The 115,343-nt window shown below is 52.4% G+C and carries 100 protein-coding genes, 3 tRNA genes and 1 CRISPR repeat array (1 of these 104 running past the window's edge); of the genes, 61 read left to right on the forward strand and 42 right to left on the reverse strand.

The genetic code is table 11. From position 1 onward, the window contains the following. Nucleotides 1–87: 87 nt before the first annotated feature. Nucleotides 88–495, reverse strand: a complete 408-nt coding sequence (locus J2T37_RS01690) for an NAD(P)-dependent oxidoreductase (RefSeq protein ID WP_253353468.1) — start codon at nucleotides 493–495, stop codon at nucleotides 88–90. A 248-nt stretch (nucleotides 496–743) separates the two neighbouring features. Beyond that, the gene (locus J2T37_RS01695) at nucleotides 744–1,736 is read right to left on the reverse strand and encodes an aldo/keto reductase (protein WP_253353469.1); all 993 of its coding nucleotides are present in this window, start codon (nucleotides 1,734–1,736) and stop codon (nucleotides 744–746) included. Between the two features lie 186 nt (nucleotides 1,737–1,922). Between J2T37_RS01695 and J2T37_RS01700 the strand changes: the two genes are divergently transcribed. From J2T37_RS01700 to J2T37_RS01710, 3 genes are all read left to right on the forward strand, one after another. Further along, nucleotides 1,923–2,525, forward strand: coding sequence for an ACP phosphodiesterase (locus J2T37_RS01700; protein ID WP_253353470.1), 603 nt, complete (start codon nucleotides 1,923–1,925; stop codon nucleotides 2,523–2,525). Between the two features lie 100 nt (nucleotides 2,526–2,625). Beyond that, nucleotides 2,626–3,120, forward strand: a complete 495-nt coding sequence (locus J2T37_RS01705; RefSeq protein WP_253353471.1) for a MarR family winged helix-turn-helix transcriptional regulator — start codon at nucleotides 2,626–2,628, stop codon at nucleotides 3,118–3,120. Beyond that, the gene (locus J2T37_RS01710) at nucleotides 3,068–3,841 is read left to right on the forward strand and encodes an NADPH-dependent oxidoreductase (RefSeq protein WP_253353472.1); all 774 of its coding nucleotides are present in this window, start codon (nucleotides 3,068–3,070) and stop codon (nucleotides 3,839–3,841) included. The genes J2T37_RS01705 and J2T37_RS01710 overlap by 53 nt, the downstream gene beginning before the upstream one ends. A 73-nt stretch (nucleotides 3,842–3,914) precedes the next feature. On the opposite strand, the gene J2T37_RS01715 is transcribed toward J2T37_RS01710, so the two are convergent. Continuing rightward, a complete protein-coding gene (locus J2T37_RS01715; protein WP_253353473.1) occupies nucleotides 3,915–4,766 on the reverse strand; it encodes an ABC transporter six-transmembrane domain-containing protein in 852 nt (283 codons plus the stop codon). A 93-nt stretch (nucleotides 4,767–4,859) separates the two neighbouring features. On the opposite strand from J2T37_RS01715, the gene J2T37_RS01720 reads away from it, so the two are divergent. Then, entirely contained in the window at nucleotides 4,860–5,729 is an 870-nt protein-coding gene (locus J2T37_RS01720) for a LysR family transcriptional regulator (protein ID WP_253353474.1), read from the forward strand. A gap of 71 nt (nucleotides 5,730–5,800) precedes the next feature. Here J2T37_RS01720 and J2T37_RS01725 read toward each other — a convergent pair whose 3' ends face one another. Further along, entirely contained in the window at nucleotides 5,801–6,373 is a 573-nt protein-coding gene (locus J2T37_RS01725; RefSeq protein WP_253353475.1) for an NAD(P)H-binding protein, read from the reverse strand. A gap of 111 nt (nucleotides 6,374–6,484) precedes the next feature. On the opposite strand from J2T37_RS01725, the gene J2T37_RS01730 reads away from it, so the two are divergent. Then, nucleotides 6,485–7,384, forward strand: a complete 900-nt coding sequence (locus tag J2T37_RS01730) for a LysR family transcriptional regulator (protein ID WP_253353476.1) — start codon at nucleotides 6,485–6,487, stop codon at nucleotides 7,382–7,384. Nucleotides 7,385–7,454: 70 nt separating this feature from the next. Here the strand turns inward: J2T37_RS01730 and J2T37_RS01735 are convergent, their stop codons facing one another. Next, nucleotides 7,455–9,104, reverse strand: a complete 1,650-nt coding sequence (locus J2T37_RS01735; protein ID WP_253353477.1) for a multidrug ABC transporter permease/ATP-binding protein — start codon at nucleotides 9,102–9,104, stop codon at nucleotides 7,455–7,457. Between the two features lie 195 nt (nucleotides 9,105–9,299). Here J2T37_RS01735 and J2T37_RS01740 point away from each other — a divergent pair, with 195 nt between their 5' ends. The 4 genes from J2T37_RS01740 (at nucleotide 9,300) to J2T37_RS01755 (ending at nucleotide 13,964) form a co-directional block, all read left to right on the forward strand. Continuing rightward, the gene (locus tag J2T37_RS01740; RefSeq protein ID WP_253353478.1) at nucleotides 9,300–10,604 is read left to right on the forward strand and encodes a paraquat-inducible protein A; all 1,305 of its coding nucleotides are present in this window, start codon (nucleotides 9,300–9,302) and stop codon (nucleotides 10,602–10,604) included. Further along, the gene (gene pqiB / locus J2T37_RS01745) at nucleotides 10,591–12,249 is read left to right on the forward strand and encodes an intermembrane transport protein PqiB (protein ID WP_253353479.1); all 1,659 of its coding nucleotides are present in this window, start codon (nucleotides 10,591–10,593) and stop codon (nucleotides 12,247–12,249) included. Before J2T37_RS01740 ends, pqiB begins: the two co-directional genes overlap by 14 nt. After that, nucleotides 12,249–12,767, forward strand: coding sequence for a PqiC family protein (locus tag J2T37_RS01750; RefSeq protein WP_253353480.1), 519 nt, complete (start codon nucleotides 12,249–12,251; stop codon nucleotides 12,765–12,767). Before pqiB ends, J2T37_RS01750 begins: the two co-directional genes overlap by 1 nt. Before the next feature lie 429 nt (nucleotides 12,768–13,196). Further along, the gene (locus J2T37_RS01755) at nucleotides 13,197–13,964 is read left to right on the forward strand and encodes a sulfite exporter TauE/SafE family protein (protein WP_253353481.1); all 768 of its coding nucleotides are present in this window, start codon (nucleotides 13,197–13,199) and stop codon (nucleotides 13,962–13,964) included. Between the two features lie 58 nt (nucleotides 13,965–14,022). Here the strand turns inward: J2T37_RS01755 and J2T37_RS01760 are convergent, their stop codons facing one another. From J2T37_RS01760 to guaA, 4 genes are all read right to left on the reverse strand, one after another. After that, entirely contained in the window at nucleotides 14,023–14,454 is a 432-nt protein-coding gene (locus J2T37_RS01760) for a DUF6314 family protein (protein WP_253353482.1), read from the reverse strand. Between the two features lie 76 nt (nucleotides 14,455–14,530). Then, nucleotides 14,531–15,094 (reverse strand): biotin transporter BioY, encoded by a 564-nt coding sequence (locus tag J2T37_RS01765; protein ID WP_253353483.1) that lies wholly within the window; start codon nucleotides 15,092–15,094, stop codon nucleotides 14,531–14,533. A 188-nt stretch (nucleotides 15,095–15,282) separates the two neighbouring features. Next, entirely contained in the window at nucleotides 15,283–16,881 is a 1,599-nt protein-coding gene (locus J2T37_RS01770; protein ID WP_253353484.1) for a peptide chain release factor 3, read from the reverse strand. Between the two features lie 267 nt (nucleotides 16,882–17,148). Further along, on the reverse strand, nucleotides 17,149–18,714 hold the full coding sequence (gene guaA, locus J2T37_RS01775) for a glutamine-hydrolyzing GMP synthase (protein WP_253353485.1): 1,566 nt from the start codon (nucleotides 18,712–18,714) through the stop codon (nucleotides 17,149–17,151). 304 nt (nucleotides 18,715–19,018) lie between these two features. Here guaA and J2T37_RS01780 point away from each other — a divergent pair, with 304 nt between their 5' ends. Then, entirely contained in the window at nucleotides 19,019–19,882 is an 864-nt protein-coding gene (locus J2T37_RS01780) for a GRP family sugar transporter (RefSeq protein WP_253353486.1), read from the forward strand. Between the two features lie 83 nt (nucleotides 19,883–19,965). Here the strand turns inward: J2T37_RS01780 and J2T37_RS01785 are convergent, their stop codons facing one another. From J2T37_RS01785 to J2T37_RS01800, 4 genes are all read right to left on the reverse strand, one after another. Further along, the gene (locus tag J2T37_RS01785) at nucleotides 19,966–20,307 is read right to left on the reverse strand and encodes a LiaF transmembrane domain-containing protein (RefSeq protein WP_253353487.1); all 342 of its coding nucleotides are present in this window, start codon (nucleotides 20,305–20,307) and stop codon (nucleotides 19,966–19,968) included. A 100-nt stretch (nucleotides 20,308–20,407) separates the two neighbouring features. Next, nucleotides 20,408–20,854, reverse strand: a complete 447-nt coding sequence (gene smpB / locus J2T37_RS01790; protein WP_253353488.1) for an SsrA-binding protein SmpB — start codon at nucleotides 20,852–20,854, stop codon at nucleotides 20,408–20,410. Nucleotides 20,855–21,212: 358 nt separating this feature from the next. Then, nucleotides 21,213–21,434 (reverse strand): DUF1653 domain-containing protein, encoded by a 222-nt coding sequence (locus tag J2T37_RS01795; protein WP_253353489.1) that lies wholly within the window; start codon nucleotides 21,432–21,434, stop codon nucleotides 21,213–21,215. Between the two features lie 101 nt (nucleotides 21,435–21,535). After that, nucleotides 21,536–21,739 carry a cold-shock protein gene (locus J2T37_RS01800; protein WP_016687461.1) on the reverse strand — a complete coding sequence of 68 codons (204 nt, stop codon included), beginning with the start codon at nucleotides 21,737–21,739 and terminating at the stop codon, nucleotides 21,536–21,538. A 261-nt stretch (nucleotides 21,740–22,000) separates the two neighbouring features. Between J2T37_RS01800 and clpS the strand changes: the two genes are divergently transcribed. Together clpS and clpA are read left to right on the forward strand one after the other, a co-directional pair. Then, a complete protein-coding gene (clpS, locus tag J2T37_RS01805) occupies nucleotides 22,001–22,315 on the forward strand; it encodes an ATP-dependent Clp protease adapter ClpS (RefSeq protein ID WP_253353490.1) in 315 nt (104 codons plus the stop codon). 4 nt (nucleotides 22,316–22,319) lie between these two features. Next, entirely contained in the window at nucleotides 22,320–24,602 is a 2,283-nt protein-coding gene (clpA, locus tag J2T37_RS01810; protein ID WP_253353491.1) for an ATP-dependent Clp protease ATP-binding subunit ClpA, read from the forward strand. Nucleotides 24,603–24,870: 268 nt separating this feature from the next. On the opposite strand, the gene J2T37_RS01815 is transcribed toward clpA, so the two are convergent. Together J2T37_RS01815 and trkA are read right to left on the reverse strand one after the other, a co-directional pair. Further along, nucleotides 24,871–25,578: an SIMPL domain-containing protein gene (locus J2T37_RS01815; RefSeq protein ID WP_253353492.1), complete on the reverse strand. Its 708-nt coding sequence runs from the start codon at nucleotides 25,576–25,578 to the stop codon at nucleotides 24,871–24,873. A gap of 40 nt (nucleotides 25,579–25,618) precedes the next feature. After that, nucleotides 25,619–27,016: a Trk system potassium transporter TrkA gene (gene trkA / locus J2T37_RS01820; protein WP_253353493.1), complete on the reverse strand. Its 1,398-nt coding sequence runs from the start codon at nucleotides 27,014–27,016 to the stop codon at nucleotides 25,619–25,621. A 320-nt stretch (nucleotides 27,017–27,336) separates the two neighbouring features. Between trkA and cas9 the strand changes: the two genes are divergently transcribed. The 3 genes from cas9 to cas2 are packed head-to-tail and all read left to right on the forward strand — an operon-like array spanning nucleotide 27,337 to nucleotide 31,842. Next, on the forward strand, nucleotides 27,337–30,552 hold the full coding sequence (cas9, locus tag J2T37_RS01825) for a type II CRISPR RNA-guided endonuclease Cas9 (protein ID WP_253353494.1): 3,216 nt from the start codon (nucleotides 27,337–27,339) through the stop codon (nucleotides 30,550–30,552). 59 nt (nucleotides 30,553–30,611) lie between these two features. After that, nucleotides 30,612–31,523 carry a type II CRISPR-associated endonuclease Cas1 gene (cas1, locus tag J2T37_RS01830; RefSeq protein ID WP_253353495.1) on the forward strand — a complete coding sequence of 304 codons (912 nt, stop codon included), beginning with the start codon at nucleotides 30,612–30,614 and terminating at the stop codon, nucleotides 31,521–31,523. Then, entirely contained in the window at nucleotides 31,516–31,842 is a 327-nt protein-coding gene (gene cas2 / locus J2T37_RS01835) for a CRISPR-associated endonuclease Cas2 (RefSeq protein WP_253353496.1), read from the forward strand. The genes cas1 and cas2 overlap by 8 nt, the downstream gene beginning before the upstream one ends. A 63-nt stretch (nucleotides 31,843–31,905) precedes the next feature. Further along, nucleotides 31,906–37,352: direct repeats of the CRISPR family, unit length 36 nt; unit sequence ATTGTAGCACTACGAGATGAGAGAGGGAGCTACAAC. A 123-nt stretch (nucleotides 37,353–37,475) separates the two neighbouring features. Here the strand turns inward: cas2 and J2T37_RS01840 are convergent. From J2T37_RS01840 to J2T37_RS01855, 4 genes are all read right to left on the reverse strand, one after another. Beyond that, entirely contained in the window at nucleotides 37,476–38,957 is a 1,482-nt protein-coding gene (locus tag J2T37_RS01840; protein ID WP_253353497.1) for a DASS family sodium-coupled anion symporter, read from the reverse strand. A gap of 231 nt (nucleotides 38,958–39,188) precedes the next feature. Further along, the gene (locus J2T37_RS01845) at nucleotides 39,189–40,445 is read right to left on the reverse strand and encodes a complex I 51 kDa subunit family protein (protein ID WP_253353498.1); all 1,257 of its coding nucleotides are present in this window, start codon (nucleotides 40,443–40,445) and stop codon (nucleotides 39,189–39,191) included. Then, the gene (locus tag J2T37_RS01850; RefSeq protein ID WP_253353499.1) at nucleotides 40,442–42,073 is read right to left on the reverse strand and encodes an FAD-binding protein; all 1,632 of its coding nucleotides are present in this window, start codon (nucleotides 42,071–42,073) and stop codon (nucleotides 40,442–40,444) included. Before J2T37_RS01850 ends, J2T37_RS01845 begins: the two co-directional genes overlap by 4 nt. Continuing rightward, nucleotides 42,073–42,711: a 2Fe-2S iron-sulfur cluster-binding protein gene (locus J2T37_RS01855; protein ID WP_253353500.1), complete on the reverse strand. Its 639-nt coding sequence runs from the start codon at nucleotides 42,709–42,711 to the stop codon at nucleotides 42,073–42,075. The genes J2T37_RS01850 and J2T37_RS01855 overlap by 1 nt, the downstream gene beginning before the upstream one ends. Nucleotides 42,712–43,591: 880 nt before the next feature. Here J2T37_RS01855 and J2T37_RS01860 point away from each other — a divergent pair. The 3 genes from J2T37_RS01860 to J2T37_RS01870 all read left to right on the forward strand — a co-directional run bounded on the left by J2T37_RS01860 (nucleotide 43,592) and on the right by J2T37_RS01870 (nucleotide 47,867). After that, a complete protein-coding gene (locus tag J2T37_RS01860) occupies nucleotides 43,592–45,115 on the forward strand; it encodes a fumarate hydratase (RefSeq protein WP_253353501.1) in 1,524 nt (507 codons plus the stop codon). 231 nt (nucleotides 45,116–45,346) lie between these two features. After that, nucleotides 45,347–47,329 carry a PhoX family protein gene (locus tag J2T37_RS01865; protein WP_253353502.1) on the forward strand — a complete coding sequence of 661 codons (1,983 nt, stop codon included), beginning with the start codon at nucleotides 45,347–45,349 and terminating at the stop codon, nucleotides 47,327–47,329. Continuing rightward, nucleotides 47,319–47,867: a PACE efflux transporter gene (locus J2T37_RS01870; RefSeq protein WP_253353503.1), complete on the forward strand. Its 549-nt coding sequence runs from the start codon at nucleotides 47,319–47,321 to the stop codon at nucleotides 47,865–47,867. Before J2T37_RS01865 ends, J2T37_RS01870 begins: the two co-directional genes overlap by 11 nt. 43 nt (nucleotides 47,868–47,910) lie before the next feature. On the opposite strand, the gene J2T37_RS01875 is transcribed toward J2T37_RS01870, so the two are convergent. Further along, nucleotides 47,911–48,264 (reverse strand): MmcQ/YjbR family DNA-binding protein, encoded by a 354-nt coding sequence (locus J2T37_RS01875; protein WP_253353504.1) that lies wholly within the window; start codon nucleotides 48,262–48,264, stop codon nucleotides 47,911–47,913. Nucleotides 48,265–48,290: 26 nt separating this feature from the next. After that, complete coding sequence (gene yciA / locus J2T37_RS01880; protein WP_253353505.1) at nucleotides 48,291–48,743, reverse strand: acyl-CoA thioester hydrolase YciA; 453 nt, start codon at nucleotides 48,741–48,743, stop codon at nucleotides 48,291–48,293. Nucleotides 48,744–48,866: 123 nt separating this feature from the next. On the opposite strand from yciA, the gene pip reads away from it, so the two are divergent. Continuing rightward, complete coding sequence (pip, locus tag J2T37_RS01885; RefSeq protein ID WP_253353506.1) at nucleotides 48,867–49,805, forward strand: prolyl aminopeptidase; 939 nt, start codon at nucleotides 48,867–48,869, stop codon at nucleotides 49,803–49,805. A gap of 59 nt (nucleotides 49,806–49,864) precedes the next feature. Here pip and J2T37_RS01890 read toward each other — a convergent pair whose 3' ends face one another. The 5 genes from J2T37_RS01890 to rpsF form a co-directional block, all read right to left on the reverse strand. Then, a complete protein-coding gene (locus J2T37_RS01890) occupies nucleotides 49,865–50,398 on the reverse strand; it encodes an inorganic diphosphatase (RefSeq protein WP_253353507.1) in 534 nt (177 codons plus the stop codon). Between the two features lie 155 nt (nucleotides 50,399–50,553). After that, nucleotides 50,554–51,006, reverse strand: coding sequence for a 50S ribosomal protein L9 (rplI, locus tag J2T37_RS01895; protein WP_253353508.1), 453 nt, complete (start codon nucleotides 51,004–51,006; stop codon nucleotides 50,554–50,556). A gap of 14 nt (nucleotides 51,007–51,020) precedes the next feature. Further along, entirely contained in the window at nucleotides 51,021–51,251 is a 231-nt protein-coding gene (gene rpsR, locus J2T37_RS01900) for a 30S ribosomal protein S18 (RefSeq protein WP_054599043.1), read from the reverse strand. Nucleotides 51,252–51,257: 6 nt separating this feature from the next. Further along, nucleotides 51,258–51,554: a primosomal replication protein N gene (priB, locus tag J2T37_RS01905; protein WP_253353509.1), complete on the reverse strand. Its 297-nt coding sequence runs from the start codon at nucleotides 51,552–51,554 to the stop codon at nucleotides 51,258–51,260. Between the two features lie 3 nt (nucleotides 51,555–51,557). Next, the gene (gene rpsF, locus J2T37_RS01910; RefSeq protein ID WP_253353510.1) at nucleotides 51,558–51,950 is read right to left on the reverse strand and encodes a 30S ribosomal protein S6; all 393 of its coding nucleotides are present in this window, start codon (nucleotides 51,948–51,950) and stop codon (nucleotides 51,558–51,560) included. 298 nt (nucleotides 51,951–52,248) lie between these two features. On the opposite strand from rpsF, the gene pstS reads away from it, so the two are divergent. The 6 genes from pstS (at nucleotide 52,249) to phoR (ending at nucleotide 58,399) form a co-directional block, all read left to right on the forward strand. Then, entirely contained in the window at nucleotides 52,249–53,364 is a 1,116-nt protein-coding gene (gene pstS / locus J2T37_RS01915) for a phosphate ABC transporter substrate-binding protein PstS (protein ID WP_253353511.1), read from the forward strand. A 239-nt stretch (nucleotides 53,365–53,603) separates the two neighbouring features. After that, a complete protein-coding gene (gene pstC / locus J2T37_RS01920) occupies nucleotides 53,604–54,563 on the forward strand; it encodes a phosphate ABC transporter permease subunit PstC (RefSeq protein ID WP_253353512.1) in 960 nt (319 codons plus the stop codon). After that, complete coding sequence (pstA, locus tag J2T37_RS01925; protein WP_253353513.1) at nucleotides 54,560–55,396, forward strand: phosphate ABC transporter permease PstA; 837 nt, start codon at nucleotides 54,560–54,562, stop codon at nucleotides 55,394–55,396. Before pstC ends, pstA begins: the two co-directional genes overlap by 4 nt. Nucleotides 55,397–55,426: 30 nt before the next feature. Then, entirely contained in the window at nucleotides 55,427–56,182 is a 756-nt protein-coding gene (gene pstB, locus J2T37_RS01930) for a phosphate ABC transporter ATP-binding protein PstB (protein ID WP_253353514.1), read from the forward strand. A gap of 140 nt (nucleotides 56,183–56,322) precedes the next feature. Continuing rightward, a complete protein-coding gene (gene phoB / locus J2T37_RS01935) occupies nucleotides 56,323–57,012 on the forward strand; it encodes a phosphate regulon transcriptional regulator PhoB (protein ID WP_253353515.1) in 690 nt (229 codons plus the stop codon). A gap of 97 nt (nucleotides 57,013–57,109) precedes the next feature. Continuing rightward, entirely contained in the window at nucleotides 57,110–58,399 is a 1,290-nt protein-coding gene (phoR, locus tag J2T37_RS01940) for a phosphate regulon sensor histidine kinase PhoR (protein WP_253353516.1), read from the forward strand. Nucleotides 58,400–58,493: 94 nt separating this feature from the next. Here phoR and phoU read toward each other — a convergent pair whose 3' ends face one another. Beyond that, entirely contained in the window at nucleotides 58,494–59,189 is a 696-nt protein-coding gene (gene phoU, locus J2T37_RS01945) for a phosphate signaling complex protein PhoU (RefSeq protein ID WP_253353517.1), read from the reverse strand. A 179-nt stretch (nucleotides 59,190–59,368) separates the two neighbouring features. On the opposite strand from phoU, the gene J2T37_RS01950 reads away from it, so the two are divergent. The 3 genes from J2T37_RS01950 to mltB all read left to right on the forward strand — a co-directional run bounded on the left by J2T37_RS01950 (nucleotide 59,369) and on the right by mltB (nucleotide 62,354). Beyond that, nucleotides 59,369–60,712, forward strand: a complete 1,344-nt coding sequence (locus J2T37_RS01950) for a mechanosensitive ion channel family protein (RefSeq protein WP_253353518.1) — start codon at nucleotides 59,369–59,371, stop codon at nucleotides 60,710–60,712. Then, a complete protein-coding gene (gene nudB / locus J2T37_RS01955) occupies nucleotides 60,709–61,176 on the forward strand; it encodes a dihydroneopterin triphosphate diphosphatase (RefSeq protein WP_253353519.1) in 468 nt (155 codons plus the stop codon). Before J2T37_RS01950 ends, nudB begins: the two co-directional genes overlap by 4 nt. Nucleotides 61,177–61,271: 95 nt before the next feature. Next, a complete protein-coding gene (gene mltB / locus J2T37_RS01960; protein WP_253353520.1) occupies nucleotides 61,272–62,354 on the forward strand; it encodes a lytic murein transglycosylase B in 1,083 nt (360 codons plus the stop codon). Between the two features lie 207 nt (nucleotides 62,355–62,561). Here the strand turns inward: mltB and hemH are convergent, their stop codons facing one another. Beyond that, a complete protein-coding gene (gene hemH, locus J2T37_RS01965) occupies nucleotides 62,562–63,572 on the reverse strand; it encodes a ferrochelatase (protein WP_253353564.1) in 1,011 nt (336 codons plus the stop codon). Nucleotides 63,573–63,942: 370 nt separating this feature from the next. Between hemH and J2T37_RS01970 the strand changes: the two genes are divergently transcribed. Both J2T37_RS01970 and J2T37_RS01975 read left to right on the forward strand, forming a co-directional pair. Beyond that, on the forward strand, nucleotides 63,943–65,883 hold the full coding sequence (locus tag J2T37_RS01970; RefSeq protein ID WP_253353521.1) for a site-specific DNA-methyltransferase: 1,941 nt from the start codon (nucleotides 63,943–63,945) through the stop codon (nucleotides 65,881–65,883). Between the two features lie 113 nt (nucleotides 65,884–65,996). After that, nucleotides 65,997–68,615, forward strand: a complete 2,619-nt coding sequence (locus J2T37_RS01975; RefSeq protein ID WP_253353522.1) for a DEAD/DEAH box helicase family protein — start codon at nucleotides 65,997–65,999, stop codon at nucleotides 68,613–68,615. 60 nt (nucleotides 68,616–68,675) lie between these two features. Here J2T37_RS01975 and J2T37_RS01980 read toward each other — a convergent pair whose 3' ends face one another. Beyond that, entirely contained in the window at nucleotides 68,676–69,776 is a 1,101-nt protein-coding gene (locus J2T37_RS01980) for an SMP-30/gluconolactonase/LRE family protein (RefSeq protein ID WP_253353523.1), read from the reverse strand. Nucleotides 69,777–70,003: 227 nt separating this feature from the next. Then, complete coding sequence (gene tgt / locus J2T37_RS01985; protein WP_253353524.1) at nucleotides 70,004–71,119, reverse strand: tRNA guanosine(34) transglycosylase Tgt; 1,116 nt, start codon at nucleotides 71,117–71,119, stop codon at nucleotides 70,004–70,006. A gap of 125 nt (nucleotides 71,120–71,244) precedes the next feature. Between tgt and J2T37_RS01990 the strand changes: the two genes are divergently transcribed. The 12 genes from J2T37_RS01990 to J2T37_RS02045 all read left to right on the forward strand — a co-directional run bounded on the left by J2T37_RS01990 (nucleotide 71,245) and on the right by J2T37_RS02045 (nucleotide 82,141). Continuing rightward, nucleotides 71,245–71,321: transfer RNA gene (locus tag J2T37_RS01990), tRNA-Val, on the forward strand. Nucleotides 71,322–71,419: 98 nt separating this feature from the next. Then, nucleotides 71,420–73,333, forward strand: coding sequence for a threonine--tRNA ligase (thrS, locus tag J2T37_RS01995; RefSeq protein ID WP_253353525.1), 1,914 nt, complete (start codon nucleotides 71,420–71,422; stop codon nucleotides 73,331–73,333). A gap of 18 nt (nucleotides 73,334–73,351) precedes the next feature. Next, nucleotides 73,352–73,873: a translation initiation factor IF-3 gene (gene infC / locus J2T37_RS02000; protein ID WP_367398800.1), complete on the forward strand. Its 522-nt coding sequence runs from the start codon at nucleotides 73,352–73,354 to the stop codon at nucleotides 73,871–73,873. A 146-nt stretch (nucleotides 73,874–74,019) separates the two neighbouring features. Further along, nucleotides 74,020–74,217: a 50S ribosomal protein L35 gene (gene rpmI, locus J2T37_RS02005; RefSeq protein WP_253353527.1), complete on the forward strand. Its 198-nt coding sequence runs from the start codon at nucleotides 74,020–74,022 to the stop codon at nucleotides 74,215–74,217. A 12-nt stretch (nucleotides 74,218–74,229) separates the two neighbouring features. Beyond that, nucleotides 74,230–74,586, forward strand: coding sequence for a 50S ribosomal protein L20 (gene rplT / locus J2T37_RS02010; RefSeq protein ID WP_066077088.1), 357 nt, complete (start codon nucleotides 74,230–74,232; stop codon nucleotides 74,584–74,586). Between the two features lie 241 nt (nucleotides 74,587–74,827). Next, nucleotides 74,828–75,817 (forward strand): phenylalanine--tRNA ligase subunit alpha, encoded by a 990-nt coding sequence (gene pheS, locus J2T37_RS02015; protein WP_253353528.1) that lies wholly within the window; start codon nucleotides 74,828–74,830, stop codon nucleotides 75,815–75,817. A gap of 99 nt (nucleotides 75,818–75,916) precedes the next feature. After that, nucleotides 75,917–78,280, forward strand: a complete 2,364-nt coding sequence (gene pheT, locus J2T37_RS02020; RefSeq protein WP_253353529.1) for a phenylalanine--tRNA ligase subunit beta — start codon at nucleotides 75,917–75,919, stop codon at nucleotides 78,278–78,280. 128 nt (nucleotides 78,281–78,408) lie between these two features. Next, nucleotides 78,409–78,711: an integration host factor subunit alpha gene (locus J2T37_RS02025; protein ID WP_253353530.1), complete on the forward strand. Its 303-nt coding sequence runs from the start codon at nucleotides 78,409–78,411 to the stop codon at nucleotides 78,709–78,711. Beyond that, entirely contained in the window at nucleotides 78,695–79,015 is a 321-nt protein-coding gene (locus tag J2T37_RS02030) for a hypothetical protein (RefSeq protein WP_253353531.1), read from the forward strand. The genes J2T37_RS02025 and J2T37_RS02030 overlap by 17 nt, the downstream gene beginning before the upstream one ends. Nucleotides 79,016–79,166: 151 nt before the next feature. Beyond that, nucleotides 79,167–79,243: transfer RNA gene (locus tag J2T37_RS02035), tRNA-Pro, on the forward strand. A gap of 186 nt (nucleotides 79,244–79,429) precedes the next feature. After that, on the forward strand, nucleotides 79,430–80,782 hold the full coding sequence (locus J2T37_RS02040) for a DUF2868 domain-containing protein (RefSeq protein ID WP_253353532.1): 1,353 nt from the start codon (nucleotides 79,430–79,432) through the stop codon (nucleotides 80,780–80,782). Nucleotides 80,783–80,800: 18 nt separating this feature from the next. After that, entirely contained in the window at nucleotides 80,801–82,141 is a 1,341-nt protein-coding gene (locus tag J2T37_RS02045) for a DUF3482 domain-containing protein (RefSeq protein WP_253353565.1), read from the forward strand. Nucleotides 82,142–82,771: 630 nt separating this feature from the next. On the opposite strand, the gene rph is transcribed toward J2T37_RS02045, so the two are convergent. Next, a complete protein-coding gene (rph, locus tag J2T37_RS02050; protein ID WP_253353533.1) occupies nucleotides 82,772–83,494 on the reverse strand; it encodes a ribonuclease PH in 723 nt (240 codons plus the stop codon). A gap of 95 nt (nucleotides 83,495–83,589) precedes the next feature. On the opposite strand from rph, the gene J2T37_RS02055 reads away from it, so the two are divergent. Next, nucleotides 83,590–84,462, forward strand: coding sequence for a YicC/YloC family endoribonuclease (locus J2T37_RS02055; RefSeq protein ID WP_301286328.1), 873 nt, complete (start codon nucleotides 83,590–83,592; stop codon nucleotides 84,460–84,462). Between the two features lie 78 nt (nucleotides 84,463–84,540). On the opposite strand, the gene J2T37_RS02060 is transcribed toward J2T37_RS02055, so the two are convergent. Continuing rightward, entirely contained in the window at nucleotides 84,541–85,581 is a 1,041-nt protein-coding gene (locus J2T37_RS02060; RefSeq protein WP_253353534.1) for a sensor histidine kinase, read from the reverse strand. 81 nt (nucleotides 85,582–85,662) lie between these two features. On the opposite strand from J2T37_RS02060, the gene argH reads away from it, so the two are divergent. After that, the gene (gene argH, locus J2T37_RS02065; protein WP_253353535.1) at nucleotides 85,663–87,042 is read left to right on the forward strand and encodes an argininosuccinate lyase; all 1,380 of its coding nucleotides are present in this window, start codon (nucleotides 85,663–85,665) and stop codon (nucleotides 87,040–87,042) included. 75 nt (nucleotides 87,043–87,117) lie between these two features. Here argH and J2T37_RS02070 read toward each other — a convergent pair whose 3' ends face one another. Together J2T37_RS02070 and pmbA are read right to left on the reverse strand one after the other, a co-directional pair. Then, the gene (locus J2T37_RS02070) at nucleotides 87,118–88,287 is read right to left on the reverse strand and encodes a glycosyltransferase (protein WP_253353536.1); all 1,170 of its coding nucleotides are present in this window, start codon (nucleotides 88,285–88,287) and stop codon (nucleotides 87,118–87,120) included. Nucleotides 88,288–88,410: 123 nt separating this feature from the next. After that, entirely contained in the window at nucleotides 88,411–89,742 is a 1,332-nt protein-coding gene (pmbA, locus tag J2T37_RS02075; RefSeq protein WP_253353537.1) for a metalloprotease PmbA, read from the reverse strand. A gap of 151 nt (nucleotides 89,743–89,893) precedes the next feature. Here pmbA and yjgA point away from each other — a divergent pair, with 151 nt between their 5' ends. From yjgA to J2T37_RS02110, 7 genes are all read left to right on the forward strand, one after another. Further along, complete coding sequence (yjgA, locus tag J2T37_RS02080) at nucleotides 89,894–90,430, forward strand: ribosome biogenesis factor YjgA (RefSeq protein WP_253353538.1); 537 nt, start codon at nucleotides 89,894–89,896, stop codon at nucleotides 90,428–90,430. A gap of 112 nt (nucleotides 90,431–90,542) precedes the next feature. Next, nucleotides 90,543–92,267, forward strand: a complete 1,725-nt coding sequence (gene recJ, locus J2T37_RS02085) for a single-stranded-DNA-specific exonuclease RecJ (RefSeq protein ID WP_253353567.1) — start codon at nucleotides 90,543–90,545, stop codon at nucleotides 92,265–92,267. After that, entirely contained in the window at nucleotides 92,268–93,197 is a 930-nt protein-coding gene (locus J2T37_RS02090; RefSeq protein ID WP_253353568.1) for a DMT family transporter, read from the forward strand. It begins immediately after the preceding gene. A gap of 92 nt (nucleotides 93,198–93,289) precedes the next feature. Then, on the forward strand, nucleotides 93,290–94,267 hold the full coding sequence (locus J2T37_RS02095; protein ID WP_253353539.1) for a DNA polymerase III subunit delta': 978 nt from the start codon (nucleotides 93,290–93,292) through the stop codon (nucleotides 94,265–94,267). 9 nt (nucleotides 94,268–94,276) lie between these two features. Next, the gene (locus tag J2T37_RS02100; RefSeq protein ID WP_253353540.1) at nucleotides 94,277–94,642 is read left to right on the forward strand and encodes a PilZ domain-containing protein; all 366 of its coding nucleotides are present in this window, start codon (nucleotides 94,277–94,279) and stop codon (nucleotides 94,640–94,642) included. 17 nt (nucleotides 94,643–94,659) lie between these two features. Continuing rightward, nucleotides 94,660–95,445, forward strand: coding sequence for a TatD family hydrolase (locus J2T37_RS02105; protein WP_253353541.1), 786 nt, complete (start codon nucleotides 94,660–94,662; stop codon nucleotides 95,443–95,445). 13 nt (nucleotides 95,446–95,458) lie between these two features. Further along, a complete protein-coding gene (locus tag J2T37_RS02110) occupies nucleotides 95,459–95,710 on the forward strand; it encodes a putative hemolysin (RefSeq protein ID WP_253353542.1) in 252 nt (83 codons plus the stop codon). Nucleotides 95,711–95,842: 132 nt separating this feature from the next. Here the strand turns inward: J2T37_RS02110 and J2T37_RS02115 are convergent, their stop codons facing one another. Then, complete coding sequence (locus J2T37_RS02115) at nucleotides 95,843–98,101, reverse strand: nitric-oxide reductase large subunit (RefSeq protein ID WP_253353543.1); 2,259 nt, start codon at nucleotides 98,099–98,101, stop codon at nucleotides 95,843–95,845. Between the two features lie 382 nt (nucleotides 98,102–98,483). Here J2T37_RS02115 and nirK point away from each other — a divergent pair, with 382 nt between their 5' ends. From nirK to J2T37_RS02140, 5 genes are all read left to right on the forward strand, one after another. After that, nucleotides 98,484–99,650: a copper-containing nitrite reductase gene (gene nirK / locus J2T37_RS02120; RefSeq protein WP_253353544.1), complete on the forward strand. Its 1,167-nt coding sequence runs from the start codon at nucleotides 98,484–98,486 to the stop codon at nucleotides 99,648–99,650. A 157-nt stretch (nucleotides 99,651–99,807) separates the two neighbouring features. Continuing rightward, nucleotides 99,808–100,563, forward strand: a complete 756-nt coding sequence (locus J2T37_RS02125; protein ID WP_253353545.1) for a formylglycine-generating enzyme family protein — start codon at nucleotides 99,808–99,810, stop codon at nucleotides 100,561–100,563. A 236-nt stretch (nucleotides 100,564–100,799) separates the two neighbouring features. Next, nucleotides 100,800–101,069 (forward strand): 30S ribosomal protein S15, encoded by a 270-nt coding sequence (gene rpsO / locus J2T37_RS02130; protein ID WP_253353546.1) that lies wholly within the window; start codon nucleotides 100,800–100,802, stop codon nucleotides 101,067–101,069. A gap of 106 nt (nucleotides 101,070–101,175) precedes the next feature. Further along, the gene (locus tag J2T37_RS02135; RefSeq protein WP_253353547.1) at nucleotides 101,176–101,778 is read left to right on the forward strand and encodes a glutathione S-transferase N-terminal domain-containing protein; all 603 of its coding nucleotides are present in this window, start codon (nucleotides 101,176–101,178) and stop codon (nucleotides 101,776–101,778) included. 35 nt (nucleotides 101,779–101,813) lie between these two features. Continuing rightward, complete coding sequence (locus tag J2T37_RS02140) at nucleotides 101,814–102,350, forward strand: glutathione peroxidase (protein ID WP_253353548.1); 537 nt, start codon at nucleotides 101,814–101,816, stop codon at nucleotides 102,348–102,350. Between the two features lie 78 nt (nucleotides 102,351–102,428). Here the strand turns inward: J2T37_RS02140 and accD are convergent, their stop codons facing one another. From accD to J2T37_RS02155, 3 genes are all read right to left on the reverse strand, one after another. Next, a complete protein-coding gene (gene accD / locus J2T37_RS02145; RefSeq protein WP_253353549.1) occupies nucleotides 102,429–103,301 on the reverse strand; it encodes an acetyl-CoA carboxylase, carboxyltransferase subunit beta in 873 nt (290 codons plus the stop codon). 126 nt (nucleotides 103,302–103,427) lie between these two features. Beyond that, nucleotides 103,428–104,213, reverse strand: a complete 786-nt coding sequence (trpA, locus tag J2T37_RS02150) for a tryptophan synthase subunit alpha (RefSeq protein WP_253353550.1) — start codon at nucleotides 104,211–104,213, stop codon at nucleotides 103,428–103,430. 131 nt (nucleotides 104,214–104,344) lie between these two features. Then, on the reverse strand, nucleotides 104,345–104,827 hold the full coding sequence (locus tag J2T37_RS02155) for an FxsA family protein (RefSeq protein ID WP_253353551.1): 483 nt from the start codon (nucleotides 104,825–104,827) through the stop codon (nucleotides 104,345–104,347). 170 nt (nucleotides 104,828–104,997) lie between these two features. Between J2T37_RS02155 and J2T37_RS02160 the strand changes: the two genes are divergently transcribed. Then, nucleotides 104,998–105,699, forward strand: a complete 702-nt coding sequence (locus tag J2T37_RS02160) for a peptidoglycan DD-metalloendopeptidase family protein (RefSeq protein WP_253353552.1) — start codon at nucleotides 104,998–105,000, stop codon at nucleotides 105,697–105,699. Between the two features lie 77 nt (nucleotides 105,700–105,776). On the opposite strand, the gene dcd is transcribed toward J2T37_RS02160, so the two are convergent. Genes dcd through J2T37_RS02175 form a run of 3 tightly spaced genes read right to left on the reverse strand, consistent with a single transcriptional unit; the run spans nucleotide 105,777 to nucleotide 107,783 of the window. Beyond that, nucleotides 105,777–106,343 (reverse strand): dCTP deaminase, encoded by a 567-nt coding sequence (dcd, locus tag J2T37_RS02165; RefSeq protein ID WP_253353553.1) that lies wholly within the window; start codon nucleotides 106,341–106,343, stop codon nucleotides 105,777–105,779. A gap of 60 nt (nucleotides 106,344–106,403) precedes the next feature. Then, nucleotides 106,404–106,832, reverse strand: coding sequence for a hypothetical protein (locus J2T37_RS02170; RefSeq protein ID WP_253353554.1), 429 nt, complete (start codon nucleotides 106,830–106,832; stop codon nucleotides 106,404–106,406). A gap of 51 nt (nucleotides 106,833–106,883) precedes the next feature. Further along, nucleotides 106,884–107,783, reverse strand: coding sequence for a recombination-associated protein RdgC (locus J2T37_RS02175; RefSeq protein WP_253353555.1), 900 nt, complete (start codon nucleotides 107,781–107,783; stop codon nucleotides 106,884–106,886). 142 nt (nucleotides 107,784–107,925) lie between these two features. Between J2T37_RS02175 and J2T37_RS02180 the strand changes: the two genes are divergently transcribed. The 4 genes from J2T37_RS02180 to metE all read left to right on the forward strand — a co-directional run bounded on the left by J2T37_RS02180 (nucleotide 107,926) and on the right by metE (nucleotide 112,409). Further along, a tRNA-Glu gene (locus J2T37_RS02180) sits at nucleotides 107,926–108,001 on the forward strand. Nucleotides 108,002–108,264: 263 nt separating this feature from the next. Next, nucleotides 108,265–108,798 carry a hypothetical protein gene (locus J2T37_RS02185; RefSeq protein ID WP_253353556.1) on the forward strand — a complete coding sequence of 178 codons (534 nt, stop codon included), beginning with the start codon at nucleotides 108,265–108,267 and terminating at the stop codon, nucleotides 108,796–108,798. A gap of 382 nt (nucleotides 108,799–109,180) precedes the next feature. After that, a complete protein-coding gene (gene metF / locus J2T37_RS02190; protein ID WP_253353569.1) occupies nucleotides 109,181–110,077 on the forward strand; it encodes a methylenetetrahydrofolate reductase in 897 nt (298 codons plus the stop codon). 52 nt (nucleotides 110,078–110,129) lie between these two features. Continuing rightward, nucleotides 110,130–112,409 carry a 5-methyltetrahydropteroyltriglutamate--homocysteine S-methyltransferase gene (metE, locus tag J2T37_RS02195; protein ID WP_253353557.1) on the forward strand — a complete coding sequence of 760 codons (2,280 nt, stop codon included), beginning with the start codon at nucleotides 110,130–110,132 and terminating at the stop codon, nucleotides 112,407–112,409. Nucleotides 112,410–112,810: 401 nt separating this feature from the next. Here the strand turns inward: metE and J2T37_RS02200 are convergent, their stop codons facing one another. Next, on the reverse strand, nucleotides 112,811–115,343 hold the 3' portion of the coding sequence (locus J2T37_RS02200) for a type ISP restriction/modification enzyme (protein WP_253353558.1). Its footprint extends 236 nt past the window's final position; 2,533 of the gene's 2,769 nt are visible here — the last part of the coding sequence; its start codon lies beyond the right edge, outside the window; the stop codon is at nucleotides 112,811–112,813.

Raw genomic sequence — 115,343 nt, forward strand, 5'->3', positions numbered from 1 at the left:
GTTTTAACAACAGTGAAATAAAATCTCAAATTTCTATTTTGAAACAGTTAGTAAAAGGTAATTTGCTCTAATTATCTAGTACAGCCCCTAAATTAATTGTCCTTGTGCCGCCTGAGGACGGGAACCGGATACCGGAGCTTCCAAAAATGCTGTGCCGTGAATCTGCATGGCTGTGCTCAATTCGTGAATCCAATCCGGTGTCAAAGTTGAGCTTTCTACCGCCACCGCGTTTTTAGCCAGAGCCGCCAATGCACCGGTTTTGTCATCTAACCACACTTGGCGGGAGGCCTCATCATCGCGCACCATGGAAATCACAAATTCCGCTCCTTGTACTGCTTCACGCGGCGTGCTTGCCGCTTTTGCTCCGGCGGCGACCAATTCATCACAAGCACTGGCAGTACGATTCCATACGGTTAATGCATATCCGGCTTTAACCAAATTCAAAGCCATGCGGCTGCCCATTGCACCCAGGCCTAAAAATGCAATCTTAGTCATTTTATTTTCCTTTTTAATTCATTGTGTTAGTCAGGAAATTGATTTCCTGTTTGTTGAAAAACATTTTAGACGTGGGGGACATATTCGTCTAATCGTCTTTTGTGATAGGAGGTATAAGATAGAATAATATTTGCAAGAAAAGCAGCACGGTTGGTTTAAGGTCATTTTTTGAGGTGTGAAAATGCCGTCTGAAAATAAAATTTTCAGACGGCATTTGTGTTTGAGACGTCGTTAAATCCGACCGCACTTTAAAATGCGCCGGTTTTTACATGCGGCATATAGGGCGCTTCCAAACGTTTGATGATTTCATCGTCCAATTTAATATCCAACGCGCCCACCGCTTGCTCGATATGTTGCACGGAAGTGCCGCCTACAATCGGCGCGGTAATATACGGTTTGGACAGCATCCATGCCAGTGCTACTTGCGCCATCGGCAGGTTCAATTCTTTGGCAACCGCTTCCAAATTATCTACCACGGGTTTATCCACATTTTCGGTTGCACCCCACACCATCGGCGAAACATCATCAATGGCGCTGCGGGCGGTTTGTGTGCCCCACGGACGGGTCACACGGCCGCCAGCCAGCGGGCTCCACGGCACTACCGCCATTTTGCGGTCTTGGCACAGCGGCAGGATTTCCCGTTCTTCTTCGCGGTAAATCAGGTTGTATTGCGGTTGCAGCGAGGCAAATTTCGTCCAGCCGTTACGCTCGGCGATGCCCTGCATACGCTCTAGCTCCCACGCCCACATTGTGCTGGCGCCGATATAACGTGCTTTGCCGCTTTTCACCACATCGTGCAGCGCTTCCATAATCTCTTCCATCGGTGTGTCGTGGTCGAGGCGGTGGATTTGATACACGTCCACATAATCCAGATTCAGGCGTTTCAGGGAATGGTCGATTTCCGTCATAATGTTTTTGCGTGACAAACCGCCACCGTTCGGACGATCCGGACGCATGGGAAAATTCACCTTGGTGGCCACCACGATTTCATCGCGGTTCAAGCCGAATTCTTTAATCAAACGGCCGGTGATTTCCTCGCTGGTGCCCATTTGATAAACATTCGCGGTGTCGAAATAATTAATGCCCAAATCAACGGCGCGTTTGAACATTGCCTTGCCTTCGTCAAAGGTTTTCGCCCACGGGAACACGCCGTTTTCGCTGCCCGGCGCGCCGTAGCTCATCATGCCCAAACAGATACGGGAAACGTCCATACCGGTGTTGCCGAATTTGACATATTGCATTGTGATACTCCTTGTTTTGCTTGATTTTTCAGACGGCCTTTTGAGCCGCTGTGCTTGATTCGATGGATGTATTGTAGAAACATTCCGCCTGCGGATAAATAGGATAATTTTTCTAACGCTTATCAAATTTGTTTCTGAATCCCGATTGCGTTATGATGATTCGACTGCCATAAAAGAAGGATAAACATGAATTTTCTTGCGCACAGCATGATTTCTCTGGCTTTGGAACGTCGCCCCAATGTGTTGGGCGGCGATACGCTGTTTGGCAATTTTGCCGGGGATTTTTATAAAGGGCAGGTGGAAAATCTGGAGGTGGACGCGCCGATTAAAAACGGAGTGATTCTGCACCGCTTTATCGACCGCACTACCGACCGGCGCGATAATTTTCTGGGTACGCTGTTGGCGGGGGAATACGGTATTTTTAAGGGCATTGTGGCGGATATTGTCATCGACCATTTTGTTGCCAAGCAATTTAATCAGTTGTTTGGGCAGGATATTTTAGCGGCAGAACAAGCGATTATGGCGCGGATAGCGAGCCACCAAGCCCATTTCCCGCAAGGCTTTGCCCCGCTGTTTGACTGGCTAAACCAAAACCACGCCTTATCCAATTATGCCGATGTGGATTTTTTGGAAAGTCGGGTGTTTTCAGGCCTAGCAAAGCGGGTCAGCCGTGGCGGGATTTTGCTGTCGGCGGCGGATAGTTTAAAACAGAATTACCCTCGTTTTGAACAGGCGGCCTTGCAGGAATTTGCCTATGTGCAGGAGGAGAGTTTGCGGGCGTTTGGGTAAAAATGCCGTCTGAAAAGAGAATTTTCAGACGGCATTTTATTTCAAAATTGACAACCTCTTGTCAATAATGTAAACTGCTTGTCAATTTAGTGAGGTAACTATGGCAACAGACAAACTTGAGCAGCTCAAGCAACTGATTTTCTTGGTCACGGAATTAAGCGGTACGCTGAATTTGTGGGGAGATGCGTTCAGTGCCGATTTAGGATTAACCAGCGCAAAATGGCAGGTGTTGAGCGCTTTGGACGGCAAGCGGAAAACATCGCCGCAAATTGCTGCTACCTTTGGCATTACACGACAAGCAGTGCAACTGCAATTAAACCAACTGCTGAAAGAAGGTCTGATCGAAACCTTTGATAATCCCCACCACAAGCGTTCGATGTTATACGGTCTGACCGCCAAAGGGCAGACGGCGTACGACGAACTCTACTGCCGCTGGCGGCAGCAGGCGAAAATGTGGCTAGACTTGTTTGACAGCCAAGCGCTTGGCCACGCACACAGTGCGTTAAATACATTATTGCAACAAGTGAAAAATAAGGACAAAAATGACCCCAATTATCCGACAACAACTGCAACACCACAGTATCCGCCGTTTTAAAGACATTCCGCTTACACCCGAAGAAGTGGAAACCTTGGTCAACGTCGCCCGCCACGCTTCCACCAGCAGCTATATGCAAGCGTGCTCCATCATCAGCATTACCGACCCCGACTTGAAAGAGGCCATTTATCAAGTGGGGATGCAAAACGGGCAGATTGGGGCGCAGGACTATATCCGTGAAAACGGCCATCTGTTTGTGTTTGTCGCCGACACCGCCCGTAATGCCGCCATTGCCCAAATGCAGGGTGTCGAGCCGGTATATCAAGGCAGTGCCGACCGCTTTTTGGCAGGTGTGTATGATGCCTCCATCGCCTGTCAAAATCTGGTGATTGCCGCAGAGAGTATGGGCTTGGGCGCGGTGTATCTGGGGATTATTCTCAACGATGCTCAACGTATGGTGGACTTGCTCGGTCTGCCGCAGCGCACTTTTCCCGTGTTTGCGCTGGCAGTGGGCTGGCCGGATCAGCAACCCGACATCAAACCGCGCCTGCCGCTTGCCATTACTCATATGGAAAACCGCTATGTACCGATTAGTGAACGCCAAGTCGAACTTGCCGCTTATGACCGCGAATTGACTCACTATTACCAACACCGTGGCGGTAACACGCGTATGGAAACTTTTAGTCATTTAGCCGCAGGCTACACCAGTAGCCAACAGGTAAAACGCACCGAAATCGCACAAGTTATCAAAAACCAAGGATTTTTGCCCGAATTAGATTGATGGGCAGGAATGACAATGCCGCCTGAAAATCTGATTTTCAGGTGGCATTGTCTTTTGCAGATTTCAGCAAAAATTACCTCGCCACCTGCACCCGTTTGCCGATGTCTTTAATCGCCGAAAAGCGTTCCAAAAGTTGCGGGAAGTCATCCAGGCTCATGGCAAATGCCCATAAATAGCTGACCACCGCATAAATATGCCCTGCGCTCACGCCGTTTTGAAGCGTCAGCACTGTGAGGGTTACGCCGAACAGCAGCGCCATCGCCAGCCCAATCAAGAGATAGCCCGTCGCTTCGCGGTCGGAAATTTTAACCCTAAGCCAAGACACCAAATCATAATGGCGCTCTAAGCGGTCGGGGTGGGCGTTTTGAATCAGCGCCACATCACGCTCAAGGCGGTTGTTCAGGCTAAAATACAGGCGGTCGTTGGTGGCGGCAAAACGGCGTACCAACAGCCCGAAGCCGCCCAAAATCGCCGCCGCTGTCAGCCCCGCCCAGGGTTCAAGCACCAAAAGCATCACCACTGCCCCAATCACGCTAAAACCGCTGGTGAGCAAGGTTGGCAAATGCTGTTCAAAAAAATCCACCAATTCGCGCGACAGCGCCACCCGTGCCGATACCGACGATGTCGCCTCGCCGCTGCCGCGCTGCTGAATAATCACGGGCACGACCATACGCGCATAGATATGGGTAAAGGTGCGGGTGTCCACCGCCCGCCGCGCCGAGCCGATGAGCCACATCACCAGCACCACGGCGGCATAAGTCAGGGCTTGCATCACATTGCCCGCCATTACGCCGTCAATGGCAAACGCCCCAAACAAGGGATACAGCACCAGCAGCAGATTTTCCGTCACAACCAGCGCAAATGTCCCTGCCAGTTTCTTTTTATGCTGGCGGCTTAGGGTGATAAGATTATTTAACGCGCTCATTTTGCTAAAAATTTTGTCTGAAGTTGAAAATTAGCGGTATTGTATGGCAAAATTTTCGATGAATAAAGTTAGAATCTATCGGAAAAACAGATAATGTACACTCTAGATCAATTACACGCTTTTGTCTGCGTGTGCGAGAGCGGCTCTATTTCTGCCGCCGCCCGCAGGCTCGGCAAAGCGCAATCCGCCGTCAGCCAAAGCATTGCTAATTTGGAAATCGCCCTAGACCAGACCTTGTTTGACCGCAGCGGCGGAGCGGCCACCCTTACCCAAACAGGGGCAGCGGTATTGGCAATGGTGAAAGTGCTGCTTGCCCAAAACACTCTGTTTGAGCAACGGGTTGCTGCCTTAAGCCGTCATGAAGAAAGCGGGTTGATTGTTGCATTTGAAGACAGCCTGTGGACAGACCCCGTCGGGGCGGTTTTTGCCCGCCTGCAAAGCCGTTTCCCGCATACCAAGCTGGACATCCGCTTGTCTGAGGCTGAAGACATCGCTCGCGGGCTTTCAGACGGCAGCATTCACATCGGTATCAGCTACCATGTGCAACCGCAGCCGCCGTATCGGGCAACCCATCTCGGTAGTCAGGCTTTTGTCGCCGTGGCAAGCCGTGAACACCCGCTGGCGGGGCAACAAAACATCACGCAAGATGAGCTGGCCGACCATTGCCAACTGCTGCATGCTACCAAAGACACGCCCGTGTTGTCGCCCAAAGTCTGGCTGGCAAACGGCTATTATTTGATGCTGGACATGGTGGCATATACCCTGGGCTGGGCGATTTTGCCGCACAGCCTGCTGGGGGATGATATTTGGGACAATATCGTCGCTCTCGACCTTGCCGAGCCGCTGTTGCCTGCACCCAAAGCCATCACTGCCTTAACTGCCCCGTCTTATACCGCAGGGGCGGTCACGGCGTTTTTGCTGACGGAATTGGCGGAAGTGTTTGGGGATAAAAAGGCCGTCTGAAAACTAAATTTCAGCTAGGCTAAAACTTCGTTTTCAGACGGCCTCAAATTTTTTAAAAAACGACCGCGCTTTTACAGCTTGCTGATATTGAGATTTTCTCCGATATATTGGTTCGGCTCGGCAAACAGTTTCACCACAAAATCTGCAATGCTGGCACGCGATACCGCGCCGCCGCGCTCAGGCTGGCCTTTGGGCGTGAGGGCGTAGTCGATTTCGCGGCCGTTGGTAAACCAGTCGGGGCGCAAAATGGTGTAGTCCAAGCCCGATTGTTCGATGATGTCCGCCAATGCACGATAGGGGTGCAGCACGGCTTTTATCGGCTCATCATAAATGCCGATGGAGCTGACGGCGATGACCCGTTTTACGCCGTTTGCGTTCATCGCCTGCACGATATTGCCTGCCATTGCCACCAAGTCGCCTGCCAAATTGATATACACGATGTCTTGCCCTTGCATGGCGGCGTTTAAATCCGCCATGTCCAGCGCATTTCCCTGAATAATGTGGCAATTTTGCGCCAAATTTGCGCTAATGCGTTTCGGCTCGCGGGCAAATAAGGTCAAGTTTAAAGCGGGATTTTGTTTGGCGGCAGCAATCACGCGTTGGGCGAGGCTGCCGGTAGCGCCGATAATCAGAATGTTGTTCATGGTTTGTTCTCCGGTTGATTGAATGGCGCCAGTATAAACCGCTTGATTAAAATTGATTAGATGGGTATTGTTGCATACACTTAGCAATTTTATTTCTAAATAGGCAGCGATATGGAAAATATTGATGATCTGAAAGCCTTTTTACTGGTGGCGCGTACCGGCAGCTTTACCAAAGCGGCGGCGCAAATCGGCGTGTCGCAATCGGCGCTCAGCTATACCGTGCGCATGTTGGAGCAGCGCTTGGACATTAAATTGCTGGAGCGCACCACGCGCAGCGTGTCCACCACCGCAGCGGGCGAGGCTCTGCGGCAAAAAATCGAACCGTTGCTTTTGGGCATTGATGAGGCGCTAAACGATTTGAACGCCGCCAAAGGCGCATTGGGCGGCACGATTCGGATTAACGGCAACGAGCATTCGTTGCGCTATGTATTGAAAGACAAGCTGCTGCGCTTTAGCGCCGAACACCCCGAAGTGACGCTGGAAGCGATTGCGGAAAACCGTTTTTCCGACATCATCGGCGAGCGTTTCGATATGGGCATCCGCTTGGGAGCCAATGTGACCAAAGACATGATTGCGGTAAAAGTGTCGGGCGATTTAATCATGCAAACCGCCGCCAGCCCCGATTATCTCGCCGCGCACGGTACGCCGAAAACGCCGTTTGATTTAAGCCGCCACAGTCCGCTGGCCTACCGCCTGCCGACTTTGGAAAACCTGATGATGTGGGAATTTCGCGACCCCAAACGCAAACAGGACAAACACGTTAAAATCCAACCGGATGGAGGTTTTATCAGTAATAATAATGATTTATTGATAGCAATGGCGAAGCAGGGCAAGGGGCTGGTGTGGCTGCCGCAGGATGTGTTGGCGCAATCTATTGCAGACGGTACGCTGGTCGGCGTGTTGGATAATTGGGCGATGAACTACGGCGCATATTACCTCTACTATCCGAGCAGAAGGGCGGATTCGGCGCTGTTTCAGGCGGTGGTGGCGGCATTGCGGGAAACGGATTGAGCGGATAGAAATAGGCCGTCTGAAAAGATATTTTTTCAGACGGCCTATTTATTTATGGAGAAACGGATGTTTAACTTCGGCTGTGTTCATCCGCCACTTTAACCGCGTCTTCTGCATTGTATTCGCTCAACACGCCTTGTTTCATGGAGAGAATGCGCTCGGCGTGGTTGAAGTATTTGTCGTCATGGCTGATGGCGAAAACGGTGTAGCCTTGCGCTTTTAAGAGCGGCAGCAGCTCTTCGTAGAAAATGCGGCGGAACTGCGGGTCTTGGTCGGCCGCCCATTCGTCGAGAATCAGCATGCTGCGGTTTTCGGCGGCGGCGGCAAGCAGGGCGAGGCGTTTTTTCTGGCCTTGGGATAACTTGTTGTTGAGAATGCGGTTTTGCTCGCGTTTGACCTTTTCGGACATGTGCAGGTGTTCCAGCCATTGGGCAATCATGTCATCGGCGGCGTCCGCGCCCATGCCGTCGATGAGTTTGTCAAACAGATGGAAATCGGTGAACACGCTGGCAAACAGGCGGCGGTAGGCGTCGCGGTTTTGCTCGGTGATTTCGATGTCGTCCACAAAGATTTTGCCGCCGCTAGGCTGATACAGGCCGGCCAAAATCATGGATAAGGTGGATTTGCCCGAGCCGTTGGCGCCAATCAGAAATACGGTTTCATGGCGCTTGAGGGTCAGGTTGACCGGTTGCAGGGCAAATTGCTGCCCGCCCTGCGCGGGGTAGTCGTAGGTGACGTTTTCCAAGCGGATGGTTTGCCAGTTATCGGGCAGGGCGGTATCGCTGTGGAAGCCGCTTTGGTATTCGGCCAAACCCAAATCGTTTAAGGCGTTCAGCCCGACTTGGCTGTTCATCAGCATGGGGAAGGCGCCGATGGCCTGCGACAGGGGCGAGCGCATAAACAATACGGTCATGGTGATGGTGGCGGCGTCAGCCAGACTTGCCCATTGATGGTAGGTGGCGAGGTAGAAGATAATGCCGACGGCGGCGAGCATGGAGACGTTGCCCCAGTTAATCGCCAGCGCGTGCAGACTGTCGGCACGGATGGCCCAGTTGCGGTTGTTTTGCGCGGCAGTGGAGAAATCTTCGTGATAAAAACGCTCGGCGCGGTAGCGGTTGAGGGTCAGCTCTTTGTGCCCGTCAAGGCTGGTTTCGTAGTGGGCATACAGCTCGTCTTCGTAGCCGCGCATTTTGCGGAAACTCTGAAACACGCGTTTGACGACCATATTGCTCACCAGCACCATAATCAGCAAAATCACGGCGGTGACGACAAACAATTTGGGCGAGAGCCAAATCAGATACAGGCTGCAGCCGACGCTAAACAACACGCCCTGCACAAATTCGGGCAGGCGGGTAAACGCCATGCTGATGGAGCGGATGTCGTTGGAGAGGCTGGCCAAGAGTTTGGGCTTTCCGGTCAGCTGGATTTGCGCGGCCTGCGAATCCATAATGCGCTTAAGCAGCTGCGTGCGCATTTCAAAAACGAATTGGTGGCCGAGCTTGGAAAGCTGGATTTGCGACAGGGTGGCGACAGCGAGATAGGCAACCAGCAGCAGCGCAAATTGCAGCATAATGCCGCCAGCCGGCATGCCGCCTTGCAGCAGACGGCCGTTGATAAAGGCGAGCACGCCGATACCAAACAGGCCGGATAACAGGGTCAGCACAAACATGGTGACAAACTGCTTGCGGTATTGGCGGTAAATCAGGGAGATGATGTTCATGTGTTTGTTTTTTGTCGGAATCGGCGGGCATTATACAGGCATTGACTGTAAAGGCGGGATAAGGCCGTCTGAAAGCGTGTTTGCAGTATATCGAGCGCTTTTCAGGCGGCCTTTTACATTTGTGCGGCATTCGTGCGGCGGATTTTTCCCTTATAATGCAGGGTTTGTCAGCTACTTAACTGCCGTTTTTCCTGCATGAAATCCCTTCCGACCTACACGCGCTGGTGGCGCTTCAAACGCTTCCGACCTGATGCCGAGCTGCCTGCGCACACGGTGGATTGCCCCGACTGCGGCAAGCGCACGGACATTCCGCGTTTGGTGCAGGGGCAGGAGGCGCATTGTCCGACCTGCAACCATGAAATTGTCGAGGTGGAGGGCAATCCGTATCTGGCGCCGCCTGCCTTTACCGCTACTGCGCTGATTTTGATGGTTTTTGTGTACAGCATGATGTTTGTGCGCGTGGAAATGGTCGGCGTGGTGTCGATTTTGTCGCTGCCGAGCATGATGAAAATGCTGATTGTGCAGGACTTCGGCTTTTTGGCTGAGGTGATGTTTGCGCTGACCTTCGGCACGCCGGTTTTGTTTTTATTGCTGTGTCTGTATGTCTATACCGCGCTCTTGACGGAGCGGGCGCTGCCGGCGCTGTTTTGGGCAACGCGGGTGCTGGTGCGGCTGCGCCATTGGATTATGGTCGATGTGTTTTTTATCGCCACGCTGGTGGCGTATATCAAGCTCTCGGCGGTGGCGGCGGTGGAATTCGGGCCGGCGTTTTACCTGATGTTGGGGCTGGCGGTGATGTTGGTGCGCACCTCGGTGTCGATTCCGCAGCATTGGGTGTATTACAAAATCCAGCGCATTTTGGGCTATAACGCGATTCAGACGGCCTCGCCGCAGCGGATTTGCTGCAGCCGCTGCCTGTATTTCCGCGACGCGGCCGAAGAGATTTGCGGCGTGTGCGGCGCGGATTTGTACCGCCGCCGGCCGCACAGTTTGCGCGTTTCGCTGGCGTTTTTATTGGCGGCGGCGGTGCTGTATGTGCCGGCCAATCTGCTGCCGATTATGATTTCTTCCAATCCTACCGCTGTCGAGATTAATACGATTTTCAACGGCATTGTGTATATGTGGAACGATGGCGATAAGCTGATTGCAGTGATTATTTTCTGCGCCAGCATTCTGATTCCGATGTTGAAAATCGTGTCGATGACGGTGTTGATTTTGTCCGCTTCTATTTGCCGTCCGCTGTTTGCCGCGCCGAAAATGGCGGTGTTGTACCGCCTGACCGAAGCCGTCGGCCGCTGGTCGATGATTGATATTTTTGTGATTATTATTTTGATGAGCGCGTTCCATACCAATATCGCCCGCGTGGTGCCGGGCGAGGCCGCGCTGTATTTCTGCCTGGTCGTTTTGCTGACCATGCTTTCCGCCTATTATTTCGACCCGCGCCTGATTTGGGACAGAATATCTGTTTCAGACGGCCTTGAGAACAATGAACAACGATAAGCCCGATTTGCCCAACGCGCCCGCGCGCGTCAAGAAAACCAATGTCTTTACCTCCGTCGTGTGGGTGATTCCGCTGATTGCGCTGCTGGCCGGCGGCTGGCTGCTGATGAAGCAGATTCGTGACACCGGCCCGAAAATCACGCTGCTGATGGACAGCGCTGACGGCATTGAAGTCAACAACACCGTGATTAAGGTGTTGGATGTCAACGTCGGCCGCGTAACCCAAATCAAGCTGCGTGACGACCGCAAAGGGGTGGAGGTGATTGCCCAGCTCAACGCCGACGCGAAAAACCTCATGCGCGCGGATACCCAGTTTTGGGTGGTCAAACCGCGTATCGACCAAAGCGGCGTGACCGGCTTGGGTACGCTGCTCTCTGGCTCCTACATCGCCTTTACCCCCGGCAACAGCGAAGAAGAGCAATACCGTTTCCAAGTGCAGGACATTCCGCCGATTGCCGCCATCGGCCAAAGCGGGGTGCGCCTGAAACTGGAAGGCGACAACGACCGCATTCTCAGCGCGGGCAGCCCGGTGGTGTATGAAAACTTCATGGTCGGCCAAATCGAAAGCGCGCATTTCGATCCGGCCAGCCGCAGCGTGCATTACACCGTGTTTATCCAAAGCCCGAACGACAAACTCATCCGCTCCGACAGCCGCTTTTGGCTCGACAGCGGCCTCAGTATCCAAACCAACGGCAGCGGGATTGAAGTCAAATCCGCGCCGCTGCCGGCGCTGCTTTCGGGCGCGATTTCGTTTGATTCGCCGAAAAATACCGACAGCACCGGTGTCAGCAACGAAGCGCAGTTTACCGTGTATAACAGCCGCAGCGAGGTAGAAAACCTGCCCGACGAGCGTTCGCTGTATTACACCGTCTTTTTCAAACAATCCGTGCACGGCCTGAGCGTCGGTGCGCCGGTGGAATACAAAGGCATGAACATCGGCGTGGTGTCGGCTGTGCCGTATTTCGAGCGCAACGGCAGTCTGAAAATGTTTGCCGACGGCTGGGTGCCGGTGCGCATCCGTATCGAGCCGTCGCGCTTGGAAAACAATGCCGACGCGCAAAGCAAAAGCTACTGGCAGCAGCAGCTTCAGACGGCCTTTGGTAAAGGCCTGACCGCGCTGATTTCCAGCAACAAACTGATTCTCGGCAGCAAAATGATTGAGCTGTCCGATAGCCCCTCAACCGCGCCGACGTTTAAGCCGTTTAGCGTGTATGGCGGCGATACCGTGATTGCCACACGCGGCAGTTCGCTGGACGATTTGCAAACCCAGTTGGGCAAGCTGTTGGAAAAACTGAACAAATTGCAGCTGGATAAAACCGTGGACGGCTTAAACGGCTCGTTGGCCGAGCTGAAAAACACCCTCAAATCCGCCGACAAAGCGCTCAATTCGGTCAACGCGCTGGCCAGCCAGCCGCAAACGCGCAATCTGCCGAATGAGTTGAACAAGACCCTGAAAGAATTGCGCCATACCCTGCAAGGTATTTCGCCGCAATCGCCTGTTTACGGCGAAGCGCAGCAGACCCTGAAAAATCTGGACAAAACCCTGCAAGACGTTCAGCCGGTGATTAACACCTTGAAAGAAAAGCCAAACGCGCTGATTTTCAACAGCACCACCAAAGACCCCATCCCGAAAGGAAGCCGCTAATGCGCCTGTTTGCCCTGACCGCCGCGCTGCTGCTCGCCGCCTGCGGCACCGCCCAAACCACGCAGTATTTCGTGCTGCCCGACAGCAGCTACACCCAACCTGACCGCCAAGGTGAAGAAATCGCGGTAAAAGTGATTTTGGCCGACGCGCTGGATAAGGGTGGGCTGGTGTACCAGACCGATGCCTACCATGTCAATTTCGCCCGCAACCATCTGTGGGCCAATCCGCTGGACAGCGCCTTGGCGGGTAATTTGAGCAACAAACTCAACCGCTTGAGCCGCCAATATGTTTTTGTGCCCTCTGCCCGCAGCCACAGCCGCAAACAGTTGAAAATCTATGTCGAAGCGTTCAACGGCAGCTATCAGGGCAAAACCGTCGTCAGCGGCTACGCCCTATGGCCGGACGGCCGAAGCAAACCTTTCCACGCCGAAACCGCGCAGCAGGGCGACGGCTATACCGCAATGGTCGAATCGCTGGCCGACGGCTTGCAGCAGGCCGCGCAGGATATGGTGGAGTGATGTTGGTTTAGAGAAATGGCAAGGCCGTCTGAATCCGGTTACTGAGCGTAGTCGAAGTATTCAGACGGCCTTTGTTATGTCTTTACTTTATAAGGGTTTATGCCATAAAAAAGGGTCATCCATGCAAAGGGAGAAACACGGATGACCAAACACATTACGGGAGTGTCCGATTCACTCATCAGAGTGAATATTACTCGGACGACTGCATTGTAATCGGATTAATAGGATATTGCGTTAAGTTGTGTTAATTTCAAGGGGTGCATCTTGCTGATTTTTAACATTTTTCGTATTGTAAATAGAGGCTAAAAAATGGAATCTGCGGCATATAGGGCAAAATATGCGGAAAGGCCGTCTGAAAGACGATAGACGGCGGTTAACGGAATCATTACAATCCGAACATCTTATTAGGGTATTTATTGCGGCGGGATTATGGAGAGCACGCTTTATTTTTTAATCGTCATCGGCTTTTTGGCCGGGCTGATGGACGCGGCGGTCGGCGGCGGCGGGCTGTTGCAGATTCCGGGGCTGTTTAACGTGTTGCCGCCGCAAACACCGGTGGCGACAGTATTGGGCGTGGGCAAGGTGGCTTCATTTTCGGGTACGCTGACCGCGACTTGGCAGTATGTGCGCAAGATTCCCGTGCCGTGGAAAATGCTGTTGCCGGCGGCGGTATTGGCGTTTGCCGCCTCGTATTTGGGTGCGCAATCGGTGGCGTATTTCCCGACCGAATACATGAAGCCGGTAATGTTGGCGATTATGCTGGCGATGTTTGTCTATACGTTTTTCAAAAAAGACTTGGGGCAGATGGCGCGCACGGCGGCGCTGACGCGGCGCGAAACGCTGTGGGGCTTGTTTTTCGGCGCACTTATCGGCTTTTACGACGGCATTTTCGGGCCGGGTACGGGCAGTTTGCTGGCGTTTGTGTTTGTGCGCTTTTACGGCTACGATTTTCTGACCGCAAACGCGGCGGGCAAGGTCATCAACACCACCACCAATTTCGCCGCGCTGACGTTTTTTGTGCCGCACGGCCATGTGGTGTGGGCATGGGCAGTGCCACTGGCGCTGGCGAACCTGTGCGGCGGCATTTTGGGTGCACGGCTGGCGATACGCGGCGGCACGGTGTTTCTGCGCTATGGCTTTATGCTGTTATTGTGTGTGATTATCGGCAAATTTGCCTGGGATTTATGGCAAGGGTAGGGCAACAATAAAGGCCGTCTGAAAATCGGGTTTTCAGGCGGCCTTGCGGTATGGCGCTTCAACGGTAGGTATAGCGGATGACCTCATTTTTGCGCGTGCCGCGAATCTCAATCGTCAACACGACAGCATTGTCCCGCCACGTCAAAGTGCCGAAATAATCATCAGGCATACAGGCATACGGTTTGTCGGCACGGATGGCGTTATCCTGTATCCGAAACAGAAAAATCTGTTCAAATGCCTGATGGCGGTAATGGTAAAACGCCAAGCCGCCGTCTTCCAAACGCCATTGCTTTTCATCGCGGCACAGGCGGCCGTTGTCGAGGCGGAAGCGGTCGCGGAAAGTCAGTATGCCGTCTGAAAAAACGGTTTGCGTGTCGCCGCGGGCCTGATGGTTCCACGCCATTTGCGAGCCGTCCAGACTTTGCGCCTGAAAATCCAGCATGCTGACCTGTTGCAGACGGGCAAACATGCGGGTTAATTCGGGGTGCATGGTAAAAGAATATCAGGCCGTCTGAAATATAGGGGCAACAGATTGTTTGCCCATGTTTTTCAGACGGCCTCGGCCTTTACAGTTTTTGGAAGAAGCGGTAAGTCGGTGCCAACAAGACCGCCGCAACAAAGGCTTTGATGATGTCGCCCGCGATAAACGGATACAGGCCGTAGGCCAAGACTTTATCCGCCGGCACAAACAGCGACAGCTGCGCCAACCCCAGCGCATATAATGCTGCCGTGCCGGCCAAACCCGCCGCCACGGTTTTCCACACCGATTTTAATGCCCCTTTATCGCTGGCCCAGCCCAAAATCAAGGCCATGAAAATATAGCCGAACAAATAGCCGCCCGACGACCCCATCAATACCGCCAGCCCCGCTTTGCCGTTGGCAAACACAGGCATACCCGCCGCACCTTCCAACAGATACAGCAATACCGCCGCCACGCCCGCCTTGCGGCCGAGCGCAAAGCCGATTAGCAACACGCCCAAAGATTGCAGGGTAATCGACACAAACGGCAGCGGCACGGCAAATTGCGCCAATACTGCGATCAGATTCGCGCCCAGCGCGGTTTTCAACCAAAACGCAGTGGTTCGGTTGGCATCAGCCCAATGTCTGATGACGTTGACTTGGTTCATCATAATGATTTCCTTAAAAAAATAATAAAACGCCTGTTCGCAATGAAGCAGGCGGGCGTATTGTATAACAGAATGGGCGGGGCGTAAAAATGCCGTCTGAAAATCAGTTTTCAGACGGCATTGGGTAGGTTGGGATAAAACCACAACGGAAATAGCGCAAATGTTGGGTTGACAACCCAACCTACGCGCCTTTACGCATTCAGATTCACCGCATGTTCGCGCGTTTCGTGGAACACGATGTCCGGCCAGCGCTCCTGTGTCAGGCTGAGGTTGACGCGGTTGGGGGCGAGGTAGGCGAGGTTGCCGCCCGCGTCAATCGATAGGTTGGCGGCGTTGGCTTTTTCAAACTCGGCCAGCTTTTTCTTGTCCTCGCAGGAGACCCAACGCGCCGACCAGATGGAGGCGTTGTCAAACACCGCTTCCACGCCGTATTCCGCCGCCAGGCGCGAGGTAACGACCTCAAACTGCAACACGCCGACCGCGCCCAAAATCAAATCCGCACCGCTGTGCGGTTTGAACACCTGCACCGCGCCTTCTTCGCCCAGCTGCTGCAAACCTTTTTGCAGCTGCTTGATTTTCAGCGGATTTTTAATGCGAACGCTGCGGAACAGCTCCGGCGCGAAGAAAGGAATACCGGTAAACGCCAACTGTTCGCCTTCGGAAAAACTGTCGCCGATTTGGATGTTGCCGTGGTTGGGAATGCCGATGATGTCGCCGGCAAAGGCTTCTTCCACCAATTCGCGGTCATGCGACATAAAGGTCACCACGCTGCTGGCGGCAATGTCGCGGTTGATACGCAGGTGTTTCATCTTCATGCCGCGCTCGAATTTGCCCGAGCAGACGCGTAAAAAGGCAATGCGGTCGCGGTGTTTCGGGTCCATATTGGCTTGGATTTTGAACACGAAACCGGAGAATTTCTCTTCTTGCGGCTGCACCATGCGCACGGTGGCGTCGCGTTCTTTCGGCGCAGGCGCCCAATCAATCAGGGAATTGAGGATTTCCTGAATACCGAAGTTGTTAATCGCCGAGCCGAAGAATACCGGCGTCAGTTCGCCCGCCAAAAATTCGTCCAAATCAAATTCGTTGGAAGCAGCTTGAACCAATTCGATTTCATCGCGCAACTGTTGGATTTCCAAAGGGAAACGCTCTTCTAGAACGGGATTGTCTATACCCTTAATCACATCAAATTCGTGCGGCAGCTTCTCGCCGCCCGCTTCAAACAGATACACTTCGTCGTTCAAAATCGAATACACGCCTTTGAAGTTTTTGCCCATGCCGATTGGCCAGGTAACAGGCGCGCAGCGGATTTTGAGGATGTTTTCCACCTCGTCGAGCAGCTCCAGCGAATCGCGCACTTCGCGGTCGTATTTGTTCATAAACGTCACAATCGGCGTGTTGCGCAGACGGCAGACGTTGAGCAATTTAATGGTTTGCGCTTCCACACCCTTGGCCGCGTCGATGACCATCAGGGCGCTGTCCACGGCAGTGAGTACGCGGTAGGTGTCTTCCGAGAAATCTTGGTGACCAGGGGTGTCGAGGAGGTTGATCACGTGGTCTTTATAGTCAAACTGCATGACCGAAGAAGCCACGGAAATGCCGCGCTGTTTCTCGATTTCCATCCAGTCGGAAGTGGCGAATTTGCCGGTTTTCTTACCCTTGACTGTACCCGCGCTTTGAATCGCACCGGAAAACAGCAACAGCTTTTCGGTAAGCGTGGTTTTACCCGCGTCAGGGTGGGAAATAATGGCAAACGTGCGGCGGCGGCGCACCTGGTCTAGGATTTCGGACATGGTTTCTCGATTAAGCAGTAAAACAAATCAGGCCGTTTTCAGACGGCCTGAGTGAAAAATAATGCGTGATTGTACAAAAAAATGCTTGTTTTATCAATGACGGAGCAGGAAAAGGCCGTCTGAAATATCCGATTACTGAGCGTAGTCGAAATATTCAGACGGCCTTACTTGCGGATAAACGCAATACATATCACCGATACGGATTTACCGTCATGCGGACGGCAGATTTATTTTTGCAGCCGCATGATTGCAAATCGGACGAATAGCTTATTCCCACTCAATCGTGGCGGGCGGTTTGCCGCTCACGTCGTACACCACGCGGTTGATGCCTTTGACTTCATTAATGATACGGTTGGACACGCGGCCGAGCAGGGAGTAGGGCAGCTCCGCCCAGTGCGCGGTCATAAAGTCGCTGGTGATGACGGCGCGCAAGGCGACGACGTAATCATAGGTGCGGCCGTCGCCCATCACGCCGACGGACTTTACCGGCAGGAACACGGCAAAGGCTTGGCTGGTGAGGTCGTACCATGAAGTGCCGTTTTCGTCTTTGGTGTTGCGCAATTCTTGGATAAAGATGTCGTCGGCCTGACGTAACAGGTCGGCGTATTCTTTTTTCACTTTACCCAAAATGCGCACGCCCAAGCCCGGGCCCGGGAAGGGATGGCGATAGACCATTTCACGCGGCAGGCCGAGCGCCACGCCCAATTCGCGTACTTCGTCTTTAAACAAATCGCGCAGCGGCTCAAGCAATTTCAGCTTCATGTCTTCCGGTAGGCCGCCGACGTTGTGGTGGGATTTGATGGCGTGGGCTTTTTTGGTTTTCGCGCCCGCGCTTTCAATCACATCAGGGTAAATCGTGCCTTGCGCCAGCCATTTGGCGTTGGTGAGTTTTTTCTCTTCCGCGTCAAAGACTTCGATAAATTCGGCGCCGATGATTTTGCGTTTTTTCTCGGGGTCGGTTTCGCCGGCCAGCTTGTCGAGGAACTGCGCTTCGGCATCGACGTGAATCACGCGCACGCCCAAGTTGCGGGCAAACATGTCCATAACCATTTTGCCTTCGTTCAGGCGCAACAGGCCGTGATCGACGAATACGCAAGTCAGCTGGTCGCCGATGGCGCGGTGAATCAGCGCGGCGGCCACGGAGGAATCCACGCCGCCGGACAAGCCTAAAATCACTTCGTCGCTGCCGACTTGCTCGCGGATTTTGGCCACGGCTTCGTCGATGTAGTTGGGCATGGTCCAAGACGGTTGCGCACCGGCAATGTCGAGCACGAAGCGGTTAATCAGCGCACGGCCTTGTTTGGTGTGGGTGACTTCGGGGTGGAACTGGATGCCGTAGAATTGTTTTTCGGCGTGTTCCATCATGGCAATCGGGCAGGACGGGGTGTCGCCGATAACGGCAAAGCCTTCCGGCAGTTTGGATACTTTGTCGCCGTGGCTCATCCACACATCCAAGGTATTCGGGGTTTCGTCGAAAATATCGCGCGTCAATTCGCTGTCGATGGTTTTCACCTGCGCGTAACCGAATTCGCGCTGGTTGCCCGGAGTAACTTCGCCGCCCAAGTGGTAGGCCATAAACTGCATGCCGTAGCAGATACCGAGCACGGGAATGCCCAAATCGAAAATACCGGTGTCGGCCTGATAGTCGGATTCGTACACGGAATTGGGGCCGCCCGAGAGAATGATGGCCTTGGGATTGAAGGCTTTAATCTCGGCCAAAGGCATATCGAAGGAATGCAGCTCGCAGTAAACGTGGGCTTCGCGCACGCGGCGGGCGATAAGCTGGGTTACTTGCGAACCGAAATCGAGGATAAGGATTTTGTCTTGGGTCATGATGTTTTCTTGAATAAAGAAACGGTTAGGAATACGGCTCAGGCCGTCTGAAAACGGCGTATTGTACCATTTTTCAGACGGCCTTTATAGGGTGTATCTATATTTCATCTGCGGCTGGATGGAATAGAACGCATGGCCGTATTTTATGGCAAATTTATCGGATGATTTTGATTTTTACTTTTAAAAGCAATCGCTAATATTAAAGATAGTTTATGCGGGTGCAAAGAATAGTTTGGAAACTTGCTTGCATGCGCAGGCGTGTGCGTATAATGTTTGTAGTTAAGTTACTTTTATAGGAGGTCGTATGGATTTCTTCTTGGCGTTGTTACCGGCTCTGTTTTGGGGCTCGATGATTTTGTTTACCGTGTATATCGGCGGTACGGCTTACAGCCAGCTGTTGGGGATTACCGTGGGCGCATTGTTGTTTGCCGTGGTGAACTATGCGTTTTCCGATCCGGTGATTACCACTAAAGTATTTTGGGTAGGACTGGCTTCGGGTGCGCTGTGGTCGGTTGGGCAAATCGGGCAGTTGCAAAGCATTAAGAAACTCGGTGCGGCCACGACCATGCCGATTTCAACCGGTATGCAGCTGATTGCTACGACATTGTTCGGCGCGTTGGTGTTGTCGGAATGGCATAACGCGATGACAACCGGTTTGGGTTTGGCGGCGCTGCTGCTGATTTTGGCGGGCGTGTTTCTGACTTCGGCACGTGCGAAAAATGCCCCCAAAGATGCGGCGGGACAGGAAAACATGCGCGGGGCGCTGGTGATGTTGGCGGTATCGACCGCCGGTTATCTGGCTTATGCGGTGTTGGCAGCATTTTTCAAGGTTAAAGGTTCGGATGCGATTTTGCCGCAAAGTATCGGTATGGTGTTGATGGCGCTGCTGCTGACGGTGAAAGAGCGGCCGTATAATAAAGATGCGTTTAAAAACATCCTGCCGGGTATTGTGTGGGCATTGGGCAGCTTTTTTATGTTTCTCGCCCAGCCGCGCGTGGGTGTGGCCATCAGCTTCTCGCTGGCGCAGGTGGCGGTGGCCATTTCGACATTGGGTTCGATTTTTATTTTGAAAGAACACAAAACGCCCGACCAAATGAAAAAAGTTATCTTGGGGATTGTGTTGATTGTTTTGGCTGCCGTGTTGTTGGGTATTGCTAAAAATTATTGATTTATCAGCAGATAAAAAGGCCGTCTGAAAACGTATCGGGTTTAAGCATACGTTTTCAGACGGCCTTTTTTGTCGGAAGAGGTTTACAAACGCTCGATTTGTTTCTGGCGTTTTTCCGGCACCAAATCGCTGCGCGAGAGCAAGAGCAGGAAACCGAGCACCATCATGCCCAGCGCAATCAGCGGCGAGTAGGGAAACCAATATTGCGTGCGCAGATACACCGCCGCGCCGATATACACCAGTATCGGGCCGGAAATAACGGACTGCTTGTTGATGCCGTCCATCACCAATACGGCGATACCGGCCACGGCCAGGCCGATGGCAATCAGGGTGGCGGTGGCCGGCAGGATGCCGGTGGTTTTGAGAAACCAGACCGCACCGAAAATAATCAGAAACAGGGGCAGGGCAAGGGAGGCTTGTCGCACGGCGTGCTCCAAAAAAATTCAGACGGCCTGATTATTGGGGCAATCAGGCCGTCTGAAAAGCGGGTAAAGTGCAATCTTGCGTGTGTTTGGGTAAACGGTATCAGCGCACGTTTTTCATCAAACGCTGTTTCTCGCGTTTCCAATCCGCTTCTTTCAGGCTTTGGCGTTTGTCGTGTTGCTTTTTACCTTTGGCCAAACCGATGTCCATTTTGATGCGGCCCCGGTTGTAGTGCAGATTCAGCGGCACGATGGTATAACCGGCACGCTCGGTTTTGCCGATGAGCTTGTTGATTTCGGCTTGATTGAGCAATAATTTGCGCGGACGGACGGGGTCGGGTTTGACATGAGTGGAGGCGGTGGGCAGCGGCGTGATGTGGCAGCCGACCAGATAAAACGCATCGCGCTTCCAATAGATATAGCTTTCTTTGAGCTGAACGCGTCCGGCGCGCACGGCTTTGACTTCCCAGCCTTCCAATACCAGGCCGGCTTCGATTTGGTCTTCGATAAAGAAATCGTGAAAGGCTTTTTTATTATTGGCAATACTCATGATTCGGATTCTTTATAGAGATAGAGGGTGTTTTTCAGACGGCCTATTTTAGCACAGGTTTTCAGGCCGTCTGAAAATGGGTAAAGTTGGCCAGCGTATGCGAAATATAACTGAGAAATTATATTTTACATACAGGTGGCTGAGCGCAGTCGAAGCCCTGCCTGCGGCTTCGACTGCGCTCAGCCACCTGATGTTTGTATGCATTTCAAAGTTTATTAGCTATAACGAAAAAACGGGCTGCTAATGAGCCGTAGGGTGCAATAGGCGGTGCACCGTATTGCACCGCGGACGGTTGGGATTGCAGCAAACATCCTCTAATCGGTACGTTACACCGCTTGAGGCGGCTAACGTCCCACGGCTATTCAAATGCTTTAACCAACTGGAAACGCGGCAGGCTCTGTCGGTTGATTTCCACTTCTTCGGCGAACATGGCGGCGGGGCGCACCCATAAGCCGTAATCGCCGTAGAGGGCGCGGTACACCACCATCGCTTCTTCGGTTTCGCTGTGGCGGGCGAGGCCGGTTACTTCGTATAAATTGCCTTTGTAGTGGCGGTAGATACCGGGTTTGATTGTATTCATGGCTTATGGATATGGCGGGAATAATAACGGCTCATTGTGACAGGCAATAAAAAATGGCGGGACAACCCGCCATATTTTTTCGTGGTTTGCACCGCACTCGATTAAGCAGCTTGAATGTTAGCAGCTTGTTTGCCTTTAGGGCCGGTGGTCACTTCGAAAGACACGCGTTGGCCTTCTTTCAGGGTTTTGAAACCATCCATGTTGATGGCTGAGAAGTGAGCGAATAAATCTTCGCCGCCTTCGTCAGGGGTAATGAAACCAAAACCTTTAGCGTCGTTGAACCATTTTACGATACCGGTTGCCATTAGAACTTCCTATACTTTAAAAAATTAACAAAAACAGCAAATAAGGCAATGCGTAAAACGTAGAAGTTTCGAGTTTCTCCCAAAACACTTATGCTTATTCGAGTGCCGACTCTGCTTAACCGTCTTTTTACATTTGTTAAAGGCAAACGTCAAGCAATGATTGGGAAAAATCGAATTTTTTATTAAAATAAACCAAAAAACAACAAAATCGTCCCCATATGGGAGACAATCAGGCTGAATATCACGGAAGTTAATGTATAAATGAATACCCCTAATACCGGCCGCGAGTCGGATACCCTGTTGGACGAGCGCCTACGCATGCAGCCGCCCAAACGCTACGGCGTGTTTTTGCTCAACGACGATTACACCACCATGGAATTTGTGGTGGAAGTGTTAACCGAAATTTTCATGCTCGGCCAAGAGCAGGCGGTGGCGGTGATGCTGCTGGTGCACCACGAAGGCAAGGGCTTGTGCGGCACTTATACCCGCGACATCGCCCTGACCAAACAACAACAAGTCATGCAGCGCGCCCAGGCCGAAGGCCATCCGCTGCAATGCACCGTCGAGGAGGTTTAAAGCCATGATTTCACAAGAATTAGAACGCATTTTGCAGCTGCTCTATACCGAGGCGCGCGGCGAGCGTTACGAATTTATCGGTATCGAACATCTGCTGCTGGTGTTGCTGGAAGAACACGGCGGCGTAGCTGATGTGTTGCGCGAATGCGGCGCGGATTTGAAGATTTTGACGGCGCAGCTGGCCGACAGCGTGGCGGAAAACACGCCGCAGATTCCCGAAAACCTGCTCGATACCACGGAAACCCAGCCTACGATGGGTTTCCAGCGAGTGATTCAGCGGGCGATGATACACGCGCAGTCGGCAGGCAAGGCGGATGTCTCGCCGCTGGACGTATTGGTGTCCATCATGAGCGAAACCGACAGCCATGCGGTGTATTTCCTCAAGCTGCAATCGGTAACGCGCTTTGAAATCCTGAGCCACATCGCCCACGGCGGCACAGCGGCGGAAGGCATATCTTCAGACGGTCAAGGCAGCGACGGCGAAGAAAATATAGAAAGCAAAGGCAATCCGCTGGCCGATTACACCTTGAATTTAAACGAAGAAGTGAAGGCCGGACGCATTGACCCGCTTATCGGGCGCAAAGTGGAAATGGAACGGCTGGTGCAGATTTTGTGCCGCCGCCGCAAAAACAATCCGCTTTTGGTCGGCGAGGCGGGTGTGGGTAAAACCGCGCTGGCGGAAGGTTTGGCGCACCAAATTGTCAACGGCGAAGTGCCGGAAACGCTGCAAAATGCGGTGGTGTATGCGCTGGACATGGGTGCGCTGCTGGCGGGTACCAAATATCGCGGCGATTTTGAAGCGCGGGTCAAGGCCGTGTTGAAACAGCTGGAAACCGTGCCGAATGCGGTGTTGTTTATTGACGAAATCCACACCATCATCGGCGCGGGCAGCACCAGCGGCGGCACGATGGACGCGTCCAACCTCTTGAAACCCGCATTGGCCAAAGGCGCGTTGCGCTGCATAGGCGCGACCACTTACGACGAATACCGCACCATTTTCGCTAAAGACCACGCCTTAAGCCGCCGTTTCCAGAAAATCGACATCGCCGAGCCGAGCATAGCCGAAACCGTACAGATTCTGCGCGGCCTCAAGCCCATGTTTGAAGAATTCCACCAAGTGCGCTATACCCAAGCCGCGCTGGAAGCGGCGGCCGAGCTTTCTGCCCGCTATATCAACGAGCGTTTCCTGCCGGATAAAGCGATTGATATTGTCGATGAAGCAGGTGCGGCGCAGCGTATCCAACCCAAATCCAAGCAGAAAAAAGTTATCGGCAAGGCGCAAATCGAAGCGGTGGTGGCTAAGGTAGCGCGTATTCCCGAGAAAACCGTGTCGCACGACGACAAACAGGTGTTGCAGTTCCTCGCTCGCGATTTGAAAAACATGGTGTTCGGGCAGGACACCGCCATTGACGCGCTGGTGTCCGCCGTGAAAATGTCGCGCTCCGGCTTGGGGCTGCCCGACAAACCCATCGGCAGCTTCTTGTTTTCCGGCTCGACCGGTGTCGGCAAAACCGAAGTCGCCCGCCAGTTGGCTTTCTCACTCGGCGTGCCGCTGCAACGCTTTGATATGTCGGAATATATGGAACGCCATGCCGTATCGCGCCTGATTGGTGCGCCGCCGGGCTATGTCGGCTTCGATCAGGGCGGCCTGCTTACCGAAGCGGTCAACAAGCAGCCGCACAGTGTGATTCTGCTCGATGAAATCGAAAAAGCCCATCCCGATATTTTCAATATCCTGCTGCAAGTCATGGACGCGGGCAAGCTGACCGACAACAACGGCAAAAGCGCGGATTTCCGCAACGTGGTGCTGATTATGACCACCAATGCCGGCGCGGAAAGCCTGAGCCGCCCGAGTTTGGGCTTTACCGCCAAACGCGAGCGCGGCGACGAAATGCAGGCCATCAACCGCCTGTTTACGCCCGAATTCCGCAACCGCTTGGACGCGGTGATTCCGTTTGCGCCGCTTGATGGCGAAGTCATCGCCAAAGTGGTGGATAAATTCTTACTGCAACTGGAAAAACAACTGCTCGACCGCAAAGTAGAAGCCGAGTTCACGCCTGCGCTGCGCCGCTATCTGGCGGAAAAAGGCTTCGACCCGCAAATGGGCGCCCGACCGATGCACCGCCTGATTCAGGACAAAATCCGCAAGGTTTTGGCCGACGAACTGCTGTTTGGCAAACTTGCCGACGGCGGCCGCGTGCGCATTGATTGGGATGAGGAGAAGGGCGAAGCGGTGTTGGCGTTTGGCGAAGCGGTGGTGTCGGCAGTATCGGCAGACGCGGTTTAACGGTAAGGTCGTCTGAAAAAAGCATGCCGTCTGAAAATTTCAGACGGCATGCTTTTTTATAGTCAAATTACCTAAAAACCAAACCATAAATAAGCCCCGAGTAGGTTGGTTGTAAACCCAACATATGTCCGAACTTCCGTTGGGATTTCATCCCAACCTACTCGGTTTGGTTTTTTGATGATTCTACTATATATATCCAGTAACACGGGTTCAAACTATTAAACGGTACATTTTTCAAATATGGGCGGTATCCGGTTTTCAGACGGCCTTACATCTGAATCGTGCCGTCCACCGTAATGCTGATTTCTTCCGTACCCGGCGAGGCGGTATCGACCGTGTCCGCCTGCATGTTTGCCGCCATTGGTGCGGCGGCGCGGAGCATTTTCATCTGCACGGCATTGCTTTCGATGGTGCGGCTGCCGATGTGCCCCAAATTCAGCTTGACGATTTTATAGCCGGAGAAGCCCAATGTTCGGGTGATTGTTTGAGCACGGTCTTTGAAGCGCACGATGGCGGCTTTGCTCACTTCATCTACCGCCGCTTCGCGTTTGGCCTTGGATACGGAAAACGCGGTGTATTCGACGTTGGCTTCGTTTTGCGTTTGCGCAATCAGGCGGTTGAGGGCGGCGAAATCTTGGCTTTCTACTTTGAAAGAGGCTGATTCTTCCCAACCGGTCTGGGTGCGCTTGCCGTTGTTGTATTGGTAACGCGGCTGTACGCTGCGGCTCAACAGCTCGGTTTTAAACGCTTTTCCCTGCGCTTGGCGGTTGAATGCATTGAATTTTTGTGCAAAGGCTTGGCTGACGGCGTTGCGTTCTTTGCCTTCGGCAAAAATGCGGAAGCGCGCGGTCATGGTGTCGCGCGGCACTTCCAATACCGCGCTTTCGGAAAATTCAACGATGTTGTAATTCAGCGGCTCGGCGGCAGCGGGCAGGGTGGTGGTTAAGAGTAATGCGGTCAGTAAAACGGTACGCATGGACGCTTCCTTTTTATCAATAAGGGTTTTCAGACGGCCTTTAGCCGAAAAAGCCCATTTTCACTTGAATCAGTTTTTCCAATTCGCGCAATACGCGGCGGCGCGAAACGAAGAAAATAATATGGTCGCCGTCTTGCAATACGGCTTCGGTTTGGTGCCCCATAATCACTTCCTCGCCGCGCACCAGCGCGGCAAAGTGGCAGCCCGTCGGCCATTCCACGTCCATAATGCGGCGGCCGACCAGCGCGGAAGTATGCGCGTCGCCGTGAACGACGACCTCAATCGCTTCCGCCGTGCCGCGCCGCAGCGGGTGCACTTCCACCACGTCGCCACGGCGGATGTGCGCCAGAATCGAGCCGATGGTAATCAGGTGCGGCGACACCACGATGTCGATTTTGTTGCCTTCCAGCAAATCCACGTAGCTGGAGCGGTTGACGATGGCAATCACGCGCTTGGCGCCGAGGTTTTTCGCCAACAGGCTGGACATAATATTGTTTTCATCGTCGTTGGTCAGGGCGCAATAGACGTCGATTTCGTCGATATATTCCTCATTGAGCAGCGATTCATCGGTGGCCGATCCTTGCAATACCAGGGTGTTGTCGAGGTTTTCCGACAGCCACTCGGCGCGGCTCGGGTTGTATTCGATGATTTTCAAATCATAGCGGCTTTCCAACTGCTTGGCCAAACGGTAGCCGATGTTACCGCCGCCGGCAATCATAATGCGGCGGGTACGCGCTTCCTTCGGGCGCAGCTCGCGCATGATGGCTTCGATACTGTGGATACTGGCCACGAAAAATACCTCGTCGCCTTCGATAATGACCGTTTTAGACGAAGGCACAATCAGGCGGTTGTTGCGGTAGATGGCGCAGATTTGGCAGTCCACGCCGTCGGGCAGGTGCTCGTTAATCTGCGAAATTTCTTTGTTGACCAGCAAACCGCCTTTACGCGCCTGCACCACCACCATGCGCACGCGGTCGTCGGCAAAGCTCAATACCTGCAAAGCGCTGGTGTAATTGAGCAGGCCGGCCAACTGCTCGGTCACGAGCTGCTCCGGGCTGATGGTTTCGGTAATGTCGAAAATGCTCAGGCTGTCGGCCTCATCATCGCCAAACGTGTATTCCAAATATTCGCTGGAGCGCACACGGGCAATGCGGCTGGGCACATTAAACAAATCGGCGGCGATTTTGCTGGCGACGATATTGGTTTCGTCACTGCGGGTCAGCGCCAGCAGTAAATCGGCATCGGCCGCACCCGCCCGTTCCAAAACAAACGGCGAAGCGCCGTTGCCGACAATGGTCTGCACATCGCAGCGACTGCCGAGCCGGTGCAGGGCTTTTTCGTCGATGTCGATGACGCTGATGTCGTTGCTGGGTGTGGTGGCAAGGTTTTGGGCAACGGTCGAACCGACCTGCCCGCTGCCGAGAATCAGTATTTTCACGGTGGTATCGGGGAATAAAGAAGATAGGATAGGGCGATTGTAGCGCAAAGGCCGTCTGAAATGGGAATATCGGTATGCGCAAACGGCAGAAAGACGATGCCCCTTGTTTACCAGAGTAAACAAGGGGCAGTAAACGTCGCGGCACATCTTTTCAGACGGCCTTATTGTAGCAACGGCTCTCATCTCGTAGTGCAACAATGGCTTAATCATAAAGCGTTATCTGTGAAATTGCAAGCCAATATTCATTTTGGGCAAATATAAAAATGTGATATAAAGAATTCTTATTTATTCTTCAATCAAAACAAAAGGGAGTGAGAGATATGAAATTAACACCGCAACGCTATATTTTGGGTTTGGATTTGGGGATTGCTTCGGTCGGATGGGCTTTGGTATGGGTGGATGAACATGAAAACCCCATCGGCCTGCTTGATTGCGGCGTGCGCACATTTGAGCGGGCGGAAGTGCCGAAAACGGGCGAATCGTTGGCCTTGGCACGGCGGCAGGCACGCAGCGTGCGCCGCCTAATCCGCCGACGTGCACACCGTTTGCTGCGTTTGCGCCGCTTGTTGAAACGCGAAGGCGTATTGGCTGCCGCCGATTTTAATTCAGACGGCCTGCCCGTTGGCTTGCCGATAGACGCATGGCAGTTGCGCGTTGCCGTTTTGGATCGATTGTTGAATGCCAAAGAATGGGCGGCAATATTGCTGCATTTGGTGAAACATCGCGGGTATTTGTCGCAGCGTAAGCATGAAACGCAATCGGCAGATAAAGAATTAGGGCGTTTGCTGGCAGGGGTAGCGAAAAACAGCGCGGCTTTGAAAACGGGTGATTACCGCAGCGCGGCGGAGTTGGCGGTTAAGACATTCGGCAATCATTTGCGCAATAAGGGCGGCGATTATGCGCATACCTTCAACCGCTTGGATTTGCAACGGGAACTGCATTTGCTGTTTGAAAAGCAACGTGAATTGGGCAACCCGTTTACATCGGCAGATTTTGAACAAAAAGTGGATGTTTTGCTGATGACGCAGCGCAAAGCTTTGCAGGGCGAAGCGGTATTGAAAATGCTGGGTAAATGTACGTTTGAGCCGGAGGAATATAAAGCAGCGAAACATACGTATTCTGCCGAGCGTTTTGTGTGGCTGACTAAGCTCAACAATCTGCGGATTCAATGCGATGGCGAGGAGCGGGCATTAAGCGCGGCCGAGCGTCAGGCGCTTATCAATATGCCGTATAAAAACGCCAAGCTGACCTACAAACAGGTGCGTAAAGAACTGGATTTGCCTGAAAACGCAGTATTTAAAGGTTTGCGCTATAGTCGTGATGAAGAGCGTCAAAAAGCGGAAGGTAAAACGCTGATGGAAATGACTGCCTATCATGCCATCCGTAAGGTTTTAAAAGACGCGGGTTTGGAAAAAGAATGGGAAAACCGCGTGCGCGATCCTGAATTATTGGATGAAATCGGCACGGCGTTTTCGTTGTATAAAACCGATGAGGATATATCAGGCCGTCTGAAAGACAAAGTTTCCGAGCCTGTATTGCAGGCATTATTGGCCGGGTTGGGTTTTGATAAATTTATCCAACTCTCGCTGAAAGCCTTGAGCAAAATCCTGCCGCTGATGGAAGATGGCAAACGCTACGATGAAGCCTGCCAAGTGGTCTATGGCGACCATTACGGTTTGAAAAAGCAGGAAGAAAACTTGCTTCTGCCGCCGATTCCTGTGGATGAAATCCGTAATCCGGTGGTGTTGCGCACCTTAAGCCAGGCGCGCAAAGTGGTCAATGAAATCATCCGCCGATACGGTTCGCCGCTGCGCGTGCATATCGAAACCGGACGCGAAGTCGGCAAGTCGTTTAAAGACCGCAAGGATTTGCAGAAACGGCAAGAGGACAACCGTAAAGAGCGCGAACGGGCGGCGGATAGATTTAAAGAGTGCTTCCCGAACTTTATCGGCGAGCCGAAAGCGCAGGATATTTTAAAACTGCGCCTGTATGAGCAGCAACACGGCAAATGTCTGTATTCCGGTGTGGCCTTGGATTTGCACCGCTTGCCGGAAAAGGGCTATGTGGAAATCGACCATGCTCTGCCGTTTTCACGCACTTGGGATGACAGTTTCAACAATAAAGTGCTGGTGTTGGGCAGTGAAAATCAGAAAAAGCGCAATCAAACGCCGTATGAATATTTAGGCGGCGCAAGCGACAGCCAACGCTGGCGCGAGTTTGCGGCGCGGGTTGACGGCAGTCGTTTTTCGTATGGCAAAAAGCAGCGGGTAATGACCAAGAAGTTGGACGAAGAAGGCTTTATGGCGCGTAATTTAAATGATACCCGCTATGTGGCACATTTTTTATGCAATTTCATTGAACAAAATCTACATTTAAACGGACAGGGTAAAAAACGTGTCTTTGCTTCCAACGGTCAAATCACCGCCTTACTGCGCGGCCGCTGGGGGCTGAAAAAAGTGCGCGAAGACAACGACCGCCATCACGCGCTGGATGCCATCGTTGTCGCATGCTCGACCGTTTCCATGCAAAAGCGGATTACCGATTTTATCCGCCGCAAAGAAAGCCATATTGCCGAGGTATTGCGCGATGATGTGGTGGATAAGAAGACGGGCGAAGTATTGCGCGTACATTTCCCCGCGCCGTGGCCGTATTTCCGCGAAGAAGTGATGATACGCGTATTTGACGACAGGCCGTCTGAAACCCTGCGCGAACAATTGCCCTCACGCCCTGAAGCGGTGCATGATTTTGTTACCCAGCTGTTTGTATCGCGGGCGCCAAACCGCAAGATGACCGGGCAAGGGCATTTGGAAACCATCAAATCGGCCAAACGCTTGGATGAGAAAGTCAGCGTGGTCAAACTGCCGTTGACGCAGTTGAAGACCAAGGATATCGAACGCATCGTCGGTTATCCGAATCGCGAACCGGCTTTGTATAATGCATTGGCTGCGCGGCTTGCCGCGTTTAAAGACGATCCGGCTAAGGCGTTTGAGCAGCCGTTTTATAAGTTGGATAAACACGGAAATAAGGGGGCGCAAATCAAATCGGTGCGTGTGGAGCTGGTGCAAAAATCCGGCGTAATGGTGCGGGATGGTAATGGGATTGCTGACAATGCCACTATGGTTAGGGTGGATGTGTTCGGCAAAGACGGTAAAAATTATCTGGTGCCGGTCTATGCGTGGCAGGTGGCACAGGGAAGTTTGCCGAATAAGGCGGTAGTGCACGGTAAAGATGAAGCAGAATGGGATGAAATGGATGACAGTTTTGCGTTTAAATTTACCCTGTATCCGAATGATTTGGTGGAAGTTGTAAGTAAGAAGGAAACGCTTTTGGGATATTATGTAGGTTTGGATAGAGCTACTGGTGCAATTGGTATCAAAGCCCATGATTTGGATAAAAATTTTGGCAAGGATGGGATACAACGTGTTGGTGTCAAAACCGTTTTATCTTTCCAAAAATACCAAGTTGATCCTTTGGGTAAAGAAATTCGTTTGAGCAAGCCCAAAAATCGCCCTTTATTGACTGATAAGAAAAAATAACATCTATGCTGCCCGCCGTGTTTACAGCGCGGCAGCATTTTTTTATACAGGAGAAACGCATGACATGGCGCAGCATTCTGATTAACCAACCTGCACGCTTATCTTTACAGCAAAAGCATTTGCTCATCCAACAGGATGAAGCCTATCCCGTACCCTTAGAAGATATTGCCGTGATTATGATTGAAGCGCGGGAGGTGGTGATTACCGCACCATTATTGTCCGCATTGGCACAATACGGTATTACTTTGCTGACTTGTGATGACCAGTTTTTGCCTTGCGGCCAATGGCTGCCGTTTGCCCAATATCACCGCAGTTTGAAAATCCTCAAACTGCAAATTGGCATGAGCCAACCGCAGAAAAAACAACTGTGGCAAAAAATCGTGCAGCAAAAAATCCGCAATCAGGCATGGCTATTAGAACACAGCGGTCATGATATTGCCGCAGGCCGTCTGAAAACTTTGGCAGAGGAAGTGAAATCCGGTGACAAAGGATTTGCCGAATCACAGGCAGCTGCTTTGTATTTTCGCGTACTGTTTGGCGAATCATTCACCCGAAATAATGCGCATCCGATAAATGCCTACCTGAATTACGGTTACAGCGTTATCCGCTCCGCCATTGCCCGAGCCTTGGTGCAATACGGCTTTTTGCCCGTATTGGGTTTGCACCACCGCAGCGAATTAAATGCCTTCAATTTAGCCGACGATATTATCGAACCTTATCGGCAAATTGTGGATTTATTGGCCTATGAAACCATGCGAACCCAAGGCGTAGAAGACGGATTATCGCCAACGAATAAAAGAGAAATCGTCAGATTACTGTGTCATCAAATCCGGCTAAACGGCAAAATTTACAGCGTATTGGCAGCGATTGACCGCACGGTACAGTCTTTTCAGACAGCCTTAACAGCAAATGATGCCAAACTGCTGAAATTGCCACAAATGCTGACATTAAAGGTACAGGAATATGAGTGAGGCCAAATTTATGCGACTGATTGTATTCTTCGACTTACCGGTCACTACCGCAGAAAAACGCCGTGCGGCTAACCAATTTCGCCAGTTTTTGCAAAAAGACGGTTATCAAATGCTGCAATTATCGGTTTATGCCCGTATTATCAGAGGGCGTGATGCGTTGCAAAAGCACCACAGCCGTCTGAAAGCACAACTGCCAAAAGAAGGTTCGATACGGTGTTTAGAGGTTACCGAAAAGCAGTTTGCCGGGATGTATATTCTACTTGGAGAAGCGAAAAAACGGGAAAAAAAGGTCAATGCAGACCAGCTTTTACTGTTTTAAAAAGCAAATTTCAGAAGGAAATAAAGCGAAAAACCCTTATTTTATAAGGATTCCCCGCTTAGGATTGTAGCACTACGAGATGAGAGAGGGAGCTACAACAAACGACAGGAGGCGGCGGGACTTGGACAAATTGTAGCACTACGAGATGAGAGAGGGAGCTACAACCCGCTGCTTGGACGGCGACCCCGAAATCTGATTGTAGCACTACGAGATGAGAGAGGGAGCTACAACTAAATTAATATCGGTCTGACTGTGGTTTCCATTGTAGCACTACGAGATGAGAGAGGGAGCTACAACCCCTGAATCGTGCCGTCGGCAATCAAGTCGATTGTAGCACTACGAGATGAGAGAGGGAGCTACAACAAACTCCAGACGCTGCCCGAAAACACGCTGATTGTAGCACTACGAGATGAGAGAGGGAGCTACAACCAGAAGAAGTTTTACGCGATGTTTACCGTTATTGTAGCACTACGAGATGAGAGAGGGAGCTACAACTCGACACCGTGGCACTGTAATAATTACTGAATTGTAGCACTACGAGATGAGAGAGGGAGCTACAACCGCAGTGGAAAAACGGGTAATTATCCCGAGATTGTAGCACTACGAGATGAGAGAGGGAGCTACAACCTTTGTGAAGCTGGTTGGTGCAGACGCACCATTGTAGCACTACGAGATGAGAGAGGGAGCTACAACTTGCTGATGACGTGCAAGATGTAGCCGAAGATTGTAGCACTACGAGATGAGAGAGGGAGCTACAACAGCAAGAGGCGTTGCTTTAGCGGTAGGGGAATTGTAGCACTACGAGATGAGAGAGGGAGCTACAACGGCAAACAGAGTTTTATCCGAAAGTTAATTATTGTAGCACTACGAGATGAGAGAGGGAGCTACAACATGTTTTTGGCCGCATGTTCTCAGGCGGAAATTGTAGCACTACGAGATGAGAGAGGGAGCTACAACGACAAGCCGAAGTGGACGACCGCCCTGCCTATTGTAGCACTACGAGATGAGAGAGGGAGCTACAACAAGAAGGCGACGTTTTCGCCAACGCGGTCAATTGTAGCACTACGAGATGAGAGAGGGAGCTACAACCTGAAAGGTGCTCACCACGCTGCGGATGCCATTGTAGCACTACGAGATGAGAGAGGGAGCTACAACGAAGGCTGGCAGTGTAGCGTTTGGAAATAAATTGTAGCACTACGAGATGAGAGAGGGAGCTACAACCTGCCTGTACCCTTGCCTGCCCTGAGGGGATTGTAGCACTACGAGATGAGAGAGGGAGCTACAACGGCCATGCTGGGCGGTGCGGTCGGCGGTTTATTGTAGCACTACGAGATGAGAGAGGGAGCTACAACGTGCGAATTTGGACGGCGCAAGCGTGGTGTATTGTAGCACTACGAGATGAGAGAGGGAGCTACAACACGTATTACGGCAGCAACGGCTGCCACAGAATTGTAGCACTACGAGATGAGAGAGGGAGCTACAACCGTTTTGCACCACGGCCGCCCGCGCTTTACATTGTAGCACTACGAGATGAGAGAGGGAGCTACAACGGGTGGCGGTCACGGATACGTATTACTTCTATTGTAGCACTACGAGATGAGAGAGGGAGCTACAACTGACAGATGGCTGCAGAGTTTTACCGAATCATTGTAGCACTACGAGATGAGAGAGGGAGCTACAACGGCCTCCCCAGCCTGCCCAAATTTGCATAGATTGTAGCACTACGAGATGAGAGAGGGAGCTACAACCATCGGACTCGGGGTTGTGCTGGCCATGCTATTGTAGCACTACGAGATGAGAGAGGGAGCTACAACTGAAAAGGGGCTGTTATGTACGCTGGGAGAATTGTAGCACTACGAGATGAGAGAGGGAGCTACAACGTGTGAGCTACCAACTCAACGCCGCCCCGCATTGTAGCACTACGAGATGAGAGAGGGAGCTACAACTGGTGTCGCCCTCCGGCACGCGGTTGGACAATTGTAGCACTACGAGATGAGAGAGGGAGCTACAACGACAACAAAAACGGTAATACGGCTTTGGCGATTGTAGCACTACGAGATGAGAGAGGGAGCTACAACCGTTAAGGCCGGAAGCGTTCAGCTGCGCCGATTGTAGCACTACGAGATGAGAGAGGGAGCTACAACACGACTCCGCGCACGCTCATGCTGCACTTCATTGTAGCACTACGAGATGAGAGAGGGAGCTACAACCCCAAGTTTCACGGTTCAGCGGATTCGGTTATTGTAGCACTACGAGATGAGAGAGGGAGCTACAACTTCCCGTCTGTTTTCACGATTAGGCTGCCAATTGTAGCACTACGAGATGAGAGAGGGAGCTACAACCCTGTCTGCAAGGCTATGAGCGAAGTCCAAATTGTAGCACTACGAGATGAGAGAGGGAGCTACAACAGTTCATCAGCAAAGCCGTAAAACCAAAAAATTGTAGCACTACGAGATGAGAGAGGGAGCTACAACACGAGTTTTTGAAGCCAGAACATGACTTTCATTGTAGCACTACGAGATGAGAGAGGGAGCTACAACGCGCAGTAAATTCGCCTCCCTGTTTGTAAAATTGTAGCACTACGAGATGAGAGAGGGAGCTACAACCAAATATCTTCAGGTTGCAATCCAAGTGCAATTGTAGCACTACGAGATGAGAGAGGGAGCTACAACATTTTTTCTTGAACGGTTTTCAGAATCTCAATTGTAGCACTACGAGATGAGAGAGGGAGCTACAACATGCCGTTGACACGCTTGTCAAAGTTCACAATTGTAGCACTACGAGATGAGAGAGGGAGCTACAACGCGGATACAAGGCTTTTACCAAACATTCAAATTGTAGCACTACGAGATGAGAGAGGGAGCTACAACGTATGGGCAAAGCAGTTTCAACTGATTCAAATTGTAGCACTACGAGATGAGAGAGGGAGCTACAACATTTTTTCTTGAACGGTTTTCAGAATCTCAATTGTAGCACTACGAGATGAGAGAGGGAGCTACAACCTAAAATGGCCTGATATTGATTTTGACCGCATTGTAGCACTACGAGATGAGAGAGGGAGCTACAACGCCGTGGTGGACATATCGCCGCTCGGTGCTATTGTAGCACTACGAGATGAGAGAGGGAGCTACAACATCGGAAGATGAATACTGGGGCCCCGCCTAATTGTAGCACTACGAGATGAGAGAGGGAGCTACAACCAAAATCAGCGCACTCTCCTCTTTGTTGAAATTGTAGCACTACGAGATGAGAGAGGGAGCTACAACTAGGAGTTCTTGCCCCTGCGCCCGCATCCAATTGTAGCACTACGAGATGAGAGAGGGAGCTACAACCCAAGGTAAACGACAGAGTGCGCGCAGAAAATTGTAGCACTACGAGATGAGAGAGGGAGCTACAACATTTCGTGCCGACGGTGTCATAGGCTTTAGATTGTAGCACTACGAGATGAGAGAGGGAGCTACAACCGTAGCCGGTGTAGCCGCCACCGCCGATATATTGTAGCACTACGAGATGAGAGAGGGAGCTACAACCATAACGGCAAAATACCGTCCGAAAATCTAATTGTAGCACTACGAGATGAGAGAGGGAGCTACAACCCAGCTTGCCTGTGGCGACGAATTCCGCCAATTGTAGCACTACGAGATGAGAGAGGGAGCTACAACTCGGGCGTCAGGCGGAGTGTGACCACGTCAATTGTAGCACTACGAGATGAGAGAGGGAGCTACAACGGTTCGGTACATCCAAAAGCGTCAAATTGTATTGTAGCACTACGAGATGAGAGAGGGAGCTACAACTGGCGGCGGGTGTGAAATGGCAGGTCAGCCATTGTAGCACTACGAGATGAGAGAGGGAGCTACAACACAAAGCGTGGACGTTTACCTGCGGCAACAATTGTAGCACTACGAGATGAGAGAGGGAGCTACAACTCAGTTTCGGCGCATTGGGAAGTTTCACGGATTGTAGCACTACGAGATGAGAGAGGGAGCTACAACTGCGCACTTTCAGTTCGTTTTCGGCATCGGATTGTAGCACTACGAGATGAGAGAGGGAGCTACAACCGCCGCGATATGCTTACCCTGAATCGTACCATTGTAGCACTACGAGATGAGAGAGGGAGCTACAACCGCGTGTCCACTTGACGGCGGCGGTGGCTTATTGTAGCACTACGAGATGAGAGAGGGAGCTACAACATGCAATAAATACATCAGCACAACGCCTTTATTGTAGCACTACGAGATGAGAGAGGGAGCTACAACGCACCCCTTAGCCGCTAATAACTCAATAAGATTGTAGCACTACGAGATGAGAGAGGGAGCTACAACTTCAAGGCGCGAGTACCCGTTTCCACTACAATTGTAGCACTACGAGATGAGAGAGGGAGCTACAACGGTCAGCTCGGCATTCAGTAACACCGGCTCATTGTAGCACTACGAGATGAGAGAGGGAGCTACAACGTATGGGCAAACGTGCGTCATACGTCGGGCATTGTAGCACTACGAGATGAGAGAGGGAGCTACAACTCACGGTTTGTTTTAACGCGGCCAATTCGGATTGTAGCACTACGAGATGAGAGAGGGAGCTACAACCGCCGCGATATGCTTGCCTTGAATCGTACCATTGTAGCACTACGAGATGAGAGAGGGAGCTACAACAGATTCTCGGTTTTTCAATCATGACTACATATTGTAGCACTACGAGATGAGAGAGGGAGCTACAACAGTGATGGTATTACAGGACAGTAATATGTAATTGTAGCACTACGAGATGAGAGAGGGAGCTACAACCGCTGCCGCGATGGACATGCAGGGCATCAAATTGTAGCACTACGAGATGAGAGAGGGATCTACAACCTTCAGGCGTGAAGTCCCGACCGCGCCAGCATTGTAGCACTACGAGATGAGAGAGGGAGCTACAACTCGAACCCTCCGCGCCTTCAACACGGGCGGATTGTAGCACTACGAGATGAGAGAGGGAGCTACAACAAGCTTCGATGTCGAACATGCTGTCTTGGAATTGTAGCACTACGAGATGAGAGAGGGAGCTACAACCATCAACATGGAGCAGACAGCATGAGCGAAATTGTAGCACTACGAGATGAGAGAGGGAGCTACAACAACACCCGTATTACTGCGCTAGAAGCCTTTATTGTAGCACTACGAGATGAGAGAGGGAGCTACAACCGCCAAACTTCACATCTGTACCCTTACCGAATTGTAGCACTACGAGATGAGAGAGGGAGCTACAACGTATGAAATACGGGAATTTGAGCCGTCTAAATTGTAGCACTACGAGATGAGAGAGGGAGCTACAACCATAAATAACGCTGTCCTGATTTGCGCATTATTGTAGCACTACGAGATGAGAGAGGGAGCTACAACTGCTCTGACCGTCCAGCCTTTCTTTTTCAGATTGTAGCACTACGAGATGAGAGAGGGAGCTACAACTACGCATTTAAGTAAGAGTAGGAAATTAAAATTGTAGCACTACGAGATGAGAGAGGGAGCTACAACGTTCCTTATTGGCTTTCTTAATGCTATTTGAATATTTAAGATAAACCGAAGGCCGTCTGAAAATTTATTTTCAGACGGCCTTCGGTTTATTAGTCAAAACTAATTGTATGAAGTATTACTGCATTACCAGTAACCCAATATTTTCCACCATAGCAGGCCGATGGTGGCGAAAATCAGCAGCTCGAGCACGCTCATGACGAAGCCGGCTTTCCACCATTCTGGCATGGTAACGAAGTTGGAGCCGTAAATGACCGGTGAAGAGCCGGAGGCATAGTGGGTCAGCGACATCATGATGCCGGTAGCGGCGGCCATCATCAGGGCGAACAGCATGGGTGGGGCGCCCAGTGCCAAGCCTGCGCCGTAGAATGCGCCGAACATGGCGGTAACGTGGGCGGTGCCGCTGGCGAAAACGTAGTGCGCATACAGGTAGGCCAGCATCAAGAGGGCGCAGCCGGCTTCCCAGCCCAAGCCCATGCCGCTGATGTGGGTTTTCATAAATTCGGACAACCAGCCGATTAAGCCCAATTTGTTCAGGAAGTTAGCCATCATTACCAAAGCAGCAAACCATACTACGGTATCCCATGCGCCTTTTTCTTTCAGGGCGTCGTCCCAAGTCAGTACGCCGGTTAAGAGACATAGGGCGAAGCCGAGGAAGGTGGTGGTGGTGGCGTCCACTTTTACGCCGAACAGCATATCCGGCACACCTGCCCACAGCAGCAACAGCAGCAGGAAAATAGCCAGCATGATTTTTTCTGCGCGTTTCATCGGGCCCATTTCTTTCAGCTGCTCTTTAGCCAAAGAAGTGGCGTTGGGTGTTTGTTTGATTTCGGGCGGGTACATGAAATACAGCACCAGCGGCATCAGCAGCATGGCGACCAAGCCGGGTACGACCATGGCGGCAAACCAAGTTCCCCATGTCAGGCTGATTTGTGAGTCGGTGGCTTTGGCAACCAGCTCGACCACCAGCGGATTGGGCGCGGTGGCGGTAATAAAGATAATGCAGCTAATGATGTTGGCATGGTAGTTGACCAGCGCCAGATATTTGCCGATTTTGCCTTCCGTGCCTTTTTCTGGGTCTGAATCGAAGCTCAGGGCGATGGATTTCATAATCGGGTGCACAATCGCGCCGCCGCGTGCGGTGTTCGACGGGGTAACGGGCGCGATAAGCAGATCGGCAAATGCCAGGCTGTAACCCACGCCCAGCGTGCGTTTGCCGAAGAGGGAAATCAGCAGGTAGCCGATACGCATACCGAGGCCGGTTTTCAACAGGCCGCGCGAAATCATAATGGCGATACCGATCATCCAAATCAATGAGTTGTTGAGGCTGCTCAACGCGTCTTTGATGGCTTGTCCGGCCGGATTTTTAACGGGTTCGCCGTCAACCAGCTCGGGTACGGTCACGCCGGTCAGTGCGACCAGCGTAATGGCCAGAATCGCCATCGCGCCGATGGGCATGGCTTTGCCGATGATGCCGGCGATAATGCCGACAAACAGCGCCAGCAAATGCCATGCCTGCGGCGATACGCCTTCGGGTACAGGGATGACGAACCAGATAAGCAGCGCGAGAATAACCGAAACGGCTGCGGGGATTGGCTTGAAGCCCATGAGAATCTCCTAAGAGGGATGGTAAAACTCGGTTTTCAGACGGCCTTTAAATGCTGTTAAAGGCCGTCTGAAAAAATGGGGTTTACGGAATCGAGCAGCTACGCCGGAAATCGAAAACGGCAACGGGGCATAGGCAAGCCGCCTATACGCCATGATTTTAGATTTCTTTGACGGAGGGCTGTTCAGACGGCCTTTAATATGCAAGATGATATTAAAGGCCGTCTGAAAAGATTAATTATCCTGTTCAGCAGGCAGACCGTACTCTTCCGGGAAAGTGCGCAGCGAGCTTTGCAACACGGTAACCGCGCCGTCAATCAGACCGCAGCGGCCGCTGCGCGGCAGCAGTTTGCACAGGCTCTGCATGGCGCGCAGGTCGTCGGCGGTGCCGATACCGGTGTCCACGCGGTTTAACAGGCGCGACAGCTGGTAAGTACCGCCTTTGCACGGCGGGCATTGGCCGCAGGAGTTGGCGGCAAAAAATTCCACATACTCGGAAACTTTTCGCACCACGCTGGTGCCTTCGGAAATCACAATCATCGCGCCGGTACCCAAGCTGGATTTGCGTTCGCGTACAGACACGAAGTCCAGCGGCACATCCAAGTCTTTGGCGGTCAGCAGGGTATTTGACGGACCGCCGGTAAACACGGCTTTAAAGGTACGGCCTTCCAGCATACCGCCGCCGTGTACATAAATCAGCTCTTGCAGGGTCGTACCCATCGGCAGCTCATACAAACCCGGGTTCAATACGTCGCCGGAAAGCGAATACAGTTTCGTGCCGACAGCGTCGCCCAGACCCAAGGATTTGTACCATTCCGCGCCCTTGGCCAGAATCTGCGGGATATTGGCGAAGGTTTCGGTGTTGTTAATCAGGGTCGGTTCGCCTGCCACACCGCTTTCGGCGGGGAACGGCGGCTTGCGGCGCGGGAACGGGAAACCGCCGTCCAGCCAAGAAATCACAGCGGTTTCTTCGCCGCCGATATAGCGGCCGGATGTTTCCACCAGTTTCAAATCCAGCGGTTTTTGCAAATAGTTTTCAATTCTAATGAACAAATCGCTTTTTTTCCACTCTTCAATCGCCGGAACGATGGAAGCGATGGATTCGGTTTGGTGCGGATTGACATACAGAATCGCTTTGTTGGCGCGGCAGGCAACGGCGGCAATCAATACGCCTTCGATGACTTGGTGCGGCGTTTTTTCCAGCAAAACGCGGTCTTTAAATGTACCCGGTTCGTCTTCGTTGGCGTTGCACACGACGTATTTGTCGCCGTGTTTGCTTTGCGCAGCGACAGCCGCTTCCCATTTGCGCCAGGTCGGGAAACCCGCGCCGCCCATGCCGCAGAGGTTGGCTTCCTGCAGTTTGGCAACGATTTCGGTCGGGTTGTCCAAGGCCGCGCGCAGGCCTTCGCCGCCGCCGACTTTACGCCATGCGGCCAAGTCCGCACCGACTTGGCGCGACGGATGGAGCAGGTTTTGGTTGGCTTGGTTCATGCTTGTTCTCCTTGCAGGCCGGCGTGTTCGCGCAAATCGAAGGTGCCGTAATCGGGATATAAAACGGGGGCTTTCACATCGCTGTGCAAACCGGCGCGGGTCATTTCGCGTTGCAAATCGTGCACGTGGTCAACGCCGCCGCGTACTTTTTTCAGCGGCAGGCCGCAGGTGGCGGCAGCTTTACCGGCGCGGCGGCCGAAGCTGATGATGTCCAAAAGGGCGTTGCCCATCAGACGGTTGCGGCCGTGGATGCCGCCGGTCACTTCGCCGGCGCCGTACAGACCTTCTATCGAGGTCGAACCGTCGCCGTTGATTTCCATGCCGCCGTTTTGGTAGTGCAGCGTCGGGTGTATCATCATCGGGTACTCGGCGGGGTCAAGGCCGCATTTGTGGGCAACGTGGCCTAAAGTGACCAAACGGTTCAACACGTCGGGGTCGTTTTCAATCAAACGCGGGGTGTCGAGGAAGACACCGACTTGGCCGTCGCGCACCACGCCGCGGCCTTCGGCCACTTCGCGCAGAATGGCAGCGGCGACCACGTCACGCGGTTGCAGCTCATCCACGAAACGCTCACCCAAGCCGTTAACCAGTTTGGTACCGGCCGAACGCACGGCTTCAGAAATCAGCGCACCGGCCAAATGCGGCGGGTGTGCCACGCCAGTGGGGTGGTATTGGAAGGAATCGACATCGCGCAGTTTCGCACCGATACGGTAAGCCATGACCAAGCCGTCGGCGGTCGCGCCGTAGTGGTTGGAAGTGGCGAAACCTTGCAAATGCAGGCGGCCGCTGCCGCCGGTTGCCAAAACCACGGCTTTGGCGTGTACCAATACTAAGCTGCGTTTTTCCAAATCGTAGAGAATCGCGCCGACGCAGCGGCCGTGTTCGTCAGACAATAATTCGATGGCCGGATGGCGGTTGAGCTGGGTAATGTTTTCGTCCAACTCAACGGCTTCGCGCAACACGCGCATTAATTCCAAGCCGGTAAAGTCGCGGTAACTCAAAATACGCGGCACGGTGGTACCGCCGGCACGTTTGCGGCTCAAATGGCCGTCGTTGCCTTCGCCTTTGGCGAGGTCAAAGGTCATGCCCAAACCAATCAGCCAGCGCACGGCGGAAGGGGCGTCGGTCACCATTTGCGCCACCAGCGCTTTTTTCGCCGCGTTGTGGCCGCCTTTGATGGTGTCGTCGAAGTGTTGCTGCAAGCTGTCTTCCGCGCCGACCGCCGCCTGCATGCCGCCTTCGGCCATTACGGTGTTGCTGTCGCCTATGCGCAGTTTGTTGGCCATAATCACGCGCGCACCGGCTTCGGTGGCCGACAATGCCGCCGCTGCACCTGCACCACCGCCGCCAATCACCAATACGTCGGTGTTCAAATGTTCGGCGCCGGACAAATCGTAGTCGTCAATCAGCGGTTGGCTGGTTAAGAGTTTGGCCAAATCGGGATGGCAGTAGTCGCCCGCATTCGGGCCGATGGGCAGTTTTACGCGCGCACCGGCTTGATAGTCGGGGTGGTATTGGCGCAGTAATTCGTCTTTGGGGGGTAAGTCGCCACACAGTTCTAGAGCAGAATTGCGCAGGTTTTCCAATGCGGTTTCGTAGGCGATGCCTTGCACTTGTACGTCAGCCATTACACATTCTCCTCTTCGTATTCCACTTTCATGTTACCGCTGTCGATTTCGCGCAAACGGCGCATTAAATCTACCGGACGCAGGGTGCGCGCGGCTTTCATGCGGCGGGCAAACAGACCCAAGTGGTTGGGACGGATGTGTTCGGGGCAGGAAAGTGTGCAGAGATTGCACATTACGCATTGGTCGAAGGTATCGGCCGCCGCGCCGAAATCGCCGGACACCACTTGCGCCACGCCGTTTTCCACTTCCAAACCTTTCGGACAGGCGCGGTTGCAGCCGCCGCAGTGGCGGCAGTGCTGCGCTTCGGGGAAGGATTTGGCGGTGTCGTCGAGCCAGTTCCAGCCGTCTCCGACTTCGCTCACGTCGTAGTATTGGACGTATTCGGGAATAAAATAGTCGATGAAGCTGACCTGCATACCGGCTTCCACTTTGGTTTCGCACGCCAGCGCGGTGGTCACTTCGCGGTCGCCTTCTTTGCGGATCATGCAGCGGCAGGAACCGCACACGCCCTGACCCATGCAGCCGACGTTGGCGGTAATGGCGTTACCGGCATGGGCGTAGGCTTGGATGATGGACGAATCGGCCGACGCTTTGACTTCATGGCCGTCGATGGTCAGCGTGATTAAGGTGTCACTCATGGTAGTGTCCTATGTTTTGAAAAGGGTTTGTTTGATGTTTGCGGTGTAAGCCTTGTATTTTTATTACATTTTTCGCAGCGGCCGATTTTCAGACGGCCTGCGCGAATGATTTTCAATAAATTATTATATAAATCAAGGCTTGCAAGATGAAGCGGAGTGTAACAGAAATTCGCCCGGGAATGGATAGCGGCAGGCGGAAAGAGGCCGTCTGAAACAAAAGAGGAGAAGATTTGGGTGGAATTGCGCTAAATTGTGTTTAGTCTTTTGTTTTTCTGCCAAAAATATTTTGACTTTTTGGGGATATTTCACAAATTGAAATAAAAGTTGAGAATAAATTTCATTATTATAATCAAGGAATTATTTCTTAATTAACTGTATTTTAAAGGGGAAATGATGGTTTCTGCGGCAATAATCGTTGGTGTTGGAAAATTTCAAAAAATAAAGCAAACTTGATTTTAATCAAAAATAGTCTGTAAAAAGATGACAGCCTTTTTACATTTGTGTAGTTTGTTGTTCTATTGCATCAGGCCGTCCGAAAAGCAAAATAATGTTTGTATTCATGATGATGTTGATAATGTTTCTCATGTTTCAGACGGCATAGATACCGCAGGCAGAGTAAACGGTGGTGCTAATTTGTAATATTGTTTCTTATTGGAAATGTAAAGAACTACCGTTCTCAAAAACCCAGCGAGGCAGTGGGTTATCAAACTGCCGAAAAATCAAAAAATTAGCAAATGACAGGTTTGCTTTTGTGCGCAAAAACCGCATGATACGGCCTGTCGGCAGGCCATCTAGACAGATATAGATTTCAGACGGCCTATCCAAAAGAAAACGAATACGAGCAAACCAACCTTAGAAAACCTGAAAATAAGGAACCACCATGACCGTAATCAAGCAAGAGGATTTCATCCGCAGCATTTGCGATGCTTTCCAATTCATCAGCTACTACCACCCCAAAGACTACATCGACGCGCTGTATGAAGCGTGGCAGAAGGAAGAAAATCCGGCCGCCAAAGACGCAATGACCCAGATTTTGGTCAACAGCCGCATGTGCGCCGAAGGCCACCGCCCGATTTGCCAAGATACCGGCATTGCCACCGTGTTTTTGAAAGTCGGCATGAACGTGCAGTGGGACGCCGACATGAGCGTGGAAGAAATGGTTAACGAAGGCGTGCGCCGTGCCTACACTTGGGAAGGCAACACCCTGCGTGCGTCCGTATTGGCCGATCCTGCCGGCAAACGCCAAAATACCAAAGACAACACGCCCGCTGTGATTCACATGAGCATTGTGCCGGGCGACAAAGTAGAAGTGACCTGCGCGGCCAAAGGCGGCGGTTCGGAAAACAAATCCAAACTAGCGATGTTGAACCCGTCCGACAGCATTGTCGATTGGGTCATCAAAACCATCCCGACCATGGGCGCGGGCTGGTGTCCGCCGGGCATTTTGGGTATCGGTATCGGCGGCACGCCGGAAAAAGCCGTGCTGATGGCCAAAGAATCGCTGATGAGCCACGTCGATATTCATGAGCTGCAAGCCAAAGCCGCTTCCGGCGCGGAACTTTCTACCGTAGAAGCCCTGCGTTTGGAGCTGTTTGAAAAAGTCAACGCGCTGGGTATCGGTGCGCAAGGTTTGGGCGGTCTGACTACCGTGTTGGACGTGAAAATCTTGGATTACCCGACCCACGCCGCTTCCAAACCGGTTGCCATGATTCCCAACTGCGCCGCCACCCGCCACGTTGAGTTTGAACTTGATGGCAGCGGTCCGGTTGAGCTGACCCCGCCGAGTCTGGAAGATTGGCCGGACATTACCTACAGCCCGGACAATGGCAAACGTGTAGATGTGAATAATCTGACCAAAGAAGAAGTCGCCACTTGGAAAACCGGCGATGTCTTGTTGCTCAACGGTAAAATCCTGACCGGTCGCGACGCCGCCCACAAACGCTTGATTGACATGCTCAACAAAGGCGAAGAATTGCCGGTTGACTTTACCAACCGCCTGATTTACTACGTCGGCCCGGTTGACCCGGTCGGTGATGAAGTAGTCGGCCCTGCCGGCCCGACCACCGCGACCCGCATGGACAAATTTACCCGTCAAATGTTGGAACAAACCGGCTTGCTGGGCATGATTGGCAAATCCGAACGCGGCGCGGCTACTTGCGAGGCCATTGCCGATAACAAAGCCGTGTACCTGATGGCCGTCGGCGGCGCAGCTTATTTGGTTGCCAAAGCGATTAAATCGTCTAAAGTATTGGCGTTCCGGGAATTGGGTATGGAAGCGATTTACGAATTTGAAGTCAAAGACATGCCGGTTACCGTGGCTGTCGATAGCGACGGCAAATCCATCCACGCCATCGCGCCGAAACAATGGCAGGCCAAAATCGGGATTATTCCGGTTGAGGGCTAATCTGTTGTATTAGCAGTTTGAATACAATGCCGTCTGAAAATCTTTAGGGTTTTCAGACGGCATTTTTGTATGGCAGTATAGGTAAAAAATAAGTAAATAAACCGATTGAAGCGGATAACGGGAATGTAGCGTGTGCGCCGAATGACGCTTAGGCCGTCTGAAATAAACCTGTCATCTTTCTTTCCTATACTTTGCCCAAACCATGCTAAAACCGACAAAGGAACACGAAAAATGGGCAAACCCCTGCACAATCATTTAATTAAAAACAGCCACGCCGATGAAGTCAGCAATCCAAGCGACAATGCCGCGTTTTCCAAAGTGATGGACATCAATTTGTCGCGCCGCCGTCTGCTGCAAAGCGGCGGCGCATTGGGCGTGGTGGCCGCCGTGCCGCTGTCTTTGCTCGGCAGCCGCGAAGCGCAGGCAGCGGTGGGCAAGGGAGCTGGCGGCGGGTTGTCGCTGGGTTTCCAATCCGTGCCGTTTTCAACGCAGGATACGGTGGTTGTTCCGCCGGGCTATACCGCACGGGCGTTTTACAAATGGGGCGATCCGGTAGGGATAGCGGGCAAAATGCCGGCATTTAAAGCCGACGCGTCCAATACTACGCTGGAGCAGAGCTATCAGGCGGGTATGCACCATGACGGCATGGCATTTTTCCCGCTGCCCTTGGGCAGCCAGACCAGCAGCCACGGCCTGCTGGCGATGAACCATGAATACATCGACAACGGTCTGCTGTTTGCCGACGGCAAGGAAAATTGGGATTTGAACAAGGCGCGCAAAGGGCAGAACGCGATGGGCGTGTCGGTGATTGAAGTGAAGCAGGGTGCAAACGGCTGGCAGGTGGTGAGGCCGTCTGAATTTGCCCTCCGTATTACCGTGAACACGCCGATGGGCATTACCGGCCCGGCTCGCGGCCATGCGCTGATGAAAACCCGCGCTGATTCGTGCGGCGAGCGCGTGCTCGGCACGATGCAAAACTGCGCCAACGGCCAAACGCCGTGGGGCACTTACCTGACCTGCGAAGAAAACTGGAGCGATATTTTCACTAATCCGAGCGGCAACATCACGCTGCTGGAAAAGCGCTACGGCATAGGTAAAGAGGAAGACGGCTATCTGTGGAGCACCGTGGACGAGCGTTTCAACACCCAAGCCAATCCCAATGAGCCGCACCGCTTCGGCTGGGTGGTGGAAATCGACCCCTTCAACCCCAAATCCATGCCGCGCAAACACACCGCTTTGGGGCGTATCAAACACGAAGGCGCGCATGTGACCGTTACACCGGGCGGCCAAGTGGCAGTGTATATGGGCGACGACCAAAAATTCGAATACATCTACAAATTTGTTTCCAAAGAAAAATACCGCCCGGGCAACCAACACCGCGCCCACAATATGCGCCTGTTGGAAGAAGGCACGCTTTACGTCGCCCGCTTCAATGCCGACGGCAGCGGCGACTGGCTGCCGCTGGTGCACGGGCAAAATGGCCTCACCGCCGCCAACGGTTTTGCCGACCAAGGCGAAGTATTGGTGAAAACCCGCCTGGCCGCTGACAAGTTGGGCGCGACCAAAATGGACCGCCCCGAGTGGATTACTTCCGACCCCAACGCCCAAGGCAGCCTGTATTGCACCCTCACCAACAACAACGACCGCGGCAAAGAGGGCAAAGCCGCCCCCGACGCCGCCAACCCGCGTGCAAACAACCGTTTCGGCCACATCATCCACTGGCAGGAGCAAAACGGCGACGGCGTTCAGACGGCCTTTGCTTGGGATATTCTGGTGCTGGCAGGCAATAAAGACGCGCCTAAAGCCGAACATCGCGGCAATATCAAGGACGACGCTTTCGGCAGCCCCGACGGATTATCGTTTGACCCGCGCGGCGTGTTGTGGATACAGACCGACGTGTCTTCCTCCACCACCAACATCAAAGAATACGACGGCATGGGCAACAACCAGATGGTGGCCACGGTCTTGGGCACGGGCGAATACCGCCGTTTCCTGACCGGGCCGAACGGCAGCGAAATCACCGGTATCGCGTTCACGCCCGACAATAAAACCCTGTTCGTCAACATCCAGCACCCGGGCGAACCGCGCGAGGGCGACAGTGATCCCGCCAATCCCAAAGCGGTATCCTCATGGCCGGACGGCGCAAGCGGCGGCCGCCCGCGTGCGGCCACGGTGGTGATTACCAAAAACGACGGTGGAGTGATTGGCTCTTAGTTTCTTGATTTTAGATGGCAGCGTTAAGCCGTCTGAAACCGTGAAATACGGTTTCAGACGGCCTTTTTTTGCCGCAAACGGCTATAATGGCGCGGATTTGTTTTCATGGGAAAAAGTCATGACCTTAAAAGAACGTATCCTGCATATGCTGCTGTTTGAACTCGGCGCGGTCATCGTCGGCACGCTGGCGGTGTTGCTGCTGGGGCATGAGGGCGCAGGTTCGGCGATGGCGATGAATGTGGTGATTTCGCTGCTGGCAATGGCATGGAATTTTGCCTTCAACTGGGGCTTCGACAAGATTTTTACCGGACGGCGCGAACGGCGCGGCTGGGGCGTGCGCCTGTTGCAGACGCTGGCGTTTGAAGGCGGCCTGTTGCTGTTTACCGTGCCGGTGGTGATGTATTTTCTCGGTTTGGATTGGTGGCAGGCGCTGCTGGCGGATATGGGGCTGACGCTGCTGATTGTGGTGTATTCGCTGGCGTTCAACTGGATATTCGACCAGGTGCGGGCGAAGATTTTGGCGGGGAAGGCCGTCTGAAAAATAATGGATAAGGTGCATGGCTGTGCCGCACACCTTATCCTCAATACGTCAGGCTATGGCTGTTATCCAGCAAGTACCACAGCAAATCATCATCAACGGTTTCCACCATTACGCTAACCCAATGCGCTTTATTCATATGATAGGCAGGCAGAATGCCGCTGATTTGGCGCAGCGAGCCGACGGTTTCGGGCGGGCATTTGAGGTTGAGCACGGCCACAGTTCCGCCGCTGTGCAAACCGAGTTTCTCCGCCGCGACCGGCATATACACGGCAAACCATTTGCGCTTGCCGTCGGTATGGCGGAACACAGCGTATTCGGGGAACTTTGCCCACGGGTAATCGGGCAGCGTGCCGTAGCGCTTGGCAATGCCGTCGAATAGTGTGTTGCGGTTCATGGTTTGCTTTCTTTGTGATCCTATTTTCAGACTGCCTGCGCTGCAAAATAATCTGTCAGTTTGGGATTATTCTCTTTCGGAATCGGGCGCGGATTGCCGTTTTCGTCGATGGCGACGTAGGTAAACACGGCTTCGGTTACCAGCAGACGCTCGTCGGTCAGGTGGTCGTTCATCAGCGGTTTAATCCAGACTTCGATTTTCAGTTGTAAAGAGGTGTTGCCGACATGCACGCAGCGGCCGTGGCAGCAGACGACATTGCCGACTTTTACCGGCCGGATAAAGCTCATTTCCTGCACGGCCACGGTCACAATCCGCCCTTGCGCGATTTCCGCCGCCAAAATGCCGCCGCCCAAATCCATCTGCGACATAATCCAGCCGCCGAAAATATCCTGATTGGGGTTGGTGTCGCCGGGCATGGCCACGGTGCGCAGCAGCAGTTCGCCTTGCGGTTGGGTAGGGATGGCTTGCTTGGATTTCATGGTTGCTCCTGCAATCGAATCAATGAATATATGAATAATGATTGTACAACGCTTTGCGGCCGTCTGAAACCGTTACGGCGGTGGTACAATCATTTTGTTTTAATAATAGGGCGGAGTGTGAAGATGTACCCGATAGTCGAACCGCTGCGCAGCGGTCTTTTGCGCGTTTCCGATGTTCATCAGATTTACTGGGAAGAGTCCGGCAATCCCGACGGCTTGCCGGTAATTTTTCTGCACGGCGGGCCGGGTGCGGGGGCATCGCCGGAATGCCGTGGCTTTTTCAATCCCGAGGTATATCAGATTGTGATTATCGACCAGCGCGGCTGCGGCCGCTCGCGCCCCTTTGCCTGCGTGGAAGAAAATACCACTTGGGATTTGGTCGCCGATATCGAGGCGGTGCGCACGATGTTGGGGATTGAAAAATGGCTGGTGTTCGGCGGCTCGTGGGGCAGCACGCTGGCGCTGGCGTATGCGCAAAGCCATCCGCAGCGCGTGGCGGGGCTGGTGTTGCGCGGGATTTTCTTATGCAGGCCGTCTGAAATTGATTGGCTGTATGAATTGGGTAGCGGCGTCAGTCAGATTTATCCGCAGCAATGGCAGCGCTATTTAGAGCCGGTTGCGCCGCAAAAACGCGGGCAAATGGTATCTGCGTATCATGAATTGCTGTTCGGCGACGATGAGCAAGGCCGTCTGAAGGCGGCGAAAGCGTGGGCGGATTGGGAAAGCTATCTGGTGCACTTCGAGCCGCAGGAAGTAGATGAAAATGCGCAGGAAGCTTTGGCGATTGCAAGCATTGAAAACCATTATTTCGTCAACGGCGGCTGGTTGCAGGGCGAACGGGCGATTTTGGCGAATGCCGCGAAAATCCGGCATATTCCGACTGTTATCGTGCAGGGGCGCTATGATTTGTGTACGCCCATGCAGAGCGCGTGGGAGTTGGCGAACGCTTTACCGCAGGCCGAGTTGCGTGTGATACAGGGCGGCCATTCGTCGTTTGATACTGCGCTGGCGGCGGCTTTGGTGCAGGCAACGGATGAGATGGCAGGTAGGGCGGATTGGTAAGCGGATAATCAAAATGCCGTCTGAAATTTCAGACGGCATTTGTGTTCAGGCGGGGGAAATTAAGCCTGTTTGTTCCAACGCTCGATGGATTCTTTAATCACTTCTTTGGCTTCCGCTACATCGCCCCATTTGGTGACTTGGGTCGTACCTGCTTTTTTCAGGTCTTTATAGTGGTTGAAGTGGAATTCGATTTGTTTGATTAATTGCTGCGGCAGGTCGGCCAAGCTGTTGTAGGCATTGCCGTTGTTGCGGTCATCGGCCGGTACACAGACGATTTTGTCGTCCACTTCGCCGTCGTCAACGAATTTCATCACGCCGATGACTTTGGCTTCCAAGAATACGCCGGTCGCCAAGGGCTGTTCGGTAACCAGCAATACATCCAACTCGTCGCCGTCTTCATCCAGGGTTTGCGGAATGAAACCGTAGTTAGTCGGTTTGGCAAAAATGGCGGGTTCGACGCGGTCGAGTTGGAAGGCTGCCAATTTGCGGTTCCATTCGATTTTATGGTTGCTGCCTTGCGGGATTTCGTTGACAACATTGATGATACCGCCGTCAACATCGCCGGGCGTCAGGATTTTATTGAAGTCTGCCATGAGGGTTTCCTTGTGTATGGGTTAAACGGGAGGAGTATAGCATAAGCCGCCGCCGGGGTAATCAGGCAGACGGAGTTGCGCTTCCAAATAGAATCGGTAAATAAAAGGCCGTCTGAAAAGCAAATACTTTTTCAGACGGCCTTTTATCGGGTCAATTACTCGGCAGCGGCAATCACTGCAACAGTAATTTTGGCAACGGCGTCAGTATGCAACGCCACTTCCACTTCGTATTCGCCAACAGCTTTCAGCGGGCCGTTCGGCAGACGTACGTTGGATTTCAGGGCTTGGATACCGGCGGCGATGATGGCATCGGCGATGTCGGCATTGGTTACAGAACCGAACAGGCGGCCGTCCACACCGGCTTTTTGTGCCACGGTAACGGTTTGGCCGTCCAGTTTTTCTTGGCGGGCTTGAGCGTCGGCCAAGATTTCGGCTTGACGGGCTTCCAATTCGGCACGGCGTGCTTCGAATTCTTTCATGTTCGCTTCGGTAGCGCGTTTGGCTTTACCGGTCGGAATCAGGAAGTTGCGGGCGTAGCCGTTTTTCACGGTAACGATGTCGCCCAAGTTACCCAAACCGCCGATTTTTTCTAACAGAATAATTTGCATGATTTAAGCTCCAATTATTTGTGTTGGTCGGTGTAAGGCAACAGCGCCAGGAAACGGGCACGTTTCACAGCAACCGCCAGTTGGCGTTGGTAGTGGGCTTTAGTGCCGGTAATGCGGGCAGGGATGATTTTGCCGTTTTCAGAGATGAAGTCTTTGAGCAAATCTACTTGTTTGTAATCGACTTCTTGGATTTTTTCAGCCGTAAAACGGCAGAATTTTCTACGTTTGAATGATTGACGAGCCATTGTCGTTTAACCTTTATATTCTTTAATGTTCTGTATGCGGAGTATCGGACGCGGGAAGCGTTGGCTGCGTTGCGCTAAAAAACCTTCTGCTTCGATGACGGCGTCTTGGCGATACTGCCATTCTTCAGCCTGTTTGCCTAATAACCGGGCGGGCATTTCGAATTTGACCAGGCATTGCTGGGCGTTTTCTTCCTGCCAGGATTCGTGTTGCAACAATAAATCCAAAACGGGAATGCCGGCCGGGGTGTACCGCAGGACGCCGCATTGGGCGATTCGCGCGGTCAGGCGGACAAGATTATTCAAATCTTATTCTGCTGCTTCAACTACTTCAACCACGGCAACTTCTACGACTTCGCCGCCGTTCAGCAGGTTTTTGGATTTTTCGCCGCCCATCATGGCAGACGGAGTGGCCACAGCGTGTTTGGTTTTGATGGTCAGGTGACGCAGAACGGCGTCGTTGAAGCGGAAAGCGGTTTCCAGCTCTTCAACCACTTCCGGAGTGGTTTCGATGTTCATCAAAACATAGTGTGCTTTGTGGATTTTGTTAATCGGGTAAGCCAGTTGGCGGCGACCCCAGTCTTCCAAGCGGTGGATTTTACCGTTGGCTTCGGTAATCATGGTTTTGTAACGCTCAACCATAGCGGGCACTTGCTCGCTTTGATCAGGATGAACGATAAACACGATCTCGTAATGACGCATGTTATCTCCTTATGGATTCATAAACAGCCTTCTGCCATGCGAAAAGCGGAAAGCAAGGTTGGAAAACGCGCAATTATAGCCGGATTCGAAAAGGGAAGCAAGGGTAGGGGCGGATTTTTAAGATTTTTGTCGGAGACAGCGTTTTGCGGGATTTTTTCAGACGGCCTAAAGGAAACAGGATAGGCCGTCTGAAAATTTTGTTACAACTGTAATGAATCTGTAACAAGGCGCGATTAAACTTTGCTATGTTAACCAAGCGTTATTTTTCTTAACAAATTTTCGACAAAGGAACAGAGTCATGAAGAAATCCGTTTTTGCCGTCAGCATTGCAACCGTGTTGGCGTTGGCCGCTTGTGGCGGCGAACAGAAAGCTCCCGAATCTTCTAATGCGGCAGCGTCTCCTGCGGCGGCGCAAGGCCAGCAGCAGCCGGTGGGCTTGGATGTGACCGGCGCGGGCGCGTCGTTTCCGCAGCCGGTGTATGTGCAGTGGGCAACCGCGTTCCAACAGGCCAGCGGCAACCGCATTAATTACCAGTCTATCGGCTCTTCCGGCGGGGTAAAACAGATTATCGCCAAAACCGTAGATTTCGGCGCGAGCGACTCGCCTTTGTCGGCTGAGCAGCTGGAAGCGGAAGGCTTGGTGCAGTTTCCGACCGTTATCGGCGGCGTGGTGCCGGTGGTGAACATCGAGGGCGTGGCAGCGGGGCAGTTGAAATTGAGCGGCGAAGCGCTGGCGGATATTTATTTGGGCAAAATCGCCAAGTGGAACGACCCGAAAATTCAGGAACTCAATCCTGATGTGAAACTGCCGGACGCGGCGATTACCACAGTATTCCGTTCCGACGGTTCGGGCACCAGCTTTGCCTTTACTTCTTACCTGAGCCAGGTTTCTCCGGCATGGAAAGACCAGGTGGGCGCGGCTAATACCGTGAAATGGCCGACTTCCTCCAGCGGCGTGGGCGGCAAGGGTAACGAGGGCGTGGCCAACTATGTGGCGCGCGTGCCGAACGCCATCGGTTATGTGGAATATGCTTACGCCAAGCAAAACAACATGAGCCATATCCAGCTGAAAAATGCGGCGGGCAATTTCGTGCAGCCGTCTCAGGAAACCTTTGCCGCTGCGTCTAAAGTGGACTGGTCTGCCGTTAAAGGTTTCAGCCTACTGCTGACCAACCAGCCTGACCCGAACGCATGGCCGCTGGCTTCAGCAACCTTTATTTTAATGCACAAGCAAAACGCTGACGCCGCCAAAGCGAAAACCGCGCTGGAATTTTTCGACTGGGCTTATACCAACGGCGATGAGGCGGCTGCCAAACTGGATTATGTGCCGCTGCCGGCCGAAGTGAAAGATTTGGTGCGCAAAGAATGGCAAAACATTCAGGATATAAACGGTAAGCCGGTTTTGGGTAGTTAAAACGCGGATAAAGGCCGTCTGAAAGAGTGTTGATGGGTTGAGTGTCCATGCAATGTGTCGGTTGGGATGAAATCCCAACTAAACTCGGGCCATGTTGGGTTTGCCACCCAACCTACGGCAAATGTGATTTCAACTTCGCTAAAACTCGCAATGCACGTTTTAGCTTCGCTGAAATTCGCGATGCTCATTTTCAGACGGCCTCGCCGTTCTCCCTTTATCTACGACAAAGGCTTTTCCTTATGCAATCTTCCACACTTTCCAAGCTCAAGCTGCAACAGCGGTTGGACATGCTGTTTGTCGGCTCGACGCGGCTGTTTGCCGTATTGGTGCTGGCCGGTTTGGGCGGCATTATGCTGTCGCTGCTGATTGGCGCCATGCCGAGTATTGAAAAATTCGGCTTGGGCTTTTTCACTTCGTCCGAATGGGACGCGGTGGCGGGCGAATACGGTGCGCTGGCGCCGGTGTACGGTACGGTCGTTACTTCGGCCATCGCGCTTTTGATTGCCGTGCCCGTCAGCTTCGGCATTGCCGTGTTTCTGACCGAGCTGTGCCCCGTGTGGCTGCGCAAACCTTTGGGAATTTGCGTGGAGCTGCTGGCGGGGATTCCGTCGATTATCTACGGTATGTGGGGCTTGTTTGTGTTTGCGCCGTTTTTCGCCGAATACGTTCAACCCTATCTGATTGAATATTTGGGCGCGGTTCCCATTGTCGGCTCGCTGTTTCAAGGCGCACCGATGGGGATTGGCGTGTTTACCGCTTCGCTGATTCTGGCGGTGATGATTATCCCGTTTATCGCTTCGGTAATGCGCGATGTGTTTGAAATCACGCCGCAGCCCTTGAAAGAAGCGGCCTACGGCTTGGGCGGCACGCAGTGGGAAGTTATCCGCAACGTGGTTTTGCCTTATACCAAAGCCGGTGTGGTCGGCGGCGTGATTTTGGGCTTGGGGCGTGCTCTGGGCGAAACGATGGCGGTGACTTTCGTTATCGGCAATGCGTTTAATATCAGCCCGAGCCTGTTTCATTCGGAGGTGTCGATTACTTCCGCGCTGGCCAACGAATTTGCCGAAGCGGTCGATCCGATACACCTCTCATCCCTACTGTATCTGGGCTTGATTCTGTTTTTCATCACCTTTGTGGTGCTGTGTCTGTCTAAAGTCATGCTGTTGCGTATGCAGCGCTCGGAAGGGAAAAAATCATGAACGGTATTTACCGCAAACGTCTCTACCGCAACCGTTTTTATCTCGGCTTGGCCTACTGCATGATGGCGTTCGGCCTGTTTTGGCTGGGTTGGATTTTCTATACCCTGTTCGCCAACGGTTTGGGCGGCATTTCCACCCATCTGTTTACGCTGGACACGCCGCCGCCGGGCATGGAAGGCGGTTTGCGCAACGCCATTTTCGGCAGCGTGATGATTACCCTGTTCGGCTTGCTGATCGGTACGCCGATAGGTTTGATGTGCGGCATTTATTTGGCTGAGTTCGGCCGCAACAGCAAGCTGGCGGCGGCTACGCGCTTTATGAATGATATTCTGCTTTCGGCGCCATCGATTGTGATTGGTTTGTTTATTTACGAGCTGGTGGTGGTCACGCAGGGTCACTTTTCCGGTTGGGCGGGTTCTTTGGCCTTGTCGCTGCTGGTGATTCCGGTGGTGGTGCGCACCACGGAAAACATGTTGCGCTTGGTGCCTGATAGCCTGCGCGAAGCGGCATTCGCGCTGGGTGCGCCCAAATGGAAGCTGGTATTGATGGTAACGCTCAAATCCGCTAAAGCGGGGGTGTTGACCGGTATCCTGCTGGCTTTCGCCCGTATTACCGGCGAAACCGCGCCGCTGTTGTTTACCGCCATGAACAACCAGTTTTTCAGCACCGATATGAACCAGCCGATTGCCAACCTGCCCAACGTGATTTACCAATTTGCCATGAGCCCGTATGAAGACTGGCACAGCCTGGCTTGGGCGGCTGCGCTGCTGATTGCGGTAGCGGTGTTGGTGACCAATATTCTGGCGCGTTATTTGGGCAAACAGGCCAAATAAACGCCATCTGAAAACAGACAGGAAAAAATGATGACTGCCAAACTTGCTGTAAATAATCTGAATTTCTACTACGGCGCGTTCCACGCCTTGAAAAATATCAATTTAGAAATTCCCGAAAAACAGGTTACCGCCTTTATCGGCCCTTCCGGTTGCGGCAAATCCACGCTGCTGCGCATGTTCAACCGCATGCATGACCTTTATCCCGGCAACCGCAGCGAAGGCGAAATCCTGCTCGACGGCAGCAATATTCTGGATAAAAGCGTGGATTTGAACCTCTTGCGCGCCAAAGTCGGCATGGTGTTCCAAAAGCCGACGCCGTTTCCGATGTCGGTGTATGACAACATCGCCTTCGGCGTGAAGCTGTATGAAAAACTCAGCCGCAGCGAAATGGACGACCGCGTGGAATGGGCGCTGCACAAAGCCGCGCTGTGGGGCGAAGTGAAAGACAAGCTCAAGCAAAGCGGCAACTCGCTCTCCGGCGGCCAGCAGCAGCGTTTGTGTATCGCCCGCGCCATCGCCACCAAGCCCGAAGTGTTGCTTTTGGACGAGCCGACTTCCGCGCTTGACCCGATTTCCACCGCCTACATCGAAGAGCTGGTCACCGAGTTGAAACACGATTACACCATCGCCATCGTCACCCACAATATGCAGCAGGCCGCCCGCGTGTCGGACATCACCGCCTATATGTATCTGGGCGAGATGGTGGAAGTAGGCGACACCAAAAACCTGTTCACCAAACCGGCGAAAAAAGAAACCGAGGATTACATCACCGGCAAGTTCGGTTAAACTGTCTGCATGGTCAAACGTAGGGTGGGTTTTAACCCACCGTGATTTGAATATCGCGGCAATGGTGGGTCAAAACCCACCCTACGAATCATGTTTTCAGACGGCCTGCCCAAAATAAACGACAAAAAAAGAGAGAAACCATGTCTGCCTATATCCTGATTGTCGAAGACGAACCGGCTATTGCCACCCTCATCCGTTTCAATCTCGAAGCGGCCGGCTACCGCACCGCCACCGCCTACGATGTGGCCGAAGCGGAAAACCTGCTCAAAAACGAGCTGCCCGATTTGCTGCTGCTCGATTACATGCTGCCCGACGTATCCGGTATCGAATACCTGAAAACCCTGCGCAGCAGCGTGCGCACGCAAAGCCTGCCCGTGATTATGCTGACCGCGCGCGGCGAGGAGGGCGATAAAGAATTGGGTTTGAACAGCGGCGCCGACGATTATGTCACCAAACCGTTTTCCCCACGCGAGCTGACCGCCCGCATTAATGCCCTGCTGCGCCGCGCCGCGCCGCAGAAAAGCCGGCAGATTTTGGAAAACCACGGCATCCGCTTGGACGCGGAAAACCGCAAAGCCACCTCTTCAGACGGCATTGAGTTGGCACTCAATCCCAGCGAGTTCAAAATCCTGCATTTCTTTATGGCGCACCCCAACCGCCTGTACAGCCGCGCCCAGCTGCTCGATTTGATTTGGGGCGATCATGTCTTTATCGAAGAGCGCACCGTCGATGTCCACATCCGCCGCCTGCGGCAGGGCTTGGGCAAGGCCAATTTGGAACATCTGGTGCAGACCGTGCGCGGCGGCGGGTATCGTTTCGGCACGGAGTAAACCGGCGGCAAGGCCGTCTGAAAAATAAGGCTGTTGTCAGGGTGCGCCGCCTGACTGTGGTGCGGCCTTGCCATCGTTTTTAATCGCTGCCAACAATATGAACAAACTCTCCTACCTTATCCCGCCGCTGCTCGGCATACTCTTCTGCGCCGCCGCCGGTTACGTTTTTTACGGCATTACCGGCGCGTTGGCCGCTGCCTTGGCGGTCACGCTGCTGATTGCACTGCTGCATTTTCGCCAACTGTATAAATTATTAAACTGGCTGAGTGATCCCGAACCCGAAACCGTCCCTTTTGCCGCCGGGATTTGGGACGAAGTATTTTCCACCCTATTGGCGCAAAGCCGCACCCGCCGCAAGCAGAAGCGCAAGCTGCGCAAGGCGTTGACGCGCTTTAACCGCGCCGCCGAATCGCTGCCCACCGGCGTGATGATACTTGACCGCGACAACCGTATCGAATGGCAAAACCGTCTTTCCGCTAATCATTTCAACCTCCAGCGCGAGCAGGATAAAGGCAGTATCGTGCTCAACTTGATTCGTCTGCCCGAATTTCACGCGTTTATGGCGCAAACGGAATATGACCAAATCCGGCTGGCTGTGCCGCAAAACCATCCGATTCCGCGCACGCTGCTGATTACGCGTTGTCCGTTTGAAAAAAACACCCGCATGATTATCAGTCAGGATGTCAGCACCATCGAGCAAATCCAAAGCAGCCAAACCCATTTCGTCGCCAACGTCTCGCACGAATTGCGCACGCCGCTGACCGTGATTAACGGCTTTCTCGAAACCCTGCAAGACATGCCCGATTTGCCGCTGGAGCAGCGGCAGCAGTTTATCGGTCTTATGCGGCAGGAGGGCAGCCGCATGCTGGATTTGCTCAACGATTTACTGACCTTGTCCAAACTGGAAGGCAGCCACCATCAGGCGCAGGACAAAACCGCCGTCAACCTCAGCCTACTGGCGCAACAATTGGCCGACGACACGCGCCGCCTTTCAGACGGCCGCCATGATGTCAGCACCGATATTGCGCCGGATATTGTGATTCAGGGGATTGAGCCGGTGTTATACAGCGCCCTGAGCAATCTGGCGTTTAACGCCGTGCGCTATACCCCCGAGGGCGGCACGGTGCACATCGCTCTAACCCGCGAGGGCGGACACCGCGCCCGTTTCAGCGTGACCGACAGCGGCCCCGGCATTGCCGCCGAACACATCCCGCATCTGACCGAACGCTTCTACCGCGCCGACGCCGGACGCAACCGCAGCAGCGGCGGCACGGGCTTGGGGCTGGCGATTGCCAAACACGCGCTGGCGGTACACGGCACGAAAATCGACGTTACAAGCGAAGTGGGCAAAGGAAGCGAGTTTGCGGTGGGGTTTGAAACGGAATAAGTTTGAGGTAGCGTAATCGAATGCATGTATGAAGAACGAGGCCGTCTGAAAATTTTCAGACGGCCTCGTTTGGCGATTTACCGTTTAGACAGCCTTAAATCTCTTTTTTCATTTCCTCATACGGCGTATGGCGCACATCAATACCGCGCACCAGATACACCACGTGTTCGGCGATGTTTTCCGCATGGTCGCCGATGCGTTCGGCGGCTTTGTTCATCAGCATGGTTTCCATGCCGATACCGATGTAGTGCGGGTCTTCCATCATAAAGGTCAGCAGCGTGCGCGATTGGTTTTGGTAGGCGATGTCGAGCGATTTGTCGGCTGCGCTGATTTGCAATACGGCGGCGGCGTCGAGGCGGGCGAATGCGTCCAGCGCGGTGCGCAGCATGGGGGCGGTCATTTCCAGCAGGCGGCAGGTGTCGTAGAGCTGCTTGTAGGTCGCGCGGTGTTTGACCATCAGGCCGTTGGCGTGCAGGGCGATTTTTTTGATTTCGTCTCCCATGCGCTCCAAATCCGTGATGATACGGGTAACCGCCAATACCAGCCGCAAATCGCTGGCGGTCGGCTGGCGGCGAACGAGGATGGTTTGGCAGTCGTCGTCGATTTTCATGGCCAAAGCGTTGATTTGGCTGTCTTGCTGCACCACCCGCGCCAACTCGTCTTGATTGTCTTTACCCAGCGCTTCCAGCGTTTGCGCCAGTTGCTGCTCGACCAGCCCGCCCATAGCCAATACGTCGGTGCGGACTTGTTCCAATTCTTGATGGAAATGTGAGGAAATGTGTTCTGCCATCGTGTTGCTCCTTGTCTGTACGCTGCAAAAATAAAAGCTACCTTAACAAATTTTCGTGACAGGATTTTGACAATTGTCACATTTCAGACGGCCTCTGTACGTATGACGACCGCGCCCATGACGGCGGTAGGTGTAGCCGATATAATAGGGCGGTTTGATAATGATAAAAGATTGCACACATGAATGAGATTTTGAGCGGATTGTTTGCGCGGCAGGCGTTTACGGCCAATTTTTTACAGCGCAGTTTCAGTGAAACATCCACTTGGATAGAGCTGGGCGGCGCGTTGGCGCTGATGGCGCTGACGTTTTGGCTGGCGCAATGGCTGGGGGCGCGGTATAAGGCGCGGCGGGTGCACTTTCCGCTGCTGCACCACATCGGCCGGCGGATTTTGTGGCCGGTGTTGATGTTGCTGGCGGGTGGCGCGGCTTTGTTTGCGGCTAATCAGTATTTCGGTTATTCCGCTGTATGGCTGCAACTGCTGGTCTTGGCGGCGCGGTGGATGATTCTGATCCGCGTGGCCGTGGCGATTGTGCACGCCGCGTTGCCGCAAAACCGCATTTCCGATTGGCTGGAGCGGGCGGTATCGTGGGCGCTGTGGATTGGGTTTGTGTTGTGGGTATCGGAATTGGACGAAACCATCACCGATTTCATGAAGGGTATCCAGTTCAACATAGGCTCGGCCAAGCTGAATTTGTTTAGCGTTTCCACGGGCTTGCTGTGGGTCGGTATTTTGATGATAGGCGCTTTGTGGTTGGCACGCTTTATCGGCGACCGCCTCAAGCGCAGCCGTTTGGATGCCAATTTGAGCATTATCCTGTCGAAAATCATTACCTCGGCATTGGTGGTGTTGGCAGTATTAATCGGTCTGCCGATGGTGGGGATTGATTTGACCGTGTTGTCGGTATTCGGCGGCGCGCTCGGCGTCGGCGTCGGTTTCGGCTTGCAGAAAGTGGCCAGCAACTACATTTCCGGTTTTATTATTCTGGGCGACCGCTCCATCCGCATGAACGACCGCCTGACGGTTAACAACTTTACCGGCAATGTGATTAAAATCACCTCGCGTTTCGTGGTTTTGCGCGGCTCCAACGGCACGGAAGCGCTGATTCCCAACGAAACCTTTATGACTTCTACCGTGGTCAACGAATCCTATACCGACCGCACTTTGCAACAATCCTTCCCCGTTCAAGTGGCGTATCAGACCGATTTGAACGAAGCCTTGGCGGTTTTGACCGCTGCCGCCGCCGCGCAAGCCCGTGTCGCTGCCAATCCCGCGCCGATGGCGACCGTAACCGATTTCGCTTCAGACGGCATCAACCTCAGCCTGAGCTATTGGGTGGGCGATCCGGAAAACGGTTTGGGCGGTTTGAAATCCGACATCATGCTGGAAATCTGGCGACAATTTAATGCGCACGGCATTGAGTTTCCTTATCCGCAGCGCGATGTGCGCATTGTCAACGCTGCTGCGGGCGCGGAAGAAAAAAGGCCGTCTGAAAATGCGGCCGATACGGTGGGGCACGCATGAGTAAACCTTTGAAATATCCGGTGTCCGCGCTGGTGGTGCTGCACGATTCAGACGGCCATATCCTTTTGATTGAGCGCACCGCGCCGCCGGATTTCTGGCAATCCGTGACCGGCAGCAAAGAGCCGGGCGAAAGCGTGGCCGACACCGCCCGCCGCGAAGTGTGGGAAGAAACCGGCATTGCGCTGGCCAACGGTCAACTGACCGACTGGCACGACAGCACTGTCTATGAAATCTACCACCATTGGCGCCACCGCTACCCGCCGGGCGTGTTTGAAAACCGCGAGCATATCTTTTCCGCCGAAATCCGCCGCGATACCCAAATTGTGTTATCGCCGTCGGAGCATGTGCGCTACGGCTGGTTCGGCTGGCGGGAAGCGGCGGAAAAAGTGTTTTCCCCGTCCAACAAACGCGCCATCATCGAGCTGGCGAAACGGCGCGGCTGGCTGCCGGATAAGGCCGTCTGAAAACGCCGCCGCGTTTTGCCTTTATCGGGCGGGTATGTTCTGCTAAACTCCCGTTTTCTTTCATTTTCCAAACCCACTCACTTTACGGATACCCCATGAAAAAGTCCCTCGCCTTACTCGCCGTTGCCGCTCTTTTGGCCGCGTGTAGCAGCAACAAAAAGCCTGTCAGCAGCACGACAACCGCCAAACTGGTGCAACCCGTCAGCCAAAGCACGAAACGCCCGACTTTCGACACCGCCGCCGAATCCGTTGCCAGCAGCGGTTTCAATGCCAACACCAACGTACAGCGCTGGATAGACTACGAAGCGGCCACGCGCCAGTTTAGCCGCAGCGAATTGCAAACCTTCTTCGACGGCGTGGTGTATAAAGCCAATATTATCAATATCATGTACCGCCCCAGTACCTCGCGCCCGTGGTACGAATTCCGCACCGGCAATTCCGGCGCAGCCAAATTCAACGGCGGCCGCCAGTTTTACGCCGCCAACCGCGCCGTGATTGACGACGTGGCGCGCAAATACGGCGTGCCAGCCGAGCTGATTGTGGCGATTATCGGCATTGAAACCAACTACGGCAAAAACACCGGCAGCTTCCGCGTGGCCGACGCTTTGGGCACGCTGGCCTTCGATTACCCGCGTCGCGCCGAGTTTTTCCAAAACGAGTTGAGCGAACTTTTGAAAATGGCGAAAGAAGAGCGCCAAGACGTGTTCAGCTTTAAAGGCAGCTACGCCGGCGCCATGGGCATGCCGCAGTTTATGCCTTCCAGCTACCGCAAATGGGCGGTGGATTACGACGGTGACGGCCACCGCGATATTTGGAACAACGTCGGCGATGTGGCCGCTTCCGTGGCCAATTACATGAAGCAGCACGGCTGGAAAACCGGCGGCAAGATGATTGTGCCGGTCAATCTAAACATCAATGCGCAGCTGCAAGCCATCATTGACGAGAAAACCGCGCTGACCCGCACCGTGGCCGATTTCAAAGCTTTGGGCGTTACGCCGCAGGAATATGTGGCCGACAATGGAAAAGCAGTGCTCTACCGCTTGGAAACCGCGCCCGGCGTGTATGAGTATTATCTGGGGCTGAATAATTTTTACAGCGTTTGGCAGTATAACAACAGCCGTATGTATGTGACCGCCGTGCGCGATATCGCCAATGCGGTGGGCAGCAGCAATTTATAATCGGGTGTAATAAAGAAACGCCGTCTGAAAAAATTTTCAGACGGCGTTTCTTTATGGTAATTTGTAGGGAGGGTGCAAACCCATCATGCTGCTTTAGCCCAGAAAATTTGAAATGCATACAAACATGCAAATACCTGTATGTAAAATAGCGTTTTTCAACGATTAATGGCCGTTTTAGACCCCTGTCTAGGCTTTTTCAGACGGCCTTTAATCCCACCCGCCCAAATTGCGTTTGACCAAATCCGCCAGCGCCGCGATCCAATCCGCGTTGTCGTTTAAACACGGAATATAGTGATACTGCACCCCGCCTGCCGCATGGAACTGCTCGCGGCCGGTGAGGGCGATTTCCTCCAGCGTTTCCAAACAGTCCGCCATAAAGCCGGGGCAGAATACATCCAATTTTTTCACGCCTTCTTTCGGCAGCGAATCAAACAGCGCCTGCGTGCTCGGGGTTACCCATTTGGCTTTACCGAATTGGCTTTGGAACGACACCACATAATCCGTTTCGCCCAAGCCCAGCGCCGCCGCCAACAGGCGGGCGGTGTGGCGGCATTCGTCGGGGTAGGGGTCGCCCTCGTCATGGCTTTTTTGCGGAATGCCGTGGAAACTCAACATCAGCTTGTCGCCGCGCCCGTTGGCCGCCCAATACGCCTCGATATGTCGCTTCATCGCCGCAATATAGCCCGCGTCGTCATAAAAACGCGATACCGTTCGCACGTCCATCTGATTGCGTTGGCGCAAAAGCTGCGCAAACACCTTATCCAAAGCCGCGCCCGTGCTGGAAGCCGCATACTGCGGATACAGCGGCACCACCAACACCCTGCCTGCGCCCTGCGCCTTAAGCTCTGCCAACACATCGGCCACATTCGGATGGCCGTAAGTCATGGCATGGCGCACAATCAGATGGGGAAACGCCGCCGCCAACGCCTGCGCCTGTTTTTGCGTATAAACCGCCAAAGGCGAGCCGTTTTCCGACCACACCTTAGCATAACCGTGCGCCGATTTTTTCGGGCGCAGCGTCAACACCAAACCGCGCAAAATCGGCTGCCACACCCATTTGGGCAGTTCCACCACGCGCTGATCGGATAAAAAATCCCGCAAATACGGCTTTACCGCCGCGGCCGTCGGCGCGTCGGGCGTACCGAGATTCAGCAGCAACACGGCGGTTTTATTTTGCTCGGCATAGGGAACAGGCGGTTCGGGCAGGAAATAAGGCATGGCGGGAAACTCTGATTGAAGGATACGGGCGGCTATTTTAGCAACGATAAGGCCGTCTGAATACTTTAGCTGCGCCGGGCAAGCATTTTCAGACGGCCTGACAAACGGGGTATTAGGCAAAATCAATGCCGTTGCAAAGTTGAGTAGGTTGGGATGAAATCCCAACAAAGCAGCGGTGTCATGTTGGGTTTTGCAACCCAACCTACGCAGAATCACAAGCCTTTCAGACGGCCTTGGACGGGGACGATTCAAAAAACGCGCAAAAACAGTTAGAATCAACGGCGGCGCCAATATGCGGACGGCGTGAAAACGCCCGGGCGGTATCCAAACGGCCGCATACGATTCAGCGATATTTTCAGGAGATACACCTATGGCTACCGAACCGAACCGAACCGAACCGAACCGAACCGAAATTATACACGAAAACCTCAATAATATAAATGAAAACAATCTGTTAAAATTCAAAAATCTTTTCCCTGAGGCGTTTTGCGAAGGCAAAATCGACAGGGAAAAGCTCAAACTCATTCTCGGCGCGGACAATCTGGCCGACGCCAACGAGCGCTATATGCTGGGCTGGGCGGGCAAGGCCGATGCCTACCGCACGCTGCAAAGCCCGACCTTCAACACTCTGATTCCCTGCCAAGCCGAAAGCGTGGATTTTGAGCACACGCAAAACGTGTTTATCGAGGCGGAAAATCTTGAAGCCCTGAAAATCCTGCAAAAATCCTATGCCGGCGCGGTAAAGATGATTTACATCGACCCGCCTTACAACACCGGTTCAGACAGCTTTATCTATCCCGACAAATTTTCCGAAACCCGCGAGGAATACGCCCGCCGCGTAGGGGATAAGGACGATGACGGCTATCTGAAACGCGACGGCGTGTTTCAAGGCGCGTTCCGCAAAAACAGCCGCGACAACGGCAACTACCACAGCAACTGGCTCTCCATGATGCTGCCGCGCCTGCATTTGGCGAAAACCCTGCTGCGCGAAGACGGCGTGATTTTTATCTCGATTGATGATAATGAACAGGCGCAGTTGAAATTATTGTGTGACGAGGTATTTGGGGCGGAGAATTTTGTTGGGCAATTTCCTTGGCGCAAACGCACCGCAAAATCTGACGTGCCGTTTGGCGTATCGTCTGATTACGAATTTATTTTGGCTTATGCAAAAACAGAAGATTTTATTGCCAGTATAGAAGGAAAAGAACGCAAATATTTTGAAACTGATGATTTTCCAAATCGACCTTGGCGAATACACGATTTGACAACTCAACGTAATGCAAGTGAACGTCCAAATAGTTTTTTCACATTAAAAAATCCGAAAACAGGCAAAGAATATCCAGCCAATCCGTTACGGACTTGGGCAGTTACCCAAGATACTTTTCAAGATTATTACGATGCAGGGAAAATCGTATTTCCTGATGATTATGACTTTCTCAACATCAGTAATCCTGTTATGCGTTATTTTAAAGATGACGACATAGCAAAAGCAGGAGAAAGTTTTGGCAGAATCGCGGTCAGCACAAAGTTGCCTGAAAGTGTCGGAATGTCTTTAAATGGCACGAAAGAAATTACCGAACTTTTTCAGGGAAAATTATTTGACTTTCCTAAACCGACTTCACTCATTCAATTTTTTCTCAATGTATTACATGATGAAAATGCACTCATTCTAGACTTCTTCTCCGGCAGCGGCACAACCGCCCATGCCGTGATGCAGCTTAACGCCGAAGACGGCGGCAAACGCCGTTATCTCTGCGTGCAACTGCCGGAAGAAACCGATGAAAAATCCGAAGCGTTTAAAGCGGGTTATCCCACCATCGCCGAAATCGCCAAAGAGCGTATCCGCCGCGCCGGTCGGCAGATTTCAGACGGCCTTGCCGCAGGGCAAAGCGTGGATACGGGGTTTAAGGTGTTCAAATTGGCCGAAAGCGGTTTCAAACAATGGCGCAACCCGTCGGCAGGCCGTCTGAATGCGGAAGAGCAGCTGGCTTTGTTTGCCGAATTCCGCGATGTGGTGCGCGACGGGGTTTCGACCGAACAGCTGGCCTACGAACTGATGTTGCGCTTGGGTTTCCAACTGACGGATTCCATCACGTTTTCAGACGGCATCGTGTGGCTGGACAACGCCGCCGCCACGCGCAAAACGGCTTTGCTGCTGGAGAAGGCCGATGAGGAAACGCTGGCGGCGGTTGCGGCGGGCAAGCCGGTCAAGGTGTTTGCTTTGGACAAGGTGTTTGCAGGCGACGACGCGCTGAAAACCAATGCGGCTTTGCAGTTTAAAGACGCAGGCGTGGCGTTTGAGACCTTGTAAGGCCGTCTGAAAAGATAAGCCATGCAGCCGGGTAGGTTGGGTTGTAAACCCAACATCAGGAAAGATGAAGGTAGGTTTGTCGGCTTAATACCGGCAAACGGTAGGGATAAAATATGCAGTTGAAATTTGAAAAGCTGGACTATCAGGCCGAGGCGGTGGCGGCGGTGGTGGATTTGTTTCAAGACGAGCCGCACCATGCGCAGCAGTTTGAGATGACGGCGGGCGGGGTCATGCCGGTGATGGCTAACCGGCGCACGCTGCCGAACGAAGCCATCGGAGAAAATCTGAAGCAGGTGCAGCGGCGCTTTGGTTTGCCGCTCTCAGAAATCGGCGAACACGGGCTGAATTTTTCCATCGAAATGGAAACGGGTACGGGCAAAACGTATGTGTATCTGCGCACGATTTTCGAGCTCAACCGGCAATACGGCTGGCAGAAATTTGTGATTGTGGTGCCGGGCGTGGCGATTCGCGAGGGTGTGTTGCAGAGCATACGCGCAACGCAGGCGCATTTTGAAAGCGAGTTTGACAAGCCGGTGGTGCATGCGCATGTGTATCAGAGCGACAAGCTGAATGTGTTGCGCGGCTTTGCGGCCAACAACGGCATTGAAATTCTGGTGATGAACATCGACGCGTTTAAAAAAGACGGCAATGTGATTAACCGCGTGAATGAAAGCGGCGAAGCGCCGGTGAAGCTGATTAGCGATACCTGCCCGATTGTGATTGTTGACGAGCCGCAAAATATGGAAACGGTGCTGGCGAAGCAGGCGATTGATTCGCTCAACCCGCTGTTTGTCTTACGCTATTCGGCGACGCATAAAAATCCCTACCATAAAATCTACCGCCTGAATCCGATTGACGCTTATCAGAAAAAGCTGGTGAAGCAGATTGAGGTGGTGCCGGTGTTGGCGCAAAACGATGTCAACGGCGCTTATGTGGTTTTGAAAGAGTTTATTGTGGGCAAAGGCCGTCTGAAAGCGAAGGTGGAAATTCATTTTCAGAGCGAGAAGGAAACCAAGAAGAAAACGGTAACGGTGCAGACCGGCGATGATTTGTTTGACAAATCCGGCGGCAATGAAAGCTACCGGCACGGTTTTATTATTGACGGTTTGGATGTGGAAAACGGCCAGATGGCTTTGTCGGGCGGGCAAATCGTTGCGCAAAACGAAGGCGATGATTTGCTGCGCGACGAGGTAATGAAGCGGCAAATCGAGCAGACGGTCAAAGAGCATTTGCGCAAGGAAAAGCGGCTGAATCCGCTGGGTGTGAAAGTGTTGTCGCTGTTTTTTATTGATAAGGTGGCCAATTACCGCAACGGCGGCAAGTTTGCGCAATGGTTTGAAGAAATTTACGCACGGGAAACGGGCGAAAGTGCGGCGGGTGTGCACGACGGCTATTTTTCGCAAGACAAGGGCAAGGATAAGGATACCAACGGCAGCAGCAAAGCGGATGAGGATACTTATGACCTGATTATGCGCAATAAGGAAAAGCTGTTGTCGTTTGACAGCAAAATCCGCTTTATTTTCTCGCATTCGGCGCTCAAAGAGGGCTGGGACAATCCGAATGTGTTTCAGATTTGCACTTTGAACGAAACGCGTTCGCTGATTAAAAAGCGGCAGGAAATCGGGCGCGGTCTGCGGTTGGCGGTCAACCAGCAGGGGCGGCGCATACATGACGAAAGCGTGAATATTCTGACGGTGGTGCCCAATGAGAGCTACCAGAGTTTTGCCGCCAATCTGCAAAAAGAATATGAAGACGAATGCGGCATTAAATTCGGCAACGGCGGCGTGAAAGACGGCAGCAAGCGCAAAACGCAAACTTTGCGCAAGGGCTTTATGCTCGAAGAGGCGTTTGTTGGAATTTGGCAGCGGCTGTGCCATCAAACGCACTATGCGGTGCGTTTTTCCCATGATGAGTTGGTTCAGACGGCCTGCGCGCTTATCCGCCAAATGCCGGAAATCCAAAAGCCGCAGATTGTGGTGCAAAAAGCCAAAATCAATCAGTCGCTGACTTACGGTATCGAAGCGGAGGAGGTCAACAGCCGCCGCTATGACAGCGATACGGTGTGGCAGATTCCCGATGTGTTGCATGAAATTGCCAAGAAAACGCAGCTGACGCGGCAGACGGTGTTTGAGATTTTGCAACGGTCTGGCAGAATCGGCGAGCTGGCGAATAATCCGCAACGCTTTGTGAATATGGTCGGCGAGAAAATCCGCCAGGCTTTGCAGGCGCTGATGGTGGACGGTATCGAATATTTCAGACGGCCTGACGATGATGACTACACGCAAAGTCTGGCCGACTGGGAGAAATTGGCGCAAAACGGCGCGGAGTTTTTCTTAAACGAATATACGTTTGCTGTTAACCAAGACAATGAAGCCAAAAAGCGCAAAACCATTTTTGCCGATTACATCGCGCTGGATTCGCAAACGGAAAAGCAGTTTGCCACGGATTGCGAAAATCATGAAGACGTGTGCCTGTATTTCAAACTGCCGCGCTGGTTTAAAATTCCGACGCCCATCGGTTTCCATAATCCGGACTGGGCAGTGGTGATGAAAAAACGCGAGCAGGTGTATTTTGTGGTGGAAACCAAAAACACCGGCAAGGGCATACAAGAAGGCGTGGATACCGGCCGTTTGCGTTTGGAGGAGCAGCAGAAAATCGCCTGCGCGCAAAAGCATTTTGCGGTGTTTGACGGCATTACCTACCGTGTCGTCGATAAATTGGCACAGTTGTGATTTGAGGGTTGATGGATAAAGGCCGTCTGAAAAATTTTCAGATGGCCTTATATTTTGCTGCTATTTTTTATGCGCAAAATCTGCGCCTCGGGTTTCTACATAAATGGCATACAGCGAGCGGCTGGAGGCCATAAAGAGGCGGTTGCCTTTGGCGCCGCCGAAGCAGAGGTTGGCGCAGCGTTCGGGCAGGTGGATATAGCCGATTTGCTTGCCTTGCGGGTTGATGATAATCACGCCGTCCATGTCTTTGGAGAGCGAGCCTTTGCTGTTGGTCTGGCTGCCGTAGCCCGCCCAAATGTTGCCGTCTTCATCCACGGCAATGCCGTCCAGCGTGCCGTTGGGGTTGCCGCTGAAAATTTTGGTTTGGTTGCGCAAGCTGCCGTCGACACCGACATCGTAGCGGAACAAATGCCTTTGTTTAGGCGTGTTTTTATAACGGCCGATGATGTAGAGATATTTTTCATCGGGTGAAAAGGCCAGACCGTTGGGCATGAGTAAGTTATCCAATACCCGTACCAAGTTGCCTGTATCGGGTTCAATCCGATACACGCCGTCAGGCTGTTCGGCTGTGGCTTTCTGCCCTTCGTAATGGCCGTTAAGGCCAAAAGGCGGATCGGTAAACCAAATCGAGCCGTCTGATCGGACGATGATGTCGTTGGGTGAATTGAGCGGTTTGCCGTTGTAGCGGTCGGCCAATACGGTAATCGAGCCGTCGTATTCGGTGCGGGTGACACGTCTGCCCAAATGTTCGCAAGTCAGAATCCGCCCTTGTTTGTCGCGGGCAATGCCGTTGGTGTAGTTGGAGGGTTCGCGGAATACGGCCATTTGCCGGGTAATGCAGTCATAGCGCATGATACGGTTGTTGGGAATATCCGAAACCAGCAAAAATTGCCCGTCGCCAAACCATGCCGGCCCTTCCGCCCAGCGCATGCCTGTGCCCAAGCGTTCTACGCTGGCGCTGTAAAGGCGGTATTTGGCAAAAGAGGGATCGAGCACTTCGACCGCCGGATCCGGATAGCGCGGATTGGCCGCTGTTTCACTTTGCTGTTGCGCGGCAGACAATCCCGATAGCGACAATAAAGCGCTGCCCGCCAAACCTTGCAGAATATGGCGGCGGGTGGCGTTGATTTGTGGAGTTTGGCTCAGAGGGGTTTTTTTCACGGTAATACTCCTATTTGTTTGTAATATTCAATTTAACTAAATGATATTTCAGAAAATTATTTATTGTTACGGAGTGGGTTGCAAGGTGATTTTTTGAGAAAAACAGCAGAAATTTTTGTGTATTTCCACAAATTGATTTTGTCTGTTTTCAAATTTCAAATGATATGAAAAAGGCCGTCTGAAAAATTTTTCAGACGGCCTTGTTATTTACGGCAAAGCAAGGGTAATCAATCTACCCCACGCGCACGGTTTTCATGAAACTGCGCCTGCCAGTCGGCGAATTTGCCCTGCTCAATCGCTTCGCGCATTTCGGCCATAATGACCTGATAAAAATGCAGATTGTGGATGGTGTTGAGCTGTGCGCCGAGAATCTCGCCGGCGCGGTGCAGGTGGTGCAGGTAGGCGCGGCTGAAATTTTGGCAGGCGTAGCAGGTGCAGGATTCGTTGAGGGGGCGTTTGTCGAGTTTGTGTTTGGCGTTTTTGATTTTCAAATCGCCGAAACGGGTAAACAGCCAGCCGTTTCGGGCGTTGCGCGTGGGCATGACGCAGTCGAACATATCCACGCCGTGCGCCACGCCGTAAACCAAATCTTCCGGTGTGCCGACGCCCATTAAATAATGCGGCTTGTGCTCGGGCAGAATCGGGCCGACAGCGCGGAGCATGCGGTACATTTCCGGCTTGGGTTCGCCGACGGAGAGGCCGCCGATGGCGAGTCCGGGGAAGTCGAATTGTTCCAAACCTTTGAGCGATTCTTCACGCAGGTCTTCATACATCGCACCTTGTACAATGCCGAAAAGGGCATTCGGGTTGCGCAAATCTTCAAAGGCTTTTTTGCTGCGCTCGGCCCAACGCAGACTCATTTGCAAGGATTGGCGCGCCTGCTCGCGGCTGGCTTCGCCGGGCGTGCATTCGTCGAGCTGCATGGCGATGTCGGAATTGAGTACGGTTTGGATTTTCATGGAGATTTCGGGCGAAAGAAACAGTTTGTCGCCGTTAATCGGGCTTTTGAAGGTGCAGCCTTCTTCGGTAAGCTTGCGCATTTCGGAAAGTGAAAATACTTGGAAACCGCCGGAGTCGGTCAGAATCGGTTTGTCCCAGCCGATAAAGTCGTGCAGGCCGCCGAATTGTTCGATGACTTCCAAGCCCGGGCGCAACCATAAATGGTAGGTGTTGCCCAAGATAATCTGCGCTTTGATGTCGTGCAGGTTGTCGGGGGTCATGGCTTTGACCGAGCCGTAAGTGCCGACGGGCATGAATACGGGGGTTTCGATGGTGCCGTGGTTGAGTTCGAGCGTGCCGCGCCGGGCGTGGCCGTCTTTCTTGTGTAAGGTGAATTTCAGCATGATGTGTTGCGGGATAGATTCAAAATAAGGCGGATTATAACGGATTTGAGGTAAGGCCGTCTGAAATATGCGGACGGATGCTTGCAATCGGGTGCGACAATGGCTAAAATAACGACTTCTTATTTAGGCACGTAGCTCAGTTGGTTAGAGCACCACCTTGACATGGTGGGGGTCGTTGGTTCGAATCCAATCGCGCCTACCAAAATACCCGAAACAACAAAATCGGTTCGCCGGTTTTGTTGTTTTATTGTATATAGCTGACAATTATATTTTTACATTACCGGTTTTGGAGCTTTACAGATGTTGAACATTACCCTGCCTGACGGTTCGGTCCGCCAATACGAATCCCCTGTTACCGTGGCGCAAATTGCCGCTTCGATTGGTACGGGTCTGGCGAAAGCAACGGTGGCGGGTAAGGTCAACGGCAAGCTGGTGGACGCAAGCGATCCGATTACCGCAGACGCCAGCGTGCAAATCATTACGCCCAAAGACAAAGAAGGCGTGGAAATCATCCGCCACTCCTGCGCCCACTTGGTCGGCCATGCTGTCAAACAGCTGTATCCGAATGCCAAAATGGTTATCGGCCCGGTGATTGAAGACGGTTTCTATTACGATATTGCTACTGAAAAACCGTTTACGCCGGAAGACGTCGCTGCCATCGAAGCGCGCATGAAAGAGCTGATTGCGCAGGATTACGATGTAATCAAGGTCATGACCCCGCGTGCTGAAACCATTAAAACCTTCCAAGACCGTGGCGAAGAATACAAGCTGCGCTTGATTGAAGACATGCCTGAAGTGGAAGAGATGGGCTTGTACCACCATCAGGAATATGTGGATATGTGCCGTGGCCCGCATGTACCGAACACCCGTTTTTTGAAAAACTTCAAGCTGACCAAATTGGCCGGCGCCTACTGGCGCGGCGATAGCAATAATGAAATGCTGCAACGCATTTACGGCACCGCTTGGGCAACTAAAGACGAGTTGAAAGCCTATATCCAGCGTATCGAAGAGGCAGAAAAACGCGACCACCGCAAATTGGGCAAACAGTTGGATTTGTTCCACCTGCAAGACGAAGCGCCGGGCATGGTATTCTGGCACCCGAAAGGTTGGGCGTTGTGGCAGGCTATTGAGCAGCATATGCGCAAAGAGCTGGATGCGGCCGGTTATAAAGAAATCAAAACCCCGATGATGATGGACAAATCCTTCTGGGAGCGTTCCGGTCACTGGGAAAACTACAAAGACAATATGTTCATCACCCAATCGGAAAAACGCGAATACGCGATTAAACCGATGAACTGCCCGGGTCATGTACAGGTATTCAACAACAGCCTACGTTCTTACCGCGATTTGCCGATGCGCTTGGCCGAATTCGGCTCATGCCACCGTAACGAGCCCTCCGGTGCGCTGCACGGTTTGATGCGTGTGCGTGGTTTCGTGCAAGATGACGCGCATATTTTCTGTACCGAAGAGCAAATCGTATCCGAAGCGCAAGCCTTTAATGAATTGCTGGTGCGCATTTACAAGCAGTTTGGTTTCCATGACGTATCGGTCAAACTGTCTTTGCGCCCCGAGCAACGTGCCGGTTCGGACGAAATTTGGGATAAAGCCGAACAAGGCCTGCGCGACGCTTTGACCGCTTGCGGTGTAGAATGGGAAGAGTTGCCGGGCGAGGGTGCGTTTTACGGCCCGAAAATCGAATACCACGTTAAAGACGCGTTGGGTCGCTCTTGGCAATGCGGTACGCTGCAATTAGACTTTGTCTTGCCGGAGCGTTTGGATGCGGAATATGTGACCGAAAACAACGACCGCGCCCGTCCGGTTATGCTGCACCGCGCCATTCTCGGCTCGCTGGAGCGCTTTATCGGCATTCTGATTGAAAACCATGCCGGTTCCTTCCCGTTGTGGTTGGCACCGGTGCAGATGGTGATTATGAACATCACCGAAAATCAGGCCGACTACTGCCGCGAAGTGGCTGCCCGTTTGCAGACTGAAGGCTTCCGTGTCGAACTGGATTTGCGTAACGAAAAAATCGGCTACAAAATCCGCGACAACAGCCAATACCGTTACCCTTACCAAATCGTGGTAGGCGATAAAGAGAAACAAGACAACAAAGTGGCCGTACGCCGCAAAGCAGAAGACTTGGGTTCGTTGAATCTGGACGATTTTATCGCCCAGCTGAAACAGGAAATCGCTTCCTCCCTGGTTACAGACTAAACTTTTAAAAGGAGTATCATCATCGCTCAAGAACGCGAAGCACGAATCAATGGCGAAATTACCGCTAAAGAAGTGCGCTTAATCAGTGGTTCAGGCGAACAGCTTGGTGTCGTATCCGTCCGCGAAGCTATGGCAATGGCCGAAGAGCAGGATGTGGACTTGGTAGAGATTTCTCCGACCGCCAAGCCGCCTGTGTGCAAACTCATGGACTTCGGCAAGTATAAATACGAGCAGGCGAAAAAACGCGACGAAGCCAAGAAAAACCAAAAGCAGGTGCAGATTAAGGAAATCAAATTCCGTCCGGGTACGGACGAAGGCGATTACCAAATCAAGATGCGCAACATCAACCGCTTTTTGGCGGATGGTGACAAGGTCAAAGTGACCCTGCGTTTCCGCGGTCGTGAAATGGCGCACCAGCAATTGGGTGCGCAACTGTTGGAGCGCGTGAAAGAAGAATTGGCTGAAGTGGCGCAAATCGAGTCTTTCCCGAAAATGGAAGGCCGCCAAATGGTCATGATGATTGCGCCGAAGAAAAAATAAGGCTATAATTATCGGCTTGTTCTGAGTGCCGTGCGGAGCAAGCCTGAATTCAGACGGCAAAAACCGTGGTGTTTGGGATATAAGTTTTTGAAATCAATGGTTTCAAAGCCCCTTATGCCTTATCTAAAAACGAATGGAGTTTTCCCATGCCTAAAATGAAAACCAAGTCCAGCGCGAAAAAACGCTTCAAAGTACTGGGTAACGGTGGTGTTAAACGCGGTCACGCGTTCAAAAGTCATATCCTGACCAAAAAAACCACAAAAACCAAACGCCAATTGCGCGGCACCTCTATGGTGAACAGCCGTGATTTGGCTTCCGTTGCTAAAATGTTGCCCTACGCTTAAGGAGTCTGAAATATGCCACGCGTAAAACGCGGTGTTACCGCCCGTGCTCGTCACCAAAAAATCTTCGCATTAGCCAAAGGCTACCGCGGCCGTCGTAAAAACGTATATCGCGTTGCCAAGCAAGCGGTTATGAAAGCCGGTCAATATGCTTACCGCGACCGCCGCCAACGCAAACGCCAATTCCGCCAACTGTGGATTGTGCGTATCAATGCAGGTGCACGTGAAAACGGCCTGTCTTACAGCAAATTCATGAACGGCCTGAAACGCGCGTCTATCGAAATCGACCGCAAAGTATTGGCTGACTTGGCTGTATTCGACAAAGCTGCCTTCGCGCAACTGGTTGAAAAAGCAAAAGCTGCTTTGGCTTAATTGCCATACCAATAAAAAAAGGAAACTTCGGTTTCCTTTTTTTATTTTAGATAAGGCTATGTAGTTGATTTTTTTCTTGAAAGCCCTATTTTTTTAAGCCTGTTTGCGTTAAAATAGAATTAAATCTACCCGATAACGGATTGGCGTTTGTAAAACCAAAAAATGCCGTCTGAATGTTCAGGCGGCCTTATTGTTTTTGCGTAACTGCTATTCCTTCACCGACTGCAAGCTGAAGATTATCATGGAAAATGTAAACCGTATCGTTGCCGAAGGCATCGCCGCATTGGAAGCGGCAGCCGATTTCAATGCTTTGGAACAAGTCAAAGCCAAATATCTGGGCAAAACCGGCGAATTGACCGGTTTGCTCAAAACCCTCGGCCAAATGTCGCCGGAAGAGCGTAAAACCATCGGTGCACACATCAATGAGTGCAAAAACCAATTTCAGACGGCCTATAATGCCAAGCGCGATGCACTTAACGAAGCCAAATTGCAAGCGCAGCTGGCGGCCGAAGCTTTGGATGTGACCCTGCCCGGACGCGGTCAGGAAAGTGGTGGTATGCACCCCGTTACCCTAACTTTGGCGCGTATCGTAGAATTATTCCGCAGTATCGGCTTTGAAGTGGCCGACGGCTCAGAAATCGAAGACGATTTCCATAATTTCCAAGCGCTGAATATCCCGAAAAACCACCCTGCGCGTGCTATGCAGGATACGTTTTACGTAGAAAACGGCGATGTGTTGCGTACCCACACTTCACCGATTCAAATCCGCTATATGCAGGATAAAAAAAATCCGCCCATCCGTATTATCGCGCCCGGCCGCGTGTATCGTGTCGATAGCGACGCCACCCACTCCCCGATGTTCCATCAGGCCGAAGGCTTATGGGTAGAAGAGGGCGTGACCTTTGCCGATTTGAAAGCAGTGTTTACCGACTTTATCCGCAATTTCTTTGAGCGCGACGATATGCAGGTACGTTTCCGTCCGTCATTCTTTCCGTTTACCGAGCCTTCCGCCGAAATCGACATCATGGCGGAAAATGGCAAATGGCTGGAGGTCGGCGGCTGCGGCATGGTGCACCCCAACGTTTTGAAAAACGTCAATATCGATCCGGAAAAATACACCGGCTTCGCCTTCGGTATCGGCCTCGACCGCTTCGCCATGCTGCGCTACAACGTAAACGACCTGCGCCTGTTTTTTGACAACGATTTGAATTTCTTGAAGCAGTTTAAATAATTCATCAGTTGATAGCAGATAAGTGATTCGTTCAGAATTGTTGATTGATTTTACTGCCGTCTGAATATTCAGACGGCCTATAAAGTTAGAGAAAACACAATGCAATTTTCCTACTCATGGCTGAAAACCCAAGCCAATCCTAATCTTTCTGCCGACGAGTTGTCGCATTTGCTGACCATGTCCGGTTTGGAAGTCGAAGAAACCGAAACCGCCGCGCCTGCGTTTAGCGGCGTGGTGGTGGCGGAAGTGAAATCGGTGGAAAAACACCCCGATGCCGACCGCTTGAATGTGACCCAAGTCGATGCAGGTACGGGCGAGCTGGTGCAGATTGTCTGCGGCGCACCGAATGTGAAACCGGGCATTAAAGTGCCGTGTTCCTTGCCGGGCGCGGTGTTACCAGGCAATTTCAAAATCAAGCCGACCAAAATGCGCGGCGTGCCGTCCAACGGCATGCTGTGTTCCACTGATGAGCTGGGTCTGCCTGACGACGGTGTGAACGGCCTGCATATTTTGCCGGACGACGCGCCTGTCGGTCAGGATATCCGTGAGTATTTGGATTTGGACGATGCTGTCTTTACTTTGAAAATTACGCCTAACCGTGCCGACTGTTTGAGCATTAAAGGCATTGCCCGCGAAGTATCGGCGCTGACCCAGTGCGGCGTGAAATTTCCGCAAATTCAGACGGCCTCCGTTACCTCCGGTAAGACTCAAGCCGTGCGCATTGACGCGCCGGAAGACTGCGGCCGCTTTATCAGTCGTGTGATTGAAGGCGTGAACGCGCAGACAGTGTCACCGGATTGGCTGGTGCAGCGTTTGGCGCGCAGCGGTATCCGCAGCGTTTCGGCATTGGTGGACATCGGCAATTATGTGATGTTGGAAATCGGCCAGCCCATGCATGTATTTGACGCAGATAAAATTCACGGCAGCCTGATTGTGCGCCGTGCGGTTGAAGGCGAAGAGCTGGTTTGTTTGAACGAGAAAACCGTTACCCTGTCAGCTAATACGCTGGTGATTGCGGATGAACAAGGCGCATTGAGTATGGCCGGGCTGATGGGTGGAGAGAGCAGCGCCGTATCTGACGCGACGCAGAATATCGTGTTGGAAGCGGCTTGGTTTGCGCCGGAAATCATTGCCGGTAAATCGCGCCAATACGGTTTCGGTTCGGATTCTTCGTTCCGCTTCGAGCGCGGTGTGGACTACCGTTTGCAGGCCGATGCGATTGAACGCGCCACAGAGTTAGTGTTGCAGATTTGCGGCGGTGCGGCAGGCAAAATGGTTGAGGCCGTCGGAAAACTGCCTTCTGAACAACAGGTTGAAGTACGCTTAGCGCGTGTGGAAAAAGTGTTGGGCGTAAAAATCGACGCAGCGCAAGTGCAAACCATTTTGCAGCATTTGGGTTTGAACCCGGTAGAGACTGCCGAAGGCTTCCGCGTGACCGCGCCGAGCTTCCGTTTCGATATTGAAATCGAAGCCGATTTGATTGAAGAAATCGGCCGCGTATATGGCTATGAAAACATTCCGAACGACGAAACCAAAGGTCGTTTGAAAATGTTGGCTTTGCCGGAAAACCAACGCCCGCGTTTTGCCATCTATACCGAAATGGCGGCGCGCGGCTATCAGGAAGTGGTCAGCTACGCTTTTGTAGAGGAACAATGGGAGCAGGATTTTGCCGCTAATGCCAACCCTATCCGTCTGCAAAATCCGCTGGCGGCGCAATATGCGGTCATGCGCTCTTCTCTGGTCGGCAGCTTGATTGAGATTTTGCAAAACAACCTCAACCGCAAGCAGAACCGCGTGCGCGTATTTGAAATCGCGCGCGTGTTCAGCAAAGATTCAGACGGCACTTTTGTGCAAAAAGAACACATCGGCGGTCTGTGGTACGGTTCGGTCGTACCCGAGCAATGGGGTAAAAAAGCGCGTCATGCCGATTTTTACGACATCAAAGCCGATGTAGAAAATCTGTTGCGCGGCAAAGCGGTCAGCTTCGTCAAAGCCGAACATCCGGCCTTACACCCGGGGCGTACCGCCCAAGTGGTTTTAGACGGCCAAGTTGTCGGTTTTGTCGGCGAGCTGCACCCGAAATGGCTGCAAAAATATGACTTGCCGCAAGCGCCGCTGCTGTTTGAATTGGATATGGGTGCGGTATTGGGTCGTGAAAAAACCGTTTACCGTCCGGTATCCAAATTCCAAGCTGCCCGCCGTGATTTGGCCTTTATCGTACCCGAAGCCATGACGCACGATACTTTGTTGGCTGCATTGAACGGCGCAGCCAACAAATTGGTACAAGAAGTCAGCGTGTTTGACGTGTATCGTGGCGCGGGTCTGCCGGAAGGCACGAAGAGCCTGGCCGTTAAAGTGATTCTGCAAGATATGCAGGCGACGCTGACCGATGAAGCCGTTGAGCCGCTGATGGCCAAATTGGTGGACACCGCTGCCGCCATTGGTGCGCAGTTGCGCGGTTAAACCCGTTTTTAATACCGCCGGACTGAAAATCAGGCAAAGTGTGTCTTTGTCTGATTTTTCAGTTTGGTACTTGATTTTTAAGTAGAATTTAGTAATAATCTGCACCTGTTCAAACAGAAGGTAACAACATGACACTCACTAAAGCCGAGTTGGCCGATATTTTGGTTGATAAAGTCAGCAACGTGACCAAAAACGATGCCAAAGAAATCGTCGAACTCTTTTTTGAAGAAATCCGTACCACATTGGCAAACGGCGAAGAAATCAAAATTTCCGGTTTCGGCAATTTCCAATTGCGCGACAAACCGCAACGCCCCGGCCGCAACCCGAAAACCGGCGAAGAAGTCCCCATCAGCGCCCGCCGCGTGGTCACTTTCCATGCCAGCCAAAAGCTCAAAGGCATGGTGGAGCATTACTATGACAAACAACGCTAATCCGACCATTCCGGCTAAACGCTATTTTTCATTGGACGAAGTGTGCCAACTGGTGCAAATCAGCCCGGCGCAATTTGCCCAATGGCAGCATGAAAACGGCGCAGTCATCGGTTATGGCGGCGACCGTTACACCCGTTCTGATGTGGTCAAGCTGTTGAAATTAAAAGATACGTTTGCGCCTTATATCGACGGCTTCAGCCAAGGCTCGGTAGATGCCAACGGTAATCCTGCCGCCGATGCGGAAGAAATCCGCGTCGGTTTGAAAAAAGTCTTGGCCGATTTGGAACAGACTTTGGCGCAATAAATCATCTGCTTTAGGCGATGTTTGGTATATAAGCAAAAGGCCGTCTGAAAATACCTATTTTCAGACGGCCTTTTGCTTTGAGAGAAAAGTGTGAAAACCCATAAAAAGGACTTCTCAAAAACAGTAAAGCATAATATAATGCTTTCTTCGTCGGAGTGTGGCGCAGCCTGGTAGCGCACTTGCATGGGGTGCAAGGGGTCGAAGGTTCGAATCCTTTCACTCCGACCAAAATTGAAAGGCTTGGCAATTTTTATTGCCAAGCCTTTTTCCATGTTTGGAAAAGCTGATTATTAACTGATGATTGCGTTATCGTAAAATTTCCGGCTTCTAAGTTTCGCGTCAACGGCTTTTTTTATACAGCGCAAACGCTTATGCTAAAATCGAATTCTGTTTTCAGACGGCCTTTCTATTGCTATGTTTACTCCTGCCCGAAAATTAGCTGAACTTGTCCGCATTTTGGAGGAAAACGCCTATGTTTTTTCCGCCGATCCTGCGCAAGTAACCGAATCAGTGCGTTATGTAGAAGGCGCTCAGGAGCAGAAGTTAATTCGCCGTGCCAAAATGATTGACCGCAATGGTACGCTTTGTCATGCATTGGAACGTGTACGTATCGGTTCGCTTTGGTTATGGATGGCCGCAGCCGCATTATTGTTTGCCAGCGGTTTTTCCGGCACTTACCTGTTGATGGAAAATCAGGGTTTGAATTTTTTTCTGATTCTGTCGGGTGTATTGGGCATGAATACGGTCATGCTGCTGGTGTGGTTGCTGGGTACGGTATTGCTGCGTGTCAAACCGGGGCGGTTGTTCAGCCCTCCGGTGACTTGGCTACGCAGTAAAGATCCGATTAATCAAGCAGTTGTTCGGCTTTATGCAGAGGAATGGCGGCAGGCGTCGGCACGTTGGCGGATTGGCGCGGCGTCACACAGCTTATGGCTGGCGACTTTATCAGGAATGTTGGTATCGGTATTGTTGCTATTGCTGGTGCGGCAATATACGTTCAACTGGGAAAGTACGCTGTTGAGCAGCGCCACAACAGTGAGGGCGGTCGAATGGCTCGCTTGGCTGCCGGCCAAATTGAGTTTTCCCGTGCCGGACGCGGAAGCCGTGTTAAATGGCCGTCTGAACAGCAATGCCGCAGATGCCCGGCAGTGGGCGGGGCTACTGCTCGGCAGTATCATTTGCTATGGCATTTTGCCGCGTTTGGCCGCTTGGCTGGCCTGTAAAATTTTGCTCAAGGTCAAGCGCAGCCCGCTGCCGTTGGATAAGCCTTACTATCAAGCCATTTTGCGCACTTGGCAGACCCAAATCGTGGATGCCGATGACCATCAAGAAAGTATAGCGGCGGTTGCGCCGAAAATTGCCATCAGCGGCGCGCCTAAGTGGGCATTGATGTTGGAAACGCCGTGGCCGGATACGGCATGGTCTGTGCACGCGCTGGGGCAGGAGTGGCTGGATAAAGGCGTAGCCGACAGCCGCGATAGCGTGGCGCATTGGGAAAATGAATTGACTCGGCAGCCCGTGCAACTGCTGCTCGGTGTGCGTGCGGATACCGTGCCTGATCGTGGCTTGTTGCGCCAGATTACCCGTTTGGCCGAAGCCGCGCAGGGCGGAGCGGTGGTGCAGCTGCTGACTGAACAAAATCTTTTAGACGGCATTACCGCGAATTTGCAACACTGGCAGCAGGCTTTGGGCGAACGCAATATTGCTTGGCTGAATCCGCCCAAAATCAGCCAGCAAATGCGGCAACAAACGCAGCAGACCGTCTGAAAAGCGAAATATGAAATGATTACGCAACGTCCCTTATCCCTCGCCGTAGTCGGCCATACCAATACCGGTAAAACCTCGCTGTTGCGCACTTTATTGCGCGACAGTACCTTCGGTGAAGTCAAAAACGCACCTTCGACCACCCGCCATGTAGAGCAGGCAGCCGTGACCGATGGCAGCGATACGCTGGTGTATCTGTATGACACGCCCGGTTTAGAAGACGCAGGCGGTGTATTGGATTGGCTGGAGCAGAATACCTCTGCGCGTTCAGACGGCATTGAGCGTTTGCAACAATTTCTTGATAGCGAAGCGGCTGCAAGCGATTTTAATCAAGAGGCCAAAGTATTGCGCCAACTGTTGCAAAGCGATATGGCATTGTATGTGGTGGATGCGCGCGAGCCGGTGTTAAACAAATATAAAGATGAATTGACGGTGTTGTCATGGTGCGCCAAGCCGGTCATGCCGGTATTCAATTTTACCGGCGGACAGGATTTGACTGAGTGGGTTACCATGCTGGCACGCCGCAGTTTGCATGTGTACAGCGGTTTCGACACGGTTGCCTTTGATTTTGATGGTGAAATCCGGTTGTGGGACAACTTGGCGACCATGCTGCCCGAGCGCACGACGCTTGACCGGCTGATAAACATGCGCCGTTGCGAATGGCAGCAGTTGGATAAAGAAGCGCGATATGAAATTGCCGGTTTTTTATTGGACGTGGCCGCTTATAAGCAGGAAATCGACGAAGACGAACCATCCGAGCCGGTTTTGCAAAGTATGCAGGATTCCGTGCGCCAGCTTGAGCGGCAGTTGCAACAGCAGCTGTTTCAGCTGTATTGTTTTTACCACAATGAAATCGACAGCACGGATTGGGCGCTGAAAACCTTTGAACAAGACCCGTTTGACAGCGATTTATTGTTGCAATACGGTATCCGCACCGGTACCGGCGCGGCAACGGGCGCTTTAATCGGGCTGGGGATAGACATTGCCACGCTGGGCGGATCGCTTGGCTTGGGCACTGCCATCGGCGGTATCTTGGGCGGTGTTTTACCTAATGTACACGATATTTCCGACAAAATTTCCGGCAAGAAAACCCTGCATATTGATGCCGAAACCCTGACGCTGCTTGCTGCCCGCACTTTGGACTTATTGCAGGCATTACAAACGCGAGGCCATGCAGCGCAATCGCCGGTTCGTTTGAATAGCGGTAAAGTGCCGTGGCAGCCTGCCAAATTGCCGTCTGAATTGAATAAAGCGCGTAACCAGTGGAAATGGTCATCGCTGAATACCCATTTGCCCGAGACCAGCCGTAAAGAACGGGAAACTGCAACAGATAGTTTGATGGAACGGTTAAAAAAGAACTAATTTGAAGAAATTTTGAGTTGGAATTCAGTATTATTTTTCTTTTTTGAAAAATAAATGTCTATGAAAATTGAGATGAAGAAAAATGTTGTTTTTTGACCAAAATCTTGAAAATTTCAAAGAATACGGTTGACTACGGCAACTGATTGGCACATAATGAAGTCGTTGAGTTGCTTGAAGCAGCTTGATTTTTCTCCTCTATTTCTCCTTTGTAGACTTGGCGCATATCCGAAACGATATGCGCGTTTTTTTATGTTTTTGGTTTTGGTCTAAATTCTAAAAAATCTCATAGCGAAGGCATGCAAATATGGGCAGCAGGATTTAGAAAAGAAATTAAACTACATTTAAAATGTGTTAATTTATGAATTAAGAAATTTTACAAGAAAAATGCTTGCAAGTTCGGGCTGATTGGCGCATAATTCATTCCGTTAGCTGGTTCGAGTAGTCAGTTAATAGTTTCTCCTCTATTTCTCCTTTGTAGACTTGGCACACATTCTAACGAATGTGTGCATTTTTTTGCCTTTCGTTTGCGCATACATTGAAAAGCAGAGATATAGAAAGGCCGTCTGAAAGATAATAACATTCAGACGGCCTTTGCGTTGCTGATTATTGGGTGTGATTGTGGTTCGGGTGTTATTCGGCTAAAGCCTGCTGCTGATAGGCCAATAGTTCGCCGATTCCTTTTTGTCCCAAAGCGACCAATTTACCCAATTCTTCCAATGAGAAAGGTGCGCCTTCTGCTGTGCCTTGGATTTCAATGATTTTGCCTGATGCGGTTATAACGATGTTGACATCGCTGTCGCAGCCGGAGTCTTCCGGATAATCCAAATCCAACAGCGGCACGCCGCCAACCACGCCGACGGATACGGCGGCCACGGCTTCGCGGACGGGATTTTCGCTAATCAGGCCGTCTGAAATTAATTTGTTGGCCGCCAGTTGCAGGGCGACGAATGCGCCGGTAATGGAGGCGGTGCGCGTGCCGCCGTCGGCTTGGATGACGTCGCAGTCAATCAGAATTTGGCGTTCGCCCAGTTTTTGCATATCCACTACGGCGCGCAGGGAGCGGCCGATTAAGCGCTGGATTTCTTGGGTACGGCCGGACTGCTTGCCCGCAGCGGCTTCGCGGCGCATGCGCGAGGCGGTGGAGGCGGGCAGCATGCCGTATTCTGCCGTTACCCAACCTTGCGCTTTGCCGCGCAGAAACGGCGGTACGTTTTCGTCAACCGAGGCGGTGCAGATGACTTTGGTATTGCCGCATTCAATCAGGCAGGATCCGTCGGCGTGGGGCAGGAAATGCGGAGTAATTTTGATGTTGCGCAGGCTGTCGGCGGCGCGGGAAGTGCGGGTGTAGCTCATGAGGAACTCCTTAATTTTTTAACGGACGGATTATATCATGCGCGGATGTGGTATATTTTCGGGGTTATCACTCGTATTTTAAAACGGAGTCAAACATGAGCATTAAAAGTATGACCGGTTTTGCTAATGTTGCCGGCGAATGCGGCAGCAAACGCATTAATTTGGAAATCCGTGCGGTCAACCACCGCTATTTGGATGTGCAATTCCGTATGCCGGAAGATTTGCGCCATTTGGAAGGTGCGTTGCGCGAGCAAATTGCAGCGGCGGCGGCGCGGGGTAAATTGGAGTGCCGCATTCAGGTACAAGACATCGCGCAAGGCGGGCAGAGCTTGGCGGTGAATCAGGATTTGGTGGCGCAACTGGCGCAGCTAAACAAGCAATGGCGCAAGCAGCACGGCGATTTGGGCAAGTTGGGCGTGGCGGATATTTTGAAATTTCCCGGCGTGCTGGCCAGCCAAAATGAAGACGGCGAAACCTTTGCCAAAACGGTGCAGGCTTTGCTGTCGCAGGCTTTACAGGATTTTGGCGCAGCCCGTCAGCGCGAAGGCCGCAAGCTGGCCGAGCATTTGCTGGAACGCTTGGCAGCGATGGAAGTCATCATCGATACTTTGAAAGAGCAGTTCCCCGCGCTGTTGCAGGCGCATATGGATAAGGTGCGCAGCCGCTTGGCGGAGGCGGTGGGTAATATTGATAATGACCGTTTGCAGCAGGAATTTGCTCTGTTTATCCAAAAATCTGATGTGGATGAAGAATTTAGCCGACTGCGCACGCATATTGCGGAAGTGCGCCGCATTGTCAATGAAGGCAAAGGCAGCGCGGGTAAGCGTTTGGACTTTTTAATGCAGGAGCTTAACCGCGAGGCCAATACCTTGGGCAGTAAAGCGATTGCGGCGGAATGCACTCAGGCTTCGGTAGAGTTGAAAGTATTAATCGAGCAAATGCGCGAGCAGGTGCAGAATATCGAGTAGTCTTGCCCGGCTCTTTTCATGAATCAAGGCCGTCTGAAAACGATAGTGTTTTCAGACGGCCTTGGTGTTTTGCAAACATCAGCCAAACAGTCGGTTGACGTCAGACGTTTTTTTGCGGTAAGGCAGGCGGATATCGAGGCGGAACATGCCGTCTTCTTCCTTGCTTTGGATTTTTGCGTCGTTGTCATACATCAGGCGCAACCGCTCTTGCAGGTTTTTCAGTGCCATAGAATTGCTTTTATGCGGCTTGACCTGGGTAGCATCATCCGGCGGGGTATAAGGGTTTTCAATGCGGATGTAGATGGACGATTTGCTTTGTTTGGTTTGTACGCTAATTATGCCGGGGCGGTGGGCGGATTCTACGCCGTGGAAAACGGCGTTTTCCAGCAGCGGTTGCAGCAACAGGTGCGGCGTTTCCGCATCATCGGGCGCGTGGTGCTGCCACATGACTTGCACGCGCATATGACCCATGCGGATTTGTTCGATGGCAATGTATTCCTGTGCCCATTCAATTTCTTGGCCGAGCGTACTGCTTTGGCTGCCGTCGCGCAGTTGGGCGCGGAACAGGTTGGCCAGATTTTCCAGCAACACTTCTGCGTCATAAGGGCGCAGCCGAATCAGACTGATGGCGGCATTGAGGCTGTTAAACAAAAAATGCGGCCGGATACGGGCGGTCAGCGCAGCCAAGCGCGCTTCGGAAGCGGCCGGCGCCAGGCTGTTGAGACGGAAGGCTTCGGCATACATTATGCCGAAAGCAAACATATTAAACAGGCAAAAATGCTGGATAAGCGGTTTGGTTGCGGATTTTAAAACCAGCAACTCAAGCGCGGCAAAAATGGCCAAATTGCTGAAATAGGAAATCAAAACGGCATATTTCGACTGATACGCCTTGGGCGCAAACATATTGACGAAATAGCTTTTGACCAGGATAACCACCGTCAGCGGAACCACCCATTGCAGGGTGCGGTAGATTTCCTTGGTGTAGCTCAGTGGGGAAGCTGTCATGAAGGGAAAAATCAGAACCGAAATAATGACGATAATCAGAAGCCGCGTAATCGTAGCCGCATTGCGCATATCGGGAACTGCGAAACGATTGCTTATTTGACGTATAATAGACATTCGAAACCTTAAACCGTTTTCTTTATTGTAATTATCTTGCAAGCGGCGTACCGTTTGCTTTTTTATATCTGAGGGATAGCAATGAGTAATGATAAAGCCTGGTCGGGTCGTTTCCACGAGCCGGTAGCCGAATTGGTGAAAAAATACACCGGTTCGATTGATTTCGACAAACGCTTGGCCAAATGGGACATCCAAGGCTCTTTGGCGCATGCGCAGATGTTGCAGCAAGCAGGCGTGTTGAGTGCCGACGACTTGGCTGCTATCCGACAAGGCATGGCTGAGATTATAGCAGAAATCGAAGCGGGCAAAATCGAATGGTCGCTGGATTTGGAAGATGTACACATGAACATCGAGCGCCGCCTCACCGACAAAATCGGCGATGCGGGCAAACGCCTGCACACCGGCCGCAGCCGTAACGACCAAGTCGCTACCGACATCCGCCTGTGGCTGCGCGACCAAATCACCGATATCCAAGGCCTGATTCAAAACCTTCAGACGGCCTTGGTGGATTTGGCCGAGCAAAACGCCGATGTGGTCATGCCCGGTTTTACCCATCTGCAAGTGGCGCAGCCGGTCAGCTTCGGCCATCATATGCTGGCCTATGTGGAAATGCTCGGCCGCGATTTCGAGCGCATGGGCGATTGCCGCAAGCGCGTCAACCGCATGCCGCTGGGCGCGGCGGCGCTGGCCGGGACGACTTACCTCATCCAGCGTGAAGTAACGGCCGAACTCTTAGGCTTTGAGCAAATCTGTCAAAACTCATTAGACGCCGTATCAGACCGAGATTTTGCGATTGAGTTCACCGCCGCCGCCGCTTTGATTATGGTGCACTTGAGCCGCTTGAGCGAAGAGCTGATTTTGTGGATGAGCCCGCGTTTCGGCTTTATCGACATTGCCGACCGCTTCTGCACCGGCTCGTCTATCATGCCGCAGAAGAAAAATCCCGACGTTCCCGAATTGGTGCGCGGCAAGTCCGGCCGTGTCATCGGTCATCTTACCGGCCTGATTATGTTGATGAAATCGCAACCTCTGGCCTACAACAAAGACAATCAGGAAGACAAAGAGCCGTTGTTTGACACGGTGGATACCCTGATTGATACTTTGCGTATTTATGCCGACATGATGCGCGGCGTGAGCGTAAAACCGGAAAACATGCGGGCGGCGGTGATGCAGGGCTTCGCGACTGCCACCGATTTGGCCGATTATCTGGTAAAAAAAGGCATGCCGTTCCGCGATTCGCACGAAGTGGTGGCGCTGGCAGTGCGACATGCCGACGATGCGGGTGTGGACTTGAGCGAATTGCCGCTAGACGTGTTGCGCGGTTTCTCGGATTTGATTGAAGAGGACGTGTATGAAGTACTCACGCCCGAAGGCAGCCTGAATGCGCGTAACCATCTGGGCGGTACGGCACCGGCGCAGGTACGTTTGCAAGTACAACGCTGGCGCGAATTGCTGGCGTAATCCTGCCTGGCGTTAAAAGGAATCAAAGCCGTCTGAAAACAAAATCATTGTTTTCAGACGGCCTTTTTATGGCTTTTAATTTTTTTGCACAATAGATTCGAAGGTCTGGATTAAACGGCTAATTACCGCTTCTTCGCCAAATTCGTTTAGGCAGTCCTGCCGCAGCTTTTGCGCGGAAAAACGGTTATTGTGTTCATATAGTTCAATCAATGCGTCTGCCAAAGCTGCGACATCGTCCACTGGTACCAATAAACCGTTTTGCTCGTTGACAAAAGATTCCGGCCCGCCGCAGCGGGTGGCGATGACAGGCAGACCTTGCGACATGGCTTCGATGTAAACCACGCCGAAGGTTTCCGTACGGCTGGCTAAAACAAAGGCATGGCTGCGGCGCATTAGCGCCAATACTTCGTCGGAAGTTAGGCTGCCTAAGAAGGTAACGGCATGGGTAATGTTTAAATCGGCGGCCAACTGTTTCAGCGCGTCGGCTTCGAGACCGTCCCCACCGATTTCCAGTTTTAAATCAGGATATTTTTGCAAGGCTTGGGCAAAGGCCGGCAGGAGGATGTCGTAGCCTTTCAGACGGCGTAAAAAAGCGACGGAGCAAAATGTAAAATGTGGATTTTTGGCTACCGGCGTGAAAGGTTTGCTAAAGTTACGCCCCAGTATATTGGGCAGGTATAACCATTCCTGTCCATGATATTTCTGGCGCAGCAAAGTGCAGAAATCATGGCTGACGGCAAAACGGGCAGCGCTGTGCTTGACGGCTTCAATCATCGCCGGCCATTGGTTGGGGCGTACCAGATTGCGGGCGTAGGTGCTGCTGTGTTCAGTAATGACGTAGGGAATACCGTATTTTTTGAAAATTTGGTAGGCTAATATGCCGCCGTAATTGACAGCATGGGCATGGATAATATCAGGGCGCCCATTTTCCTCGATATAGCGCTTGAAAATGCGCATGCCCACTTTGACCCAGCGGATACGGTCGATGTCCACAATTGGGCAGCGTGGGAAAAAATACATGCTGTCGTGTGTGTAGGTCAGCAGTCCGCCCTGAGTATGGCGTTTGCGACCATAGGATCCTTTCAGAATGCTGTAAGGCTCGGTACGCAGTGAGCGGAATAGAGGGGCGATAACACCTACCTTCAACCCTTGGCGCTGCAAGGCCTGGGCTTGGGCGCGAAAAAACTGACCGTTGGTATCTTGTTCAGAAGTCGGATACCAGGAGGGAATCACAACAACATGCATGGGTTTTTCTCGTAATGGATAATGTTATGGATTGTGCATATGACAATATTTTAAGTCAGGAGTTCCGGATAAAAGGCCGTCTGAAAGGTTTTGTTCCGAATATTTCATTAATTTTTTAATGTTTTAACTCCCCGCTACCGTCATTTCATCAATCAAGATGGAGCCGATTTTATTCGACGAGCGGCGCAGCGCGTCATCGGCCACGCCGACAATGTTGCGGTACATGTCTTGCAAACGTCCGGCAATGGTGATTTCCTGCACCGGATAGGCAATCACGCCGTTTTCTACCCAAAATCCGGCTGCGCCGCGCGAATAGTCGCCAGTAATGGTGTTCACGCCTTGTCCCATCAGTTCGGTTACTAAAAGACCCGTGCCTATTTCTTTAAGCAGGTCGGCTTGCGTAGCGTGGGTGTGGTTGAGATACAGATTATGCGCGCCGCCGGCGTTGCCGGTCGTGGTCATGCCCAATTTGCGCGCGCTGTAACTGCCGAGGAAATAGCCCGCTACTACGCCGTTTTCAATCACAAAACGTGGTTTGGTCGCCACACCTTCGGAGTCGAAATAGCAGCTGCCGAAGGCACGCGGGATATGCGGCTCTTCGCGCAGGCTGAGAAAGTTGGGTAAAACTTGCTTGCCCAAGCTGTCGATTAAAAAACTGCTTTGGCGGTAGAGCGCACCGCCGCTAAGTGCGCCGATCAGATGGCCGATTAAGCCGCCCGCCATGGTGGTGTCAAATAAGACCGGATAATTGCCGGTGGGCAGGCTGCGGCTGTCGAGGCGGCGCACGGTACGCTGCGCGGCGGTTTGGCCGATGACCTCTGGCGTATCCATGTCTTGGGCGCGGCAGGCGGTGTCGTACCAGTAGTCGCGCTGCATGCCCTGCGCGTCGGCGGCAACCACGCTGCAGGAAATGCTGTGGCGTGTCCCTTGTTGGTGTGCGCTAAAGCCGTGTGAGTTCCCGTACACATATTGATAGTGGCCGGTCTGCACGCCCGCACCTTCGGAATTTTCAATGCGTGTATCGGCAGATAAGGCAGCTTGTTCGCAGCGTTTGGCCAGCTCGACTGCCGCTTCCGCGCTCAAATCCCATTCGTGGTAGCGGTCGAGGTCACCGATGTAGGTGGCCATCAATTCGGCGTCAGCCAAGCCCGCGCAATCGTCTTCGGCAGTATAACGGGCGATGTCGAGCGCGGCGCGTACCGTGTCCTGCAAGGCTTGCGGTGAAAAATCGGCGGTGCTGGCGCGCCCCTTGCGCTGGCCGACGTAAACGGTGATGTCTAAGGATTTGTCCTGTTGGAACTCGATTTGTTCGATTTCGTTCAGGCGCACGCTGACGCTCTGGCCGAGCGATTCGCTGAAATCCGCCTCGGCTGCCGTTGCGCCGCAGCTTTTGGCGAGGGCGAGCGTAGATTCGCACAAATCAATCAGTTCTTCACGGGTATGGGTAAACAGCATAAGGGCTTTCTCAATAGGTGGTCTGCCTGCATTTTAACTGTTTTCAGACGGCCTCGGCAAAAATGTCCCGATTGTCGGCATATATCAGATTCAAACGCAAAGCCAGGCCGTGTTAAAATAGTGCCATTACAACCGATAACGCCCTAAAAATATGTTTGAACAAGAAGACGAATGGGTCAGCAAAACCCGCATGAAAAAGCAGATGGACGATTTGCAGGATTTGGGCATGGCGCTCACCAAGCTCTCCACCGACACCCTGAAAAAAATCGGCCTGTCTGAAGATTTGTTTGAAGCGGTGCAGACCTACAAAAAAATCACCTCCAACAGCGCCCTCAAGCGCCAAGCCCAATTTATCGGCCGCTTAATGCGCGACACCGACCCCGAGCCGATTGAACGCTATCTGGCCAAGCTGCGCGGCGACAATGCGGCGCACAACGCCTTTTTGCAGCGCGTCGAGCAGGCACGCGAGCACCTGATTGCGGGCGACGACGCGCTGACCGCCTTTATCGCCGATTATCCCCATGCCGACGCGGGCAAGCTGCGCACCTTAATCCGCAACACGCGCAAAGAGCAGGCGCAGAGCAAACCGCCGAAAAATTTCCGTGCGCTGTTTCAAGAGATTAAAGCCGTGATGGAAGGGAATCAGAGCGGCGGCGATGAAGCGTTTTCAGAGGAAGCCGACGAATAAGGTCGGATGGGTCTTGTTGCCCGCTACAACCAATATTCCCCTCATTTTTCAGACGGCCTTTTCTACGCAAAAAGGCCGTCTGAAAATCCGTTATAAAAAGCCAAAACACACCATGCCTGTCAAAATCCAAACCCGCCAAGTCAACCAAGATGTCTGCGATACCCTGATACACGCCGGTGCCGATCCCTTAATTGCCCGCCTGTGCGCCGCCCGCGACGTGCAAACGCCCGATGAGTTGGACGACAAGCTCAGCGGCCTGTTGCCTTATCAAACGCTGACCAACTGCGAAGCTGCCGCCCGCCGTTTGGCCGATGCGGTGGAACAACAGGAAAAAATCCTGATTGTCGCCGACTACGATGCCGACGGTGCCACCGCCTGCACTGTCGGCATAAAAGGCTTGGGCGCGATGGGCGCGGTGGTGGATTTTCTCGTGCCCAACCGTTTTGAACACGGCTACGGCCTGACCCCCGAGCTGGCTGACATCGCCGCCGCGCAGGGTGTGGACGTGTTGCTGACGGTGGACAACGGCATCGCCAGCTTGAGCGGCGTGGCGCGGGCGCAGGCGCTGGGCTTGGATGTGGTGGTGACCGACCACCATCTGCCCGCCGATCAGGTACCCGATTGCATTATCGTCAACCCCAACCAGCGTGGCTGCGGTTTTGCCAGCAAAAGTCTGGCCGGGGTCGGTGTGATTTTTTATGTATTGATGGCTTTGCGTGCCGAATTGCGTGCGCGCGGCTATTTTTTGCGGGACGCAGAAACTTCGTTTTCAGACGGCATCAAAGAGCCGAATCTGGCCGAGCTTTTGGACTTGGTGGCACTCGGCACGGTTGCCGATGTCGTGCCGCTGGATCACAACAACCGCATTCTGGTGTCGCAGGGCTTGAAACGGATGCGTGCCGGCAAAATGCGCCCCGGCATCCGCGCCCTGTTTGAAGTGGCGCGGCGCGACTGGCGCAAGGCGCAGCCGTTTGATATGGGGTTCGCACTCGGCCCGCGCATTAACGCGGCGGGACGGCTGGACGATATGTCGGTGGGCATTGCCTGCCTGCTCTCAGGCAGCGAGGCCGAAGCGCAGGAGCGGGCGGCGGCTTTGAATAATCTGAATATCGAGCGGCGCGAAATCGAGCAATCCATGCTGCAGGACGCGCTCAATGCCTTCCCCGAAATCCTGCCGCCGCAGCAGACCACGCTGGTGGCTTACCGCGACGACTTCCATCAGGGCGTGGTCGGCATTGTTGCCAGCCGTCTGAAAGACCGCTTCTACCGCCCGACCATCGTGTTTGCCCCCGCCGACAACGGCGAAGTGCGCGGCTCGGGGCGTTCCATCCCCAACCTGCATTTGCGCGACGCGCTGGATTTGGTCAGCAAACGCAACCCCGATTTGATTTTAAAATTCGGCGGACACGCGATGGCGGCAGGCTTGAGTATTTTGGAACACAATATCCCCGCTTTTCAGACGGCCTTTGAAACGGCCGTGCGCGACATGGTGGGCGAAGACGATTTGTCGCAAACCTTTATCACCGACGGCAGCCTGCCTGCCTGCGACATCACGCTGGAGCAGGCGCAAAACCTTGCCCGCCATGTGTGGGGACAAGGCTTCGCGCCGCCGAGCTTTACCGACGAGTTTCATGTGGTGCGCCAACAGTTTATGGGCGCGGAGGGCAAGCACAAAAAAGTGTGGCTGCAAAAAGACGGCTACGAATTTGAGGCGATGTTTTGGCGTTGCAGCGAAGAGCTGCCCGAATACATCCGCACCGTGTACCGCCCCGTGGCAAACGAATGGCGCAACAATATCGAATTGCAGCTTTATGTGGATTATTGGGAAGCGGCGTAAATCATGCAGCAAAAACCCTTACTCGGTTTCTCCCTCGCGCTGTTGGCTACCGCCACTTGGGGCACGCTGCCGATTGCGGCGCAGCAGACCTTAAAAGCGGTCAGTGCGCCGACTTTGGTGTGGGCGCGTTTTGCCACTGCTGCGCTGGCGGTGTTTTTATTACTTTTGTGTACCCGAAAATTACCGAGGCCGTCTGAAATTTCTTGGCAAACTGTCGGCTTGGTGCTGCTGGGCGTAGTCGGCATTTCCGGCAATTTTCTGCTGGTGGCCGAAGGGCTGCATTATGTGTCGCCGACCGTCACGCAGGTATTATGGCAGCTTGCGCCTTTCGGCATGATTTTTGTCGGCGTGTTGGTGTTTAAAGAACGCTTCAGCCGCTGGCAGAAAATCGGGCTGGTGTGCCTGCTGGCGGGGCTGGCAATGTTTTTCAACGACAAATTCGGCGAACTCTTACGCCTGAATGCGTATGCGCTGGGCGTGTTGCTGTGTTCGGGCGCAAGCCTGATTTGGGTGTGTTACGGCGTGGCGCAGAAGCTGTTGTCGGAGCAATTCAATGCGCAGCAGATTCTGCTGCTGATTTATTTTTGTTGCAGTCTGGTGATGTTCCCGCTGGCCGAACCCGCGCAAATCGGGCAAATCAGCGACGGCTTTTTGTGGGGCTGCTTTATCTACTGCTGCCTCAATACGCTCATCGGCTACGGTTCCTACGGCGAATCGCTCAACCATTGGGACGCTTCCAAAATCAGCGTGGTAACGACCATGATTCCGATTTTTACCATGCTGTTTTCCCATCTCGGCCACCTGCTCGCGCCACACATCTTCGCCGCGCCGGACATGAACGGCTTGAGTTATTTCGGCGCACTGGTGGTGGTAGTCGGTGCTGTATTGGCGGCGGAGGGGGATAAATTGCTGGGGCGAGCGGCAGCGTAGGCCGTCTGAAATACATAAAAAGCCCGCTTTCAGACGGCCTTGCCGTTTCTCTGTATAATACTGTTTCCACCATTATCGTCACTCATACATACATGATTTATCCGTGGCACAGGCAGCAATGGCGGCAGTTGGCCGTCCATTGGCAAAACCAGCCCAACGCTTGGCTGTTTACCGGTAAGGCGCATACCGGCAAAACCGCGTTTGCGCGTTTTACCGCGCAGGCGCTGCTGTGCGAATTGCCAAAGGCCGGCCATGAGCCGTGCGGCGCGTGCGCGTCTTGTCATCTGTTTGCGCAAAACAGCCATCCCGATTTTTACGAACTTACACCCGAGCTGCCGGAAGACGGCGTAGCAGGGCGCAAATTATTACAAATCAAAATTGACGCCGTGCGCGAGATTGTGGATAACCTGTATCTGACGAGCGTGCGCGGCGGGCGGCGGGTGGTTTTGATTCATCCGGCCGAAAGCATGAACCTGCAAGCGGCCAACGGTTTGCTCAAGGCTTTGGAAGAGCCGCCGCCGCAGGTGGTTTTCCTACTGGTAACGCATGCCCGCGATAAATTGCTGCCGACGATTAAAAGCCGTTGCCGCCAGATGGTGTTGCCCGCGCCCTCGCGTGACGAAGCCTTGCAATATCTGCATGAACAGGGCGTGGCGCAGGCCGAATCGCTGCTGGCGTTCCACAGCGGTGCGCCTTTGTTTGAAGCCGAGCCGGAGCTGGACAACATGCGCGACGAGCTAATCGGCCTGCTTGCCAAACCGCGCCTGTTGGCGATGTTGGATTATGCGGCGGCATTTGATAAGCAGAAGCAGCCGCTGGCGGTGTTTATCGACTGGCTGCAAAAATGGCTGCTGGACGTCGGCTTGGCGCAGCGGAGTATGCCGCCGCTGTATTATCCCGCTTTTGCCGCGCAGTCGGCGCAGACGGCGGCCAAAACCGATCCCGTGCGCCTGTTTGCGCTCAACGGCCGTCTGAATGCGCTCAGTCCTTACGGCTACCACACGCTCAGTGTTAAAATGCAGCTTGAATCCCTCCTGATTGATTATCTCGATTTTTGGCAGAATAAATAGGTCACCCCCATGATTGATTCTCTGAACGATAAAGAAATTCCGGGCAGAATGATTGCTTTGCAGTTGAAAGAAAAAACCATGCTTTACAACTGCTATATGCCGTTTCTCAACTACGGCGGTTTGTTTGTGCCGACAGACGATTTGTTTACTTTGGGCGAAGATATTTTGCTGGCGGTAGAAATCATCGACCATCCGAAACGCTTCCTGCCAACCAAAGTCGCCTGGATTAATCCCGCCCGCACTTCGGCCAACCGCCCTAAAGGGATTGGCTTGGCTTTTACCGCCCACGAGAGCTGCCAGCAAATGAAAAGCTGGATTGAAACCGAGCTGGGTTCGGTGGCTTTACGCAGCGACCGTACCACTTTTACTTTATAAAATATTGATAATAAAACATGCAACTGATTGATTCACATTGCCATCTGAATTTTGAAGGCCTGAGCAGCCGCCTGCCGGAAGTGTTTGCCAATATGCAGGCGCAGGAAGTGCGCCAAGCCTTAGCCATCAGCGTCAGCCGTCACGGTTTTGAGGAAATTTTTGCCATCGCCGAGCAAAATCCGCATATTTTCTGCACCGTCGGCGTCCATCCCGACAGCGAGGAGGCGGCAGAATTTACCGTCGCCGAAATGGTGGAGCGCTGCCGCCATCCGAAGGTTGTCGGCGTGGGCGAAACCGGTTTGGATTATTACTGGTGCAAAGGCGATTTGGCCTGGCAACACCAACGCTTTGCCGACCATATCCAAGCGGCCAACGAAGCGGGCGTGCCGGTGATTGTGCACACGCGCGAGGCGGCGGCGGATACTTTGCGCATTTTGAAAGAATGCGATACCCGAGCGGGCGTGATTCATTGTTTTTCCGAAGACGTAGCCTTTGCCAAGGCTGCGCTGGATTTGGGCTTGTATATTTCGTTTTCCGGTATTGTAACCTTTAAAAATGCGCCGCTGATTCAGGAAGCGGCCAAATATGTACCTGCCGACCGCATGTTGGTGGAAACCGATGCGCCGTTTTTAGCGCCCGTGCCCAAACGCGGCAAGCAGAACGAGCCGTCTTTCGTGCGCTATACCGCCGAATTTATCGCCAAGCTGCGCGGCGAAAGTTTGGAAGACGTGGCGGCTTATACGACGGAAAACTTCTACCGTTTGTTTGACAAAGTGCCGAAGTGGGAAGCCGAGGCCGCCTGAAAGAGAGGATAACATGATGAAATATTACGGATTGGGTATGGCTGTTATCGCCGCATTAAGCGCCTGCACCGCTGCGCCGGAAGCAAAACAGGAAGAACCGCAAGCCATCGGCATGGCGAATCCGGCTTCGGTATTTTGCGTGGAGCAGGGCGGGAAGCTGGTCGCGAAAAAAGATACGCAGGGCAATGAATATGCCATGTGCCATCTGCCGGACGGCAAAATTGTGGAAGAGTGGGATTACTACCGCCAGAAACATCAGAAATAATCGAGTCAGGGAAATACCGCCATATCCGATGGATACGGCGGCATTTTTTAGATAGAGCCAATCGAAAAACAACGAGGCCGTCTGAAAATATTTTCAGACGGCCTCGTTGTTTCTTACTTCGTCTTCAGCAGTTTATTTTTTACTGCGGCTGAACACGATTTTAGTTGCCTGCCATGCCACGCAGCAGGCGCCGCCGATGAAGATTAAGTCGGCTGCGGTGCGTACCCAGCGCAGGGTGTCTAAGAGTTCCATTTGCAGGAATTCTTCGCTGCGGGCATACCACAAACCTTCGGTGATAGAGGCGTAGGCCTGAATCGCGCCGACCGGCAGCAGGCTGATGACAATCATGCCGACCAAACCGCCGTTGAGCAGCCAGAAGCCCCAAGTCATCAGTTTGTCGTCAAATTCGACATCGGGTTTGATGTAACGCGCCACCAGCAGAACAAAGCCCAGCGCCAAGAAACCATAAACACCAAACAAAGCGGCATGCGCGTGTACAGCAGTGGTGTTCAGACCTTGGATGTAGAACAGGGAAATCGGCGGGTTAATCAGGAAACCGAATACGCCGGCACCAATCATGTTCCAAAATGCCACGGCCACGAAGCACATCAACGGCCAGCGCAGACGGCGCGCCCATTCTGCAGAATGTTGGTAAGACCAGTGTTCGTAGGCTTCACGACCCAACAATACCAGCGGTACGACTTCCAGCGCGGAGAAGCAGGCGCCGATGGCCATAGAAGCGGAGGTAGAGCCGGAGAAATACAAGTGGTGCAGCGTACCCGGCACGCCGCCCAGCATAAAGATAGCGGCTGCGGCCAGCGTAGAGGCGGTGGCGGTGCTGCGGCGTACAAAGCCCATGTTGTAGAAAATAAAGGCAAATGCGGCGGTGGCGAATACTTCAAAGAAGCCTTCTACCCACAGGTGCACCACCCACCAGCGCCAGTATTCCATCACGGCAATCGGAGATTTCTCACCGTAAAACAGACCCGGTGCGTAGAACACGCCCACGCCCACCATAGAGGCCACGAAAATCGCCAGCAGATTTTTGTCGGTGCCTTTTTCTTTAAAGGCAGTCACGGTGCAGCGCAACATCAGGAACAGCCACAGCAGCAGGCCGACCATCAGCAGGAGTTGCCAGAAACGGCCCAAATCCAAGTATTCGTAACCTTGATGGCCGAACCAGAAGTTGAATTCCGGCGGAATGACGTGGGTCAGGGCGAAGAAGTTACCGGCATAAGAGCCGCCAACCACGATAAACAGCGCGATATACAGGATGTTGACACCGGCGCGTTGGAATTTCGGGTCTTTGCCGCCGTTGACAATCGGTGCGAGGAACAGGCCGGCGGTCAAAAAGCCGGTGGCAATCCAGAAAATCGCCGATTGGATGTGCCAAGTACGGGTCAGGGCATAGGGGAACCAGTCGGCCATTTCAAAGCCCAGCGCTTTATCGATGCCGTAGAAACCTTGGCCTTCGACGGTGTAGTGCGCAGTTAGACCACCCAGTAAAACCTGTACCACAAACAGCGCAACGGTCAGGAACACATATTTGCCCAAAGCTTTTTGCGAAGGAGTCAGTTGTACGCGGCTGATCGGATCTTCAGACGGCACTTGCACTTCTTCGTGTTTGCTCAGGAATGAATAACCCCACATCAACAGGCCGATACCCATCAGCAGCAAAACCACGCTGGTGAATGACCACATGTAGTTTTCAGTGGTCGGCACGTTGTTGATTAAAGGCTCGTGCGGCCAGTTGTTGGTGTAGGTAAAGGTTTCACCCGGGCGGTTGGCTGAAGCAGACCAAGCTGTCCAGAAGAAGAAGTCAAACATTTTCTGACGCGCTTCGGCACTCGGCAAAGTGTTGTTTTTCATTGCAAAGTGGATGCGGGTTTGCAGATAGGTCGGGTCGTTGCCATACACGCCGTCGTAATAAGGCAGGATAGATTCGATGGCTTGCAAACGGGTGTCGCTGATGACCACGCTGCCGTCTTCTTTAATCCGGCTCTGCTCGCGGTATTCGTCAGCCAAACGGGTTTTCAAAGCGGCTTGTTGCTGCGCGTCCAATTCGGCAAATTTTTTGCCAAGTTCATTTTGCGCAGTAATGTCCAGCCAAGCGGACAATTCGCGGTGCAGCCAGTCGGCCGTCCAGTCGGGTGCCTGATAAGCGCCGTGACCCAGAATCGAGCCGATTTCCATGCCGCCGGTGGTTTGCCAGGCAGATTGACCGGCCAGAATATCATCTTTAGTCATGACGGTTTTGCCGGAAACGGTCACGATTTTTTCAGGATAAGGCGGGGCTTTTTTATAAACCTCGCTGCCCATATAGCCGAGAATGGTAAAGCCGACAATCAGCACTGCAAAAAGCAGACACCAAAGCTTCTTGTACTGTCCCATTTCAAGTACTCCTTTTTTGGAAAGTGGTTGGTTATAGATTCGTACTAAATGAATGTTAAGGATTGTAGCACGGCTTAAAGGATAAAGAAAACGGTTTTAACACTTTTATTTTTGCTTGTTTTATTGATAAAAATAATATTTATTATCGTTTCTATTAATAAAAATAAGGTAATTTGATGATTTATCTTGGCGGAAATCATCAAAAATTAATCTTTTATGATGATGGATGTGTAGTTATTAAGGATTAATTCAGCCTTAAAAGATTCAAATTTTATGAATTAATTGATTTAGGTCAAGATTCGTAAAATCAAAACTACACATAATGACTTAAAAATACATAAACCCGATTTTTTACCATCTCTCCAAAAAAGGAAACACAACCATGAAACGCCAAGCCTTAGCTGCGATTATCGCTTCCATGTTTGTTTTAGCTGCCTGCGGCGGCGATGACAAAGCTGCCAACCAGTCAGCAGACACCCAAGCTTCTGCTGTTGCCGCTTCTGCCGAACAAACTGCTGCGGCCGACACCCCGTCAAGCGAATTGCCGGTAATTGATGCCATTGTGACGCATGCGCCGGAAGTGCCGCCGCCGACCGACCGCGACCATCCGGCCAAAGTCCGCGTGAAAATGACCACTGTTGAAAAAACCATGAAAATGGCCGACGGTGTGGATTACCACTACTGGACATTTGACGGCGATGTTCCGGGTCAGATGATTCGCGTACGCGAAGGCGATACCGTGGAAGTGGAATTCTCCAACGACCCGTCTTCTACCGTACCGCATAACGTGGACTTCCACGCGGCGACCGGTCAGGGCGGCGGCGCGGAAGCCAGCTTTACTGCGCCGGGTCATACTTCTACGTTTACTTTTAAAGCATTGCAAGCCGGTTTGTATATCTACCACTGCGCCACTGCGCCGGTGGGCATGCACATCGCCAACGGTATGTACGGCTTGATTTTGGTCGAACCGAAAGAAGGCCTGCCGAAAGTGGATAAAGAGTTCTACGTGGTACAGGGTGATTTCTACACCCAAGGCAAATACGGTGCGCAAGGCCTGCAAGCCTTTGATATGGATAAAGCGATTGCGGAAAAACCGGAATATGTGGTGTTCAACGGTCATGTCGGTTCGATTGCGGGCGACAACGCCCTGAAAGCCAAAGTCGGCGAAACCGTGCGCATGTATGTCGGCAACGGCGGCCCGAATCTGGTGTCTTCTTTCCACGTGATTGGTGAAATCTTCGACAAAGTATATGTGGAAGGCGGCAAACTGATTAACGAAAACGTCCAAAGCACGCTGATTCCGGCGGGCGGCGCGGCGATGGTGGAATTTAAAGTGGATGTACCGGGCAGCTACACGCTGGTGGATCACTCGATTTTCCGTGCGTTTAACAAAGGCGCATTGGGTCAGTTGAAAGTGGAAGGCGAAGACAACCCTGAAATCATGAGCAAAAAACTGAGCGATACCGTGTACCAACCGGCCGCACCTGCCACTGCGTCTGCCCCGGCTGCGGTTTCCGCTCCGGCAGCAGCCGCATCTGCTGCAAAATAATCAGTTAGCGTCATTTGTAAAAACCGCCGTTATCCGGCAGTAACCTTATTTTTAACGGGTAACGGTGGTTTTATACCCAGATTGATTTTTCAGACGGCCTTTGCCGTGTGGCAACCGAGGCCGTCTGAAAAATCCATTTCTATAAAAACAAACCACTATGAATACCTTCCGACTCTTTGCTTTATGCGGTATCTTGGCCTGCGGCAGCGTGGCGGCAGCAGATATGGCTGCGGTTGACGGCGGCAGCTATCGGCCGCTGTATCTGAAAAAAGAAACCCCCTTGATTCGCGTCAAGCCCTACCGTATCGACAAATATCCTGTCACCAATGCCGATTTTGCTGCGTTCGTCAAAAAACATCCGCAATGGCAGCGGGGCAAAGTGTCGTCCAAACAGGCGGAAGACGGCTATTTGAAACACTGGGTGAAAAGCGGCAACGGTTTTGCGCCCAAACAGTCGGAAGCCCGTCATCCTGTGACCAATGTTTCCTGGTTTGCCGCGCACGCCTATTGCGCCGCGCAAGGCAAGCGCCTGCCGACCATAGACGAATGGGAATTTGCCGGACAAGCCTCCGCCACGCAGAAAAACGGTACTGCCGAAGCAGGCTATAACCGCACGATTTTGGATTGGTATGCCGACGGCGGACGTAACGGCTTGCGCAATATCGGCCAAAGCCCGGCCAACTACTGGGGTATTTACGACATGCACGGCTTGATTTGGGAATGGACGGAAGATTTCAACAGCAGCCTACTGGCCGCCGGTTCGAGCACGCAGATGTTTTGCAGCGGCGCTTCGGCCGGTTCGAGCGATCCGAGTAATTACGCGGCATTTTTGCGTTTCGGTATCCGCACCAGTTTGCAGGCTAAATATACTTTGAACAACTTGGGGTTCCGGTGCGCGGTGTCGGATAAGTGAAGACAGCGCCGCCATAACACAGCAGCTTGGACGGTATCGCAAGATACCGTCGTTTTTTTCAGACGGCCTTTGCAAGCATTTTCCGGAAAAAGCAGAATTAAAACGTGCAAAAACGCGGCGGCTGTGGCATAATGCCGTCATCTTTTCATAAAGATATTCAGGAGTTTGCACCGGTTGCGGCTGGGCAAACTTGTCCGAGCCTACGAGCTCATATTTATTTTCGGAGTTTTTCCATCATGGCATTGACCGTAGAACAAAAAGCACAAATCGTTAAAGATTTCCAACGCAAAGAAGGCGATACCGGTTCTTCTGAAGTACAAGTTGCACTGTTGACTTTCCGCATCAACGACCTGACCCCGCACTTCAAAGCCAACGCAAAAGACCACCACAGCCGTCGCGGCCTGTTGAAAATGGTGAGCCAACGCCGCCGTTTGCTGTCTTACCTGCGCCGTACCAAACCGGATACTTACCGCACTTTGATTACCCGCTTGGGTCTGCGTAAATAATCTGTTTTGTGCAAGTCTCGCCGTCCATTTTCGGGCGGCGTTTTTTATGCGCAGACAGGGCAGTAGTGCTACAATCAAAGCGTCTTTTCTCAGCAAAGGAGCCCTTATGAAACTCTATCTTAGCAACACTTCCCCTTACGGCCGCCTGTGTCTGACCCGCGCTTATTTATTGGGTTTGAACGATTTACAGCTGGTGTTTACCGACCCGTGGCAGAATCCGCCCGAATTGGAAGCCAAAAACCCCTTCAGCCAGATTCCGGTATTGGAAACCGACAGCGGCGAAATCATTTACAACAGCCTACTGATTTGCCAATATTGGGAAAACGGCCGAGTAACTTCCGCAGAAGGTCTGAATCTTATCGGCTACGCCATGGCTTTGCTGGACAACGCCATCAGCGCCTTCAAATTGGAGAAAAAAACCGGGGAGAGCCGCGAGCATTTCTTGGTCAAACGCAACTTGGAAGCTATCGCCCGCGCCCTGCCGCATGTGCCAACATTTGCCGCCGACAGCCGCGAATGGCCGCAGGTAATGTTGGGCGTATGCCTGCTGACGGTGAAACTGCGCTATCCCGAAATTTTCGACGGCCATGCCCGCAGCGATACGCAAACTGCGTTGGCCGCCTTTGCGCAGCAGCCGTTTGTTGTCCAAACCAATCCAGATGTATTGGGTGAAACCCTGCCCGCGACCATCGGCGACATTCCCGCTTAAACACCAACAGGGCATTGCCCTAGAAAGGAAACAGCATGACCTCGGTTTATGATTTCACCATGAAAGACGCTAAAGGCGCAGACGTGGCTTTGTCCGATTACAAAGGCAAAGTTTTGCTGATTGTCAACACCGCCACCCGCTGCGGCCTGACCCCGCAATATGAAGAGCTGCAAAAGCTGTATGACCAGTATGCCGCGCAAGGCTTGGAAATTTTGGATTTCCCGTGTAACCAGTTCCGTGAGCAGGCGCCGGAGAGCAGCAGCGAAATTGCCCAAGTGTGTCAGATGAAATTCGGTACCAAATTTAAAATCTTCGACAAAATTGAAGTCAACGGCCCGAATGCCGCGCCTTTATACGTTTATTTGAAAGCGCAAAAGCCGGAAGACAAAGGCAATCATGTATTCAAAGATTTACTGATTCGTTTGGCTTCAATGGGTGAAAACCGCGAAGGCAGCGACATCAAATGGAATTTCACCAAATTTCTGATTAACCGCGACGGCGAAGTGGTGGAACGCTTTGCACCGAGCGTGACGCCGTCTGAAATTGCAGACGATATTCAGGCTTTGCTGTAAATATCAAATTCATTAAAGATAAAGGCCGTCTGAAAACGATTTATCATTTTCAGACGGCCTTTTTGTTTTCCTGTGAAATCAGGCAGCGGTCACTTTGTCTCTACGGCAGAGTAGGGTAATCAGGTTGCAAATGCGCTGTTTCATTTCGCGGCGGTCAACGATTTGGTCGATAGCGCCTTTTTCCTGCAAAAATTCAGAGCGTTGGAAACCTTCCGGCAAGGTTTCGCGCACGGTTTGCTCAATCACGCGCGGGCCGGCAAAGCCGATAAGGGCGTTCGGTTCGGCCAAAACCACATCGCCCAAAAAGGCGAAACTGGCGGAAACGCCGCCCATGGTCGGGTTGGTCAGGATGGAGACAAACGGCAGGTTTTTTTCGGTCAGCAAGTGTAAAGCCGCGCTGGTTTTGGTCATTTGCATTAGTGAGAAAACGCCTTCCTGCATACGTGCACCGCCGGAAGCGGCTACGCAGATAAAGGCGCAGTTGTCGGTGGCAGCACGGCGCACGCCTTGTACAAAGCGCTCGCCGACAACCGAACCCATCGAGCCGCCGATAAAGTTGAACTCAAAAACCGCCATCACAACGGGCAAACCATTGATGCTGCCTTTCATCACCACCAAGGCGTCATCTTCGCCGGTGGCTTTTTTGGCGGCACTCAGGCGGTCGGGGTATTTTTTGCTGTCTTTAAATTTCAGCGGATCGGTCGGTTTGATGTTAGCAGCGATTTCTTCGCGGCTGTTTTCGTCCAGCAGCAAATCCAATCGTTCACGGGCGGAAAGCGGGTTGTGGTAATTGCATTTCGGGCAGACGGACGCATTTTGTTTTAATTCGGTGGAATAAACCGTTGCAGAGCAGGATGGGCATTTGTGCCACAGGCCTTCGGGCACTGAAGACGTACTGCTTTTTTCTTCGCGTTTGATTTTCGGCGGTAGGATTTTATCTAACCAGCTCATGGGGACTCCTAAGATACAGGGATACTTACCGTCTCAAAACCGCTGCGGCAAAAAAGGCTCGTGGTTTTATTAAGGAAACAGTATTCAGACGGCCTTGCCTTGTGGGAAGGTAAGGCCGGGGTCGAGTTAACGGATGGCGTCTTTCAATTCTTTGGCCAGCGCACCGGCGGCTTCGGCTTCGCGGCCGGGATGTTCTTCGATTTCGCGCACAATGCGGCTGCCGACAATCACGGCATCGGCAACGGCACCGATTTTACGCGCGCTTTCGGCATTGCTGATACCGAAGCCGACGCCGATGGGCAGGTCGATGTGTTTGCGCAGGAGGGCGATTTTACGCGAAACTTCGTCGGTGTCCAATGTGGCGGCACCGGTCACGCCGCGCAGGGAAACATAATACACGAAACCGCCTGCGACTTTGGCGATGGTTTTCACGCGTTTTTCGGTGGTGGTCGGCGCAATCAGGAAAATACAATCGATGTCACGCGCTTTGAGTTCGGCATACAGCGGGGAAATGGTTTCCACCGGATCGTCAACGGTCAAAACGCCGTCAACCCCGGCTTCGGCGGCGGCTTCGGCAAATTCGCGGTAGCCCATTTTGTGAATCGGATTGAGGTAGCCCATCAGCACAACCGGAGTGGTTTGGTTGGTTTGACGGAAGCGGCTGACGGTATCCAAGACGTCTTTCAGGGAAATGTTTTTGGCTAATGCGCGCTCGGCGGCACGCTGGATGGTCGGGCCGTCGGCCATCGGATCGGAAAACGGTACGCCCAGTTCCAAAATATCCGCGCCGTTGGCAACCAGACTGTGCATCAGCGCCAAGGTGGTTTCCGTGTCGGGATCGCCGACGGTAATGTAAGGAATCAGGGCTTTTGCGCCGTTTAGCGCGGTAAAGGTTTGCTGTATTCTGCTCATCTTTTTCTCTTTTCCGTTCCGATTGGTGGATATTTGCGACAAGGTTCTAAGTATAGCATTTGCAGCCGCATAATAAACAGGCCGTCTGAAAAAAATTCGTTTTCAGACGGCCTGTTGCTGATGGGGCAGGCTTAATCGGCTTTGTGCTCAATATAGTCTTGCTTGCGGGTTTGCGGGTCGGCGCGGGTTACGGTGTATTCGCCTTCGATGATGTCGCCGTCGTCTTGGCGCGTGGTGCGGCCGAACGGATTTTGCGTATCGCTGCTGAAGACGCTGCCGCCCATATCGGCAACAGGCGTGCCTTTAATCGGCAGCAGCAGAATCAAGGCGATAACGGTGGAAATAAAGCCTGGGCTGATAAACAGCAGGGCGGCCACGGCATAGCGTATTGGCCACAGCATTTGGTATAGCGAAATATTCTGCCCGCTACGCACGGCGGCTCCGGCCAGCAAAATACCGGACATCCCGGTATGGCGCAGCATAAGCACGCCGCTGATAAAGCTGACTATCATCAGCAACAATGTCAAGCCGCCGCCGAGCCAGTCGGCGACCCAAACAATTGACATGATTTCTAAAAACAGCAGTACCAAAAAGCCGATACCGAAAAATTGCATGGTTTGCGTTCCTTGTGATGATGCCGGACAATCAGCCCGGCGGATGCTGCAAGGGTAGTGGCAAAACAGGGCTATTTCAAGCGCAGTGGGCGCGGCGGCGGGGTAAAAAAAGGTAAGGGCAGCGTAATCGGGGTGCGGTTTGCCGCTGAGTTTTGTTATCCTTAGGCACTATGAATACTTCTCCTCTTTCCTTAAAAAAGACCTTGAAAACGACCGCGTGGGCATTGTGCGCCGTGTTGCTGGCCGCCTGCGCCGGTAATAAAACAGGCTCTGTGCCCGACGGCTATTACCGAGTGCAGCAGGGCGATACGCTTTACCGCATTGCCAAACGCTACGGCCAAAGCGTATCTACCTTGGCGGCTTGGAACAATATCCCCAATTCGAGCAAAATCGAAGTCGGCCAAGTCTTGCGCGTGAAACGTTCGGGCAGCGCCTCGCGCAGCGCAAGCGGCAGTAGCAGCCGCTATAATGCCGCGTCTGCTCGTACGGTAACGCCGGTTAACCGTTTGAACCTGCAATGGCCGGTGGACAATGGCCGCAACAGCGTGATTCAGCGTTATAACGGTACCAGCAGCAAAGGTATTGACATTGCCGGCCAGCGCGGTGAACCCATTAAAGCGGCGGCGGCCGGTAAAGTGATTTATGTCGGCGAAGGGGTGCGCAGCTACGGCAAGCTAGTGCTCATCAGCCACAATAATGCCACCATCACCGCTTATGCGCATAACGACAGCATTTTGGTGCAGGAAAACCAGCAGGTACGAGCGGGGCAGGCCATTGCCAGCATGGGCAGCAGTGATGCCGACCGTGTGAAGCTGCATTTCGAGGTTAGGATAAACGGCAAAGCAGTCGATCCCATGCCGTATCTGAACTGATGATTAGATTGATGATATAAACATAAAAAGGCCGTCTGAAAAAAAATTCAGACGGCCTTTTCAATCAATATGGATGCTTACGCTTTAGGCAAGGTTACGCCGGTTTGTCCCATGTATTTGCCGTTGCGGTCTTTATACGAGATTTCGCACACTTCGTCGCTTTCGAAAAACAACACCTGCGCCACGCCTTCGCCCGCGTAAATCTTGGCCGGCAGCGGAGTGGTGTTGGAAAATTCCAGCGTCACATAGCCTTCCCATTCCGGCTCAAACGGGGTGACGTTGACGATAATGCCGCAACGCGCATAGGTGGATTTGCCCAAACATACGGTCAGCACATTGCGCGGAATACGGAAATATTCCACGGTACGCGCCAGCGCAAAGGAGTTGGGCGGGATAATGCAGCAGTCGTCTTCGACGGTAACAAAGTTTTTCGGGTCGAAGTTTTTCGGATCGACGATGGTGCTGTTGATGTTGGTGAAAATTTTAAATTCGTTGGCGCAACGGATGTCGTAGCCGTAGCTGGATGTGCCGTAGGAAATAATGCGCTGGCCGTTGGCTTCTTTGATTTGGTTCGGCTCAAACGGCTCAATCATGCCGTGCTCTTCGCTCATGCGGCGTATCCATTTGTCGGATTTGATGCTCATATCGGGATTCCTTATGGTATTTTTCAGACGGCCTTAATGGTTAAAAAGGCCGTCTGAAGGTTATTTCTGAATAGATTTAGACAGCTTTGCGTCGGTCATTATGCCTTTGTCAAATTTCATCACAAACAGCGGTTTGCCGTCTTTGCGCACGTCAAACGTACCTTCGGCGTAGCCGTTGGCAAAGCGGCCGTTCAGCGTCATGTGGTTGAGCTTGGTGCTGTTGACATTAAACGGCTCTAAAAAGACTTCCTGCCCGACGCGGATATTAACGCTGTATGCGCCTTTGCCGTGGAAACGGCCTTTTTGAAACTGCCCCGCATAGCGGCGACCGTCGCGGCATTGCCATACGCCTTGGCCTTCTGGTTTGCCGTTACGACCGACCGCGCCGTCATAGCGGCAACCCTTACCGGCATAATCGTCCAGCGTTGCTGCGTGGGCAAATAAGCCCATTCCGACCGCCAGCAAGCCGCAAATCATCTTTTTCAACATGGTTCATCCTTGCTTTCAGACGGCCTTGAGGCTACCGAGGCCGTCTGAAAATTATTCCTGCCAACCGCCTAAATAGCCGACCAGCTCTTCCAGCATGGTGGAAACGGCTTCGGTCATCAAAATCTGCGAAGCAAAAGTCAGGCTGGCAGCGTCATCGCCGTTGTTTTCCGCTTCTTCTTGCAATATGTCCAAATACTGAATGCGTTTCAGGGTAAAGTCGGCGGTCAGGATAAAGGCCAGCTGCTCGCGCCACACCAAGCCCAGTTGGGTCACGACCTTGCCGTTTTTGACGTGTTGCACCACCTCATCAGCGGTCAAATCCTGTTTGGATACCTTGACCACCGGCACGACATCGCCCACGCCTTTGAGTTCGCAATCGCTGTCCAACTCAAAACCGCCTTCGCAAGCGCCGTTTAAGAGCCATGAAGTCATCAGCGAAGAGGGCGATTGCTTGGTGTTCGGCAACGCCGCTTCCAAACCGCCCAACGCTTCGCGCAGCTTGCTCAACACATTTTCCGCTTTGGCGGACGCGGCGTTGTTGACCAGCAGATAGCCGTGGCGGGTATCGAAAATCGCCTGCGTGCGGCTGCTGCGGGTAAAGGCGCGCGGCAATAGGTCGTCGGTAATCTGTTCTTTTAATTCCTGCTTTTCCTTACGGCCGACATTACGCGCTTCTTCGTTTTGGATGTGCGCCACGCGATCGTCCAAAATATCGCGGATAACCCCAGTGGGCAAGACTTTTTCTTCCTTTTTCAGCGCCACGCGCCAAGTGTAGTCGGCCGGAAAAACCAACTCCGGCGAAAAGGAAACCGGCGGCGCAAACCCCTCGCTAAACCAGTCCAAACCCTGACAATGGGTAAAGGCTGCTTCGCCCAATTTGTCGGCCAGCGTGTCCAATTCGGGCAGCTTGTCTTTATTCAGCGGGTAGAAACTGATTTGCTTAAACCACATTGCGTTTTCCTTTCTCTCAAACCGCCTTATTATACCGATACTCCCCCAGGCTTTGTAGGCCGTCTGAAAAATAAATCGGAAGAACGGCAGTGCCGTCATTGACAGGATAACGGCATTTCTGTATAGTACGCGATTCGGTTACGCGCCCATCGTCTAGAGGCCTAGGACACTGCCCTTTCACGGCGGCAACCGGGGTTCGAATCCCCGTGGGCGTGCCAAAATTTTAAAGCACCGTTTTTTGAAACGGTGCTTTTTTCATGTTTATCAAAAGCGCGGATGAATCTTTACTTGATTTCAAGCAGTTTTGCTTTTGGTTCAGACGGCCGAACGACTTGTTTTTAAATATATTGTTGTCCATTCTCAAGCCGTTTGCCGCCAGTAGCTGCGATAGGGGGCAAGACAAAGGCGGCAATCTCTGTTAAGGTATAACACGAGTGTTCGGCACAGTCCGATGTTTAATTTTCAGAAATGGAGCAAACTGATGAATGCAAATGTAAAAATGACGGCTGCTGCGGTATTGGCAATGGTGGCCTTGTCTGCATGTAGCACTTTCGGCGGCGAGAAAGCCAAACCCGCCAGCAAACCTACTGCCAAAACAACCGCGCAAGCGCCGGCGAAACAGGTTCCGGTTGAGCCGCAGACCATGCAAGTGGATTCTATCGACGCTAAAAAAGAAGTGGCTTACAAATGCGGCACTCAGCCTTTGACTGTAATGTACGGTATCAAAGGCGGCGAAGTCGTTGCGGCTCAAGCAAAATACAAAGACCAACTGTCGCCGACTATGTACCGCGTTATCGGCATCAATGACTACAACGGCTTCTGGGGCAATGGCAACGGATGGGTTACAACCAAAGCTAACGCAGCCAATGTAGATAAAGTGGACGGCAATATGCTGACCCAACGCGCAACCACAACTGTGAACGGCAAACAGGAAGTTGTGGATGAAATTCTGTTTAAAGAATGCGTTTTGGATAAAGCGGCTACCGCTAAATTGAACCGCGCCGCTAAAAAATAAGTGATAAGCGTGTTATTTTAATAAAAGGCCGTCTGAAAAATTTTCAGACGGCCTTATTTCTTTGTAATAAATAAAATTTTAGCAATCTTGAAAAAGGACAATAGAATAAGTATGTCTGTTGCCGCCTAAAAAGACGACATCGCCTAATGAAATGGGGATTTAGAAGGGATATTGACGAAGGTTTAGGGAAAATGTGGAGAAATTTAAAAAAACGGCCGAATCAAGGGGGAATTCCTGATTCGGCCGTTTTTTACAAATGCTTTGGTCTTTTATTAAAATAATTCATGAAAAACTGGAAAAATTTGAAATTGACTCATTTTAAGGGTGAATTTAATATGGCTTCAACAAAACACCAACGCGCAGCAGAGAGGTACACATCATGATTCAATACGCCAGAGGCATCAGCGAGCTGAACAACAGCCTTGCCGATTTGGGTGACGACATCAACGTCTCATTTGAATTTTTCCCGCCGAAAACCGAAGAGATGGAAACCCTGTTGTGGAACTCCATCAACCGCCTGAAATGTCTGAATCCGAAATTTATGTCGGTGACTTACGGCGCAAATTCCGGCGAGCGTGAGCGTACCCACAGCATTGTGAAGCAAATCAAGCAGAAAACCGGTATCGAAGCGGCGCCGCACCTGACCTGTATCGATTCCACCGCCGATGAATTGCGCCAAATTGCCCGCGAGTATTGGGACAGCGGTATCCGCAATATCGTGGCATTGCGCGGCGATGTTCCGGCCGGTTGCGGCAAACCGTCGGTGTATGCCGAAGATTTGGTAAAACTGCTGCGCAGCGTGGCCGATTTTGATATTGCGGTGGCGGCTTATCCCGAAGGCCATCCCGAAGCCAAATCCGCCCAAGCCGATTTGATTAATTTGAAACGTAAAATCGATGCCGGTGCGACGCATGTAATCACGCAGTTTTTCTTTGACATTGAAAGTTATCTGCGTTTTCGCGACCGCTGCGTGATGGTGGGTATTGAAGCCGAAATTATCCCAGGTATCCTGCCGGTTACCAATTTCAAGCAGTTGGGCAAAATGGCGCAAGTGACCAATGTCACCATCCCCAACTGGCTGGCGCATATGTATGAAGGTTTGGACAACGACCAGGCCACGCGCAATCTGGTGGCCGCCAGCATTGCCATGGATCAGGTCAAAGTATTGTCGCGCGAGGGCGTGAAAGATTTTCACTTCTACACGCTCAACCGCAGCGAGCTGACTTACGCGATTTGCCATACCTTAGGCGTGCGCCCGTATCACCAACAGGCCGCCTGAAAAATTTAACCCATTATTATTTTTTAATTTTTCATTCCATCAGGAGAAAAACATGACAACATTGCACTTTTTAGGTTTCCCGCGCGTCGGAGCATTCCGCGAATTGAAATTCGCCCAAGAAAAATACTGGCGCAAAGAGCTGGGCGAGCAAGAACTGTTGGATGTCGCCAAAGATTTGCGTGAGAAAAACTGGAAACACCAAGCTGCCGCCAACGCTGATTTTGTGGCCGTTGCCGACTTTACCTTTTACGACCATATTTTGGATTTGCAAGTCGCTACCGGCGCGATTCCCGCCCGTTTCGGCTTTGACAGCCAAAACCTGACCTTGGAACAATATTTCCAACTGGCGCGCGGCAACAAAGAGCAATTCGCCATTGAAATGACCAAATGGTTTGACACCAACTACCATTATTTGGTGCCCGAGTTCCACGCCGATACCGAATTTAAAGCCAATGCTGCGCACTATCTGCAACAGCTGCAAGAAGCGCAAGCGCTGGGCTTGCAAGCCAAACCGACCATCGTCGGCCCGCTGACCTTCCTGTGGATTGGTAAAGAAAAAGGCGATACCGATTTCGACCGTCTGAGCCTGCTGCCGAAACTGCTGCCGGTTTATGTAGAACTGCTGACCGCATTGGCCGAAGCCGGTGCAGAGTGGATTGAAATCGACGAACCTGCGCTGGCTGTGGATTTGCCGCAAGAATGGGTTGTCGCCTACAAAGAAGCATACGCCGCTTTGAGCCAAGTAAAAGCCAAAATTTTGCTGGCTACTTATTTCGGCTCAGTTGCCGAACATGCCGACCTGCTGAAAGCCTTGCCGGTTGACGGCCTGCACATCGACTTAGTGCGTGCGCCTGAACAGCTTTCCGCCTTTGCCGATTACGACAAAGTCTTGTCTGCCGGTGTGATTGACGGCCGCAATATCTGGCGTGCCAACTTGAATCAAGTTTTGGATACCCTTGAGCCGCTGAAAGCGCAACTGGGTGATCGTCTGTGGATTGCTTCTTCCTGCTCGCTGCTGCACACCCCTTACGATTTGTCGGTGGAAGAAAAACTGCAAGCCAACAAGCCCAACCTGTATTCTTGGCTGGCCTTCACCCTGCAAAAAACCGATGAATTGCGCGTATTGAAAGCCGCTTTGGACAACGGCCGCGACAGCGTTGCCACAGAATTGGCCGCCAGCCAAGCCGCCGCCGATTCCCGCGCGGGCAGCGCCGAAATCCACCGCGATGACGTAGCCAAACGCTTGGCCGAACTGCCTGAAGGTGCCGACCAACGTAAATCGCCGTTTGCTACCCGCCTCAAAGCGCAACAGGCTTGGTTGAACCTGCCGCTTTTGCCGACCACCAACATCGGCTCGTTCCCGCAAACCACCGAAATCCGCCAAGCGCGTGCTGCCTTCAAAAAAGGCGAATTGAGCGCTGCCGACTACGAAGCCGCGATGAAAAAAGAAATCGCTCTGGTGGTGCAAGAGCAGGAAAAACTGGGCTTGGATGTCTTGGTACACGGCGAAGCCGAGCGCAACGACATGGTGGAATACTTCGGCGAGCTGTTGAGCGGCTTTGCCTTTACCCAATACGGCTGGGTGCAAAGCTACGGCAGCCGCTGCGTGAAACCGCCGATTATCTTCGGTGACGTGAGCCGCCCCGAAGCCATGACCGTGGCTTGGTCAACTTACGCGCAAACCCTGACTGACAAACCGATGAAAGGCATGCTGACCGGCCCGGTAACGATCTTGCAATGGTCTTTCGTGCGCAACGACATTTCGCGCGCCACCGTGTGCAAACAAATCGCCTTGGCCTTGAATGATGAAGTGTTGGATTTGGAAAAAGCCGGCATCAAAATCATCCAAATCGACGAACCGGCCATCCGCGAAGGTTTGCCCTTGAAACGCGCCGATTGGGATGCTTACTTGGCTTGGGCGGGCGAAGCCTTCCGCCTGTCGTCAACAGCTTGCGAAGACAGTACCCAAATCCACACCCATATGTGTTATTCCGAGTTTAACGACATCCTGCCCGCGATTGCCGCGATGGATGCAGACGTGATTACCATCGAAACTTCACGCTCCGACATGGAATTGCTGACCGCGTTCGGCGAATTTAAATACCCCAACGACATCGGCCCGGGCGTGTACGACATCCACAGCCCGCGCGTGCCGACCGAAGCCGAAGTCGAGCGTCTGCTGCGCAAAGCGATGGAAGTTGTGCCGGTAGAACGCCTGTGGGTCAACCCTGACTGCGGCCTGAAAACCCGCGGTTGGAAAGAAACCATCGAGCAGTTGGAAATCATGATGAACGTCACCCGCAAACTGCGCGACGAGTTGGCTGCGAAGTAAGCAGTAAAAAATAGGTAATACAAAGGCCGTCTGAAAATTCGGATTTTCAGACGGCCTTTTTACTTAATGTGAGTTCGGGATAAACAGATAGAATATCTTTTTAAATTTTAGAAGCATACTTCTTCCGGCAGACAGAATCCGCGAGGATTCGTCATTCCCGCGCAGGCGGGAATCCAGAAACCCGGCATTTCTGTAATGTTTTCAAGGCATCAGAAGCTCAAACTTCTGGATTCCCGCCTGCGCGGGAATGACGAAAATCTGGCGATTTTCTGCCTGCTGAAACGCTGTATGGTTCTGAAAATAATGAAAATATTTAAAACGCTTATCCTAAACTCTCGTTAAATAGCATAGAGGCCGTCTGAAAATTTGGATTTTCAGACGGCCTTTTTGCTTAGCTTAAATTATTCCAAGACCAATTCCGGTAAGGCGTTTACGATTTTCATCGTTTCCAAGCTGACCGTTATTACCCGCAAAAACAATTCCAGCGGGTATCTGGCGTTGCCCATTGTTTCCAATGCCCAATCGTTGGCATTGTTGGCAATGCCGCTGTCTTTATCGGTTTTCACGCATTGGCGTTCCATTACCCATTCCAACGCGCTTTTGCTGTTGACGATATAGTCAAACGCCTGTTCGGGGATGTTTTCAATCGTGAAATTTGCGTTATACACCACGTGCGTTTTGTCGTCTTTTTTGGCGAATTTCATTTTCTCCACATAAAAATCGCTGTCGGGACGGTCACTGACAATTTGGTTTTCTGCCAACGACAAACCCTTGATGTTGACGCGGGTGTAAATCGGCGCAGTTTCATAATGCAGATGTAACTGTGCCAAATTACGTCCGGCCTTGCCGAACGCCCAAAAATCCGCTTCGCTTTTCACACGCGGAATGCGTGGTAACTGCTTGGATAAATTATCCGCATATTTTTCACGGTAAGTTTCGCTGTGCAGTAAACCGTAGATATAGTAGAAAATATCTTCCTTGCCGATTGTTTGGCTGCCGTAAAAATCTTGGAAATGCAGCAAGGCCTTATCGTTAATGGCATCTTGACGCTGGTAGCCTGCGGAGGCCGTCTGAAACAAATCGTTGTCCTGCGCTTCGGTTTTCTCGTAGAGGTAGAGTGGAAAGCATTGGTTCTTTTCAAGTAATTCCAAATCAGGAATGGTATTGCTCATCAATGTAGAAAATTCTTTTCTTGCTCCAGCCCCTGTTACACAAATCACCAAGTTTTCGCTTTCGGGAGTAGGGAAAATTTGAGGAATTTGTCCGACACGGTGTACTATCATTTCATCAAAATAAACATTCAATTTGCTAAACGGTCTATACACTCCCATTCTGATATTTGCTTGATTAAATGAAGTCAAAATACCGTTTTTTACCTTGGGAATCAGGCTACTTGACCAGCTGATTTTAGTGGTATCCGTATTGATAAAATCTTCTACTTTTTGATTGCTTCCGGTTTCTTGATAACGCTGAACTTCGGAATTATAAAATTCAATCATTTTTTGCATATTCTCAGACAGTCTGCCGTCTGAAAAGTTATATACCCAAGCATCCCTTCCTGTTTCTGCACCACGCGAATAATTTTCAAAAATCACAAACTCTTTCATCTCTCCTTTTTTCGGTTTATGCCCCAAAATCGGATATTGGTTGAAATTTACATCTCGCTGATTGAGCCAATCGTTAAAGCTGTCAGGTGTAATGGTTTGCCAATCGGTAATGCCGTTAATGCTTTGGTATTCGGCAATCATTTCCAATTTATCTGTACGCTTTAAATAACTGCCGATGTCGTGAAAATAGATTTGTCCTGTTTTTTCAGCATTAGGGTTTTTAACCAAAAGAAAAATAGCCGTTGGTGTCATGATATTGAATACACTTTGACCTTCTTTTTTTGCGCTATCGCCTGATTTTCCACGAATACCGCCGCGTAAATGGAAAAAATATAAACTGGAAAACTCATCAGCTAAACATTTACGCACTCCGTTCATTGCAACTTTCTCAATGAAATTGGCATTGGTAATAAACCCAATCACGCCTTGATTACCGATACGGTCGGAAGCCCAGCGGATGGCGCGGATATAGCTGTCGTAAAGCGAATTTTTGTTGGTTGCGCTTGAATAGGCCGCGTAAGTCTGCTCGATTTTTCTGTCCAAACCCGGATAGGCGGTGTTGGCATTGTTGTCGTTGGCGCTTTCCTGCCCTGCGGAATACGGCGGATTGCCGATGATTACCTTGATATCCAATGCTTTCTGCCGTTTGCGGCGGCGGCTGTTTTCGTCGGGATGGTCGGCCAAATCTTTCGGCTCGTACATGGCGAAGGTGTCGGTCAGGCAGATACCGTCAAACGGGGTATAAGTTTGCGGATTAGCCAGCGCGTGGTAGGTGGTTTCGATGTTGATACTGGCGATGTAGTAGGCGAGCAGCAGCATTTCGTTGGCATGGATTTCGCCATATTTGGCGGGCAGGTTTTCGGGCGCAATCAGGCCGCTTTGCAGCAGGCGGGTGATGAATGTACCCGTGCCGGTAAAGGGGTCGATAATCTGCACGCCTTTTGCATTCAGGCTGCTGCCGAATTCTTGTTGCAATACGTCTTCTACGCTACGGATGATAAAGTCCACCACTTCAACCGGGGTATAGACAATCCCCATTTTCTCGGCCAGTTTGGGGAAGGCTTTGTTGAAGAATTTGTCATACAGCTCTTTGATGACTTCCTGCTTGCCTTGTGCGCTGCGGATACCTTCGACGCGCAGGCGCACGTTGTCGTAAAACTCGTTGAGACGTTCGTTTTCTTTGTCCATCTGCCTGCGGTATAACACCGCCATCACTTTTTCAATCGCCTGCGACATGGGATTGTGGCGGGTAAAGTTGTCGTTTTTGAATAATGCATCAAAAATCGGTTTGGTAATAATGTGTTGCGCCAGCATTTCAACCACTTCG

Source organism: Neisseria perflava (assembly GCF_024170405.1).
Lineage (GTDB): Bacteria > Pseudomonadota > Gammaproteobacteria > Burkholderiales > Neisseriaceae > Neisseria > Neisseria perflava_B.

Coding starts and splice junctions, on each gene's coding strand:
- J2T37_RS01690 (WP_253353468.1), bottom strand. CDS start 495: ATGACTAAGATTGCATTTTTAGGCCTGGGTGCAATGGGCAGCCGCATG.
- J2T37_RS01695 (WP_253353469.1), bottom strand. CDS start 1,736: ATGCAATATGTCAAATTCGGCAACACCGGTATGGACGTTTCCCGTATC.
- J2T37_RS01700 (WP_253353470.1), top strand. CDS start 1,923: ATGAATTTTCTTGCGCACAGCATGATTTCTCTGGCTTTGGAACGTCGC.
- J2T37_RS01705 (WP_253353471.1), top strand. CDS start 2,626: ATGGCAACAGACAAACTTGAGCAGCTCAAGCAACTGATTTTCTTGGTC.
- J2T37_RS01710 (WP_253353472.1), top strand. CDS start 3,068: ATGACCCCAATTATCCGACAACAACTGCAACACCACAGTATCCGCCGT.
- J2T37_RS01715 (WP_253353473.1), bottom strand. CDS start 4,766: ATGAGCGCGTTAAATAATCTTATCACCCTAAGCCGCCAGCATAAAAAG.
- J2T37_RS01720 (WP_253353474.1), top strand. CDS start 4,860: ATGTACACTCTAGATCAATTACACGCTTTTGTCTGCGTGTGCGAGAGC.
- J2T37_RS01725 (WP_253353475.1), bottom strand. CDS start 6,373: ATGAACAACATTCTGATTATCGGCGCTACCGGCAGCCTCGCCCAACGC.
- J2T37_RS01730 (WP_253353476.1), top strand. CDS start 6,485: ATGGAAAATATTGATGATCTGAAAGCCTTTTTACTGGTGGCGCGTACC.
- J2T37_RS01735 (WP_253353477.1), bottom strand. CDS start 9,104: ATGAACATCATCTCCCTGATTTACCGCCAATACCGCAAGCAGTTTGTC.
- J2T37_RS01740 (WP_253353478.1), top strand. CDS start 9,300: ATGAAATCCCTTCCGACCTACACGCGCTGGTGGCGCTTCAAACGCTTC.
- pqiB (WP_253353479.1), top strand. CDS start 10,591: ATGAACAACGATAAGCCCGATTTGCCCAACGCGCCCGCGCGCGTCAAG.
- J2T37_RS01750 (WP_253353480.1), top strand. CDS start 12,249: ATGCGCCTGTTTGCCCTGACCGCCGCGCTGCTGCTCGCCGCCTGCGGC.
- J2T37_RS01755 (WP_253353481.1), top strand. CDS start 13,197: ATGGAGAGCACGCTTTATTTTTTAATCGTCATCGGCTTTTTGGCCGGG.
- J2T37_RS01760 (WP_253353482.1), bottom strand. CDS start 14,454: ATGCACCCCGAATTAACCCGCATGTTTGCCCGTCTGCAACAGGTCAGC.
- J2T37_RS01765 (WP_253353483.1), bottom strand. CDS start 15,094: ATGATGAACCAAGTCAACGTCATCAGACATTGGGCTGATGCCAACCGA.
- J2T37_RS01770 (WP_253353484.1), bottom strand. CDS start 16,881: ATGTCCGAAATCCTAGACCAGGTGCGCCGCCGCCGCACGTTTGCCATT.
- guaA (WP_253353485.1), bottom strand. CDS start 18,714: ATGACCCAAGACAAAATCCTTATCCTCGATTTCGGTTCGCAAGTAACC.
- J2T37_RS01780 (WP_253353486.1), top strand. CDS start 19,019: ATGGATTTCTTCTTGGCGTTGTTACCGGCTCTGTTTTGGGGCTCGATG.
- smpB (WP_253353488.1), bottom strand. CDS start 20,854: ATGAGTATTGCCAATAATAAAAAAGCCTTTCACGATTTCTTTATCGAA.
- J2T37_RS01795 (WP_253353489.1), bottom strand. CDS start 21,434: ATGAATACAATCAAACCCGGTATCTACCGCCACTACAAAGGCAATTTA.
- J2T37_RS01800 (WP_016687461.1), bottom strand. CDS start 21,739: ATGGCAACCGGTATCGTAAAATGGTTCAACGACGCTAAAGGTTTTGGT.
- clpS (WP_253353490.1), top strand. CDS start 22,001: ATGAATACCCCTAATACCGGCCGCGAGTCGGATACCCTGTTGGACGAG.
- clpA (WP_253353491.1), top strand. CDS start 22,320: ATGATTTCACAAGAATTAGAACGCATTTTGCAGCTGCTCTATACCGAG.
- J2T37_RS01815 (WP_253353492.1), bottom strand. CDS start 25,578: ATGCGTACCGTTTTACTGACCGCATTACTCTTAACCACCACCCTGCCC.
- cas9 (WP_253353494.1), top strand. CDS start 27,337: ATGAAATTAACACCGCAACGCTATATTTTGGGTTTGGATTTGGGGATT.
- cas1 (WP_253353495.1), top strand. CDS start 30,612: ATGACATGGCGCAGCATTCTGATTAACCAACCTGCACGCTTATCTTTA.
- cas2 (WP_253353496.1), top strand. CDS start 31,516: ATGAGTGAGGCCAAATTTATGCGACTGATTGTATTCTTCGACTTACCG.
- J2T37_RS01840 (WP_253353497.1), bottom strand. CDS start 38,957: ATGGGCTTCAAGCCAATCCCCGCAGCCGTTTCGGTTATTCTCGCGCTG.
- J2T37_RS01845 (WP_253353498.1), bottom strand. CDS start 40,445: ATGAACCAAGCCAACCAAAACCTGCTCCATCCGTCGCGCCAAGTCGGT.
- J2T37_RS01850 (WP_253353499.1), bottom strand. CDS start 42,073: ATGGCTGACGTACAAGTGCAAGGCATCGCCTACGAAACCGCATTGGAA.
- J2T37_RS01855 (WP_253353500.1), bottom strand. CDS start 42,711: ATGAGTGACACCTTAATCACGCTGACCATCGACGGCCATGAAGTCAAA.
- J2T37_RS01860 (WP_253353501.1), top strand. CDS start 43,592: ATGACCGTAATCAAGCAAGAGGATTTCATCCGCAGCATTTGCGATGCT.
- J2T37_RS01865 (WP_253353502.1), top strand. CDS start 45,347: ATGGGCAAACCCCTGCACAATCATTTAATTAAAAACAGCCACGCCGAT.
- J2T37_RS01875 (WP_253353504.1), bottom strand. CDS start 48,264: ATGAACCGCAACACACTATTCGACGGCATTGCCAAGCGCTACGGCACG.
- yciA (WP_253353505.1), bottom strand. CDS start 48,743: ATGAAATCCAAGCAAGCCATCCCTACCCAACCGCAAGGCGAACTGCTG.
- pip (WP_253353506.1), top strand. CDS start 48,867: ATGTACCCGATAGTCGAACCGCTGCGCAGCGGTCTTTTGCGCGTTTCC.
- J2T37_RS01890 (WP_253353507.1), bottom strand. CDS start 50,398: ATGGCAGACTTCAATAAAATCCTGACGCCCGGCGATGTTGACGGCGGT.
- rplI (WP_253353508.1), bottom strand. CDS start 51,006: ATGCAAATTATTCTGTTAGAAAAAATCGGCGGTTTGGGTAACTTGGGC.
- rpsR (WP_054599043.1), bottom strand. CDS start 51,251: ATGGCTCGTCAATCATTCAAACGTAGAAAATTCTGCCGTTTTACGGCT.
- rpsF (WP_253353510.1), bottom strand. CDS start 51,950: ATGCGTCATTACGAGATCGTGTTTATCGTTCATCCTGATCAAAGCGAG.
- pstS (WP_253353511.1), top strand. CDS start 52,249: ATGAAGAAATCCGTTTTTGCCGTCAGCATTGCAACCGTGTTGGCGTTG.
- pstC (WP_253353512.1), top strand. CDS start 53,604: ATGCAATCTTCCACACTTTCCAAGCTCAAGCTGCAACAGCGGTTGGAC.
- pstA (WP_253353513.1), top strand. CDS start 54,560: ATGAACGGTATTTACCGCAAACGTCTCTACCGCAACCGTTTTTATCTC.
- pstB (WP_253353514.1), top strand. CDS start 55,427: ATGACTGCCAAACTTGCTGTAAATAATCTGAATTTCTACTACGGCGCG.
- phoB (WP_253353515.1), top strand. CDS start 56,323: ATGTCTGCCTATATCCTGATTGTCGAAGACGAACCGGCTATTGCCACC.
- phoR (WP_253353516.1), top strand. CDS start 57,110: ATGAACAAACTCTCCTACCTTATCCCGCCGCTGCTCGGCATACTCTTC.
- phoU (WP_253353517.1), bottom strand. CDS start 59,189: ATGGCAGAACACATTTCCTCACATTTCCATCAAGAATTGGAACAAGTC.
- J2T37_RS01950 (WP_253353518.1), top strand. CDS start 59,369: ATGAATGAGATTTTGAGCGGATTGTTTGCGCGGCAGGCGTTTACGGCC.
- nudB (WP_253353519.1), top strand. CDS start 60,709: ATGAGTAAACCTTTGAAATATCCGGTGTCCGCGCTGGTGGTGCTGCAC.
- mltB (WP_253353520.1), top strand. CDS start 61,272: ATGAAAAAGTCCCTCGCCTTACTCGCCGTTGCCGCTCTTTTGGCCGCG.
- hemH (WP_253353564.1), bottom strand. CDS start 63,572: ATGCCTTATTTCCTGCCCGAACCGCCTGTTCCCTATGCCGAGCAAAAT.
- J2T37_RS01970 (WP_253353521.1), top strand. CDS start 63,943: ATGGCTACCGAACCGAACCGAACCGAACCGAACCGAACCGAAATTATA.
- J2T37_RS01975 (WP_253353522.1), top strand. CDS start 65,997: ATGCAGTTGAAATTTGAAAAGCTGGACTATCAGGCCGAGGCGGTGGCG.
- tgt (WP_253353524.1), bottom strand. CDS start 71,119: ATGCTGAAATTCACCTTACACAAGAAAGACGGCCACGCCCGGCGCGGC.
- thrS (WP_253353525.1), top strand. CDS start 71,420: ATGTTGAACATTACCCTGCCTGACGGTTCGGTCCGCCAATACGAATCC.
- rpmI (WP_253353527.1), top strand. CDS start 74,020: ATGCCTAAAATGAAAACCAAGTCCAGCGCGAAAAAACGCTTCAAAGTA.
- rplT (WP_066077088.1), top strand. CDS start 74,230: ATGCCACGCGTAAAACGCGGTGTTACCGCCCGTGCTCGTCACCAAAAA.
- pheS (WP_253353528.1), top strand. CDS start 74,828: ATGGAAAATGTAAACCGTATCGTTGCCGAAGGCATCGCCGCATTGGAA.
- pheT (WP_253353529.1), top strand. CDS start 75,917: ATGCAATTTTCCTACTCATGGCTGAAAACCCAAGCCAATCCTAATCTT.
- J2T37_RS02025 (WP_253353530.1), top strand. CDS start 78,409: ATGACACTCACTAAAGCCGAGTTGGCCGATATTTTGGTTGATAAAGTC.
- J2T37_RS02030 (WP_253353531.1), top strand. CDS start 78,695: ATGACAAACAACGCTAATCCGACCATTCCGGCTAAACGCTATTTTTCA.
- J2T37_RS02040 (WP_253353532.1), top strand. CDS start 79,430: ATGTTTACTCCTGCCCGAAAATTAGCTGAACTTGTCCGCATTTTGGAG.
- rph (WP_253353533.1), bottom strand. CDS start 83,494: ATGAGCTACACCCGCACTTCCCGCGCCGCCGACAGCCTGCGCAACATC.
- J2T37_RS02055 (WP_301286328.1), top strand. CDS start 83,590: ATGAGCATTAAAAGTATGACCGGTTTTGCTAATGTTGCCGGCGAATGC.
- J2T37_RS02060 (WP_253353534.1), bottom strand. CDS start 85,581: ATGTCTATTATACGTCAAATAAGCAATCGTTTCGCAGTTCCCGATATG.
- argH (WP_253353535.1), top strand. CDS start 85,663: ATGAGTAATGATAAAGCCTGGTCGGGTCGTTTCCACGAGCCGGTAGCC.
- J2T37_RS02070 (WP_253353536.1), bottom strand. CDS start 88,287: ATGCATGTTGTTGTGATTCCCTCCTGGTATCCGACTTCTGAACAAGAT.
- pmbA (WP_253353537.1), bottom strand. CDS start 89,742: ATGCTGTTTACCCATACCCGTGAAGAACTGATTGATTTGTGCGAATCT.
- yjgA (WP_253353538.1), top strand. CDS start 89,894: ATGTTTGAACAAGAAGACGAATGGGTCAGCAAAACCCGCATGAAAAAG.
- recJ (WP_253353567.1), top strand. CDS start 90,543: ATGCCTGTCAAAATCCAAACCCGCCAAGTCAACCAAGATGTCTGCGAT.
- J2T37_RS02095 (WP_253353539.1), top strand. CDS start 93,290: ATGATTTATCCGTGGCACAGGCAGCAATGGCGGCAGTTGGCCGTCCAT.
- J2T37_RS02100 (WP_253353540.1), top strand. CDS start 94,277: ATGATTGATTCTCTGAACGATAAAGAAATTCCGGGCAGAATGATTGCT.
- J2T37_RS02105 (WP_253353541.1), top strand. CDS start 94,660: ATGCAACTGATTGATTCACATTGCCATCTGAATTTTGAAGGCCTGAGC.
- J2T37_RS02110 (WP_253353542.1), top strand. CDS start 95,459: ATGATGAAATATTACGGATTGGGTATGGCTGTTATCGCCGCATTAAGC.
- J2T37_RS02115 (WP_253353543.1), bottom strand. CDS start 98,101: ATGGGACAGTACAAGAAGCTTTGGTGTCTGCTTTTTGCAGTGCTGATT.
- nirK (WP_253353544.1), top strand. CDS start 98,484: ATGAAACGCCAAGCCTTAGCTGCGATTATCGCTTCCATGTTTGTTTTA.
- J2T37_RS02125 (WP_253353545.1), top strand. CDS start 99,808: ATGAATACCTTCCGACTCTTTGCTTTATGCGGTATCTTGGCCTGCGGC.
- rpsO (WP_253353546.1), top strand. CDS start 100,800: ATGGCATTGACCGTAGAACAAAAAGCACAAATCGTTAAAGATTTCCAA.
- J2T37_RS02135 (WP_253353547.1), top strand. CDS start 101,176: ATGAAACTCTATCTTAGCAACACTTCCCCTTACGGCCGCCTGTGTCTG.
- J2T37_RS02140 (WP_253353548.1), top strand. CDS start 101,814: ATGACCTCGGTTTATGATTTCACCATGAAAGACGCTAAAGGCGCAGAC.
- accD (WP_253353549.1), bottom strand. CDS start 103,301: ATGAGCTGGTTAGATAAAATCCTACCGCCGAAAATCAAACGCGAAGAA.
- trpA (WP_253353550.1), bottom strand. CDS start 104,213: ATGAGCAGAATACAGCAAACCTTTACCGCGCTAAACGGCGCAAAAGCC.
- J2T37_RS02155 (WP_253353551.1), bottom strand. CDS start 104,827: ATGCAATTTTTCGGTATCGGCTTTTTGGTACTGCTGTTTTTAGAAATC.
- J2T37_RS02160 (WP_253353552.1), top strand. CDS start 104,998: ATGAATACTTCTCCTCTTTCCTTAAAAAAGACCTTGAAAACGACCGCG.
- dcd (WP_253353553.1), bottom strand. CDS start 106,343: ATGAGCATCAAATCCGACAAATGGATACGCCGCATGAGCGAAGAGCAC.
- J2T37_RS02170 (WP_253353554.1), bottom strand. CDS start 106,832: ATGTTGAAAAAGATGATTTGCGGCTTGCTGGCGGTCGGAATGGGCTTA.
- J2T37_RS02175 (WP_253353555.1), bottom strand. CDS start 107,783: ATGTGGTTTAAGCAAATCAGTTTCTACCCGCTGAATAAAGACAAGCTG.
- J2T37_RS02185 (WP_253353556.1), top strand. CDS start 108,265: ATGAATGCAAATGTAAAAATGACGGCTGCTGCGGTATTGGCAATGGTG.
- metE (WP_253353557.1), top strand. CDS start 110,130: ATGACAACATTGCACTTTTTAGGTTTCCCGCGCGTCGGAGCATTCCGC.